We start from the raw sequence: 115,343 nt of genomic DNA on the forward strand, positions 1-115,343 counted from the left end.
GCGCTGGCGGCGCGCCACCCAGGTGGCGAACCAGGACAGCAGCATGCACATGCCGATGTACACGGGCGAGATGATCATCACGACCGGGATGAAGGGCAGGTCGTAGTCGAGGTTCGAGGCGATCAGCTTGCCCGCGTGCAGGAACTCCTCGTAGGTGATCAGGTAGCCGAGCGAGGTGTCCTTCAGGGCGACGACCAGCTGGCTGATGATGGTGGGCAGCATGGCCCGGACCGCCTGCGGGGCGAGGACGTGGGTCATCACCTGGGTCTTGCGCATGCCCAGCGCGTACGCCGCCTCGCGCTGGCCCCGCTCCACGGAGTTGACGCCCGTGCGGAACACCTCGGCGAGCACCGAGCCGTTGTAGAGCGTCAGTCCGGCCACCAGGGCGGGCAGCGGCTGGACCTTCAGCGCCACGAAGATGAAGAAGATCATCACCAGCACCGGCATCGCGCGGAAGAACTCCACGCACAGGGTGGCCAGCCAGCGCACCGGCCGGTGGACCGACAGCCGCCCGGTGGCGAGCACCGCGCCCAGCAGGAGCGAGAGCACCGAGGCGTAGGCGAAGGCCTTGAGGGTGTTGCCCAGGCCCTTGAGCAGCAGCTCCTGGATGCCCTTGTACGTGAAGGGGCTCCATTTGGCGGCGGTGAACTGGTCGGTGTCGAAGAGCAGGTAGAGCAGCCAGCCGAGCAGGGCGAGGATCAGCACCGTGGAGGCGATCCCGTACAGCAGGTGCCGGCGGCGGGCCTGCGGGCCGGGGATGTCGTAGAGGGCGGTGGACTCCATGTCACCGTGCAGCGCGTGCGCGGTCATCGGGCGACTCCGAAGCGCTTCTCCAGCACGTGGAAGAGCAGGCTGATGGACAGGGTGATGATCAGGTAGCCCACGGCGATCCAGACGAAGGTCCAGATGATGCTGTAACCCAGCTCGTTGAGGGTCTTGTACGTGCCGAGCAGCTCGGTGACGCTGAACGCGCCGGCGATGGCGGAGTTCTTGGCGAGCGCGATCAGCGTGGAGCCGACGGGCGGGATGACGGAGCGGAAGGCCTGCGGGAGCACGACGGTGCCCAGCGTCTGGCCGAAGGACATGCCCAGCGAGCGGGCCGCCTCGCCCTGGCCCTTGGGCACGGTGTTGATGCCCGAGCGCAGCACCTCGCAGATGAAGGCGGAGGTGTAGCAGCCGAGCGCGAGGACGGCGAAGAGCTGGAACGGCAGGACGAGCCCGAAGCGGGGCAGGCCCAGCAGCACGGCGAAGAAGAGCAGGGTCAGGGGGGTGTTGCGCAGCACGGTGACCCACACGGTGCCCAGGACCCGGAGGGAGCCGATGGGCGCGACCCGGAAGGAGGCCATCACGAAGCCGAGGACCAGGGCGAGCAGGGAGGCGTAGACGGTCAGTTGGACCGTGCCGAGGAAGCCCTTGCCGTAGAGGGCGAAGTTGTCGGTCAGTACGTCCATGGCGGTGCCCTCTCCCTCAGCTCGCCGGGTAGCGGTCGATGGCGGGGGGCGTGGGAGCGCTCTGGCCGGACAGGCCGAGCGTGGCCTCGTAGGCCTTCTTCCAGTTGCCGTTCTTCTCCTGCGCCGCCAGGGCGTCGTCGAGGGCGAAGCGCAGCGCGTTGTCGCCGCGCGGGACGCCGATGCCGTAGGGCTCCTTCGAGAAGGGCCTGCCGACGACCTTGAGCTCGTCGGGGACCTTGGCGGCGTAGCCGAGGAGGATGGAGTCGTCGGTGGAGACGGCGTCGACCTGGTAGGTGAGCAGGTTGTCCACGCAGACGGAGTAGGTGTCGTAGGCGACGAGGACCGCCTCGGGGAAGTCCTTCTGGAGCCGCTGGTAGGGGGTGGAGCCGGCGGCCGAGCAGACCTTCTTGCCCGCGAGGTCGCCGGGGCCGTCGATGCCCTTCTCGTCCTTGCGGACCAGCAGGGACTGGCCGGCCATGTAGTAGGGCCCGGCGAAGCCGACCTGCTTCTTGCGGTTGTCGTTGATGGTGTAGGTGCCCACGTAGTAGTCGATCTGCCCGTTCTGCAGGGCCGTCTCGCGGTTGGCGGAGGCGATGGTCTTGAACTCGATGGTCTTGGGGTCGAAGCCCAGGGAGGCCGACATCATCTTGGCGATCTCGATGTCGAAGCCGGAGTAGCGGCCGCTGGCGGGGTCCTTCTCCCCCATGTACGGCTGGTCCTCCTTGGCCCCGACCACCAGGTGGCCGCGGCGCCTGGCCCGCTCCCAGGTCGGTGAGTCGGGGAGCCGGAAGGCGGTGTCGACCCGGTACACGGGGAGGTCCTCGGGCTGGGGGCCCTTGACCGGGGGGCTGCCGGAGCGGCCGCAGCCGAAGAGGGCCGCCGCGAGCAGCAGCAGCGCGAGCGCCAGGGTGCGGGGGTTTCGCATCGGTCCGCCCTCAGTGCTTCAGGATCTTGGAGAGGAAGTCCTTGGCCCGGTCGCTCTCGGGAGCCGTGAAGAACGCCTCCGGGGTCCGGTCCTCGACGATCTTCCCGTCGGCCATGAACACGACGCGGTTGGCGGCGGAGCGGGCGAAGCCCATCTCGTGGGTGACCACGACCATGGTCATGCCCTCGGCGGCCAGCTGCTGCATGACCTCCAGCACCTCGTTGATCATCTCCGGGTCGAGCGCGGACGTGGGCTCGTCGAAGAGGAGGGCCTTGGGGCTCATGGCGAGGGCGCGGGCGATGGCCACGCGCTGCTGCTGGCCGCCGGAGAGCTGGGCCGGGTACTTGGCGGCCTGGTCGGCGAGGCCGACGCGCTCCAGGAGCTCCCGGGAGCGCTTCTCCGCCTCGTCGCGCTTGCGTCCGCGCACCTTCATCTGGGCGAGCGAGACGTTGGCGAGGACGGTCTTGTGCGCGAAGAGGTTGAAGGACTGGAAGACCATGCCCACCTCGGCGCGCAGCCGGGCGAGGTCTCGGCCCTCGTCGGGCAGCGGTCTGCCGTCGAGTCTGATCGTTCCGGACTCGATGGTCTCCAGTCGGTTGATCGTCCGGCACAGGGTCGATTTCCCGGAACCGGAGGGGCCGATGATCACCACCACCTCCCCGCGGCCGACGGTGAGGTTGATGTCCTGGAGGACGTGCAACCGCCCGAAGTGCTTGTTGACGTCCCGCAGCTCGATCAACGGATCGACGGCCATGCGCTGCCCTGCCCACTTGTCGGTGTCGAGGTCAGCGCAAACTATCCAGCCGGGCAAGGGCACTTCACCTCGACACGCCTAAAGAGGGCATAAACCCCATCGGGTCCGGTGGGCCCGGCTCCGGCCGCATGCCACGGACGGTTCACGGGATGAAACGATCGTTTCGGGCCCCGCGCGGCCCGGCCCCGGTCCGCTGCCCCGCCAGCGGCGCCCCCGACGGCCTCCGGACCCCGCTCCACGAACGTTTCGGTTGTGGAATCGATCGCCGGTCTGGTCTAGTGGCCGTACCGGCGGCGCACGCGCCGGCCGCCGCACCCCGCGCCGCACCCGCCGCCCAACCCCGCCAACCCGCCAGGAGAGTCCGTGACCGGCGAGGTCGATCCCCACCTCAAGAGCTTGGCCCTCCTTGAAGAGTTGATCGAGGAAGCGGAGCTCGACTGGGACGAGGTCCTCGATCCCGGCGCGCTCTCCTTCAGCACCGGCCTGGCGGTCGCCGCCGTCCGCGCCGGGCTGAGCCGCCGGGAGCTTCCGCAGACGGGTTTCCAGCAGCAGGTCGCCCAGCGGCTGGAGTTCCTCCGCGCCACCCGTCCGGGCCCGGACGGAGCGCGCCGCACCAAGGCCGAGATCGCCGAGGGGACGGGCGTGACGCCCCAGTGGGTCGGCGAGCTCCTCAAGGGGCGCAAGGTGCCGAAGCTGGAGCACGCGGCCCGCATCGAGGACCTGTTCGGGGTGCCGCGCGGCTTCCTGACGGCCACCCCGTCCCAGGCCCTGGACCGCGCCCTGCGGGAACGGCTGGAGGGCGAACAGGCCAGGCAGCTGGCCGGGCTGCGGGAGCTGAAGGAGAAGCACCGGCTCCGGCGGGTCGCCTTTCGCGGGGCGCCCGAGACGCTGGCCAACATGCAGGCCCTGATGGACGTCATCCTGGACGAGCACCGGCCGTGATCCCGACCCCCCGCCCGGCCCCGCGGGCCGCCCCGTGAACGATCCCAACGGCGTCGGCTTCTACGTCCCCGGCGCCCTCCTGCTGCTGGCCGGCTGCCTGAAGCTGCCGGCCCTGCGCCGCAACCCCGGCGACGAACTGCTGCGCTCCGTGTGCGTCCTGCTCTTCGTGGCCGCCGCGGTCTTCGCCGTGGCCGCGGTCCCCTCGATCGCCGCCGTCAACCGCGTCACGGGCGTCGCGAACGCGGCCGCACCGGTCGTGTACACCGTGCTGACCGCCTTCTCCGGCGCCAATCTGGTCCTCGTGATCCGCTGGAGCAGCGGTCCCGACGACGCGCGTCGGGCGGCGCGCTGGTCCCGGCGCTGCCACGCCGCCACCGTCGCGGTGATCGTCGCGATCAACGCCCTGTTCGTCCTGGGGGACGCTCCGGTGGAGCGGCTGACCGACCTGGACACCTACTACGCGTCCACCCCGTACATCCGCGAGATGATCGTCCTCTACCTGGCGGCGCACACCACGACCGCCCTGCTGATGACCTTCCTCTGCACGCGCTGGGCGCGGCTGGTGCGCGGACCGCTGCGCGCCGGGCTCGTCCTCATCGTCATCGGCTACCTGCTCAACCTGGTCTACGACGCCCTGAAGTTCACGGCGGTGGGCGCCCGCTGGGCCGGTCGCGACCTGGACCACCTGAGCTGGCCGATCGCACCACCGGTCGCGGCCGTGTCCGCGCTGCTGATCGGCCTCGGCCTGGTCCTGCCGCTGCTGTCCCAGCGGCTGACCGACCACCTGGGCCTGTGGCGGCGCTACCACCGGCTCCAGCCGGCCTGGCGGGAGCTGCGCGCGGCGACCGGACGCGGCATCGGCCCGGCCGGCGGCCGCTGGACGCCGATCGAAGTCCGCGTCATCCAGACGGAATCGGAGATCCACGACGGCATCCTCGCCGTCAACCCGTACCTCGACCCGGGGCTCCGGGAGGCCGCGCTGCACGAGGCGCTCAAGACCGCGCCCTCGGCCGACGAGGCCGCGGCCGTCGCCGATGCCGCCGCCCTGGCGCACGCCGTGGTCGTGTGGGCCGGGGACGCGGGCGGCCGCGCGCCGACGGCCGCGGAGCACCCGGCGGGCCGGGCCCTGCTCGCCTCCCCCCGCACCAGCGCGGGTCTCGTCCGCATGTCGCGGGCGCTGTCCGGATCGGAGGTGGTCCGGGCGGTGCGCGAGGCGGCGCTGCGGGAGGCGGCGCTGCGGGAGGCGGCGCTGCGGGAGGACGGGGGGCGGCCGCGGTCCGGCGGGCCCGGCGACGCACCCGGTGCGGAGGCCGGGGCTCAGCCCTCGGAGGCCTCGGCGTAGGCCTGGCTGAGCTCGGGTGAGCCCGTCATCGCCCAGGAGACCCCGGACTCGATCACGTTCAGTTCGCGGCCCGAGGCCAGCCGGATCACCGGCTGGCCGTTCGGCCAGACCTGCCAGCCGGCGCCCGGGACGGTACGGACGATCACCGTACCGAGGTAGAAGCCCGCGTCGTTGCCGAGCCACGGCACGATCTCGGGGTCCCGGCGCCAGCGCGGCATCAGCTGGTCGAGGGCCTCCAACGAGGCCCGGCTCCCGTCGAGTTCGAGCCCGTCCGACCTCGCCTGGACGCGCAGCATCTCGCACTCGGAGAACAGCTCGGCGATGCCCTCGGGGTCGTCCGCGAGGGCGGCGGCGAGCCCCGCGCCCTGTTCCGTTTCGTGTCGGTTCAGCCAGTGGCCCAGGAAGGGGATGTTCATACCGTCCAGACTCGCACCAGGAACCGTCGCTGACCACAGGGCGCGCCTGACCGGTCGGCCCGGATCGGTCCGCGCCCCCGGGGCCGCCGCTACCGGTCGAGGTCGAGGTCCACCACGACCGGTGCGTGGTCGGACGCGCCCTTGCCCTTGCGCTCCTCGCGGTCCACGTAGGCGTCGGTGACGGCCTTGGTGAAGGGCTCGTTCCCGTAGACCAGGTCGATGCGCATGCCCCGGTTCTTCGGGAAGGCGAGCATGCGGTAGTCCCAGAAGGTGTACGGGCGGTCGTACTTGAGGGCGCGGGGGAACACGTCGGAGAGGCCCGCGGCCCGCAGCTCCTCCAGGGCCGCGCGCTCGGCGGGGGTCACGTGGGTGGCGCCGGCGAAGACGGCCGGGTCGTAGACGTCCTCGTCGGTCGGGGCCACGTTGAAGTCGCCGAGGACCGCGAAGGGGCGCGGACCGGCCGCGTCCTCGGCCACGGCGGCGGCCAGGGCGCGGAACCAGCCCAGCTTGTAGCCGTAGTGGTCGTGCTCCACCTCGCGGCCGTTGGGCACGTACACCGACCAGACGCGGACCCCGCCGCAGGTCGCGGAGATCGCGCGGGGCTCCTGGACGCCCTCGTAGTCGGGCCCGCCCGGCAGACCGGTGACCACGTCCTCCAGGCCGACCTTGGAGAGAAGGGCGACGCCGTTCCACCGGCCGGTGGCGTTGACGGCCGACTCGTAGCCGAGCTCGCGCAGCTCGTCGTGGGGGAACTGCTCCGCGGAGCACTTGGTCTCCTGGACGCACAGGACGTCCGTGCCGGAGCTCTCCAGCCAGGCGAGCAGGCGCGGCAGCCGGGCCGTGATCGAGTTGACGTTGTACGTGGCGATACGCATGGGTGCCAACCTATCGCCTGGCACCGACAGTCACAGTTCGGTGCTGGCGCCGGCGGTGAGTCGGGCGTGGTCGGCGCCGCCGAGGCTCTCCAGCGCCCGGTCGTAGATCGGCCGGGCGAGGTCGGCGAGGTAGGCGTCGTGGATGTCGACGGCCCGGCGCGGGGCGACCTCGCGGACGTAGTCGATCACCTCGGCGATCTTGTTCCAGGGGGCGTGCACCGGGAGCATCAGGGTGTCCACGGGCACCCCGGGCACGGTGAGCGCGTCTCCGGGGTGGAAGACCGAGCCGTCCACGAGGTAGCCGACGTTCGTGACCCGCGGCATGTCCGGGTGGATGACCGCGTGCAGCTCGCCGTGGACCGCGACCTCGAAGCCGGCCGCGGTGAAGGCGTCCCCGTGGCCCACGGTGTGGACCCGGCCCGGGTAGGCGGGGGCGAGCAGCCGGGCGACGCTGTCCAGGGTCCACAGCCCGGCGGCCGGGTTCGCGTCGAGGGCGGCCCGCAGCCGGCCCTCCTCGAAGTGGTCGGGGTGTTCGTGCGTGACCAGCAGGACGTCCGCCCCGAGCCCCGCGTCCGGTTCGCTGAAGGCGCCCGGGTCGATGACGAGCGTGCGCCCGTCCTTCTCCAGTTGGACGCAGGAGTGCAGCCGCTTGGTGAGCTTCATGATCCAAGGCTAGCGCCGGCCGGCCCGGCCGCGCGGGTCCGCTCCCCCGGGTCCGCCGGCCGGTCGCGCCTACGGCGTGGTCGTGGACACCACGTAGACGCGGGCGATCCGCGGTTCCGTGAGGTCGACGGTGATGTCCCGGGTCGGGCGCGGGCCCTGCTGCTCCAGCGTCGTGCCGTACCAGCGGGACCGGGGTTTCCACTTCCACCCGGCGACCTCGGTGTCGTGCGCGGAGATGGAGACGCCGGGGGTCAGCCCGGCCCGGTCGACGCCGACGGAGGACAGGAACACGTCCAGCTGGTCGGGGGTGACGGCGAACTGGATGTACAGCCGGCTGGTGCGCCAGTTGTTGGTCTCCAGGAATCCCACCCGCCAGGCCTCCGGCGGGATGGGCACCTCGTAGATGCTGCGCTGCACCTTGGAGGGCCAGCCGGGGCGCACCTCGGTCGCGCCGACCTTGGCCGCCTTGTCCCGGCCGCTCTGGCGGCTCTGCTGGGCGGAGACGGCCAGGTAGCCGGCGGGGACGCCGACCAGCAGCAGGATGATGATCGCGGTGACCCAGCGGCGCCGGACCACGTGCCTGCGGTCCTCGGCCGGGGGTCCGGGCGCCCTGCCCCCGTCGTCGGGGGCGGGGGCCTGGTGGGGCAGGGTGGGGGGCGGTGTCACTGCTGGTCCCGGTCCTCGGGGCCGGCGGCGTCGCGCCGGCCCAGCTGTGCGTAGCGTTCGTACCGCTCGACGCGCCGGCGGGTGGCGCGGCGGAAGCGGCGGGCGACGAGCCGGGAGAGGTCGGCGGCGCCGACCATGCCGGCCTCGGGGCCGAGCTGGGCCTTGGCGATGCGGGCCTCGGGGCGGTAGCCGCGGCCGGTCAGGTGGCGGCGGAAGGCGTCGCGGGCCGGGCCGATCAGCAGGTCGTCGGCGGCGCTGACGCCGCCGCCGATGACGAAGCAGGAGGGGTCGAGGGCGGCGGCGAGGTTGGCGATGCCGACGCCGAGCCACTGGCCGATGTCCTGGAGCAGTTCGACGCACATGGCGTCGCCCTCGCGGGCCAGCTCGGTGATGAGCGGCCCGGTGATCTCCTGCACGTTCCCGCCGACCTTGGCGATGATGTCGTGCGCGACCGGGGAGTCGGCGGCCGCGAGCTCGCGGGCCTCGCGGACCAGGGCGTTGCCGGAGCTGTACTGCTCCCAGCAGCCGCGGTTGCCGCAGGGGCAGCGGTGCCCGCCGGGGACGACCTGCATGTGGCCGAACTCGCCGGCGACCCCGTAGCGGCCGCGCTTGACCTGGCCGCCCTCCAGGATGGCCCCGCCGATGCCGGTGCCGAGCGTGATCATGACGAGGTGGTCCTCGCCGCGCCCGGCGCCGAAGCGCCACTCGGCCCAGGCGGCCGTGTTGGCATCGTTGTCCACCATGACGGGGACCGCGAGCCGGGACTGGAGCGCGTCGCGCAGCGGCTCGTCGCGCCAGGCCAGGTGCGGTGCGAAGAGGACCCGGGAGCGGTCGGCGTCGACCCAGCCGGCCGCCCCGATGCCGACCGCGTGCACGTCGTGCCGGTCGGACAGGTCCAGCACCAGCTCGACGATGGTGTCCTCGACGACCTTCGGGCTCTTGGACTTGTCGGGCGTCTCGGTGCGGATCTTCTCCAGGATGATCCCGTCGGCGTCGACGACGCCCGCCATCACCTTGGTGCCGCCGATGTCGATGCCGACGGTCGGGACGCGCGGTGCGGTCAGGTGCGACCGGCGCTCACGGGTCCCGATGGTCCGCAGGACGGTGCCCCGCGCCGCCCCCCGGTGGGCGAGCGTGAAGTCCCGGTACGTGCTCATCGAGAGGTGCCGTCCCTCAGGGTGCGGTGGTGCCGGACGGGGTGTCCGGGCCGGATGGCGTGCTGTCTGGCCCTGATTCTGCCACCCGCTCCAGTTCGTGGCTCAGCTCGTCGAGCTCGGAGCCGCCCGCCATCTGCCGGGTGAGCTCGTCCAGGGTGATCGAATCGCGGGTGTGGGAGCCCGCCATCGTCCCCCGCTTGAGGAGCACGAAGCGGTCCCCGACCAGGTACGCGTGGTGCGGGTTGTGGGTGATCAGGACCACCCCGAGGCCCGCGTCGCGGGCCGCGGCGACGTACTTGAGGACCACCCCGGACTGCTTCACGCCGAGGGCGGCCGTGGGCTCGTCCAGCACCAGGACCTTGGCGCCGAAGTAGACGGCGCGGGCGATGGCCACGCACTGCCGCTCGCCGCCGGACAGGGTGCCGATGGGCTGGTCCACGTCGCGCAGGTCGATGCCCATGCGCAGCAGCTCGGTACGGGTGGTCTCGCGCATGAACGGCACGTCGAGGCGGCGCAGCGGGCCGCGGCCCCGGGTCGGCTCGGAGCCGAGGAAGAAGTTGCGCCAGACGGGCATGAGCGGGACCACGGCCAGGTCCTGGTAGACGGTGGCGATGCCGTGGTCGAGGGCGGCGCGCGGGTTGGCCAGCACGGTCTCCTCGCCCTCGATCTCGAAGGAGCCGGCGTCGTGCCGGTGCAGACCCGCGATGATCTTGATGAGGGTGGACTTGCCGGCGCCGTTGTCGCCCAGGACGCAGGTGATCTCGCCCGCGGACACCTCCAGCGAGACGCCCTGGAGGGCGCGGATGTTGCCGTAGTACTTGCTGACGTCGGTCAGCCGCACCAGCGCGGGCGCGGCCCCGGGTGCGGTGTCGGTCCTGTCGGCCATCGTCACTTCGCCTCCGCCCGCTTGCGGACCCATGCGTTGAGCAGCGTCGCGAGCAGCAGCATCGCGCCGAGGAAGAACTTGAACCAGTCCGGGTTCCACTGGGCGTAGACGATGCCGTTGCTGGTCATGCCGAAGATGAAGGCGCCCACGGCCGAGCCGATGGCGGAGCCGTAGCCGCCGGTCATCAGGCAGCCGCCGATGACGGCCGCGATGATGTACAGGAACTCGTTGCCGACGCCCTCGCCCGACTGGACGACGTCGAACGAGAAGAGGATGTGCTGTCCGGAGATCCACGCGCACAGGGCGACACCCATGTAGAGCCCGATGCGCGTCTTCACCACGGGGACGCCGGTCGCGCGGGCCGCGTCGGCCCCGCCGCCGACGGCGAAGATCCAGTTGCCGGCACGGGTGCGCAGCAGGATCCAGGTGGCCACCGCGACCAGGGCGAACCACCACAGGATGGTGACCTTCAGGGTGACCGACCCGATGTTCCACTGCGAGGCGAAGAGGGCCCGCGCGGAGGAGAAGCCCTCCATGTCGGCGATGGACCTGGTGGAGACCGAGCCGCTGATCAGCTTGGTGAAGCCCAGGTTCAGGCCGGTCAGCATGAGGAAGGTGCCGAGCGTGATGATGAAGCTCGGGAGTTTCGTCCGGGTCAGCAGGAAGCCGTTGAAGAAGCCCACGGCGAGCGTGACCAGCAGGGACACCAGGACGCCGACCCACACGTTGGCGGTCATCTGGTAGCTGAACATCGAGCTCAGCAGCGCCGAGGTGGTGACCATGACGCCGGCGGACAGGTCGAACTCGCCGCCGATCATCAGCAGGGCCACGGGGACGGCCATGATCCCGATGGTGGAGGCCGAGTACAGGACGGTGCTGAGGCTGGAGGCCCGCAGGAAGCTGTCGGCAGCGAAGGAGAAGAAGACGAAGACGGCGGCCGCACCGACCACCGCGCCCAGCTCGGGCCGGCCGAGCAGCCTGCGGACGAGCGAGGTGGGTGCGAGCCGTTCGTCCGCGGGGGCGGCGGCGCTCATCGGCTGCCCCGCTTGATGTACTCCTCCAGCTTGGCCGCTTCGGCGCCGGTGACGATCTGCGGTCCGGTCAGGACCGGACGGCCGCCGCCGAGCACGTCGGCGTTGTAGCGGTAGAGCCAGAGCAGGTCGATCGCCTCGTAGCCCTGGAGGTAGGGCTGCTGGTCGACGGCGAAGCCGAGGGCGCCGGACCTGAGGTCGCGGGCGACCGCCTCGTTGAGGTCGAAGGTGTCCACCTCGGCCTTGCTGCCCGCCACCTCCTTGGCCTTGATCGCGGTGGGGGCGAAGGGCGCGCCGAGGGTGAGGACCGCGTCGATGGAGGGGTCCGCCTGGAGCTTGGCCTGGAGGGCCGCCTGGACGGAGGGCATGTTGGTGCCCTCGACGTACAGGTTCTCCAGCGTTCCGCCGAAGGTCTTCCTGGCTCCGGCGCAGCGCTGCTCGTGCCCCACGTTGCCCTGCTCGTGCAGGACGCAGACGGCCTTCTTGCGGCCGCGCTTGGTCAGCTCGGTGCCGACCGCCTCGCCGGCGACCTCCTCGTCCTGCCCGATGTGGGTCAGGGCGCCGTAGGCGGCGGACTCGGCGGAGCCGGAGTTCACGGTGACCACCGGGATGCCGGCCTTGACGGCCTTGGCGAGGACGTCCTTGAGGGCCTCGGGCTTGGCCAGGCTCACCACGATCCCGTCGACCTTCTGGTCGATGGCGTTCTGGACGAACTGCGCCTGCTGCTGGGCCTGGTCGTCGTGGGCGTAGACGAAGTTGATGTTGTCCTTCGCCGCGGCCTCCTTGGCACCCTTCTGGACGATGTCCCAGAAGGTGTCCCCGTCGCCCGCGTGCGTGACCATCGCGAAGGTCCAGCGCGGGGTGGAGACGGCCGGCCGGCCCGCCTCGGCGGCCTTCGCCCGCTCCTCGGCGCGCTTGCCGCCCGTACTGCTGCATCCCGCGAGCGAGGCTCCCAGCACCGCCGCGAGCACGGCGCCCACGACGCGTACCCCTGTCCGAACCCTAGCCACGTCGCCGTGCCCTTCCCTCGTCCGTCTCGTCCGTCATCATTCGGTCATTCCGGTTCCAGCCGCCCAGTATCCGCCACAGTGGACCATGCGGGGTCATCGGGGCGGGGCCGCGCAGATTGACAGGTCCCCCGTACGGGGTCACGTTGAGTGCATGCGCATCGGGCTCATCGGAACGGGCCGGATCGGGTCCTTCCACGCGGCGGCGCTCTCCCGCCACCCGCAGGCGGGCTCGCTCCTGCTGGCCGACGCCGACCCCGCGCGGGCGGCCCGGCTGGCCGACCGGCTCGGGGCCACCGCCGCGCCCTCGGTGGAGCAGGTCTTCACCTGGGGCGTGGACGCGGTGGTGGTGGCCTGCGCCACCGAGGGCCACGCGGAACTGGTCGTGCGGGCGGTGCGCGGCGGCCTGCCGGTGTTCTGCGAGAAGCCGGTGGCCCCGGACCTGGCCCGCACCCTGGCGGTGCTGCGCGAGGTGGAGGCGCTGGGCGGCGTGCTCCAGCTGGGCTTCATGCGGCGCTTCGACGCGGGTTACGGGAGGGCGCGGGAGCTGGTCAGCGCGGGCGCGCTGGGCCGGCTGCACACCGTACGGACCACCACGTCCGACGCCGAGCCGCCGCAGGCCGCGTACCTGGCCACGTCGGGCGGGCTGTACCGGGACTGCCTGGTGCACGACTTCGACGTGGTGCGCTGGGTGACCGGGCACGAGGTGGCGGAGGTGTACGCGGCCGGTTCGGACGCGGGTCCGGCGCGGTTCCGGGAGACGGGTGACGTGGACACGGCGGCGGCCGTGCTGGCCCTGGACGACGGCACGCTGGTCACCGCGACCGGCACCCGGTGCAACGGCGCCGGGTACGACGTGCGCATGGAGCTGGCCGGCGAGCGGGACCAGGTCTGCGTGGGGCTGGACGACCGTACGCCGATCGCGTCGACCGAACCGCAGGGGCCGCCGGCCGCGAGCAAGCCGTGGACCGGTTTCCTGGAGCGGTTCGGCCCGGCCTACGAGGCCGAGCTGGCCGCCTTCGTCCGGCTGGTGCGCGGCGAGGGCCCGAACCCGTGCGGGGGCCGGGAGGCGCTGGCCGCGTTCCGGGTGGCCGAGGCGTGCGAGCTCTCGCGCCGGGAGCGGCGCCGGGTGCGGCTGGAGGAGCTCCCGGACCTGTGAGCACGGTGGTCCCTGTGGTCCCGGCGGCGGCATGGGGGTCAGCGTACGGTCCGCTCCCGCGCCCGGACGGGACGCGAACCGGCCATTCGCTCACCCGGCGGCGCGGCGCCCCCAGGCGGTGCCGGCCAGGACCAGGACGGCTCCGGCCAGCCCGACGGGGCCGAGGTGCTCGCCACCCAGGGCGATGCCGGCGGCGGCCGCCCAGAGGGGTTCGGTGCCGAGCAGCAGGCTGACCCGGGAGGGGGAGGTGCGGCGCACGGCCCAGGTCTGCACGAAGAAGGCGAAGAGGGTGCAGAAGACGGCGAGGAAGGCGAGGCCGGCCCACTGGGCGGGGCCGAATGCGGCGGCGGCCGCCCAGGGGCTGTCCCCGGTGCCGGGCAGGGCGGCGAGCAGCACGAAGACGAGGACGGCGCCGCCGAGCTGGACGGTGGTCAGGGAGAGCGCGTCGGCGTCCCGCAGGGCCCGCATGCGGGCCGTGAGCAGGACGTTGGCGGTGCGGGCGAGGGCGGCGCCGAGGATCAGCAGGTCGCCGGGGCCGGGGGCGGTGAACCCGCCGCTCTGGGTGAGGAGCACGACTCCGGCGACGGACACGGCGGCGGCGCCGAGGAAGGCCGCGGGGGGCCGGACCCGGCGCACGGCGGCTTCGGCGAGGGGGGTGAAGACCATGGTCAGGCTGATGATGAGCCCGGCGTTGGTGGCGGAGGTGTGGACGACGCCGTAGGTCTCCAGGAGGAAGATCCCGCCGAGCACGAGGCCCAGCAGGCCGCCCCCGCGCAGGTGTGCGGGGGTCAGGGCGCGCAGTCGGCGCCATCCGGCGACGACCAGGACGGGCAGCACGAGCGCGAAGCGGAGCACCAGCACGGCGATCACGGTGTGCGGGGTGGTGACGCCCTTGGCGGCGAGGTAGCTGCCGCCCCAGACGACGGCGACGGCCAGGACGGGCAGGTCGGCCAGCCAGGTCCGCGCGGGAGCGCTCCGTACGGGGACGGCGGCGGGTACGGGCGCGGCGGGGGGCGCGGCGGCGGGCTCCACGGTCACGGGTGTGCCTCCAACGGCGTGGTGCGGGTGGAGGCTTCGGCGGCTCGCACGGGTGCGGGGTCACCGTACCGGAGCCGGTCACGGGGGGCGATCCGCTTTTTTGGGGGCCGCCCCCGCGGCCCGCGGGTGTCGGCGCGGCCGGGGGCGGAGCGGCGGGATCCGTAAGGGCCGGGCTAGTCGAACGTGCCGAACGAGGCCCGGCCCGCCGGGCGGTAGGTGTGGACGGACACGCCGCTGGACGTGGTGCGGGAGGCGGTCACCTCGTAGGCCGTCGGCAGGCCCCCGGTCGGGAAGAGCCTGCGCCCGGCGCCCAGGAACACCGGGTGGACCAGCAGGTTCAGCTCGTCCACCAGGTCTCGGACCAGCAGCCACTGCGCGAGCGTGCCGCTGCCCCACACCTGCACCTCCCCCTCGGTCGCGTCCTTGATCCGGACGATCTCTCCCGGGAGGTGCTCCCCGTCGATCACGGTGGTCCCGGACCAGGCCGGATCCTCCAGGGTGGTCGAGGCGACGTACTTGGGCAGGGTGTTGAGCGCGGTCGCGACCGGGTCGGCGGGGTCGGTGCGCTGCGGCCAGTACCCCGCGAAGATCTCGTACGTGCGGCGCCCGAGCAGGAAGGCACCGGCCCGGGTGAAGACGTCCAGGATGGCCTCCTGCATGCCGTCGTCGCCGAACGGCACCTGCCAGCCGCCGTAGTCGAACCCGCCGCTGGGGTCCTCCTCCCGGCCGCCGGGCGCCTGCATCACGCCGTCGAGGGTCAGGAAGGTGGTCAGGCTCAGCTTGCCCATGGCTCTGCGCTCCTTGCTCGGTCGTACCCGGTGGTCCCGGTCCGCGTGCTGGTTCAGACTCCCCGGCCGCCCCGGACTCATCGGTGCGGCGCGCGAGGGATCCGCGGAAGGCGAGGTCCGATTCCCACCGGCGGCCGGAGCCGGCCGCCGGCCCCGCCCCGTGCCCGGTGCCCCGTGCGCACGCCGGAGGGGCGCGCCGCCGAGCGGTGCGCCCCTCCGGGTCGTGTGCGCCCCGGGGGTGTCGGCCCCCGGTGCGGTTCGTGTCCCCGGGCCGCCGGCCCGGGCCGCGGGTGTCAGCCGCCGAGCTCCTGGTGACGGGCGGCGTGCGCGGCCGCGCCGCCCTCCGTCAGCGCGCCGTACAGGCGCAGGCGGGAGAAGCCGCCGTCCGGGAAGATGTCGATGCGGACGTGGGTGCCCACCGCGGGGGCGTCCAGCACGAAACGGTGGTTGGTGTCGGGCTGCAGGCGGGTGCGCGGCAGGAACTCGGTCCACTCGCCGCCCTCGCCCGTCTTCACGGACAGCGAGGCCCAGCCGGCCGAGTTGCCCTTGAGGTAGGCGGTGTCGATCTCGACGGCGCGGATCTCGGACTCGGCGACGAGCTGGTAGCGGATCCAGTCGTTGCCGTTGTCGCGGCGGCGGGCGGTCTCCCAGCCGTCGTCCATCTTGCGGGAGCGGCCCGGGTTGATGGTGTTGGTCGGCGGGGAGTAGAAGCGGTTGGACGCGTCCTCCACCGAGCCGCCGTTCTCCAGCGCGACCACGTCGAAGGTGCCGAGCGCGGCCAGCCACTTCGGGTCGGTGCGGACCTCGCCGTAGACGCGCAGGCGGGCGATGCCGCCGTCGGGGTGCTGGTTGACGCGCAGGTGCGTGAAGCGCTGCTCGACGCTCACCTCGAAGCCGTTGGCCGCGTGGCCGCCGACCGGGGTGCGCTCGACGAGGGTCGTCCACTTGACGTCGTCGGCGAGGAGCTCCTCGGGGGTCGGGGAGCCCTCGACCGAGGCGCCCTGCACCGATACGGCCTGCGGCATGTTGCCGCGGAAGTGGGCGGTGTCGACGACGATGCCGCGGATGACGCCGGGGGCGCCCAGGCGCACCAGCGCCCAGTCGTGGTCCTCGGCGGTCGGCCAGGGCTGCGTGGCCGAGACGCCGCGGCGCCGGCGGGTCTCCCAGCCGTCCATGACCTTGCCCTTGTGGCCGAAGTCCTCGGGGTCGAAGTGGGCGGCCTCGGAGATCAGCAGGTTCTCGCGCTGGGCGAAGAACTCGTCGTTGGCGTCGATGACACCGGCGCCCAGCTCACGGGCGGCGAGGTTCGCGTACTGGGTGAAGGGGAAGTCCGCGGTGCGGTAGTCCGCGTACGGGTCGCCGCCTCCGTACGGGTTCGCGTTGCCGGTGAACGAGGGAATCGACACTGTCAGTTCTGCCTTTCGAGGAGGAGGCCCGTGGGCTCGGTCGGGGTGCCGTGGTCGGCGATCTGGGTGCCGCGCAGCCAGGTGGACTTCACGACGCCGTGCAGGGTCTTGCCCGCGTACGCCGTGATCCGGTTGCGGTGCTGCAGTTCCGCGGGGTCCACGGTGAAGGTCTCTTCGGGTGCCAGGACGGCGAAGTCGGCGTCGCGGCCGGCTTCGATCGCGCCCTTGCGCGCCAGCCCGGCGAGGGCGGCCGGGGCGGCGGACATCCAGCGGACGACGTCCTCCAGGGAGTGTCCGCGGCGGCGGGCCTCGGTCCAGATCGCCGGCAGGCCCAGTTGGAGGGAGGAGATGCCGCCCCACGCGGTCGCGAAGTCGCCGGTCTTCAGGTCGGCCGTGGAGGGCGAGTGGTCGGAGACGATGCAGTCGATGGTGCCGTCGGCGAGCGCGTCCCACAGGAGGTCCTGGTTGGCGGCCTCGCGGATGGGCGGGCAGCACTTGAACTCCGTGGCGCCGTCCGGGACTTCCTCGGCGGTGAGGGTGAGGAAGTGCGGGCAGGACTCGACGGTGATCCGGACGCCCTCGGCCTTGGCGGCGGCGATCAGCGGCAGCGCGTCGCTGGACGACAGGTGCAGGACGTGCACGCGGGCGTCGAGCCGCCTGGCCTGGCCGATCAGGTTCTGGATGGCGGTGTTCTCGGCGTCCTTGGGGCGGGAGGCGAGGAAGTCCGCGTACTTGGGGCCCGGGTGCTGCGGGGCCGACTCCAGGTGGTGCGGGTCCTCGGCGTGCACGATCAGCAGGCCGCCGAAGCCGGTGATCTCGGCGAGGGAGGTGGCCAGCTGCTCCTGGTCGAGTTCGGGGAACTCCTCCACGCCCGAGGGCGACAGGAAGCACTTGAAGCCGAAGACGCCCGCGTCGTGCAGGGGGCGCAGGTCCTTGACGTTGGAGGGCAGGGCGCCGCCCCAGAAGCCGACGTCCACGTGCGCCTTGGTCCGGGCGACCTCCTGCTTGACGCGGAGGTGGTCCACCGTGGTGGTGGGCGGCAGGGAGTTCAGCGGCATGTCGAGGATCGTGGTGATGCCGCCGGCCGCGGCGGCGCGGGTGGCCGTCCAGAAGCCCTCCCACTCGGTGCGGCCCGGGTCGTTCACGTGGACGTGGGTGTCGACCAGGCCGGGGAGCAGGACGTCGTCGCCGAAGTCCTCCAGCCGGGCTCCGGCCGGTACCTCGGCCTCGTACGCCAGCACGGCCGTGATCTTCCCGCCGGCGACGGCCACCGAGGCGGCGCGCGTCCCCTCGGGGGTGATGACGCGCGTCGAGCGCACTACCAGTTCCACAGCCGCGTCGGCCACCGGAACCTCCCCATCTACTTCCACAGAGCGAAATTCAACGTTCTGTTGACGGAGTCTTCCCGGCGATCCCGAGCCAGTCAAGAGCACCCGGAGGGCCGATCCGCCCACCGACACCGCAATTGGATGTTTCCACAGGATGGAATTAAGATTTCGGCATACAGAATGTAGCTACCGCCACCGAAGGGACCGGAGGTACCTTCCGAAGGACGTCCGCCACCCGGACAAACCGTCTCTGACCGGCGGGGACGGGATCGCCCCTGCTCTAGGGCCGACGCCGACCGACCGGTAGGCTGCTTGCTTGCCTGCCAGTACCGAAAGGACCGCGCCGTGCCGACGTCCAGCGCCAGCACCACCGACGCTTCCGCCAAGCCCACCGCCGCCAGCGGTGGCGTCCAGTCCCTTGAGCGCGCCTTCGATCTGCTCGAACGCATGGCCGACGCCGGGGGTGAGGTCGGCCTCAGCGAGCTCTCCGCGGCCAGCGGTCTGCCCCTGCCCACCATCCACCGGCTGATGCGCACCCTCGTGGCGTGCGGCTACGTCCGCCAGCAGACCAACCGGCGCTACTCCCTCGGCCCCCGGCTGATCCGCCTCGGCGAGTCCGCCTCGCGGCTGCTGGGCACCTGGGCCCGGCCCTACCTCGCCCGCCTGGTCGAGGAGACCGGCGAGACGGCGAACATGGCTCTCCTCGACGGCGACGAGATCGTCTACGTCGCCCAGGTGCCGTCCAAGCACTCCATGCGGATGTTCACCGAGGTCGGGCGCCGGGTCCTGCCGCACTCCACCGGCGTGGGCAAGGCCCTGCTGGCCTACACCCCCGCCGACGAGGTCAGGGCCCTCCTGGCGCGCACCGGGATGCCGGCCGCGACCGAGAGGACCATCACCACGCCCGAGGGCTTCCTGGAGGCGCTGGAGCAGGTCCGCGCGGTGGGCTACGCGGTGGACGACAACGAACAGGAAATAGGAGTCCGCTGCCTCGCCGTCTCGGTGCCGAACTCGCCGACGGCCGCCGCGATCTCCATCTCCGGCCCGGCCGGCCGGGTGACCGAGGCGCTCACCGACTCGATCGTGCCGATCCTGCAGGGCGTGGCGGCCGAGCTCTCGGTGGCCCTCTCCAGCCAGAACCCGACGGCCTGAGCGCGGCGACGGACGGGTACGTGTGCGGCCCCGGCCCCCACTCGGGGGCCGGGGCCGCACACGTACCCGGGATCAGACGGCCGGGACCGGGTCCGGCCGGTGCGTCAGCCGGCCGTCGGCCATCGTCGCCGTACGGTCCATCCGGTCCAGGTGCGCGTGGTCGTGGGTCACCAGCACCGTGGCGGTGGACCGCTCGCGGGTCAGGGTGACCAGCAGGTCGAGCACGGCAGCGCCGCGCTCGTGGTCGAGGGCGCTGGTGGGTTCGTCGACCAGCAGCACCGCGGGCTCGTTCATCAGGGCGCGGGCGATGTTGATCCGCTGGCGCTGGCCGCCGGAGAGCTGGTGGGGCCGCTTGTCGGCCTTGTCGGCCAGGCCCACCGCGTCCAGCAGCTCCAGCGCGCGCCGGCGCATCGCCCCGGAGGGCCGGCCGGAGAGGTGTGCCATGACCTGGAGCTGCTCGGCCGCGGTGAGCGAGGCCAGCAGGTTCGGCTGCTGGAAGACGATGCCGATCTCCTCCCGGCGCAGGGCGGACTTCCCGGCGGCGCTCAGCTCGGCGGTGTCCCGGCCGCCCACCACCACCGTCCCGGAGTCCGGGGTGACCAGCGTGGCGGCGACGGCCAGCAGGCTGGACTTGCCCGAGCCCGAGGGGCCGATGACCGCCGTCAGGGTGCCCGCGGGCACCTCCAGGGTGACCCGGTCCAGGGCGGTGAGCCGGCCGTCGCCGTCGGGGTAGGTGAGCGTGACGTCGTTCACGAACAGGGTCATCGGGCGCTCCCGAGGGCGGTCAGCGGGTCGACGGCGGTGATCCGCCGGATGGACAGGGCGGCGCCCAGCGCACCGAGCAGGATCATGATCGCGGCGGGCAGCAGCACGGTGGCCGCGTCGAGCACGAAGGGCACGTCCCCGCCGCTGATCAGCGCGCCGAACCCGGCGGCCAGCGCGGTGCCGAGCCCGGTGCCGACGGCGAGCATGACCACGGCCTGGCCGAGGGCGTCCTTGAGGAGGTAGGGGGTCGAGGCACCCAGTGCCTTCAGCACGGCGACGTCGCCGCTGCGCTGGATGGTCCACACGGTGAAGAAGGCCCCTATCACCAGGGCCGAGATGGCGAAGAGGAAGCCGCGCATCAGCTGGAGCGAGCCGTTCTCCGCCTGGTACGAGCCTATGGCGCCCAGGGCCTCGTCGACGGTCTGCGCCCGGGTGCCGGCGGCCCGGTCGGCGGCGGCCAGGTCCGCTCCGGCGCCGGAGACGGCGATCACGGTGGCGAGGGTGTCGAGGGAGGTTCCGGGGTTGCCGATGCGCTGCCAGTCGTCGAGGTCCATCCAGACGACCGGGGTGTGGCTGTAGGAGGCGGTGCCGGAGACGGAGGCCACGGACAGTTCGAGCGGACCGACCTTGAGCCGGGCCCCGGCGGCGAGTCCGCCGAGCTCACGGGCGGCCTTCTCGGTGAGGACCACCTGCCCCTGGGTGAGGCCGCTCCCGCGGGGGGCGAGCGTACCGGCCGGGTCGGCGCCGAAGACGGACACGGCGGCGGTGCGCTCGCCCGAGACGGCGTTGGTGGTGCGGATGCCGAGCGGCTGGGCCGAGGTGACCCCGGCCCGGGCGCGCCAGGTCAGCCAGGCCTTCTCGGGTACCTGCGAGTTGGTGAAGGACACCTTCTGATCACCCGGGGGCGCGGCGAAGACGAGGTGGGTGGCGGGCAGGCCGGTGATGCCCGAGACGTTTTCCCGGGCCAGACCGGAGGTGAGCCCGGACAACAGGCCGACCAGCAGTGTGATCAGTAGGACGACCGAGCCCATGAGGGCGAACCGGCCCTTGGCGAACCGTAGATCTCTCCATGCGACGAACATGATCCCCACCCTGGTCTTCCGCGTGGACACACGGCATCGCGCCACAGTAGGGATCCTCGTATCGAAGGGCGGTCCGTGACATCGAACTTTTGGTTGACCGGCGCCGCCCGCGGTCGACTTACGCTGGTCTGGCCATGGAATCGCCCCCCTCCCGCCCCTCCCCGCCCGCCCGCGCCCTCACCCCGGTCTCCAAGGTGCTGCGGCTGTGCCTGCACGCGCTGCTCTTCGGGCTGCTCGCGCTGGCCGCCGGTCGCGCCCTGGCGGGCCCGGCACCCGGCACGGGCCGGGTGGTCGCCGCCTGCGCCCTGTTCGCCGCCGTGTACGCGTCCGGCGTGCGGATCCCGGCCGTGCACCGCTCGCCGCGCGCCGGCGCACTGTGGCTGGCCGGGCTCGGCGCGGCCTGGGTGGCGCTGCTGGCGGTCTCCCCCGACGGGCTGTGGATCGCCTTCCCGCTCTACTTCCTGGAGCTGCACCTGCTGCGGCTGCGCTGGGGCGTCACGGCCGTCGCGGTGACCGCCGTCGCGGCGATCGGCGGCTTCCTCGCGCACAGCGCCGCCGCGACCCCGGGGGCCTTCCTCGGGCCGCTGCTCGGCGGGGCCGTGGCGGTGGCGACCGTACTGGGCTACCAGGCGCTGTACCGCGAGAGCGAGCGCCGCCGCCAGCTGATCGAGGAGCTCATCACGACCCGCGCCGAGCTGGCCGCGGCCGAACGGGGCGCCGGGATCCTGGCCGAGCGGGAGCGGCTGGCCCGCGAGATCCACGACACCCTGGCCCAGGGGCTGTCCTCGATCCAGCTGCTGCTGCGGGCGGCCGAACGGGTGCTGGAGCCGGGGGCGCCGGCGCGCGAGCACATCGCGCGGGCCCGGGAGGCCGCCCAGGACAACCTCGCCGAGGCCCGCCGCTTCGTCCGGGCGCTGACCCCGCCGGACCTGGAGCACGGCTCGCTGGCCGCGGCGCTGGAGCGGCTGTGCTCCGGGGTGCCGGGGCCGCGGGTGCGGTTCTCGCTCAGCGGCGCGCCGCGGGTGCTGCCCACCCCGTACGAAGTGGCCCTGCTGCGGATCGCCCAGTCGGCGCTGGCCAACGTGGTGCGGCACGCCGGGGCCGGGCGCGCCGAGATCACCCTGACCTTCATGGAGGCCTCGGTCACCCTGGACGTGGTGGACGACGGGCGCGGCTTCGCCCCCGCGTCGGCGGCGCCGGGCGGCGGCGCGGCCCCGGGGGACGGGGGCTTCGGGCTGCCGGCGATGCGGTCGCGGGCCGAGACCCTGGGCGGCCTGTTCACCGTGGAGTCCGAGCCGGGCCAGGGCACCGCCGTGGCCGTCACCCTGCCCCTGCCCGCGGAGGTCCTGCGATGACGATCCGGCTGCTGCTGGCCGACGACCACCCGGTGGTGCGGGCCGGGCTGCGCGCGGTGCTGGACACCGAACCGGGCTTCACGGTGGTCGCGGAGGCGGCGACCGCCGAGCGGGCGGTGGAGCTGGCGGCCGCCGAGCCGGTGGACGTGGTGCTGATGGACCTCCAGTTCGGGGCCGGGATGCACGGCTCCGAGGCGACGGCGCTGATCACGGCCCGGCCGGGCGCCCCGCGGGTGCTGGTGCTGACCACGTACGACACCGATGCGGACATCCTGGCGGCGGTGGAGGCGGGTGCCTCCGGATACCTGCTCAAGGACGCCCCGCCGGAGGAGCTGGCGGCGGCGGTGCGCACGGCCGCCGCGGGCCAGTCGGCGCTCGCCCCGGCGGTGGCGCTGCGGCTGATGGACCGGATGAGGACGCCGGCCGAGGCCCTGACCAAGCGGGAGCTGGAGGTGCTGCAACTGGTCGCGGACGGCCTGTCGAACCAGCAGATCTCCAAGAGGCTCTTCCTCAGCCAGGCCACGGTCAAGTCCCACCTGGTGCACATCTACGCGAAGCTCGGCGTCGACTCCCGCACCTCGGCGGTGGCCGCGGCGGGCAGCCGCCGACTGATCCGCACGCCGTAGCCCCTCCCCCGCGCCCGGTTCGGGGGCGGTCCCGTCAGGCCACCCAGTGCGGCCGGTCCACCGCCGGGGTCAGCGGGACGCCCTCGTGGAAGGCCTGGGCGAGGCGGCGCACTCCCTCGTCCAGCTCCTCGGGCGGCAGCGTGTACGGGAGGCGCAGCCGGTGCTCGAAGGTGCCCGGGTCCACGCCGAAGCGGGCCCCGCGGCCGATGTGCACGCCGGCCGCGGCCGCCCGCTCGGTCAGGGCGGAGCTGACCGGCTCGCCGAGGTCGACCCAGAGCGAGAGGCCGCCGGGCGGCAGCCGCCAGGACCACTCGGGGGTGTGCCGTTCCAGCGACCGGACCAGGGCCGCGCGCCGGTCCCGGAGCTGGGCGAGTCGGGCGGGCAGGGAGCGGTCCAGGTCCGCCAGCAGCGGGAGCGCGACGAGCTGGTCGAGGACCGAGCCGCTCATGTCGGCGCAGACCCGCACCCCGGTCAGCTCGGTGATCAGCTTCGCGGTGGCCCGTACCCAGCCCACCCGCAGCCCGCCCCAGTGGGTCTTGCTGAGCGAGCCGATGGTGATCACGTGGTCGGCGCCGCCGCGCGGGGCGAGCGAGGCGAGGGGCGGCGGGGGCGGCACGTCGAGCGCGATGTCGGCGATGGTCTCGTCGACGACCAGCCAGGTGCCGGTCCGCCGGGTGGCCGCGAGCAGCCGCAGCCGCTGCTCCTCGGGCATCAGGGCGCCGGTCGGGTTCTGGAAGTCGGGGATCGTGTACGCCAGCCGCGGCACGGTCTGGCGCAGGGTGGACTCGGCGATCTCCATGTCCCAGCCGGCGTCGGAGACGGCGATGGAGCCGGTGCGCAGCCCGGCGCGGCGCAGGGCGTCGAGGGCGTTGGCGTAGGTGGGGTTCTCGGTGACGACCCGGTCGCCGGCCCGGCACAGCAGGCCGACGACCAGGGCGAGGGCCTGCTGGGCGCCGGCCGTGACGAGGATCTGTTCGGGGCGGGTGGGCAGGCCGCGCCGGGTGAACCGCTCGGCCACGGCCGTCCGCAGGTCCGGGAGGCCGTAGGGGTGGTAGCCGGGGCTGCGGGCGTAGCCGGGCAGCCGGGGCGCGGCCCAGGCGAGGGCGTCGGCGAGGGAGCCGTCCGGGGCGCCCATGGCGGCGATGGCGAGGTCGATGCCGGGGTCGGTGTCCGCGCGGTGGCCGCCCGCGCCGACCAGGGTGTGGGCGCCGACCGGGCCGTGGCCCTCGGGCAGCTCGGTCCAGGTGCCCGAGCCGCGCCGGCTGCGGACGTAACCGCTCTCGCGCAGCAGGTCGTAGGCGCCGGTGACGGTGGCCCGGCTGGCGCCGACCGCTTCGGCGAGCTCGCGCTCGGCGGGCAGCCGCACGTGCAGGGCGATCCGGCCGTCGAGGATCAGGGTGCGGACGGCGTCGGCGAGCGCCCGGTAGCCGGGGCGGGCCCGGACCTCGGCGGGCAGCAGGGCCGCCAGCTGACGGCTGCCGAGGGTTCTGTCCGCCGTCTGGACCACACGTGCGCCTGCCATGCCAACCTCCTTCGATTGGCTCTGCCGACCAGGCCAATCCGGGACCAGACTTCCCTCATTGGCCCCCGATTGGCAAGGAGACGCCGCCATGTTGACCGATCGCGACGAACGCGCCCTGCTCGCTTCCGCCGAGAACCGGATCGCGGCGCCGCTGCGCGTCGGCGTGGCACTGGCCGCCGTGCGGCGCGCCCTGACGCGGCTGCGGCCGGCCGGCGGGGAGGCGCGAGAATCGGTGTCATGTCATCCCAGCAACCCGCCCGCCCCGGCCCGGCCGACGCCCCGGGCGACTCCGCGGCCCACGCCCCTGCCGTCGCCCCGGTCCGCGGTGCCTCCCGCACCCCGTCCGTCGCCGACGCCTCACCCGGCGCCGCCGACGCCCGGCAGGGCCGCCCCGGCCCGCCGGTGATCGCGGGGCTGCTGCTGGCCGCCGGCGGCGGGCGGCGGCTCGGCGGACGACCGAAGGCCCTGCTCGCCTACCGCGGCCGGCCGCTCGTCGAGAACGCCGTACGGGTGCTGCGCGAGGCGGGCTGCGGTCCGGTGCACGTGGTGCTCGGGGCCTCGGCGGCCGAGGTCCGCGAGCGGGCGGACCTGACCGGGTGCACGGTCGTGGACAACCCGGACTGGGCGGAGGGCATGGGCTCCTCGCTCCGCGTCGGCCTGGCCTCCCTGGCCGGTACGGGCGCCGCGGCGGCCCTGGTCTCGCTGGTCGACCAGCCGGGGATCGGCCCGGCGGCCGTGGCCCGGGTGCGGGAGGCCTACCGGTCCCCGGCGAGCCTGGTGGCGGCCGCGTACGACGGGGAGCGCGGCCATCCCGTGCTGTTCGGCGCGGAGCGCTGGGCCGACATCGCGGCGACCGCGACGGGCGACAAGGGCGCGCGGGTGCATCTTGTGCGGCACGCCGGGGAACTGGTGCTGGTGGAATGCTCGGACGTGGCGGAGGCCTTCGACATCGACACGCCGCCCGACCTGGCACGTCTGCTCTGAGCGCGCTGTGACCGCGGTGGCACTGAGGGCCACCATCGGGGGGAATCTGTCGACTCAGAGAATCTCGACATCAACAAACCATTGAACTTCCACCATGAGGAAATTATTATCCACTGGTCAGAAGCGCCCTGAACCCCCAGACGGCGCCCGCGACCGTACTCCGGAACTCTCCACACCCGACGGCACTCCGTGCCGTCTCGCGCGAGCATTCCCCCGCGGCCGCCAGGCACCGCCGCTGAAGGAGTGACAGTTATGTCCGCACCAGCGCCGTCCCAGCTGGCCATCGTCGATGCCGAGTCCCTGCCCCGGCAGGACGAGGTCCTCACGGGACCGGCCCTCGCCTTCGTGGCCGAGCTCCACCGGCGGTTCGCCCCCCGCCGCGCCGAGCTCCTCGCCCGCCGGGGCGAGCGCCGCGCCGAGATCGCCCGGACTTCCACCCTCGACTTCCTCCCGGACACCGCACAGGTCCGCGAGGGCGACTGGAAGGTGGCGCCGGCCCCGGCCGCGCTGAACGACCGCCGTGTGGAGATCACCGGTCCGACGGACCGCAAGATGACCATCAACGCCCTGAACTCGGGCGCCAAGGTCTGGCTCGCCGACTTCGAGGACGCCTCCGCTCCCACCTGGGAGAACGTGGTCCTCGGCCAGCTCAACCTGATCGACGCCTACGAGCGCCGCATCGACTTCACCGACCCGCGCACCGGCAAGGCGTACGCCCTGAAGGCCGCCGACCAGCTCGCGACCGTCGTCATGCGGCCGCGCGGCTGGCACCTCCAGGAGCGCCACCTGCGCTTCGAGGGCGCCCCCGCGTCGGGTTCGCTCGTCGACTTCGGCCTGTACTTCTTCCACAACGCGCAGCGCCTGATCGACCTCGGCAAGGGCCCGTACTTCTACCTGCCGAAGACGGAGTCGCACCTGGAGGCCCGCCTCTGGAACGAGATCTTCGTCTTCGCCCAGGACTACGTCGGCATCCCGCAGGGCACCGTCCGCGCGACCGTCCTGATCGAGACCATCACCGCCGCGTACGAGATGGAGGAGATCCTCTACGAGCTGCGCGACCACGCGGCCGGCCTGAACGCGGGCCGCTGGGACTACCTCTTCTCCATCGTCAAGAACTTCCGTGACGGCGGCGAGAAGTTCGTCCTGCCGGACCGCAACGCGGTGACGATGACCGCCCCGTTCATGCGCGCGTACACCGAACTGCTCGTGCGCACCTGCCACAAGCGCGGCGCGCACGCCATCGGCGGCATGGCGGCCTTCATCCCGTCCCGCAAGGACGCGGAGGTCAACAAGGTCGCCTTCGAGAAGGTCAAGGCCGACAAGGACCGCGAGGCGGGCGACGGCTTCGACGGCTCCTGGGTCGCCCACCCCGACCTGGTCCCGATCGCGATGGCCTCCTTCGACGCGGTGCTCGGCGAGAAGCCGAACCAGAAGGACCGGCTGCGCGAGGACGTCTCGGTCGCCCCGGGCGAACTCATCGCGATCGACTCGCTGGACGCCCGGCCGACGTCCGAGGGCCTGCGCAACGCGGTCCAGGTCGGCATCCGCTACATCGAGGCGTGGCTGCGCGGCCTCGGCGCCGTCGGCATCTTCGGCCTGATGGAGGACGCGGCGACCGCCGAGATCTCGCGCTCCCAGATCTGGCAGTGGATCAACGCCGGCGTCGTCTTCGAGAACGGGCAGACCGCCACGGCGGAGCTCGTGCGCGAGATCGCCGCCGCCGAACTGACCGCGCTGCGCGCCGAGGTCGGCGAGGACGCCTTCGCCGCCGGCAAGTGGCAGCAGGCCCACGACCTCCTCCTCCAGGTCTCCCTGGACGCGGACTACGCGGACTTCCTCACCCTCCCCGCGTACGACCAGCTCGTCGGCTGACACCCCGGATTCGGCTGAATCGCACAGCAGCCGGACCCGGCGCACCGCGCCCCCGTCGCCCTCACCGGCGCCGGGGGCGCGGTCGTGCGCGGAGGGGGGCCGGAGGGACCCGGAGCGGGACCGAACGACCGTTCGGTCGTTGTCCCGTCGCAACCTGCGCCTACGACGTCGTGCCGTGGGGCTCGTACTGCCACGACGACCAGCAGTACGACGTGGACCGGCGGATCGACGGGGTGATGGCGGACGTGGGCGGGTCCGTGGACGAGGTGCGGGCGGTGATGCGGGCCGCCGGGCACGCCGACGCCTCGTACCGCATCGTGCTCCCGTCCTCCCCCTCCCCCGTCCCGCGCGGCGCCGAGAACCGCCACCCGCAGAGCGGTTGGAGCCGGCTGGACACCGGCGGCCGCCCGTTCTGGAACCGGGACTCGGACTGGGCGCGCGACGCGCTGGCGCCGCGGCTCGCGAACCGGCCGGGGGCGGTGGCCGCGGCCAGGCCCCCACCGCCGCCGTCCGCTGCCGCAACACCCCGGGCACGGACCGGACGGGGTGTTGCCCGCGCCGGCTGCGGCTCCCGCACCCTGAAACGGCGGTGCGCACGCCACACCCGCAGTGGGTGGCGTGCGCACCGCCGTGTCGGTCGGGCGGGGGCCTGCGGCCGGACCGCCCGTCAGTGCACCGGCACCGGTTCGGGCGCGGTGAGCTCGGCCGGGTCCTTCTTGGTGCCGAGGTGGTTGAAGGCCAGGTTCAGCAGGATGGCGACCACGCAGCCGGTGCTGATGCCGGAGTCGAGGACGACCAGGAGGTCCTTCGGGAAGGCGTGGTAGAAGCCCGGCGCGGCGATCGGGATCAGGCCGATGCCGACGGAGGCGGCGACGATCAGGGCGTTCTCGCCCTTCTCCATGGCCGCGCCCGCCAGGGTCTGGATGCCGCTGGCCGCGACCGACCCGAAGAGGACGATGCCCGCGCCGCCGAGGACCGGCAGCGGCACCAGGGCGATGACCGAGGCGGCCATCGGACACAGTCCGAGCAGGATCAGGATGCCGCCGCCCGCGGCGACGACGAACCGGCTGCGGACCTTGGTCATGGCGACCAGTCCGATGTTCTGGGCGAAGGCGCTGCACATGAAGCCGTTGAACAGCGGGCTCAGCGCACTGCCGAGGGTGTCGGCGCGCAGGCCGCCCTCGATGGTCTTCGCGTCGGCCGGCCGGCCCACGATCTTGCCCAGGGCCAGGATGTCGGCGGTGGACTCGGTCATGCAGACCAGCATCACGATGCACATCGAGATGATGGCGGCGACCTGGAACTGCGGGGCCCCGAAGTGGAAGGGGGTCGGGAAGCCCACCACGGAGGCGTTCTTGATGGTGTCGAAGCTGGTCATGCCGAGCGGCATCGCGATCAGCGTGCCCACGACCAGGCCCAGCAGGATGGCGATCTGCTGGAGGAAGCCGCGCAGGAACTTGCGCATCAGCAGGACGATCACCAGGGTGACGGCGGCCATGCCTATGTTCTGCATCGAGCCGTAGTCGGTGGCGGTCTTGTTCCCGCCCTGCGACCAGTTGAAGGCCACCGGCAGGAGCGAGACGCCGATCAGCGTGATGACCGTTCCCGTCACGACCGGCGGGAAGAAGCGGACGAGTTTGCCGAAGTAGGGGGCGGCGAAGAAGCCGACCACGCCGGCGACGATGATCGCGCCGAAGATGACGGGGATGGCGTTGTCCCCCTCACCCTTGCCGATGGCGATCATCGGGGTGACGCCGGCGAAGGAGACGCCGTTGACGAAGGGGAGCTTGGCCCCGATCTTCCAGAACCCGAGGGTCTGGAGGAGGGTGGCGAGGCCCGCGGTGAAGAGGGAGGCCCCCATCAGGAAGGCCGTCTCGGTGGCGGAGAGACCGACGGCCGGACCGACGATCATGGGCGGTGCTACGACACCTGCGTACATGGCGGCGACGTGCTGGAGACCGCTCGTGAACATTTTCAGCGGAGGCAGGGTCTCATCGACCGGGTGCTTCTCCTCCGGTGTTGCGACTGCGTCTTTGCGAAACCTGGGCGTTGAGGCCACGGCTTCCTCCGGTCGGGTAACACGTCGGCAGGGACGTGGGTGTCTTGGAGGTGGTGCGAAAGCGGTGCGAGTCGAGCGGTATTCGGTTGTGGGTGGCGCGACTGGAGCGCTGCGGGTGCTCCAGGGCGCCGCGGGCGACCGCGGGGTGCTGCGGGATCGCGGGTGCTGCGGGTGTTCCGGGTGGCGTGCGGTGCTCCGGGCGGTGCCGGAGGTTTCCGGGACATCGGGAACGCGCTGGTTTCCGGGGTACGGAAACGTTTCGCCTCACATCGGGCGCACCGGGTGTCCGTGCGCGGAAGCTGGAGGTGCCGTGGCAGTGGCGCGGTGCGGGTGTACGCGCGCGTGGCACGCTTCACCGCACCCGGGGGCGCCTTCGGATGTCCTCAGGCGCTGCCCCGGGAGCGGCTGCCGCGGACCCCGCTCGGGTCCGCGGCCGCCGGCCGGGGGCCGTCCCCCCCGGCCGGATTCCGGGGATCAGGCCTGCGCGGAGATGCGCGCGAGGCGCTGGGCCTCTTCCCGCGTGGACGCGGCGATGGCGTCCTCGTCGGCGAAGAGGAGTCGGTTGTCCTCGACGATCTGCTTGCCGTTGACCAGCGAGAGGGTGACGGGAGCGGCGGCACCGAAGACGAGCGCGGTGACCGGGTCGGCGATGGAGGAGTGGGCCAGGGTGCTCAGGTTCCACATGACCAGGTCGGCGCACTTGCCGACCTCCAGCGAGCCGATGTTGTCGGCGCGGCCGAGGACCTGGGCGCCACCGTACGTACCGAGGCGCAGGGCCTGGCGCGCGTTCAGGGCGCGCTCGCGGTGGACCGGGTTCAGGCGGTTGATCAGGAGCGCGTTGCGCAGCTCGGTGTGCAGCTCGCCGGACTCGTTGGAGGCGGTGCCGTCCACGCCGAGGCCCACCGGGACGCCGGCGGCCAGCATGTCCGGCACCCGGGCGATGCCGGCGGCCAGTCGGGCGTTGGACGACGGGCAGTGCGCCACGCCGGTCTTGGTGCGGGCGAACGCGGCGATGTCGGAGTCGTTCATGTGGACGCTGTGCGCCATCCACACGTCCTCGCCGAGCCAGCCGGTCGACTCGAAGTAGTCGGTGGGGCCCATGCCGAACAGTTCCTTGCAGAACTGCTCCTCTTCGACGGTCTCGCTGCCGTGCGTGTGCATCCGCACACCGAGGCGGCGGGCCAGTTCGGCGCCCTGCTTGAGCAGCTCGGTGGAGACCGAGAAGGGGGAGCACGGGGCGACGGCGACCTGGGTCATCGCGTCGAAGGAGTAGTCGTGGTGGCGCTTGACCGTCGCCTCGGTGTCGGCGAGCGCGCCTTCGAGGGTCTCGACGGCGTGGTCCGGGGGCAGGCCGCCGTCCTTCTCGCTGCGGTCCATCGAACCGCGGGCGAGGGTGAAGCGGACGCCCATCTCGGACGCGGCGCGGATGATCGAGCCGGAGAGGTCGCCGGAGCCCTTGGGGAAGACGTAGTGGTGGTCCATGGCGGTGGTGACGCCGCCCTTGGCCATCATCGCGAGGGAGCCCTGCGCGGCCGTGTACGTCATCTGCTCGTCGATGCGCGCCCACGTCGGGTACAGCGCGACGAGCCAGTTGAAGAGGTTGTGGTCGGTGGCCAGACCACGCGTGATCCACTGGTAGAAGTGGTGGTGGGTGTTGACCAGGCCCGGGGTGACGAGGTGACCCGTGCCGTCGATGCGGCGGACCACGTTGTCGAGGTTCTCGGGGGCCTTGCCCGCTCCGATCGACTCGATCTTGTTGCCGGCGACGACCACGTGGCCCGAGGCGTACTCGGTGTCGTTCGCGTCGACGGTCGCAATCGCACAGTTCTCGATGACGATGCGCTCTACGGCGCCGTCAAGGGCTGACGATGCTGCCATGGGACTTCCTCGTGCTTTCAGTGGCGGTACGGGCACGGCAAAACCCTGGGGATTTGAGTGCCGGAGCCGGGGGCCTTGACAGCTGACAGTACTGCCGCCCCGTGTGTTGCGTCCGGGTGCCGATTCAGGAAGTGGCTGGTGTCGTGTCCCGGGGCCACTGCGGAGCCCCGGGACACGTGTGCCGCATCAGAGGTTGGTCATGTCCACGGGAATGCGTGCGTCGACGCCGTCCCGGAGCACGGTGGCCTCGATCAGACCGTAGGGGCGGTCCGCGGCGAAGTAGACCTCGTTGTCGTTCTTGAGCCCGAAGGGCTCCAGGTCCACGAGGAAGTGGTGCTTGTTCGGGAGCGAGAAGCGGACCTCGTCGATCTCCGAACGGTGGTTGATGATGCGCGAACCCATCTGGTACAGGGTCTGCTGCAGCGACAGGGAGTAGGTCTCCGCGAAGGCCTGCAGCATGTGCTTGCGGACCTCGGCGTAGGACTTCTCCCAGTTGGGCATCCGCTGCTCGTCATCGGACCAGTTGAAGCGCCAGCGGGCCGACACCTGGGTGGCCAGGATGCGGTCGTAGGCCTCCTTCAGCGTCGTGTACTTGTCCTTCACGTACCCCCAGAACTCGGAGTTCGTGGAGTTCATGACGACGAGGTCCTTGAGGCCGGAGATGACCTCCCAGTTCGTGCCGTCGTACGTGACCTGGGTGACCCGGGTCTCCATGCCCTGGCGGACGAAGGAGTGGTTCACCTCGTCGGAGCCGATGAACTTGGAGTTGGCGTCCGAGGTGGCGATCCGGTCCCAGGAGTACTCCTCGATCCGGATGCGCGCCCGCTGGATCGGCTCCTGGCTGTTGACGAACCAGCGCGCCAGGTGGATGCCGAACTGCTCGGCGGACTCGATGCCGTGCTCCTTGGCGAACGCGTACACCGTGTTCTTGGTGGTGTCCGTCGGCAGCACGTTGGCGTTCGAGCCGGAGTAGTGGACGTCGTCCATGTCGCCGGAGAGGGCGACCGAGACGTTGAGGTCCTTGATGTGGTGGGTGTCGCCGTCCCGCGTGATCTTGACTACGCGGTTCTCTGCTTTCCCGTACTGATTCTGGCCGAGAATCGTGGGCATGTCTGCTAGCTCCCTCGGTAAACGGAGTAGCCGAACGGGTTGAGCAGCAGCGGTACGTGGTAATGCTCGCCCGGGTTCACCGCGAAGGTGATGGTGACCTCGGGGAAGAACGCACCGCTGTCCCTTACGCGGGGGGCGTCCTGCTGCGCCTCGGCTTGCTTCTTGGAGAAGTACGTCTCGGTCTCGAAATCGAGACGCACGTGGGTGGTTCCCTCCGGCAGCGCCGGCAGGTCCTTGCAGCGCCCGTCCGCATCGGTGGCGGAACCGCCCAGGGCCGCCCACTCGCCGTCCAGGCCGGTACGGGCGGAGAGCGAGATGGCGACGCCCTCGGCGGGCTTGCCGATGCTGGTGTCCAGGATGTGCGTGGACACCGACGCGGTGGTCTCGGTGCTCATGCTCACGCTCCTTCTTCTACGAGGCGGGTCAGGCGGATCTTGTTGATCTTGACGAGCTCGCCGCGGGCGGTCTCCCGCTCCTGCTCCGGCGAGTTCTCGATCCGGACCTTCACCGCGTCCCGCATGAACGCACCGGTCGCACCGGTGGCACAGATGAGGAAGACGTGGCCGAACTTCTCCTGGTAGGCCAGGTTCAGTTCGAGGAGCTCGTTCTTGAGCTCCTCCGAGGCACCGGCCATGCCGCGCTGCTCGCGGGCGGACGTCGGGTCTCCGGGCTTCGGCCGGCCGATCGGCGCGTGGCCGCTCATCGCTTCGGCCAGGTCCTCCGCGGTGAGCTCCGCCATGGCGGACTCGTTGGCCGAGAACAGGGCGTCGGTGGTGGCGAAGGGGCGCTGGGCGAGGAGCTTGCCGCCCCAGGCCGAACTGGCGCAAACCTCGTGCAGTTCGGCCGTGGCCGCGCCGTCGTCCAGCGCGTTGAACCGGGTGAGACCCGGGGTCGGACTCGAAGTCACGGTAGGCCTCCGTGGCCTGTTGTTGCTTGACGGGCTGCGCATAGCTAACGCCTTCGACAACACGGCGTCAACACTTTGTTGAAACTTCGCGTACACAAAAGCCGCCGCCCGGATGAATAGGGCGGCGGCTCGTCACCGTGTGTCAGGCGGCGTTCACTGGCGGCTGTTCTTGTTGGGGTTTTCCCTGTTCAAGTAGTTGTAGACCGTGAAGCGGCTTACGCCCAGGGCCCCCGCGACCGTCTCCACACCGTGCCGCACGGAGAAGGCGCCCCGCGCCTCCAGCACCCGTACGACGTCCTGCTTCGCCTTCCGGTCCAGCTCCGACAACGGTACGCCGTGCCGGCGCTGGAGGGCGGCCAGGATGTGGTCCAGCGAGTCGGAGAGCTGGGGCAGGCGCACGGCCAACAGATCCTCCCCCTCCCAGGCGAGCACGACGTCGTCGGCCTGGGCCAGGGACGGCTCGATCAGCTCGCCGCCCATCGCGTCCACCAGCGGCTTGACGGCGGCGACGAAGGGATGGTCGCGGGGCTCGGTCACTGCGCGCCCTCCCCGATGACGTTGACCTGGAGCGAGACGCGCGTGGCCCCGGCCTCCAGCGAGCCGCGCAGCAGCGCGGCCACCGCGTCGAGGACCTCGCGGGCCTCGCCCTCGGCGGTGTTGCCGAAGGGGCCGACGTCCACCGCGTCCAGCTCGGCCCGCTGGATGACCTCGCGCGCGGCCACGGCGTGGGCGGGGGCCTCTTCGAGGTCGAAGGGCTCGGTCGTGAACTCCACTCTCAATCGCACGCGGTCAAGCTACCCCGCGGTCGGGATTTTCCGTGAGCCCGCACTTGACATCCACGGGGAGGCGCATGCAGTCTTCCATCAAGCAGAAACTAACTTCCGCAATACGGAAGGAGCGCACACCCCTCATGGGATACACGGACCAGCGCTTCGATGTGAACCTTTCGATCCTCTTCACGGAACTCCCGCTCCTGGAGCGTCCCGCGGCTGCCGCCGCGGCCGGCTTCACGGCGGTCGAGCTGTGGTGGCCCTGGATCGAGACCCCCACCCCCGCCCAGGCGGAGCTCGACGCCCTCAAGAAGGCTCTTGAGGACGCCGGCACCCAGCTGGTGGGGCTGAACTTCTACGCCGGACAGCTGCCGGGCCCCGACCGCGGTGCGGTATCGGTTCCCGGCGCGGAGTCGGACCGCTTCAACGCCAACATCAACGTGGCCGCCGACTTCGCGGCCTCGGTCGGCTGCAAGGCGCTGAACGCCCTCTACGGCAACCGCGTCGAAGGCGTGGACCCCGCCGCCCAGGACGAGCTCGCCCTGGAGAACCTGGTCGTGGCCGCCCGCGCCGCGGACCGCGTCGGCGCGATCCTCCTGATCGAGACCCTCAACAAGCCCGAGTCGCCGCTCTACCCCCTGGTGAGCGCCCCGGCCGGCATCGACGTGGTGGACAAGGTGAACGAGGCCACCGGCCTCGGCAACGCCAAGTTCCTGCTCGACCTGTACCACCTGGCGATGAACGATGAGGACCTCTCCGAGGTCATCGAAAAGTACGCCGCCAAGACCGGGCACGTCCAGATCGCGGACAAGCCGGGACGCGGTGCCCCCGGCACCGGCGAGCTGCCGCTCGAAGAGCTGCTCGACCAGCTGAAGAAGGCCGGATACGAGGGCTGGGTGGGCCTGGAGTACAAGGCCGCCGACGCCGCCGCCTCCTTCGCGTGGCTGCCGGCCGAGGCCCGCGCCGCGCGCTAGCGGGCCCCGTCCGGACGATCCGCCGGACACGTCGTGAACTTTTCGTACGAAGCATTAAGAGAAGGACCCTCATCATGAGCAACCTCCCCAAGATCGCCTGGATCGGTCTCGGAATCATGGGCTCGCCCATGGCCGAGAACCTCCTGAAGGCCGGCTACCAGGTCACCGGCTTCACGCTGGAGCAGGACAAGCTCGACCGGCTGGCCGCCGCCGGCGGCGCCGCCGCGGGCTCGATCGCCGAGGCCGTCGAGGACGCCGACGTCGTCATCACGATGGTGCCCGCCTCCCCGCAGGTCGAGGCCATCGCGTACGGCGAGAACGGCATCCTGGAGAACGCGAAGTCCGGCGCGCTGATCGTCGACATGTCGTCGATCACCCCGCAGACCTCGATCGACCTCGCCAAGAACGCCGCCGAGAAGGGCATCCGCGTCATCGACGCCCCGGTGTCCGGCGGCGAGGCCGGCGCCATCGAGGCCGTGCTGTCGATCATGGTGGGTGGCGAGCAGGCCGACTTCGACGAGGCCCTGCCCATCCTGGAGGCCCTCGGCAAGACCATCGTCCTGTGCGGCCCGCACGGCTCCGGTCAGACGGTCAAGGCCGCCAACCAGCTCATCGTCGCGGTGAACATCCAGGCGTGCGCCGAGGCCGTGGTCTTCCTGGAGAAGTCCGGCGTCAACCTCCAGGCCGCCCTGGACGTCCTCAACGGCGGCCTGGCCGGCTCCACGGTCCTGACCCGCAAGAAGGACAACTTCCTGAACCGCGACTTCAAGCCCGGGTTCCGGATCGACCTGCACCACAAGGACATGGGCATCGTCACCGACGCCGCCCGCAACGTCGGTGCGGCCCTGCCGGTCGGCGCGGTCGTCGCCCAGCTGGTCGCCTCGCTGCGCGCCCAGGGCGACGGCGGCCTGGACCACTCCGCCCTGCTCCGTGCGGTCGAGCGCCTCTCCGGCGCCCAGATCTGAGCCCGCGGCCCGCTTTTTGGGCCGCCCCTCCCCCTCGCGGGGACCCGAGTTTCCGGATGGTGCCGGTGCTGACACCTGTCCTGTCGCGCCCAAGGCGCCGGCACCGTCCGGATCACCTCCCCTCCTCTTTCATTTCAACAAACTGTTGACGTCGCGATCACGCCGAAATTAGGCTGTTTCGCATGACGGAAGACGATTTCCGTCAGCAGTCCCCGTACGGAAGGTCACCATGTCGAAGCGCACGCTGACGACCGAGTCTGGCGCCCCGGTCGCCGACAACCAGAACTCCGCTACCGCCGGCGTCGGTGGCCCGCTCCTGGTCCAGGACCAGCAGCTCCTGGAGAAGCTCGCCCGCTTCAACCGCGAGCGCATCCCGGAGCGCGTGGTCCACGCCCGCGGCTCCGCGGCGTACGGCCACTTCGAGGTGACCGACGACGTCACCGCGTACACCAGCGCGGCGTTCCTGAACACCGTCGGCAAGAAGACCGAGACCTTCCTGCGGTTCTCCACCGTGGCCGACTCGCTCGGCGGGTCGGACGCGGTACGCGACCCCCGCGGCTTCGCGCTCAAGTTCTACACCGAAGAGGGCAACTACGACCTCGTCGGCAACAACACCCCGGTGTTCTTCATCAAGGACCCGATCAAGTTCCCCGACTTCATCCACTCCCAGAAGCGCGACCCCTTCACGGGCAAGCAGGAGCCGGACAACGTCTGGGACTTCTGGGCGCACGCCCCCGAGGCGACGCACCAGATCACCTGGCTGATGGGTGACCGCGGCATCCCCGCGTCCTACCGCCACATGAACGGCTACGGCTCCCACACCTACCAGTGGACCAACGCCCAGGGCGAGGCCTTCTTCGTCAAGTACCACTTCAAGACGAACCAGGGCATCCGCAGCCTCTCCAGCGACCAGGCCGCCGAGCTCGTCGGCAAGGACGGCAACTCGCACCAGACCGACCTGCTCCAGGCGATCGAGCGCGGCGTGCACCCGAGCTGGACCCTCTACGTCCAGGTCATGCCGGCCGCCGAGGCCGCGGACTACCGCTTCAACCCGTTCGACGTCACCAAGGTGTGGCCGCACAGCGACTACCCGCTGCAGCGCGTGGGCCGTCTGGTCCTCGACCGCAACCCGGACAACGTCTTCGCCGAGGTCGAGCAGTCCGCCTTCTCCCCGAACAACTTCGTCCCGGGCATCACCGCCTCGCCGGACAAGATGCTCCAGGGCCGCCTCTTCGCCTACGCCGACGCCCAGCGCTACCGCCTCGGCGTGAACCACACCGTGCTGCCGGTCAACGCGCCGAAGGCGACGAAGGCCGACAACTACGGCCGCGACGGCGTCATGGCGCTGCGCAACGGCTCGCGCCACGACAAGAACTACGAGCCCAACTCGTACCAGGGTCCGGCCGAGACCGGCCTCGCCCTCGGCGCCCCGAAGGCCGTCAACGGCTACACGGGCACCCACGAGGCCCCGCTGCACACCAAGGACGACCACTTCTTCCAGGCCGGCGAGCTCTTCCGCCTGATGTCGGAGGCGGAGAAGCAGCGTCTGGTGGCGAACATCGCGGGCGGCCTGTCCCAGGTCACCATCGAGGACGTCATCGAGAAGAACCTGGCTCACTTCCACGCCGCGGACGCCGACTACGGCAAGCGCGTCGAGGAGGCCGTGCGCGCCCTGCGCGACGCCTGAGCCCCACAGCTGTACCGGGGGTCTGACGGGAGGTCAGGCCCCGGGTACCGAGCCCGAACCGCGGACCCGGATGAGGGGTGGTACGCGGTGAGGGCAGGACGAGGACCGTGGCGCGCGAGCGAGCCAGTGCGGTGGTAATGGGTTCCGAGGCCCGTCTCTTGACCTGAGGGAGACGACGCCGGAGTTCTCGTCGCCGCTCGCCACGGTCCCAGCCACTCTCCTCTCCGTGCAGGGGGCCACGCACAGAGCCCCCTGTACCGGGAGGAGCCTTCCACTCCGCCCGGCGGTGCGAACGTCCTGTCGCGCCAGCCTCGCCCCGTCGGGCGGTCACCAACCAGAGCGCCGAGTCACGGACGGTCCCGTGACTCGGCGCTTTGTCGTGCCCGGGGCGCCTGCGCATGCCGTCGGGAACGAGCGGACTGAAGATCCGGTCAGGGTAGTGGACGGCGGCTATCGTGTGCCCTGACTTAAAGATCAGTCAAGGGGTAACCGGCCGAAGGGTACGAGCGAGCGTGGCAGACCGCCAGTCGTTGATCTTGGAAGCAGCCGTGCGCGTCATCGCGCGCAACGGAGTCAGAGGGCTGCGCGTCGAGGAGCTGGCGGCCGAGGCCGGGGTCTCCACCGCGCTGATCTACTACCACTTCAAGGACCGCGCCGGCCTGGTCCGGCGCACCCTGGCCTTCATCAGCGACCGCGCCACGGGCTACACGGACGAGGCCCTGGCCGATGCCGACACCGAGGACGCCCGTACGGTCCTCCTCCAGCTCCTGCTGGGCGAGCTCCAGGACCTCCCGCGGGTCCGCGAGAACAGCATCGCCTGGGGCGAGTTGCGGGCCAGCGCCGTCTTCGACGCCGACCTGCGGGCCGCGCTCGCCGAGTCCACCCGCTGCTGGTCCCAGGACGCGGCGGAGGCCGTCTCCGCCGCGCAGGCGGCCGGCCTCGCCGACCTGCGCGCCGAGCCGCTGGACGTGGCCGAGCGGCTCACCGCGCTGGTCGAGGGGCTCAGCGAACGCTGGCTGAGCGGTTCTGTGACCCTGGACCGGGCCCGCGAGCTGCTGACCGGCGCGGTGGACGCGGAGCTCGGCCCCCGTCCTCCCCTCGCCGAGTAGCGCCGCCCGGCCGCCCGCGGTCCGCACGACGCACGCCGGCCCCCGTCCCTCCTTCGAGGAGGGACGGGGGCCGGCGTGCGTGGCGTACGGGCGATCAGACCGCGAGCGGCCTGATCGCGGTCGGGGCGTGGCCCGGCTCCGTGGCCAGCTCCTCGAACTCGGTGACGTCGCTCATGTCGACCGTCTTGCTCATCGAGATGTTGGTGACGCGCTCCAGGATGGCCTCGACGACGACCGGGACGCTGAACTCCGCGGCGAGCTTCTTGGCCTCCTCCAGGGCGGCACCCAGCTCGTTCGGGTCCGTGACGCGGATCGCCTTGCAGCCGAGGCCCTCGACGACCTTGACGTGGTCGACGCCGTAGACGCCCAGCTCGGGAGCGTTGATGTTCTCGAATTCGAGGTTGACCTCGAAGTTGATGCCCAGGCCGCCCTGCGCCTGGCGGATGAGGCCGAGGTAGGCGTTGTTCACCAGGACGTGGACGTACGGGATCTTGTGCTGCGCGCCGACCGCCAGCTCCTCCAGCATGAACTGGAAGTCGTAGTCGCCGGAGAGGGCGACGACGGGGGTCTGCGGGTCGGCGGTGGCGACGCCCAGCGCGGCCGGGATGGTCCAGCCGAGCGGGCCGGCCTGGCCGCAGTTGATCCAGTGGCGCGGCTTGAAGACGTGCAGCATCTGCGCGCCGGCGATCTGGGACAGGCCGATGGTGGTGACGTAGCGCGTCTCCGGGCCGAAGGCCTTGTTCATCTCCTCGTAGACGCGCTGCGGCTTCATCGGGATGTTGTCGAAGTGCGTACGGCGCTGCAGGGTGCTCTTGCGCTCCAGGTGCGAGGCGACCCAGGCGCTGAAGTCGGGCAGCTTGCCCTCGGCCTTGAGCTCCTTGGCGACCTCGATGAAGATCTCCAGCGCGGCCTTGGCGTCGGAGGCGATGCCGAGGTCGGGGGCGAAGATCTTGCCGATCTGCGTGGGCTCGATGTCCACGTGGACGAACGTGCGGTCGCCGAGGTAGGCGTCCAGGTTGTAACCGGTGTGGCGGTTGGCCCAGCGGTTGCCGATGCCCAGGACGAAGTCCGACTCCAGGAACGTCGCGTTGCCGTAGCGGTGCGAGGTCTGGACGCCGACCATGCCGGCGGCGAGCTCGTGGTCGTCGGGGATGACGCCCCAGCCCATCAGGGTGGAGATGACCGGGACACCGGTCAGCTCGGCGAACTCGACCAGCAGGTCGGAGGCGTCGGCGTTGATGATGCCGCCACCGGCGACGATCAGCGGACGCTCGGACTCCAGCAGGAACTGGATGGCCTTCTCGGCCTGCTTGCGGGTCGCGGCGGGCTTGTGCACGGCCAGCGGCTCGTACAGGTCGGGGTCGAACTCGATCTCGGTCAGCTGCACGTCGATCGGCAGGTCGATGAGGACCGGGCCGGGGCGGCCGGAACGCATCAGGTAGAAGGCCTGCTGGAAGACGCCGGGGACCTGCGCGGCTTCGAGGACCGTGGTGGCGGCCTTGGTGACCGGCTTGGCGATCGAGGCGATGTCGACGGCCTGGAAGTCCTCCTTGTGGAGCTTCGCGACCGGAGCCTGACCGGTGATGCAGAGGATCGGGATCGAGTCCGCGATGGCCGAGTACAGGCCGGTGATCATGTCGGTGCCGGCCGGGCCGGACGTACCGATGCAGACGCCGATGTTCCCGGGCGACGTACGGGTGTAGCCCTCGGCCATGTGCGAGGCACCCTCGACGTGGCGGGCCAGCGTGTGGTTGATGCCGCCCACGTTCTTGAGCTCGCGGTAGAACGGGTTGATCGCAGCGCCGGGCACGCCGAACGCTTGCGAAACGCCCTCACGCTTGAGGATCTCCACTGCAGCGGCGGCGGCTGTCATACGAGGCATCGAGGTCTCCTGCGGGTCTGACGGTCAGGCTTTTCCGTAATCCGGAAGTATTGTTCTGCTATACGGAACAAGCTAAGCGGCGACCTCGCACACGTCAAGGCGGTGGGGAACCCCCGATGCCACCAAAAGCCGCGCCGGCTTCCGTGTGTTGCACGAATCGGGGCCCTCCCGGGGGGCCTGCCGGGGGGGGCGGCGCGGCCCGGTCGTGCGCGCGCGGCGGCTCGTACGGGGCTGCCGCCGGGCTCGTACCGCGCTCCTGCCGCGCTGGTCGCGGGCCCGTGGGCCGCTGATCCGCGGTCCCCTCCCCCGGCACCGTCACGGGTGGTGGACCATGGACGCACGCACGACGACGGAGGGGACGCGGAACTCATGGCGGAAGCGGTACCGGTGCGCTGCCCGGGGTGCCTGCGCGAGAACGGCTACACCGTCCCGGTGTTCCCCTGCGCCTGCGGCAGTCCGGTCGCCGCACCCCTGGACCGGGCGGTTCCGCCCGTGGTGCTGACCCGGCGGAGCTGGGCGGACAGCTGGGTGACGGTGCGGTGCGCCGCCTGCGGGCAGGACGGCGAGTGGCCGCGGCCCGAGGTCGGCTGCGGTGACTGCGGCACGGTGGCGCAGCTCGCCGTACTGCCGCCGCGCGACCCGGACCGCGGGTCGGACCCCGACCCGGACCGCGAGCGGGGCCCGCGGGGCGACGGGGCGCGCCCGGGCTCCGCGGCCCCGTCGGTGCCCGGCCGGCGGCCGCCGCGGCCCGCGTTCCGGCCCGTGACCATCCGTACGGCCCGCGACGCGGTGGCCGCGGCCGCGCTGTACCTGAGCTGGCTCGGCTTCCCGGACGTCCGGCGGCCCGACGGGCACCCGGCCCCCTCGGCGGCGGTGGACCTGCGGGCGCCGGGGCTGGTGGCTCAGGTGGACCCGAGCACCGCGGCGGCCGGGGCGCGGGCGGTGGAGTGCGTCTGGCTGAACGGGCTCACGGCGTCCGCGGCCTGCGTCTACTTCTCGCTGGCGGGCTACACGGAGGAGGCCCGGGCCCGGGCGGAGGAGCTGGGTGTGCCCCTGTTCATCATGGACCTGACGGGCACGCCGCAGCCGGTCAACGACCCGGCGGACCGCCTGGTCGCGACGGGGCCCTAGTCTCGGTGGCGTGCCGCGTCCGCGCGCGGACCCGTCCCGCCGGCCGGCCCGTCATCCGTCGCTCAGTCCTTACCCTCAGTCCTTCTCTTGTTCCGTCCCCCAGTCCTTCCCGATCACCTGCCGAGGAGAGCCCCCATGAGCCTGTACGACATCCCGCTGACCACCCTGTCCGACGAGCCCACGACCCTCGGGGCGCACAAGGGCAAGGCGATCCTGCTGGTGAACACCGCCTCCCAGTGCGGGCTCACCCCGCAGTACTCGGGCCTGGCCCGCCTGCAGTTCGCGTACGAGGCCAAGGGCTTCACCGTCATCGGCGTCCCCTGCAACCAGTTCGGCGAGCAGGAGCCCGGCAACGCCGAGGACATCCAGACGTTCTGCGCGGCCGGCTTCGGCGTGACCTTCCCGATCCTGGAGAAGTCCGAGGTCAACGGCGAGAACCGGCACCCGCTCTACCAGGAGCTGGTGAAGACGCCCGACGCGGACGGCGAGGCCGGGGACATCCAGTGGAACTTCGAGAAGTTCCTGATCTCCCCCGCCGGCGAGGTCGTGGCCCGCTTCCGCCCGCGCACCGAGCCCGAGGCCCCCGAGGTCATCGCCGCCATCGAGGCCCACCTGCCCGCGTAGCCCGATCCGGTCCGCCCCGATCCGGTCCGCCCGGATCCGGTCCGCCCGGACCGGGGCGGGCGGGGCGGGCCGAGGGATGGGGATCAGGCAGGTCAGGTCAGGTCAGGTCGGCCTCGTCGTACTCCCCGGTCGAGCCGGCCTCGGTGAGCTCGCGCAGCTCCACCCGGCGGATCTTGCCGGAGACCGTCTTCGGCAGCTCGCCGAACTCGATCCGGCGGATCCGCTTGTACGGGGACAGGACCGTACGGGAGTGCTCGAACAACGCGCGGGCCGTGTCGGGGCCCGGCTCCCAGCCCTCCGCGAGCGTGACGTACGCCTTCGGTACGGCGAGCCGCAGCGCGTCGGGGGCCGGGACGACGGCGGCCTCCGCGACCGCCTCGTGCTCCAGCAGGGCGCTCTCCAGCTCGAACGGGCTGATCTTGTAGTCGGAGGCCTTGAAGACGTCGTCGGACCGCCCCACGTAGGTGAGGTACCCGTCGGCGTCGCGCGAGGCGATGTCCCCGGTGCGGTAGAGCCCGTCCGCCATGGCGGCCGCGGTGCGCTCCGGGTCGTCGCGGTAGCCGGTGGTCACCCCGGCGGGCCGGGTGCGCAGGTCCACGCACAGCTCGCCCTCGTCCGCGGACTCCTTGCCGGTGACCGGGTCCAGCAGGACGATCCCGTAGCCGGGTGCCGGGCGGCCCATGGAGCCGGGCTTGACCGGTACGCCGGGGAAGTTGCCGATCTGGAGGGTGGTCTCGGTCTGGCCGAACCCGTCGCGGATGGTGACCCCCCAGGCGGCGCGGACCTTCTCGATCACCTCCGGGTTGAGCGGCTCCCCCGCGGCGACCGCCTCGCGCGGGGGCCGGGCGAGCTTCGTGAGATCGGACTGGATCAGCATCCGCCACACGGTGGGGGGCGCGCAGAACGTGGTCACGCCGTGCCGGTCCATCGTCTCCATCAGCCGCTCGGCGTCGAAGCGGGTGTAGTTGTGCACGAAGACGGTCGCGCCGGCGTTCCAGGGGGCGAAGAGGTTGGACCAGGCGTGCTTGGCCCAGCCGGGCGAGGCGATGTTGAGGTGGACGTCGCCGGGGCGCAGCCCGATCCAGTACATGGTCGAGAGGTGCCCGATGGGGTACGAGGCGTGGGTGTGCTCCACGAGCTTGGGGCGGGCGGTGGTGCCGGAGGTGAAGTAGAGCATCAGCGGGTCGGTGGCGAGGGTCTCCCCTTCGGGAACGAAGGGACCGGCGAACGGCCCGGCCCCGGGGCCGTCGGCCGGACCGCCCTGCGCGTCCATGTCGGCCAGGCGCCGCCAGCCGGCCGGAACCCGGGAGCCGGCCGCGATCCGGGTGTAGGTGCCCGGCACCTCGTCGAACCTGGCCGTGTCCTCGGCGCGCGCGACGACGTGCCGCACGAGGCCCCGCTCGACCCGGTCGCGCAGGTCGGCCGCGCCGAGCAGCGGGGTGGCGGGGATGACGACGGCGCGCAGCTTCATCGCGCCGAGCATGACCTCCCACAGCTCGCGCTGGTTGCCGAGCATGACCAGGATCCGGTCGCCGGGGGCGACGCCCTGGGCGCGCAGCCAGTTGGCGGCCGCGTCGGAGCGGGCGGAGAGCTCCGCGAAGGTGAGGGCGGAGCTGGTGCCGTCGTCCTCCACGATGCGCAGGGCGTCGGCGTCGTTGTCGGCGGCGATGTGGTCGAACCAGTCCAGGGCCCAGTTGAAGTGGCGGGGGCGCGGCCAGGTGAAACCGGCGAGGGCGGCCTCGTGGTCCCCCCGGCGCTCCAGCAGGAAGTCCCGCGCGGCCAGGAACTGGGCGGTGGCGCTGTTCTGCGTACGGTCGTCGGTCGTCATGCCAGGCATCGTGCCCGGTACCGCCCGGGGACCACCAGAGCGGCGTCAGCCGTGGATTGACGCGAAGCGCACCGGGCCGCGGGCGCCCGCCGGGGCGCCGCCCATCGTGGTGACCAGCAGTTCCGCTTCGGCGACGATCTCGTCCCGGGTCGCTTTCGGGACCGCGCCGAAGAGTTCGACCGTGATCCCGGAGCCGAGGTCGGCGCCGGCGTCCCCCTCCGTGGACGGCTTCCACAGGCCGGCGACGAAGCCGTCGACGAGGAGGGTGCGGTGGGCCTGGTTCCCCGTCCAGGTGCGGCCCTTGACCTCGGGCGCGATCACACGGGTGCGGTCCGCGTGCGACAGGAGGAGGTTGTCGAACTCCGGGAGGAAGCGGGGCGGCGCGGGGGTGTCCGGGTCGGGTCGGGGCGCGTCGGGCAGGTCGAAGAGCTCCACGCCGTTCGCGTCGCTGAAGGCCGCCAGGCGCGGGCGGAGCCGCTCGAAGGCCTCCTTCAGCCGGGTCAGACCGGCCCAGACCTGCATGTCCTTGACGGAGGCGGGGCCGAACGCGGCGAGGTAGCGCAGGACCGCGTCGTCGACGGACGGCGCCGCGGGCGCCGCGGGCGAGCCGGGTTCCGCGGGCGAGCCGGGTTCCGCGGGTGAGCCGGGTGCCGCGGGTGAGCCGGGTGCCGCGGGTGAGCCGGGTGCCGCGGGTGAGCCGGGTGCCGCGGGTGAGCCGGGTGCCGCGGGTGAGCCGGGTGCCGCGGGTGAGCCGGGTGCGGCGGGTGACGCGGGCGCGTCGGGTGCAGTGTGCGTCGCGCGTGACGCGGGCGCGTCGGCCTCGCGCAGCCAGTGCTCGACGGTGGTCAGCCGGACCTGCCCGCTGCGCCCCCACACTCCGCGCGGGGTGACCTGGACCAGCGGGAGGAGGCAGCGGGCCGCGACGGCCAGGGACCGGGGGTCGGCGTCCGGCCAGCGTGCGAACAACTCCGCGCGGATCTCGCCCATGGTGCGCGGCTCGTCCTCGACGAAGGCGCGGGCGTGGTCGGCCAACCGCGCCGGGTCGACGCCCACGAGTCCCTTGCGGAACTGGTTGACCTCACGGTCCCGGGCGGGCTGGACCAGCGGCCGCAGGGTCCGGGCGTCGTGGGCGGTGTGGGTGTGGAGGGTGGAGCGCAGGGTGACCATCCGGACCACCTGCCGGGACTCCATGAGCCCGGCGAGCTCGGCGGGGGCGAAACCGGCGAGGCGGGCGTGGAGCTGGAAGTACGGCGGCTTCACGTTCTGCGCCTGGAGCCCGACCAGGTGCCCCACGGCGTCCCGCGCGGCCATCCCGGCGCGGCCGAGCAGCAGCTGCCGGGCGAGGGTGGCGCGGTTGAGCGCGCGGGCGTCGAGCACGGGACGCGTTGTCCTGGAGACCATGCGCCCACGCTAACGGCCCTCGCGGACACCGTCCGTCCGCAAGCCCCACCGGCCGGTTTCGGGGGCGCGGGCCCGGACGGCGCGGCGACCGGACGGCGCCCGCGGGGCACGGCGAGACCGCAGCGGGGCCCGGGGGACGCGCACCCAGCCATGGTCCACGGTCCGGGGGACGGAAAGGACACGAGCAGGGCGAGGAGGGGCGAGGAGGGCGACGGCAGGAGCCGCCACCGCACGGACGCTCGGACCTGCGGCCCGAGGCGCGACGGGCCGAACGTACAGGCCGGGCGGGCGCGCCCGATCCGGCGGGCGGGCGGGCGGACGGGCAGGCGAGCGGACGGGCGGACGGGCGGACGGGCGGACGGACGGACGAACGCGCACCCGGTCGGACAGAACCGGCACGACGACCGGTCCGAAGACGAGACCATCACCTCCCGCCCCTTTCTGCCGTATATCCTGCCTCTTGCCCGTAAACACACGTTCGACCGGGAGCTGACCTGCGATGCCGGAGCGTCCAGACCGCCGCTCGTCACCGTCCGCCGCCGCGAAGCGCGCGGGCTGGCGCCGACCCGCCTCCCCCGCCTCCGCACCCCCCGCGGGCCCCCCGGACACCCAGCCGCCCGCACCCCAGGCGCCCCCGCCCGCGGACCACCGCAGCGTGGTGGACTCGGCCGTCTACCGCGACGGCCGGCGGGTCGCCTCCCCCGCGACCCTGGCCGAGACCTTCCGGCAGCTGCGCGAACAGCCCGACGGGATGGCCTGGATCGGCCTGCACCGTCCGACCGAACCCGAACTGCACTCCCTGGCCGCCGAGTTCAACCTCCACGAGCTCGCCGTGGAGGACGCCCTGGAAGCCCACCAGCGTCCCAAGCTCGAACGCTACGGCGACACCCTCTTCGTCGTCCTGCGCGCCGCCCGCTACGTGGACGCCCTGGAGGAGGTCGACTTCGGCGAACTCCACGTCTTCGTCGGCCCCGACTTCCTGATCACGGTCCGCCACGGCGCGGCCCCCGACCTCTCCAGCGTCCGCCGCCGCATGGAGGCGACCCCCGAACTCCTCTCCCTGGGACCGGAGGCGGCCCTGTACGCGATCCTCGACGCGGTGGTCGACGGCTACGCCCCGGTCGTCGAGGGCGTCCAGACGGACATCGACGAGATCGAGACGGAAGTCTTCCGCGGCGACCCGGCGGTCTCGCGCCGCATCTACGAACTCTCGCGCGAAATGGTCGAGTTCCAACGCGCGACCCGCCCCCTGGTCGGCATGCTCAACAACCTGATGGCCGGCTTCGCCAAGTACCGCACGGACGAGGAACTGCAACGCTACCTCCGCGACGTGGCGGACCACGTCACGCACACCAGCGAACGCGTCGACGGCTTCCGCCAGGCCCTGACGGAGATCCTCACGGTGAACTCCACCCTGGTCTCCCAACAACAGAACGCCGAAATGCGCGCCTTGGCCGAAGCCGGCTTCGAACAGAACGAGGAGATCAAGAAGATCTCCTCGTGGGCGGCCATTTTGTTTGCACCCACGCTGGTGGGAACCATCTACGGCATGAACTTCGAGACCATGCCCGAGCTGAAGTGGGCGGCCGGCTACCCCTTCGCGATCCTACTGATGGCGGTGGTCTGCGTCAGCCTGTACGTCATCTTCAAGAAGCGCGACTGGCTGTAGATCGCACAGCAGCACCATTGATCAACTTAGCTCCTGCGAAAGCCGAGAAGTGGCCCGCAGGACCCCCTGGGGAGAATCTGGGGAGAATCCGCAGCCCACCCATGCCGGGCACTCCCCCGGCCCTTGGGGCCAGCCCTCCCGCACCGCCGACCACCTTCGACGGCACGCGATTGCGGAGGGTAACGACAACGGGTGGCACAGCAGATGCTGTGCCACCCGTTGTCGCGACCAGGCCTGTCCTGTCTCCCCCGACGACTACAAGCCGGCAGTCGTCCAACGACCTTGCCCGTGGGGCGTCGATGTCCGACCCCCTGTCTAGCCTGTCTCCGTGAAGCCCACCGATGACCGCCAGTTCCCCGCCGCGCTCGCCACCGCGATGGCCGTTCGATTCGACTACGCCGACGGGAAGACCGGGGTCGACTTCGAACCCTTCCCGGCCTTCCTGTCCGCTGCCGAGACCACCGACTGGTTCCAGGCATGGACCGGGAACAGCGAACTGGACGGCAACGACTTCCGCGTGTTCGGACAAGACGGCACGGGCGGGTACGCGGCGATCTGGCTCATCCGCCCGAGCCGCCCTCTGGCCGAGCAGCCCATCGTCTTCCTCGGCTCCGAGGGCGAGACCGGTGTCGTAGCACGCGACCTGGGCGACTTCCTGTGGCTACTCGCCGACGGCTTCGGCCCCTGGGAAGCCGCCACGTCCTACGAGCCGGACTGGAAGGCGCAGCCCAATCCGGAGCTGGCAGCCATCGCCGAAGGATTCGCACCGCACCAGCGCCGGTCGGCGGCAGCCGTGATCGAGCTGGCGACCCGGGAGTTCCCCAACTTCGACGACACCATCATGGACCTCTGCCGCTGAACCCAGCGTCGTCACCTGCACGACCAGCCGGAATCGCGGGAATGACGGAACGCTCAAGTCACCGCGCCCCTCTGTCGCGTTCGAGCATCGCTGTAGCCTCTGGCCATGAAGCACGGGGAAGGCGGGGACGCGCTCGTTCTGGAGGCCCGCGAGATGCTGGCCGCCGGACAGGGCGAGGAGGAGGTCTTCGCCGAACTGGCCGCGCGCACCGGCGACTGGGACGCCTGCGCGTTGGCCCTATGTCTGGCCCTGGGAGTGTCCCGGCCGGACGCCGAAGCTCGAATCCACGAGGCACGGCCCCTCTTCGACGAGTTCGAGGCGGGAGAGGAAGACATCGTCGCCATGCTCCTCGCCTGTGGGCACGTGTTCGTCGTGGACCAAGTGCTGGACGGTCGCGGCGAGCGAATCCGCAACCTGTTGTGGACTGCCGCCTGCGCCCGCGGAGGCTTTCCTGGCGGCATGATCCCCTGGTTTCGTACCGGGGAGCTCACGAAGATCTTCCTGCTCTTCGCGCAGACCCGGTTCCGGGACGGGCGGGGCTCACCTCCCGAGTTCTGGGCGGCCATGGTTACGGCCGGGGAACTTCTGGCGACCGAGGACAGCCCGGACCAGGCGGAGGTAACGGCGGGGCTGGAACATTGCCTGGCGCAGGCGACCGCCGTCGGTACGGGCTCTCAGATGCTGCCGTGAGAGGAGACGAGGCCCTCAGGTACGTACTCGGGCACCGTGCCGAGCAGTACGTCGATGGCCGCGCGGCCCTTGCCGCCAGCCTCCGGCATGAAGTGGGCGTAGTGGTCGAGGGTGATGGTCGGACTTGAGTGACCGAGCCACCGAGCGAGCGTGACGATGGACTCGCCCGCTTCGAGGAGGACCGAGGCGTAAGTGTGCCGGAGCACGTGGAAGCCGTCCTTGCGCGAAGCCTTCCACCGCGCACCCTTCTCCCGCGCGGGAATGACTCCGGCCGCGGCGAGGGCCGGCTTCCAGGCCTCGTCGTTGAAGATGTTGGCGCGGATGGCATTGCCGTACGTCGTCGTGAGGACGAGCGGGAAGCTCTGCTTCTCCCGGTCGGGCTCCGGTCCGCCCCAGGGGAGTTCGACGTCGACGGCCGGATGGTCGAGGAAGTACGCGGCCAGTTCCGTGGCCACCGACCGGGGCATGTCGACGATGCGCGTCTTGCCACCCTTGGGCAGGGCGAAGTAGAGGCGCCCGGAAAGAAGTTGGACCTGCCTGCGCACTCGGATGACGCCGCGTTCGAAGTCGATGTCCCTCGGCGACAGCCCGAACACCTCGCCCTGGCGCAGCCCACACCCCACCGCGACGACGACCGCGATCCGGTAGCGAGGATTGATCACGTCCCGTACCCGCTGCGCCGTTGCCAGCGGCCACGCGTCACGATCCTCGTCGGGGGCCTTCGGCCAACGCACCGTCTTGGCCCGCATCGGGTTGCGGACGAGGCGCTTGTCATCGATCGCGGTCTCGAAGATGTTCGACAGCGAGGTGAGGATCTGCCGGGCGTACCGCGGAGAGCACTCGCCTTCGAGCGTGGCTATGTAGCCGCGCAGGACGGTCGCCGACACGTCGCGCAGCGCCACCGCACCGAGGTGCGGAAGGATGTGGAGTCGTACACGCTCGTCAACTCGCTTGACCGTGCCGGGCGCGCCGCGAACGCCGGCGCGCCAGTGGCGCGTGACGAAGTCCGTCAAGGTGATGGAGCCGTCGCGCGGGTCGACGAACTCGCCTCGTTCGCTGTCGGTGCCGGACCGCCGGAGCCACCCCTTGGCGTCCTCCAGCACGTCGAACGACATGTCCCGGACGCCCGGGATTCCAGCGACACGATATCGGGACCCCTTGCCGTAGCGGGTCGTACGCTCACGCTTCCCGGTGACGAGATCCTTCTTCTTTTTGATCCAACGGTCTTCGATATAGCCAGCCAAAGAATTCCTCGGAGTAAGGGTTGGGCGTAGGTCGGGCGGTAAGGCCGGGCAGATCAGTCAGGTCGTGGCCGGATACCCGGCACGGCGCTGCGGGGCAGCATTCACCGGGCTTAGGGAGGCATTGCTGCGGGAGTCCGCCCGCTCCTGTTCCCGGATCCACTCGTCAAGTGTTTGGATCCGGTACATCACACGTCCGCTCCGCCCCATCCGAAAACTCGGCGGACCTTGGCGACGGTGCCGCCGCACGTAAAGGGTGGCGGGCGACAGCCCCAGGTATTCGGCGGCTTCACCCACGTTCAGAAAACCCCTCTCCAGCGGCGACACGCGGGGAGACGTGCGGACATTCGCCAGCAATTCACTGTCACAAGCAACACTTCGCACGTATCGAACCTTCGGGGTCTTCCGTCGGCAACCTGCGGCGACGGACATCGGGCATGACAAGCCCGCCCCCGCTTGCTGTCAGGCAGGTGGAGCGGACTACTTCAATGGTCTGGAGAATCCCCGGTTTGGCTGACCGGGGATCGTCGGGTATAAGCCGGGGCGGCGTCACCGCACACCCCATCCCAGCCCCCTACGTCGCGGGCTGGAGCAGGGCGAGTGGGGAGACACCGAGGGCGGCCGCAATGGCGACGAGGTCATCCACGTCGCAGCGTCGGCGGGTCCGTTCGATGCGGGACAGCATGGTGTTGGTCATGGGGTGGCCGAGCTCGGTCACCCGGGCAGCGAGCTCGCGCTGGGCAAACCCGCGCGAGGTGCGCACGCGCTCGATGGCGCCGGCGGTCCGTTCTCCGGCGGGACCGATTTCCGTAGCTCTTCGGGGCATGCGTCTGTTGTAGCTCGGGTTCCCGGGTTCACGTAATCGCGGAAGCCCAGACATGGGACTTTTGGGGCCCGTTTCGCGGAGAACGAACTGCCGATTCCCGCATAGGCGGCCATTGCGGAGCTACGACCCATCTCGGACCACAGAGGTGTGCACAGCATCAGCGGCTCCGGGCGGCGGAAACATAGATCGCCTCGCCTACTCCGGTCAATGGCTTTCGGGGTGCGACCTTCGCCGCTCTCCCCATGCCGTCGACTTTTTGGTCAACCGGGGATTCGCACTTACTGTGAAGACGTTCGCGATCAGCGATGCGATCTGACACTTTTCGAGTGCGGATTCGCTGGACTTGCGCGGGCCGGGTGTGGCTGTCTTGGCTAAGCACCCCCGACAAAGGAATCGGCTCCCGGCGTTGCAGCGCCGAGAGCCGATGGGAGTCCCTTGTCCAAACCGCCCACTCCTGAACGGATCTGAGGAAAGTCTATGCCCAACAGTACGGCCGAAGCAGCCGTCCGCACACCCGCGCCCACCCCGGCGTCGCCGTCCCAGCAGCAGACGAAGGCGGGGCGATAGGCATGGCACGCATCCGCACCATCAAGCCGGAAGCCTTCAGCTCCGAATCGCTGGCCGCCGTCAGCATCACCGCCGAGCGGACGTTCTTCGGCCTGCTCACCCAGGCCGACGACCACGGCCGGTTCCGTGACCAGTCCGCCGTCATCGCGGGCCTCTTGTGGTCCCTGCGCCCCGAACACGGCCCGATCGAGGTCGAGGACGACCTCACCCAGCTCGCCGGCAATGAACTCATCTGCCGGTACGAGGGCGAGGAAGACGGCAAGCGGTACCTGCACATCGTGACCTTCTCCAAGCACCAGAAGGTCAACCGCCCCAGCGGTGTCCGGCACCCGAACTGCCCCTACCACGACGGCGGCCGGGTACCCCTGACTTCACCGCTGGCGCAGGGAGGGCTCCGTGAGCCGTCCGTGCACCATCAGGCACCCGCCCTGGAGCCCGCACCTCATGCCACGTCACCGATCCCCGTATCCGCAGGTCAGGGCGGATTCAGTGAGCCCTCCGTGCAGCATCAGGGGGAGGTGCGGGAGTCTGCGCCGAGCCCTCACGGTCCGGATCTAGGACCTAGGATCATGGATCTAGGATCTCCGTTGGGAGGTGCGAGCGCCCCCGCCACACCCCAGACCGCAACGGCCCAGCAACTGGTCGCCGAGTACGCCGCCGCGTGCGGGAAGCGCCCTCCGGGGAAAGTCCTGGGCCACGTCGGCCGGGAAATCAGCAAGCTGCTGCACGAAGGCATCGACCCGGACCACATCCGAGCCGGAGTCGACCGCATGCGCCTGAAGAGCCTCTACCCGAGTCTGCTGCCCAGCCTGGTCAACGAGGCCATGAACCCGCCCCAGGCCACTGCTGGCGCCCGCAGGGCCCCTCAGCCGTACACCAACCCCGTTGACGCCGAAGCCGCTTACGGAGGCCAGCTGTGACCACCGCGACCCGCGAACCCCAGCGTGCTGGCGCCCTGGCAGCCCGTCTCCAGGCCATCCTCGCTGCCAAGGGCATCGACCCCGACACCGCACCCGCCGGGCCCACGGTGGAGCCGGTGACCGCCCTGGAACTCGCCGACCGCCGCATCCCGCCCCGCTACCGCGAGGCACTCGCCACCCAACCCGAAGTCCTGGGCTGGGTGGAGGCGGTCACCGGCGCCGGGCGGAACGGGCCGGCCGGTACCCGGGGCATCGCCTACGGCCCCTCGCTGCTGATCGCCGGAACCACCGGCATCGGCAAGACACATCAGGCCTGGAGCCGTCCGCTCGCTGCTGGCCGCCGGAGTACGCCTGCGCTGGCAGGCGGTCACCTCCGCCGACCTCTACGCCCAGCTCCGGCCCCGGCCCAACCACGACCCCGAGCGGGAGATCCAAGAGCTCGGCCGGTGCCCGCTGCTGATCCTGGACGACCTCGGCGCGGCCAAGCAGTCCGAGTGGACCGAGGAGCTGACGTACCGGCTGATCAACCGCCGCTACACCGAGATGCTCCCGACCCTGATCACCACCAACCTGCCCATCGCGGAACTCCGCAACGCAGTCGGGGACCGCGTCGCCTCCCGTCTGGCAGAGATGACCACCCGCGTCATCCTCACCGGCCCAGACCGCCGACGCGCCCAGCCGTCAGGCTCCTGACCACCACGGTCCCACTCAGGTCGGTCCCCGTCATCGTGGGGGACCGAACCACTGGCCCGAGCCGTTCGGGGACCGTCCCCATCCAGGTCCCGTCCCCGCCCCAATCACGGTCCCCCAACCCGGTCCCGTCCCGGTCGCGGTCCCGGTCCCCGTCCCAGTCACGGTCCCCGTCCCGGTCCCGTCCCCGGCTGGCAGCGGCCTCCCCCAAGAGGGGACCGACAGCAGTCGAGCGGGGACCGTCCCCTTGATTGCGCTGCGCGCGTCGGGCACCACGGGGACCGGTCCCCAACTCTGTTTCCGCAGGTCAACCCCCTGATATCCCCCGACTCAGTGGCGACCGTCCCCACGGTCCCCGCCATCCGGGACCGACCTTCGACGGTTCGGGGACCGTCAAGTCACGACGTCGGGGACCGTCCCCACCCACGACTACGGGGACCGAGACGGGACCGGTCCCCCACACCCATGCCGCTGGGGACCGAGAGCCTCCCGAATCCGGGACCGTCCCGCCCGGTCCCCGGACAGCGCCGACAGCATCTCGCGTCACCAGCGAGCGGTCCCCCAACCGGTCGACCCCGCCCAACAGCCCCTTCACACGACCAGCCTCTACCTCTTCAAGGACACGCATGCACAACCCACCGCACGACCGTCCCACCCACGACGATCACATGCCCTCGCTTCCAGCCTCAGGAGGAGCAAGTTGTACCCAGAGCATTGCTCCCGTCGGGAGCAATGCTCTGGGCTCCCCCGCCCCAGGGGTGGCGGGCGCGGACCGGCACCAGGGGGTGCCGGCCCTTCGGGATGCTGCCGAGGCCGTACCGCACCACGAATCGGAGGGACAGCACGCCTGCCACACCCCCCGCTGCACGCACACCGCCCCAACGACATCGCACGTGCGCCAGCGTGAGCGCCTGCTCGCCGAGAAGAAGCGCATCCACCAGCCCAGTTGCCGCATGAACGACGATGAATTCCAGCTCCTCACCCACGCCGCGGCTGCCTGCCGCATGAGCACCGCCGGGTTCCTCGCCCACTCTGCCCTGAAGGCCGCACGCGACCTCGAACACACCGAAGCCGAGATCGCCACCCACCGGGAGATGGTCAGAGAGCTGTTCGCGCTGCGCCGGGCCCTCGGCCAGATCGGCAACAACCTGAACCAGGTCGCCACCGTCTTGAACTCCGGCGCCGACGCCCCGCACGCCAAGGCGGTCCTCGACGCCGTCCAGCGGACCGCCGAGCGCGTGGACGGCTTCACCCAGCGATACGTAGAGACGGAGGCTCCCACCGGATGATCCCCCGCGTCCACAAGATGGGCACCCGCACCATCGGCCTGATCCGCTACCTCTACGGCCCCGGCACCCACGAGGAACACACCGACCCACACCTCGTGGCGGCCTGGGACAGTCTCGTCCCCGACCCCGGACGCAACTCGAAAGCCACTTACGGGGACCTGCAAAGGCTCCTCGATCAGCCCGTCGAAGCCCTGCCCAAGTCGCGACGCCCCACCGAGCACGTATGGCACCTGTCCGTACGTGCCGCGCCCGAGGACCCGATCCTCAGCGACGAGCAGTGGGGCGACATCGCCCGCCGCATGGTCGCCGCCACTGGCATCGCCCCCGACGGCGACACCGCCGCCTGTCGCTGGGCAGCCGTCCGCCACGCCGACGACCACATCCACATCATCGCCACCACTGTCCGCGAGGACGGCCGCCGGCCCCGCCGCCACAACGAAGCCAAGCGCTCCCAGGCCGAAGCCCGTCTCATCGAAGCCGACTACGGCCTGCGCCGCCTCAACGCCGGTGACGGAACCGCAGCCCAGCGCCCCACCAGTGCCGAACACCACAAAGCCGACCGCCACCAGCGGGAACGCACCCCGAGGGAGGAACTGCGCGAGAGCGTCCGACGCGCGGCGGCCGGCGCCCAGAGCGAGGAGGAGTTCTTCGACCGTCTCAGCCGTGCCGGTCTCCTCGTAAAGCGGCGCGTGGCGCCGTCCGGGGACCTCCTCGGCTACACCGTGGCCCTGCCCGACGACCGCAACAAGAACGGCGAACCCGTCTTCTACTCGGGATCCAAGCTCGCCCCCGATCTCTCCCTGCCCCGTATCCGCGAACGCTGGACCCAACCGGCAGAATCCTCCTCGGACGAGGACGTCTCACCGGAGCTCCCCGCTCTCCCGCCGGTCACCGGCCCTGCGTACGCCCGCCGCCGCGCCACCACTGCGACCTGGCAGGCACTGCTGCTCATCGAGCATGCCGACGAAGGCACGGCAGCAGCCCAGATCGCCGCTGCCGGGGAGGTCCTCGACGCCCTCGCCAAGACCTCCGCCGCCTACACCCACAGAGAACTCCGCGATGCAGCCTTCGCGTTCGAACGGGCCTCCCGCTCCCACGTCCGCGCCGTACGCGGGCACGACCACGCCCTGCGCCAGGCCGCGCACGACCTCGTCCACAGCGGACCAGCCCTCGGCCGCGGAGAGGACGGCGCCACCACCGCCATGCTCATCGACACCGCGTTCTTCCTCGTCACCGCGGCAGCGAACTGGCACGCCAGGAAGGACCACGCCCAGCAAGCAGAAGCAGCCCACCAGGCCGCCGAACACCTGCGCGCCGCCACCTGCGCGCCGCCTACGAGATCGCGGCATCCCAGCCGATGTCCGTGCTCCACCAGCGAGGCCGCTCCCTGCCACTGCAGCGACGACAAGCAGCCGTCCTACGCCAGGCGCTGCCCGAGATTGCCGAACAAGTTCTGGCCGAACCGGGCTGGCCCGCCCTGGCGGCCACCCTCGCCGATGCCCAGGCCGCAGGCCACAACCCAACCCACCTCCTCGCAGAAGCCACGCGGCATCGGGAGCTGGACAGCGCCACCTCCGTCAGCGACGTCCTCGTCTGGCGCCTCCGCCGTCTCGCGCACCTGCCTGCCGATCCCGCAGCATCACTCCCCCGGCACGCGCCGACCACACAACCGGCTCTGAAGGCCGCGAACAACGCCTCCCGCCGGCGCTGACGGCATAACGCATCCGTCCGTACATAGCCGACGATCCCCGGTCAGCCAAACCGGGGTTTCTCCGGAGCATTGAAAACATCACCACCGACTCCGTCCCGTAAGGAAACCCCCGCATGCCCGAAACCGAACTGCGCATCGAAGTCATCGCCCTGCTGCTGGACGCTGACTTCAAGCTCCGGCCCGACACCAACACCTGGTCCCACAGTGACGGACGCCCCTTCACCCGGGCTGAACAGGCCACCGCCTTCCAGGCAACGCGTGCCGAACTCGAAGCCACGGCAGCGCTGAGCGCCCGCTGCCCTCAAGCAGAACACCGCCGCGCAGGCCCTCATCGAGCTCTTGCACTCGTACTTCGCCCGGCGCCCCGAAGCCCACATGGTGATGGACGTAATCCCGCACATGACAGAGGAAGACCGCACCGAGTACGAGCGCCTGTGCGCCATCGCCGCTCCGGATGGCGGCATATACCTCCCCTACGAAGCCTGACGGGCCCGGAACAGCACTCTGCGACCGGAGACCGGGTACCTCCCGGTCTCCGGTCGCAGGTGTTCCCGATGCGCACGTCCGGCAGGTCCTACCCACTGGCAGTCGCAGGATCAGTGGTGGGCGGCCCCTGCCGCCAGCAACGGAGCCAGGAGGTCAACGGCTTCCTCCCAGCGGAAGCGGTCGGCACCGCCGCCGGACTTCGGGCGGTGAGGCTCGTAGCTGCCGACCAGAACACCCATCTCGCGCAGCTCGGCGAGGCTGCGCTGGTACGCGCGGTGGGCCGCGAGGGCGGTGTTCACGTAGGGCAGGACGGCGGTGGGGATGCCCATCCCCGGAGCCTCGCAGAGGATGCCGAGGGCGAGGTTGTCCGCGAAGCCAGCCGCCCACTTGTTGACCGTATTGAAGGTGGCCGGGGCTACGGCGATCACATCGGCGGGCGGGAAGGATCGTGCGTCCCCCGGCGCGCGCCAGGCGGAGCGGACGGGGAAACCGGTCCGCTCCTCGACCGCGGCGACGTCGAGGAAGGGAAGCCCCTGCGGGGTGGCGACGACGCCGACGCCCCAGCTCCGCCCGTGCGCGGCGTCGATCAGCTTGCCCACGTCGCCCGCGATCCCGGCCGCGCAGACGACGACGTACAGGAAGGGCTTGCGCTGCGGCTCGGTCACGCGGGTACTCCCAGTCGGCGGCTGAAGTGGTGGAGCTCTGGCAGCGTACGCCGACGGTCTCGGGCTGCCATGTCGGCGACCAGGTCCCGGACGGCTGGTCGCCGTACGTCCTGGGCTGCGCAGGTCTCCGCGATCCGCAGGGCCTGGTAGCCGTCGGCCAGGCGGCCCTGCTGTGCGTAGGCACGGGCGGCTTCCACCCATAGGGCGGCCCGGCGCTCGGGCACCGGGATGTGGCGGCGCATGAGCGGACGGGCGATGTCGATGGCGACGCCCGCGTCACCGAAGGACACGGCCGCGCTGACCTCGTGGAGGGCCACGTTGGTGGGGCTGAAGTTGGCCCAGGCGTCGGGGTGGTCTAGAGCGACGTACTTCGCAACCTCCTTGGCCTCGGCCAGGAACTCTGCGGTGGCAGCACGGTCCCCGGCCCTGCTGGCAGCCGTGACTCCGCGCAGTAGCAGCAACCCGAGCACGGAGAGGTGGTGGTGGGGCTGCCGGTCGTACGCACCGGCGAGTTGTGAAGCCGTGTGCTTGATCAGCGTGACGGCCTGGCCGGCGTGCTGTTCGCGGACCAGGACGTGTGCGTGGAGGCGAACGCTGGCAGCGAGGACGAGTGGATCACCCGAGCGTTCGGCCTCGGCCATCGCGCGCCCGACGGCGAGCCACGCCGTGCCGGGGTCTCCCTGCTTGAGCAGGAGGCTGGCCGAGGTCTGGTAGGCCGTGGCCAGGAAGCGGGGAAGCTCCTCGGCCTGCGGGGAGTCGGCGATGCAGTGGCGGAGATCGGTGATCAGACCGGGAAGGGTCCGCTCCAGCTCCGCGTAGTCGCACGTGCTCCAGAGGCGCCGGATGGCCGTGGCCCGGTTTCGTAGTTCCCCGGACTCCGGCGCTTCCGTCGTCGGAGTCGTCGGCATCCCGGGTAGGAGTGCCTGGACGAGCGCGGGGTGCGCAGCCGTCGGCGTGACCGAGGCTGTGAGTGCGGTGACGCTGGCGGCAAGGAAGGTACGGCGGCGCAGCATTTCCTCTGTCTCCGGATCGTGGGGATCGGCTTCCGGGGCGGCCTCCGCCAGACCGAGTCGGGCCGGAGGAATGCGCAGGACGCGGGCGACGTCGCGCAGGACCCGGATGTCGTCCGTTCCGCGTCCGCCCTCCAGTCGGCTGATCTTCGACTGGTGATATCCCAGCTCGCTGGCCACGTCCGCTTGTGAGCGGCCCTGTAAGACCCGAGCCCGGCGGATCAGTTCACCGATCCGGTGCACCTCGCCCTGCGTGTCGACCATCTCCGCCACGGCCCCTTCTGCCGAGACCGATCCTGCCTGCTCAACCGAGCCTAGCTGCAACGAACTTGCCTGCCATGCACAACGTGCATGAACGATGCAGGGGCTGCGCGGCCCGTCGCGCAGCCGCCTCCTGACCCGCTTGCCTGGTGGAACCGCACCCCTCCAGGAGGCTGCTCATGGAAGTGCACGAGGTCACGCTGACCGTCACGAGTACGCCCGAGGGCGCCGCTCGTGCCCGGCACCAGGTGATGAACGAGATCAGGGGCTGGCGCTCGGTCATCGGCACCGACGGCATGTGCGTGGCAGAGGTCGTGGCCGGCGAACTACTGGCGAACGTCGTTCAGCACACGGGAAACGAAGCTGCTTCCGTAACCGCTCGCCTGCGCGGCAGCCGACTGCGCTTCGAGGTCCGCGACCGGAGTTCCGTCCTCCCCCACGCACGCCCACCCCGTACGGACGCCGAGGACGGCCGCGGGCTGCTGATCATCGACGCTCTCGCCGATCGGCACGGCGTCGACCACAGCGTCGGCGGCAAGTCCTGCTGGGCCGAGCTCGATCTGCCCGCACCCATCTCGGTCACGCCGTCCATCACGCAACCTCCCTTGCAAAGGAGTTGAACGCATGGCACCCCATCGAGCTCTTGCGACGAGCGCGGAGGTCATCGCCGTACGTCCGGGGAGTCCCCTCTCCGGTTCGGTCAGCGTCGACGGCTCCAAGAACGCCGCCCTGCCGCTGCTGGCCGCCGCAGCAGCCGTGCGCCGGACCGTCCAGCTGGAGAACGTCCCCGCCAGCGCCGACGTCCACTGGATGCTCACCTTGATCCAAGGGGCGGGCTGGCACGCCGCCCGGGCCGTGGGACGGCCCGACAGCGTGGTGATCATGCCCCCTGACGGCGTACCCGCGGAACCCGACCTTGCCCCGGCCGCACGGATCCGCGCGTCGTACTACCTGGTGCCCGCACTCCTCGCCCTACAGGGGAACGCCCGGCTGCCCTGGCCCGGAGGATGCAGGATCGGGGAGCGCGGCATGGACCTGCACTTCAAGGTGTACGAGGCGTTCGGTGACCGTGTCGCCGTCCATGACGAGGGCTATGCCATCAAGGCCGGTCGACCCACCACCGGGACGGTCTCCCACACGTTGCCGTTCCGGTCGCGCGGTGCGACGGTCGTTGCCGTCCTGCGTGCGGTCGTCGCGGGCCGTGCGCTGCGCCTCGGTCGGCCGAACCTGTCGCCGGAAGTCCTCGCCGTGCTGGACGCCCTGCGCTCGGCGGGATGGGAGGCCCGAGCCGGCGAACAGGTCCTGGACCTGAGCCCGGCAGCGGCATCACCGGCCGAGGCTCCGGCTTGGCGCGTACCAGGCGACAAGATCGAGGCAGGCACCCTGGCCTGCGCCGTCGCCGCCACCGGTGGGACCGCGCGCATCGAGGGCGTCCAAGGTCGGGATGTGGTGCCGTTGCAGGAAGCCCTGCAACGGCTGGGCATCCCCACCTCTGTACGGGAGGACGTCCTCCTGGTCGACGGGAGCGCCGCCCGGCCCACAGGTCGTCCCCTTCGCGCCATCGCCACACTCGCCACCGGCGGCCTGGACGCCGATTTCGAACCTCCCCTGATGGCACTGGCTCTCGGCCAGCCCGGCACACACCTCTTCGCCGACTCCATCAACCCCGGCCGCCACGGGAACCTGCTGCCCCAGCTGGCCCGGCTCGGAGCGAAGATCGAGGAGATCTCCCCCACCGAATGCCGGCTGACCGGCCCGCAACGCCTCACCGGAGCCGGGGTAGAGGCCACCGACATCCGCACCGGCTCCGCGCTCATGGTCGCCGCCCTGACCGCCCGCGGCATCACCACCCTCGGCGGAGTCGACCAGCTCCGCCGCGGCCACGCCGACCTGCCCGGCAAGCTCCTCCACCTCGGCGCCGACATCTGCGAGGTCGCGCCATGACCGCGGCCCGTTCCCTACGACAGATCATGGCCACCACCGACGTCCACTCCACCCTCGGCGCCGACGGCCCGCTGCTCGGGCACCTCCACCAGGCGCGCACGGACAGCCTGCTGGTGGACTGCGGCGACTTCTTCGAGGGCACCGGGTACTACCGCCTCGGCCGGGGCCGACTCGAACAGGACATCCTGCTCGCCCTGTACGACGTCGTCGCTCCCGGGAACCACGGCTGGCCGCACTACTTCGAGGCTGGCCTCCACCAGCGGACCGTATGCGCCAACGTCGTCGAGGACTCCACCGGCAACGCGCTCTTCCGACGTCTGCGCATCGTGGACATCGCGGGCCGAAGAACCGCCGTCACGGCCGTGATAGGCCTGCAGGCGTTCAACTCGATCCCGGCCGGGCAGCGGTCCGCCCACCGCGTCACCGACCCCGTCCAGACTCTGCGCGAACTGATGCTCGCGCACCACCACGAGGTCGACTCCTGGGTCCTCCTCAGCCACTCCGGCTTCGAGCAGGACCTCCAGCTCGCCGAGGCGTGCCCTTTCCTCGACGTGGTCTTCGCCGGCCACTGCCACAGCGAACACACCGGACCCGAACGGGTCGGCAGCACCATCGTGCTCAAGGGGCAGGAACTCGCCGTCGGCTACGCAGTCGCCGAGCGCTCCCCCGAAGGCTGGGTCGGACGGACCGCCCGTTTCCCCGACACCTCGGGATCCGTCCTACCGACCGCGTTGGCCTCCGTCCGTCAACAGATCGCCTCCATCGACGCACAGCTGGCCGAGCCGCTGGGACGTCTCGTCGCGCCCTATCGGAACAAGCCGCTCGACCGCCACGCCCTGCTCCGAGAACTGGCCGACCGGCTGCGCAGCGGACTGGGTAGCGAGGCCGTCGTCCTCAACGAGACCGCCGTGCGCACGACGCTGCTCGGCGAAGTCCTCACCGCCGGAGATCTGCTGGCCATCGAGCCGTTCGACAACAGCCTGGTCGAGGCCCAGGTCGCGCTGGCCTTCCGTAGCGACCCCGCTGCACTGCTGACTCACCTCACCGAGCCGGCGGGACCCCTGATCACCTCCCCCGATCCGCTTCCCGCCGGCCTGGCGAGCGTGCTGACCACCGACTACCTCGCCGACACCTGTCTCGGCAGCCGAGCCCAGCCCTCGGGCCTCAGCCTCGGCTCGGCGATCCGGAGCATCCTGACCAACGGAGACGACCAGTGATCCTCACCGGACCCGAGATCACCTCCGCCTCGAAGGACGGACTGCTGCGCATCTCCCCCTTCATTCCGACCCAGGTCAATCCGAACAGCTACAACGTCCGCCTGGGCGGGACCCTGCTCATCTACACCGACCAGGTACTCGACACCCACCGCCCGAACCCCACCCGCCGCACAGAGATCGGCGACGACGGCCACGTCCTGCAGCCCGGCGAGCTGTACCTCGGCCACACCTTGGAGGAAGTGGGATCCGACCTCTTCGTCCCCCTGCTCTTCGGCCGTTCCTCCGTCGGCCGACTGGGGCTCTTCGTCGAGATCACCGCACCCATCGGTGACATCGGCTTCCACGGCCAGTGGACGCTGATGCTCACCCCGACCCGCCCCGTGCGCGTCTACGCCGGGATGAAGATCGGGCAGATCATGTTCTTCGTCTCCGAGGGCGCCATCGACCTGTACGAGGGCAAGTACCAGGCGGCCTCCGGGCCTCAGCCCTCCTCCTACTGGCGCGACCTCGACGCCACGGCGGTGACCGCGTGATCCTCACCGGACCGGCCATCGCCGCCGCCCACCAGGCGGGCCGCATCACCATCGACCCGTACGACCCGGACCGCCTGTCCCCCAACGCGTACGACTGGCGCCTGGGCAGCACGCTCCGCATCTGCGAGGGCGACCTCGACGCCGCTAGTCCCACCACTTTCTCCGAGCTCACCCTCCCCGACGACGGGTACGTCCTGGAGCCCGGCCACCTCTACCTCGGCCACACCCTGGAACGGACCGGCTCCGAGACGTACGCCCAGCTCCTCAACGGCGACCGGACCACCGGCTCCCTCGGCATCTGGGTCCACGTCTCCGCGCCGCTCGGGCACCAGGGCCACGCGATCCGCTGGACCCTGGAGATCCGAGCCACCCGCCCCGTACGCGTCCGGCCCGGCATGACCTTCGGCAAGCTCGTCTTCCTCCGTACCCACGGCTCCCCGGCCAGCTACCAGCAGCACGGCCTCAAGTACCGCACCAGCGAGGGCATCGAGACGTCCCGCCTCTACGAGGAGAACCCCGGAGGCCGTCGGTGAACCGTGTCGTCGCCACCGCCCTCGACCTGCCGTTCCCCAGCCCCGGCGGCAGCGTCGAACTCTTCCTCGACCTCTACGCCGGCACCCAGCCCGCCATCCCTTCCCGCGCCTTCATGCTCGCCCCCGACGGCCCCCGGCCCCGCACCCCGGCCGGCATCGACCTGCTGCACGCGTCTGGCAAGTGCCTCGACGGCCACGCCTTCAGCCGGTACGTCACCAACCTGCGCCACGCCATGACGGCCGCCATCGACCCGCGCCAGATCAGCGTGCTGCACCTGCACCACCTGGCCTTCGGCGCCACCCCCGCCCTCTTGCGAGCCCTACCCGCCCACCCCCGGATCGCCTTCGTCCACGGCACCGACCTCCTGCACGCCGAGAACCACACCACGCAGCTCCGCGTTCTCCGCGAGACCGCCTCCGCTGCCGACGCGATCGTCGTCCCCACCGGCGCCATGGCCGACCGCCTGCTCAAGCTCGCCCCCAAGGCGGACAGGCACAAGATCGAGAAGATCCCCTGGGGCATCCCCGACCGCCTCCTCACCAGCCCACCGCCCCGGCCCGCCCGACGTCCCACCAGCCACCTGCGGATCCTCTTCGCAGGCCGCCTCAGTTCCGAGAAGGGCCTCGAACCCCTCCTCCAAGCCGTCGCCGCCACCCGCTCGGTCGAGCTGAGCATCGCCGCCCCGCGCGCCCAGTTCCTCGACCTCGCCCCGGTCATCCGCCAGCTCGGCGTCCACGTCCGCTACCTCGGCTGGTTCCGCCGCGCCCAACTGTGGAGGGCCTTCGCCGACCACGACGTACTCGCCGTGCCCTCCACCACCCTGGAGGCCATGGGTCTCGTCGCCCTCGAAGCCCAGGCCTGCGGACTCCCCGTCCTCTACCAACCCGTTCCCGGACTCAGCGAAGCCCTCTCCGGCACCGGCCTGGCCACCGACTTCACCAACCCCACCACCGCTGCCCACGACCTCCACCGCCTGCGCACCACCCCAGGCCTGTTGGAGATGCTCCGCGCATCCGGCCGCACCAACGCCGCCCGCTTCCCCCTCAGCGCCACCGCCACGGCCATCACCGACCTCGGCCGGCGACTCGCCTGACACCACCGTGGCGCAGCCAACACCACCCCGACCCCATCACTAACCTGGCCAGCGGACCACCCGCGGCCCACGACGATCGGGAGACCATGACCCACACCACCGACCGGATCGAAGACCTCCTCCAGACCGGCGTACGCGACGAGGTCTACCCCGGCGCGGTGTGGGCGGTCGGGAACGCCGACGGCATCGAGGCCAGCGGAGCCGTCGGCCTCCTCGACCCCGACCACCCGGACGAGCCGATGAGGCTGGACACCGTCTTCGACGTGGCCAGCCTCACCAAGATCCTCGCCGTCTGGTCGACGATCGGCACCCTGGTCGAAGAGGGCAAGCTCCAGCTCCACACCCCGCTGGGAACCTTCTGGGACGAAGTCGCAGGCCACCCCCTAGCCCGGGCCACGGCCCACCACCTGCTCACCCACACCGCCGGCCTGCCGCTGCGCGCCAACCTGAAGAACCTCTACGGCACCGACCCCCAGGACATCCGCGACGGCGTTCTCCACGAGGCCCTCCACCGCCCGCCGGGCGGAGCCGTCGAGTACACCGACCGAGCCGCCCTCGTCCTCGGCTACCTCGCCGAGCACCTCTCTGGCCAGCCCCTGGACCAGCTCGCCACCGACCGCATCTGGAACCCCCTGGGCATGACGCAGACCCGCTTCGGCCCCCTCCCCGATGCCGAGGCAGCCCGCTGCGCCTCCACCGAGTACGACGAGACCACCGGCACCCACCTCAAGGGCACCGCCCACGACTTCTCCGCCCGCCTCCTCGACGGCGTCTGCGGCATCGCCGGCACGTTCTCGGTCCTCGACGACCTAACCCGCTTCCTCCGCCACATGCTCGCCCCCACCCAGACCGCCTTCGGCCCCAGCTGGATCAAGGAGTCCCTCCGCATCCAAACAGGCGCCCTCACCCCCGCCCGCGGCCTCTTTTGGCACCCAGCTCCCGGCACCGACCTCGCCGAGGACATCTGGGTCCACTACGGCTTCACCGGCACGGGCATGTGGATCAGCCCCACCCAGGGTGGCTGGGCCGCTCTCCTCACCAACAAGCTCCGCTTCAACCGCGACCGCGAACCCCTGACTGAGATTCGCAGCAACTTTCGGGGGGCAGCCTTCGCACCTGAGTACACCCAGGGAACGTAGAGGGAAGCTCACTCGTCCAGGCGTTGCAGCGCGACGGCATTTGGATGCTGCGCGAGAGCGAGACCGTCCACCACCGCCTGGAAGTGCGGCCGGACCTCGGCAGTCAATTGCGGGTGCAGGTCCTGGAGCCATTCAGTCAGAGAGAGCCCGGCGGTGTCGACTTTTCCGGTGCTATCGACACACAGCTGCCGCACCCACCTCAGGCCGGGATCGACCTGTTCGTGGACGGGCTGGGCCTTGAGGAAGTCGATAAGGCTGTCGACAGCGAACCTCCCTTTGCCCGCGTCGGTGGTCCAGATATCGACTAGTTCGGCCACAGGAGAAATAGGAAGCCATCGACTGCGGGCCTCTTGCAGCGTGCCGTCCATGTCCTGATCCATCATTGACAGCACAGGGTTGGGCACAAGTTCCCCCATCAATACTTCATAGTTGTACCGCGCGCGTTCTTCGTTGTCGATGCTCCCCCGAAGGGGGAGCGGCTGAGTCAGAACCGATTCCATGAGGTAGGGCCAGTTGGCAGCCAGGGGCTGCACAAGCTCTCTCTCGTAGGTCGCGGCGGTTTTCAGGCCCCGCAACAGATGGCTGAGTGCCGACGGGGAACCAGCTAGGCGGTCGGCGACTCTACTAAGCACGGCTGGCTCCCTGTCAGCGGCGCGCAAGAGCGATGCTGCCAGTGCCGCGTGTTTCTCCGTATGCGGTTCGCTGCCCCAGGCACAAGCCGCCCGCGCGTGAGCATCCAGCAGCGGTCCCCGCAGGGATAGGGCCTGATCGGTACGACAATGCTGTACCCGAGCGGCTTCCAGGACCGCAGGCACAGCCGTTTCCAGGTGGTCCGGAGACATCTCCTCCCCGCCCAGAGAATCCAGTGCCGTCGCGAGCACATCCGATGACGAGCCCGCTCCCCGGCGACCAGACTGGCTGCCCCGTCCAACCAATACCAAGCGGACCGAGGCTTGTACGGCGCTCCAGGCGACCATGTGGTGACAAGCGCGGTTGCCCGTTACACAGGGAACCTCCCAGAGCGGCCTCAACCCCTCAACAACGTACTCACGCACCTCGTGGACCGGATGAGCCGCGGCTTGCACCACTGCCGTGTGGAGGCGCGTTGTTCGGTCGGCGTCGAGGAGTTGCGGTATTGACGCCGCGATGGTGGGCACAAGTGCACGCGGCAACGCTAGGGCTGCCAGACGGTCTCCTGACCAAGGAAGTGTTGTCCCCGGGCCGCAGGAGAGGTCTGTCGACTCGTGGATGGCGGCAACCAGCAGATCCACTGACCACCGCAGGTCCTCGGCACTGGGTGAGGTGCCGCCCGTCGCCATGTGCACGGTAGCCGCTGCAACCGCGTACAGCCCGTCGGTCATCCACTCTCCGTCGCCCGCAAGGCTCTCGTGCAGTTCTCTCGCCGCCCGGAGGTCGAGGGCCAAACGATGAGGGTCTGCAGGGACGGGGTCACTTACGCGATGCGGCAAGGCCCGGCGATGACCGTACCGGTTAAGCAATTCGTACTGCTTCGATGTCCGGCCTGCTCGAGCCCGGTTGCTGTCCAACTCCTCCTGGATGTCCTCAGACGGCCTGACCTCGACAGCTACGTGGTTACCGTGCCGTACCTGGGTGAAGCACTCCCAGTCGAGGTGGTCGGCCCAGGATCTGATTTCCAGACCGTTGCAACTGGACGATGCCGCCATACGTAGGCGGTCGGCCACGGCTCTCAGCCTCGCAACGGCCTCATCATCCTCCCGGTGCACAGCCTCGATGACGAGATGCATGGCGATCTGCGTCGGCGGGTGCTTTAGCCATTCACCACCGCGGAGTTCATCACCTCTGCGAAACATGGAGTCGTTGAGGAAACGGCTGTGCTCAAGTTCCCAGACCATCGGTACGGACAGATAGTCGTCCAGGTCATCAGCGACCTGCTTCAAGTCGCGCAGCAGAATTCCATAGGAAAGACCGAGGCCGGCTAGCGTGCCCACTCGAGTCAGCACCAACGCGGCAGTCTCACGCACCGAGGCAATGCCGGGTTGAATGAGCTCCAACTCCAGCCAGCGGTTCAGAGCCATGAGCGCGCTCATACACGGCTGCGGTCCGTTCAAAGCTCCCCGATACCAGAACCAGGACTCCACGGGCCCGACGTAATCGCGCAGGCCCGTTTCCAGGATGTCGCCTGTCAAACACGACTCGCCTGTGTCTCCGCCGGCGTCACCGTCTTCTCTATCGGCCCCGAATCGGCCTCGGGCGCCGCGCGACTCGACGGCGTCCTTGACGACTGCCTCGATCAAATTCAACCCACGCTGAGGATCCACCTGGAGGAGGGCATAGAAGGGGCCGCGCCACCACTGAGCCTCACGCCGAGAACCACCGCCGAGATACTCGTGCTGTCCCATACGCCAGCGCGATCGCCTCACGCCGCCCCCACGTTGCTGGTCAGGGGTGATCTGGTAGTAGGCCGCAGCCAGCTCCATCAACAGCGCGGGATCCGTAACCGCGAGACACCTACTGGCCTCCATACGGTCCACTGCTGGCATAAGGCTATGCGGCCGCCTACGCGCCAGGTCCTTCAGCATGTCGACTGCGGCGCCTTCGCGGTCACTCCCGAGCAGCGCCAGCGCCTCGACGAACGACGCCGATGGATACCTGGGGCTTTCTCTCAACATTGCCTCACGCACCAGCATCCGTACCCGTCGCTGATGACCTATGCCTCCCACGGCCGCATCCCGTTGGGCTACCCCCCGCAACCAAGCAAGAATGACCGCGTCACCTGGCTGGTCTTGGTGCTGGGAGAAGACGCGTACATTCCGTGCAAGCCACTCAACGACTGGCGCCACAACGAGCGGGTCGCAGGCCCTGCCGTCGCCGAAGCGGAGCATGCAGCAACGCAGGAGCCCCTCCAGCAGGTCAGGCTCGCGGATGAGGCACCCCGTTAGGGAGGCGAGGGCTTCCGCGCACCAGCCAGCGGATAGCACCGCTTCCCAGGGGATCTCTTGCCAGCGTGTTCCGTACTGCTCCGCGATTTGCACGAACTGCCGGTATGTCCGGTTCCAGCGAGCGCTGAACGCACCGGGCGAGTCAGGACCAGACCGCAGTCTGACCTGACAGTAGATGCGGCCAGCGCGCACGGCCCACCGTGGCCCTTTAGCCTCTAGTAGACAAAGGCCGTCCTCCAACAGCAGGCGCCTGGCGGTGGCGAAGTCCCTCATCACATCGTGGCCGAAGGCGTATTCCTCACTGGAGATAACCGATGCCTCATCGAGGGGCGCAAGGATGCCGTCCGAGCGCAGCGAGGCAAGTGCCGCGCCAGGGACGGACGGTCCGCGGTGACCCGTCAATCGCCTGTCGACAAGCGAGAGCAAGGCTTGCCCACGATCCTCGGATGCCACGCCGTCGACGGCCCGTCCACCGTTGAGTACAAGAGCACGCCAGATGTGCGCGTAGACATCGGCTTCACTCTCCAACCGCGAAGGCAGTCCGGTTCCCCGTCTGGCAGAGCGGAGCAGAAGGTCTACGAGCGCGATTCGACGCAACAGCCAGCGCGAGCGACCATCATCAGCCAGGCGCGCCAACTGCGGTACTGACCTGATAATTTCGGCGATCTCATCGTCGTCCAGTGGCGGAACGACAATCTCGCCGACGTTTGTGTACCCGGCTCGATCGAGTAGTTCACGCAGAGTGTCCACCGCATCGTCGCGGCTGATCAGCACGGGCACCAATCCCGCAGCGATCGCTGCGGCAACGGCTTCGCCAACGAGGCCCCCGAACCCCTCCTGGGCAGCCTCGGCGCCATCCAGAACCAGGACGCCGGGTGGAGCAGCCTCACCCCGCACAATCTCCTGGTACGCCGCCGCGCGAGCCAGTTCCTCCAGACCACCGGAATATGGCGCCAGCGTCCGGACAGCAGCCGCCAGCACCCGCATCGAACGGCCGCGCAGAACGGCCATGGATTGCAGGACCAGGGTGGTCTTGCCGACGCCTGGCTCTCCACGGACCAAAATCACCTGATGGGGGTGACCGCAATCAAGCGTGCCGGTCAGGTGAGCCAGCGCAGCCGCGCGGTCAATCGCTAGGTCCTGGCCCTCCCCGATGGTCAACGTTCCCGAGCTGCGCCGCAAACTCCTCTCCCACTGGGCAAAGAGAAGTTTCCCGTCCGGCCCTAGAAAATACTGGTTGCCGTTTTGAACAGCATTGACAGTGCCACCCACATCTGCCCGGTTGATTTGCGTCGCTGCTCGCTCGTTGAGGCTGAGCGGTGGATCGGCCTGGGTTTCGCCGTCCCCCTTCAACAGTCAGTTGGCTGCGGTCCGTAGTTGATGGTCTGGTTGCCGTTCTGAACGGCATTGACCACGCCCTTCCGATCAGCCTTGTTAACCTGCCTCGAGCCCAACCCAGCCATGGGCGCACCGCCGACAGACCTCGGCTCCTTCCCTGTGGGGTCGCTAGCGCTGTCGTCGCCTGGTAGGGCAGCGATAACGGTCACGGCTGCCGCTGCGGCGTTCGCGGCTGCCATCTGCTGGCTCCCACGGGCATCAACGACTGACTTGCCACCGTCTGCACTGTCACTGATGCCCCGGATCGTCAACATGTCCACCTTGCCGAGAACAGCTGCCGTCGCTAGCCCCGCGCTCTCCATCTCCACCGCCACCGCATCATTGAAAAAACGCGTGAGTCGATCGCGCAGCGGCGAGTCCAAAGAGTCCAGGACGGTTTCACCGGCAGCTACGGGCTTGACGTGCACCGCCGGCGGCCAGCCAGGCTGCTGGAAGTCACCCGCCTGCACCCTCTCGGTCCACTCAGATCCACGCAGGCTGTGCTTCGCGGTCTGGAGCAGACCGTGGGCAGGTTCCCAAGCTGCTGGGCGGATGAACTCCGCATCGGATACCTGCTTGGATCCCTCGTAGGCGTAGATCTTGTCCGCGACTACAACGTCGCCGAGCCTGACGTCTGTCTTCAGGCTGCCAGCCACCCCGACAAAAATGATCGCCCGGGGCGAGAAACGCGCCCTGGCCCGCTCAGCGAACGCTGCGGTCACTCGATTACCCGGCCCCACTTCGGCGAGGACAACCTGGCGCTCCGCGCCCCTCACCTCTCCGACTTCGAACCAAGTTTCCTCGTGGATCACTCTGCGCGGTTGGACGAGATGCGCCCGCACCGCCTCGTACTCCAGACCGATCGCCGTCAGTACAATGACAGGACTTGCGGGTTCGAACTCGCCTGCATGCAAAGGACTTTCCCTCCACGGCCGCTACCTTCTCCCAGCGTACCGCTACCCAGTGTCAGCCAGGGTTGCACCTCGAGGCCGGCCTGGGGGTGCCTCATAGGGGCGCCCACCGCCTCCCTGCCGCCGACCGCGCTTTGACCAGCCAGAACGCGCGGTCTACGCCTCCACTATCAGCAAGGAGCAGACGTGGCAACGACCGAAGACGTCACCGTAGGCAAGCTGCTCCTAGCCGAGTACGACAGAGTGAAGGAGGAACAAAAGACTCGCATTGGGTTCCGGGACAATCTGCTGTACGTCACTCTGGCCGTGACGGTGACAGTACTGATCGGTGCGTCACAGACACACCAAGCCGCCGTGCTGTTGGCACTACCGGCAGCCACCTCCATCCTGGGATGGACTTACCTGGCGAACGATCAAAAGATCAGTGCCATTGGCAACTACATCCGGGAGCACCTTGGCCCCCGGCTGGGGGAACTTGCCGGCCAAGGAGCCAGCCCGTTCGGGTGGGAGACAGTCCACCGGGGCGACACCCGCCGGAAGCAACGCAAGATCATCCAGTGCGCGGTCGACCTCACCACCTTCAGCGGGGTACCGCTGGCCGCTCTTGCCGCCTTCTGGATCTACGGATCCGGGAAGCCCCTAACAGTCACTGTCTCCGCCCTTGAAGCCATCGCAATTGTCGTTCTTGCGACCCAGATCACCCTTTACGCCGAGACGGATTCGTAGAGACGATCTTGAACTGGCACGACACGATCCGCGCCTTACGAAGGCCCCGGACCGGCCCAGGCGATCGGGCCAAGTTGCGCTGGGCCAGGCTCTCGCATCGCACGTAACACGCCGATGCGGTGGAGGCCAGGCAAAGAAGGGCCTGCACGTCGGACTTTCCCAAGGCCCGCCATCGGTGTCGTAGTAGGGATGGGAGGCAGGAGTAGTGCAGGGCGGCGAGTACGGCCACAATCTCCGCACACCATCGCAACGACAGTCAGGATCACTTCGAAGTCTGGTCCGAGGATCGCAAGTGACTGCAACTAACGGTAAGTTTGATCAGTCCCGCATGCCTGCAGGGGCTCCTTTGTGATCGCACTCAGCCTGCTGCCGAGCGATAGGGGACTCCAGCCTGTGATTGTGGTCTCTCGGATAGGCTTTCGGGCAACTTGGCCGGCGAAGTCGATGTCGGCCGAGGGCTGGGCGAAAGCAATGCGCACGGAGATTGACGTTTCAGGGACTCGATGGCGAGTGCAGGCACCACAGCGATCGTCGCGCTAACCGCCCGCAATCATAACGGTCATCGCAGCACTGCCGACGCCGGCACGAGTGGACAGCAGCTGATCAATTGGCTGGACGCGGCGGGAGTGGTTTGCGGCAAGTTTGAACAGCAACCAGATCAGCAGCCACGGACCGAGGATCGGTGACCGATGAGCGAGGACGACGCGCAGCTCCACAGCGGCCAGTCCGCGCACCGTACAGGTGAGCTCCCCGAATCTGCACAGATCAACAGTGCGAACCAAAACGGCATCATCTACGCTGTCCAGAACGGCAACCAGACCATCAATCAAAGTGGATCTGTGGAACCGGATCCCTGGGTGCTCCCCGACGACTACCTCAGTCAGGTGAACAAGGGCCCCATCTACACGCACCGTTGGCAACTCGTCGGACGCGCACAAACCATGGACACCTTGGTGCCGTTCGCCCAGCACGACCAAGGCGGCATCGCGTTCCTCGTTGGGAGAGGCGGAGTCGGGAAGACAAAGATCGTGACGTCCCTGTGCGAAGCGCTGCGCGGGACAACGTCCGGCGTCGAAGTACGTCTACTCGACACACGCTCCGTCATCAGCCCGGGCGCATTCAGAAACCTGCCTAGTACAAGCAATCTGCTGGTTATCGTCGACGACGCACATGACAGTGCCCTCCCCTTGGGACAGATCGTGTCTGGGGTCCGGAGCGTCAACGGCTCTGCCAACGTGTTGCTCTCCCTACGGCCATACGGCATGACTCATGCCCGCCGGGCTCTGGCCCAGGCCGGCGTGCATGTTAGTGAAACCACCGTGGTCGAGATCGGTGACCTGGAGTTCCAGGAGGCACTCTCTCTGGCCGGTGAGATCCTGAATGAAGCAGGAAAGTTCCACGCGCCAAGACTCGCCGCGGCGGCACGAGACTGCCCGCTCCTGATCGTCACCGGAGCGGCACTGATCAACGGCGGCGCCCTGGATCCCAGGAGATTCGAAGGCGACGAGCAACTCCATGTGGAGCTCACCGGCCGGCTCGCCGAGGCACTGACCTCCTATTCGGCACCCGAGCAGGTTCCCCAGGAACTGCTGTACGCCCTCGCCGCATTCCAGCCGGTGCGGCTCGCAGAACCGGAGGTCCGTACCTCACTGGAAGCCCTGACAGGCCTGACTTTCGATCTCTGCGCGCAGCACCTCACAACTCTTGAGCACGCCGGGGTGGTGCTGAGCCGCAACACCGCAGTGCGGCTGGTGCCAGACCTACTGGGCGATGCCCTGCTCATCAGAGCGGCTCGTCACCACGGCACAGGGCTTCCAACGGGTTACCTCGCCAGAGCGATGAAGGCCGCCCAGGGCAGCGCGCTTACCAACCTGGTGGTGAACGCTGGCCGTGTGGACTGGCAACAGCAACAGGGCACCGATGCCGGCGTTCTGATTGAGCCGCTATGGGAGCAGATTGCGGCTGCGTTCCGGACGACGGACGCGCGGGAGCAGGTGAGCATCCTGGAGATTGTGGCGAAGGTCGCCTTCTTCCAGCCGCGGCGGGCCCTCGACCTAGCCGCGTGGGCCGTAGAAAACCCCTGTGCCCCCGTCACCGCGGAAGTTGGGTTCGGGTTCGCTCACACCTGGACCGACACGGATGTGCGCCATGCTCTGGCCTCTGTCCTCCGGGCCGCCGCCCATCATCCAAGTTTTCTCCCGCAAGCAGCCACCCTTCTGTGGGGCCTGGGCCGCGACGATTCGCGCCTCACACCCCAGCATCCCTCTCACCCCTTGCGGATTCTGGAGGAACTGGCCGGCTACACCCGCTGGGGCCCCACCGAGTACCAACGGATCCTCGTGGCTCAGGTGGAGCGCTGGCTTACTCGCGCACCCATCACCCCGTCCATCCACCAGCCCCTGAAAGTGCTCGCCCCCCTGTTGGCGACGGACGGGCACGACGAGATGTGGACGCCCGCCACCTGGTCGTTGTCCTTCCGCCCGTACGTGCTGGAGCCCGCCCCAGAAGTCCTGGACATCCGCGGCCAAGTACTGGATCTGGCATTCGCGGAGCTTGGAAACCCGCAGATCGAACGCGCCTCTGCGGCCATCTCTCTGGTCGGTGACGCCCTGGGCCTGCCGCGGGGCAGTTTCGGGCTGATGGTGTCTGACTCCATGCGTGAGCCGTGGATTCCGCACCTCGTGAGCGTCGTCGACCGGCTACGTCGGTACATCGTTGAGCACGTCTTGCCACCGGCGATCCTGGTCGCCGTGCGTACCGAGCTGCACTGGCTCGCGCGGTACGGCCCCGACGATGCCCGCAGGGCAGCCAAGGACGCTCTGCATGCGATCCCTGCATCACCGGAGAATGAACTCGCACGTGCACTGCACGGCGGGCCGACCGACCCAGCCTCCTTCCCCGAGTACTCGGACTGGCTGGCGGCGCGGGACGTTCTGTTCAGTAACGTGAGGAACGCCCTCGTCGACTGGACAGACAGCCAGGTTGTCCTGTGCATCAATTCCTTGTTCGGCGAGGAGAACAGGGTCTTCGGCGCGGACAGCGGACGGGCCAGGCCTTTCATCTGGACTTTGGTCACCCATCGCCCGTCCATCGGCGAAGCCGTCTGCGAGCAGGCCTTGGCCACGCCTGACAGCTCGCTGACCTCGCTGGTGTCAGTCGCCCTCGCGGCAATGGGGCAGGCCGCCAGCGGGCGCGCGGTCCTCTGGGGCCGGACGCTCATGAATTCGGGCAATACCCAACTCACGCGAGAAGCGGCTCATGCCTTCGGCATCCAGCGTGGGCGCGGCGATCTAGTCGAAGACGAGGCGGACCTGCTACGAGAACTCGCGGCCCACGGGGACAGCATCGTACGCAGGGCCACTCGCGGCGCCGTCCGCGCCATCGCCGACCAGCACAAGGAACTCGCCGTCGAACTGCTCACCGCATCGCCCGCAGTGGAGGTAGCGGACCTTGAGGAGTTCGCCCGCGCCCTAGCAGGCCCGCCGTTCAGCCCGCTGGGCTGGTCGGATCTCTCCGAGGACCAGCAGGGGGCGTTCCTCACGGCCCTGACCGCAGTGCCGTCCATCGAAGGCTACGACATCGGGCGGTTCCTCGCCGAGCTCGCCCGCACCGAACCCTTCACTGTCGTCGAACTGCTGCAATCGAGAGTGGAGTTGTATTCACACGAACAGTCAGCCGGATACTCTCCCCTGCCATTCGCCTGGCATGTATCACCGCCGTTCCGCGACCACGATGACTTCACAGCACTGCTGCGGCAGATCCGAGACTGGCTCGCCGCCGACCCAAATTCAGCCCTCAGGCACTACCTGGGGGCCAAGCTATTCGCGCTTGTCGCCGGATCCTACGACGCTCGCGTCGTCGAAACGATCGACGAGTGGCTCGACGACAGCGACCCGGTAAAGATCAAGGTCACCGCAGCGCTGGTATCCAAGGCCCCCCGAACTCTGGTCTGGGACGCCGAGTTCGTTCGTCGTTGCCTCCGCGCCGCTGACCGTCACGGGGACGCCAGCCTGAACCGGATGAGGAACGCCCTCCACAGTGCCGTCATCACTGGAATGCGCTCCGGGACACCCGGCCAGCCCTTCCCTGAGGATGTCGAAGAACACGCGAAGGCTACTGAGCTCGCCGACCGATGCGCCAAGGCCAGCGTCGAGGAACAGTTCTACCGAGATATCGCCGAATCCGCCCTGCGCCGGGTACAGGATGAATCGGACGACACTCCTCCAGACGGCCGCGACTGGTAACGGCAGGCCGCTGGTGCCATGGGGCTGAGCTGGGCAGCAACTCAAGGGACTCCACGACCGGGAGTATCTCAGGGCACTTACAGGCATTCCCAGGGAGAACTCAGAGCAATGTCCCTGCCACCCTGAGGAGGGCGTGCACCGCATGACCTCCAGCCCCAATCGCAGACACCGCCTGGGGAGAATCTGGGGAGCATACGCGGGGCGACCCATCGAGGCACTCCCTCGCACTCTGTCACTGCCCCTCCCGTACCGAAGCTGGACTGCAGCCGCGCGCCTGCGGAGGGTATCGAAATCGGGGTGGCACAGCATCTGAGGTTGACCTCCTGCAGTGGTCCGAGAGTGACCGGACTGTCCTCGGTGACCGGTCACCCCCGGCATGCCTTGCGGACGCCGGAGATGACACCACCATGAGCGAACCGATCTCCGCCATGACAACTCGGCGGGACGAAGATCGTCGATACACCTGCGCTCACGGTCGCAGGCGGCGCCCGCCTGTCCGATCTCAGCGGGTGAGCGAGGTCGCGTTGACTGCGTGGCCTCTTCGGCCTTTGTCAGGTGCCGAACCCTTTGCTTGGCGAACTACCACTAGACCCCTCCTCAGGGTAGGAAGGCCCTCTCGCGGCATGCTGTGAGGGGGAGCCTCTGAGGGCCGACTGGCTACCAGATCAGCTCCCGCCCTCGTCGTCCGTGTCCCGTGCGTGAGGCGCTGCGGGTCCGTGCGGGTTTTGCAAGGTATCCCAGGAGTGCGGAGGTGGCGTATCGTCCGTAGCCGCCGCCTGCCAGCCTTGGTTCCGTTCACCCGCGTCGCTCGCCGCCGCGCCCGGCGTAAACGTGGCCGCACCCGCGTCGGTGGGCTGCGAGCCCTCGGGGCCCGAGAAGTGCGACGACCAAGTCCCGGTGCTGTCCCCCTCGTCTGAAGCCCTACCCTCCGGCCCCTCACCCCAGCCCTCGTCGGACGTAGGGAGGAGAGTCCGCCTGATCTCCTCGGCGGCCTCGTCCAGCCCGGCCGCCTCCAGGCTCCGCACCACACGGTGCACGAACACCGTGTACTCATCCATGTCTGGCTTCAGGCCCACCGCCGCCAGCAACAGGAGTAGCCGGTCCGAAACCCCCACCTCCTCCTCGTGGTTGAATGCTCCTCCTTCCTGGCTGTGCCCGTCCCACAGCGGGCCCCCGACGGTCGCCTCGGTTCGCGCACCCACGGGCGGCACGAGCAGGTGACGGAAGAGCTCGGGCACCTCCTCGTCGTTGGCAGCCGCCGCGATCTGGGCGAGCGGGCCGATCATGTCGACCGCCTTCTCGATCTCGTTCTCGTGTCGGGCCAGCCACCACACCACCGCGCTGCCAGCACTCTTGAGCACGTCGTCACCGAGATAGCGTCGCTTGTTGCGCTCGTGATGACGCTCGTACTCCCAGACTTCCTCATCCTTGCGAAGGTCGCTCAGCTTCCGTAGCCGCTCACGATCAGCGGGGGCGAGGGTCAGCGTCACATCCGCCGCCAGGGCCTTAACCCGTCCGCTCCGGTCCGGGAGCGGGACGCCCAGCTCCCCTTCCAAGAGATACCGCGCGAAGCTCGCCCGACCGGGCTCCTCGTGGTGGACGACCGCCAAGGCCCGGCTGACGATTGAGGCTACGGCTAGGGCCGGGGAGGCGCCGTCAGAGTAGCTGTCGAAACCAGGAGTCGGCCTCCACCACACGGTTGCGGAGAAGAGGAAGTCGTAGCCGTCCGCCGAGCTCGGCAGTGCCGCGTCGACCACCCGCGTCTCCTCGTAGGGCTGCTCCGACGGCGCCGCGGGCGGCTCGGGTTCCCTGGGCTCGTGCGGATCGACCGGCGCGCTGCCACGGCCGGGGGCCATCATCACGAGCAGTAGGGAGCCCGAGGCCGTGACCATGCACATGAAGCCCCACAACCACGCCGACCAGTGCAGGAGATTCCCGAGCGCAGCCGGTGCCAGGCCGCAGAGAGCGACGAACAGCAGGCTGGGAAAGCGATGTTTCATCGTGCCTCTTCCGTGGTCCGTGGTCCGCCACCCGTACTCTGCGTGCGGGCGTACTGCGCGTGGTCGATGTGCCGCCAGAAGAGGGCGGCGACAGCCTCCCTCGACGGGTGGCGCGTGGGTCCCACCCAGTCGTAAGCGATGGCGTAGAGGCGGTGGAGGGCGACCGCGCGGTTGTGCGTCGCCCTGACCATCAAGTCCAGCGCCATCTCCCGCGAACTGTCGCCAGCCACTGCGTTCAGCCAGCTATTCGCCAGCAGGTTCCAGAGGTCCGTCGGCGGCTGGGAGAAGACCGCCTCCCAGCCCAGGAACAGGTCCGGCCATGGTGGCGGGTCCGGTGCCCGGGCACTGTTCAACAGCTCGGTAAGCAGGCCGAGATGGGGATCCGTCTCGCGCGGCACCCGGCCCGTCCGCTCCCGCAGGCGGTCGATGAGCAGTCGGTAGAGCCGACGGTCGCGGCCGGCGAGGTCGAGGACTGCCTCCCGCGCCTCACCCGCCGCCGCCCCTTTCCGTACAGCGAGGTGGTGGAGCCGCACCATCGCCTGATCAGGGTGCGTCTCGCCGAGGCTCTGGAGGCAGGCGTTGGTCAGGATGCGGGCGAGCCCATCCGATAAGGGGCCGGACCTCGCGCACTCGTATATCCGTCTGCGGAACCACCCCCCGAACCTCTCGTGGCTAAGACCGAGTTCGAGGGCGGCCACAGCTCGCGGGTCGCGCGATGCTCCGGTTGCACGATCCGTCCAGCGCACCACCAGGTCGAAGAGGTGGTCGGGCCGACCGACGGCCAGAGACCGCTCGCCGAAGCGGACGACGGCGTTCACTCTGTCGTCGGTGGTCAGACCGTGTAGACCGGTGGCATGACCGATCCAGTCCTTGAGCTCATCGCGCACCCCGGGGAAGTTCGCCCAGAAGTACGTCCGTACGGCGTCGGCGTATGCCAGCCGCCCGAAGCGCAGCCCTCCGTCAGCATCCCGCTCGATCCCGAGCGCCTCCAACCGCTCCCCGAAGTCCCTCCCCGCGAGCTCAGTGGTCGCCTCTTCCTCGTGCCTCACCGTCTTCATCAAGCCTTGCCACGCCTCGTAGACGGTGTCGGCATGGGCCTCCTCGAACACCGCCGTCGCGAGCAGTAGCGCCCGCTCGGGCGCGGTGCGGACCGTCGTCACCTGCTTGCCCACTTCACCGGCACGATCAGTGACCGCGTGCATCGCCTGGTCGAGCCATCCCGCGAAATCGGCGCCGAACCGACCGTCTTCACGAGCGGACCTGACCAGCCCTGCAAGCCGCGCCAGTTCCCGCATGGGCGAGCGGTCACACAGGCGCTGAAGGTCGTCGCTCCGCAGGTCGGCGGAGCGGAAGGGCATGCGGTCCATGCGGAGGTACCGGGTGACGACGGCAACGCCCCGGGGGCGCCGCAGCGTCACCCTGTCCGGTTCGAGGTCCGGCGAATGGGCGTGATCCATGCCCGCCGGCAAGACGACGACCAAATGGGCCTTCGCCTCCTGGACCTGTGAACGACGCAGGGCCATGAGGCGCTGGGCCTTGGTGTACGCCTCCTCGTCGGCGATCCCAGAGAGGTCGAGGAGGAACCGGTCCCCCTCGTCGGGCGCGAGAGGGCTCCCCTCCGTACCCGTGTCCGTGTCCTTGTCCGTGGCGGGAAGCTCCTCGAACCGGACGCGATCCTCGTCGGCGCCCTCGTCCTCACCGAGCCCGTGCAGCAGCATGATCGCCGCTGCGCGGCGGCCACTGCCGGGCGGCGCCTCCAGCAGCACCACCGACCCCGGCTTCTCCAGGCGTTCGGCAGCAACGCGGTAGCCCACCGGTCGAACGAACCGGTCGGCCAGGCGCTTCCGATCCTCACGGGCGACCCTGAGGGACTCGACCCCTCTACGGATCATCCAGTCCGCGCCGGCGCCGTAGAAGACGTACTGGTGCCCCTCACCGTTGTTCACCGGGCCGCGCGGATCATTGACGGTGACGCGGTCCTGCTCGGTCATCGTCCGTCGTCCGAGCGCCGACGCTCGCGCTCGATGCGCTGGTGGACCGTACCGCTGTTGTCGCCCGCCGTAAACTGGACCCCGGTGTTGTCACCCTGGAAGTGGGGCGCGTTGTACTGGTGTCCCCGACCGGTGTTCACCGGCCCCTGCGGCTCGTTGACAAAAGTGCCGGACAGGTCTCCATTGAGGTTTCCGATACCGCCTCGCACGCGTTGCTCGACATCGCGCGTCCGCATCCTGGTGTGCCCGGCGTCCTGGGCCGACTTCTTGCGGGGCTTCGCCTCTACCCGCTCCCGCGCAGCGCGGAGGTCGCGGTCCACTGCGCCCAGCTCGGGCAGCAGTCGGCCGAGGGCGTCGCCGATCGCCGTCAGGTCCGACTCTGCGTTGCGGTGGTCGAACCGCCGGTACTGGCAGTCCGCCAGCTCCCGCAGATCGTCCGGGAGGACGGCGTGGTCGATCCGTGTGGCCTTTCCGACGAGCACTGGGATCACGAGAATCCCTCGGTCGAGCGCGGTCTGGATCTCACGACGGGTCCAGTCCTGGTCGCTTTCGAGGGCGGAGCGGCCGCCTTCCCCCTGTACTTCCGCCCAGCGCGGGCCGATCACGGCTAGGAGCGCCTCGCACTCCTCCACCGCCCTGACCAGTTCCGCTGGGAAGCGGTGTCCGAGCGCGATCGAGGTGCTGGCGAAAAAGATCCGCTCGCTGCCGAACCGCCGGGCTAACTCCCGAGCGATCATGGTCGCCACTGATTCCTCGTCGCCTGTGCGGTAGTTGACGAAGACGTTGGGCATGAAGGTTCCCTTCGTGGGAGGCAGACGGAAGACAGTGCCGAATGGGTACGAGTTCGGGGGCTGTGAACCGGGGCTTCGCGGCCCTGGTCCACCCGGGTGGTGAGGCCCCGACCGTGCGACGGCATGGCGTCCACGGGAGGGCCTACGGATGCGCACGGCCCGGCGGGTCACTGACCGCGGGCAACCCCGAGAAGCCGGGGCGCAGCCCGACGCATCAGGCGGGGACTGGAGGGTCTCGCCGGGGGTCGTCGGATCTGGAGGGACCGGGCAGTCCGGCGAGACGCGCGGCTCGAGCCCGTATCGGTCGTGGAGTCGTTGTCAGTCGTGCGCGGGGGCGAGCACCCGTGCCAGCGCCGGTTGTAGATCGTGTACGGCCCGGCTGCTCCGGAACCGGGAGAGTTCCCGCGCGAGACGCCGGACATCGCTGTTCACCGTCGCCGAGGGTACGGCCGGCATCACCGCCAAGAGCTCCCCGGCGATCGCGCACGCGCGTTCGACCTCCCCGGAGGCCGCGTGGGCCAAGGACCTGCGGAAGCCGAATCGGGCGCGGGTTCGCAGCGCGTGCGGCGGGAGGCGACGGCACTCCCGGTCAAGGACCTCGGCAGCGGCCTTAGGCCGACCGAGGTCGTACAGGCACCAGCCGGTCGTCATCGCCGCCGGATCGCTCACGTTGGTGGTGCCGATAACGGGGCCGGCGCCGCTGCGGGCGTCGTCACTGTCGAGCAGCTCCCGTGCCCTGTCGAGGCTGCGGAGGCAGTCGAGTTCGTCGCCGACTAGCGCGTGCCCCTGCGCCTCCCGCTGGGCCGCGAGTCCCCGGATGCGCGGCGGCAGTTTGTCACTCTGCGCCCGTCGGGCCAGGGCGACGGTGCTCGCGGCGTCCCCGCCGTAAAGCGTGACCAGGGCGCGGCGCACAAGCGCGTAGGAACCGAGGTACGGATCGCCCCCTGCGCGTGCCAGTCCGTCGGCCTCACCGGTCCAGCCGAGTGCCGCGGCGCTGTCTCCGGCCTCCTGGGCCATCCAGCCGGTGAACTCCGCAAACCGCGAGGCAAGCAGGAGCGCGGGGGCCCGAGTGGCGGACGGGGTGTCGGCGGCCAGCGCGGCGATCGCGCGCGTCTGGGCCTCCAGCAGGGGAAGCAAGACCTTTGGCGCGGTGGACTGGCCGAGCATTCGTAGCTGGTCGAACTGCGTGCGGAAGGAGGGAAGGAGGGGGTCGGTGGCAGAGAACGCCTGACCGCCGAGTTTCAGTCCGAGGTCGATCAGTGCTCCCGTACCCGCCGCGAGAACCTCCCGGCGCCCGACGAGCCACGGGCTCGGGGTGGCGGCGGTTTCGGTGGTGTCCGATTCGGTCTCGGGGCGGGCTGCCAGACGCTGCAACTCACCGTTCGCGCCGAGGAAAGCGTCGCACCGCCGGGCCAGCTCGGGGGACGCAGAACGCTCCCCGCGTTCGACTTTGCTGAGGTACCCCTTGTCGTAGTTGAGCGCCACGGAGAACTCGGTCAGAGTCAGTCCCGCATCCTGTCGTAAGCGACGAAGTTCTGGGCCGAAACGTGAAGTTGCACTCATTATTGGCCTCCCCTTGAATAGCGAACGTGAGGGTCGTAGCCCTTACGTGGAACTCTCGTTCACCGGTCGACACGAAGACCTATGGCGAACACCCGCCGTATCGGAGCCCCATCGCTTCGCATCCGAGAGCGAGTTTGACACGAGGCCTACCTTGAGGATCGAGGTTCGACGGTGTTGCCCGTTGCCTCTTACGCCCTCCGTTGTGCTCTGCCTGTTCCTTGCCGTGACCGGAGTCAATCGCGCTCGGGACAAATCGATCGAGAGTGACGGGGTATGTGACTTCGCCCGATCACACCACCAAGAGCACCAAGTCGTTCAGTGCATGTGTCGATCAAGGAAGATGCCCCAATGGCCAGTGGCACGTGATCCGAGACCGAGACTGTCAAGGTGGTCAAGCCGCAGCAGGCGAAGGCGGTGGACAGCCGACTGATCGACGAGTGGGTCGGCCGCGGCCGGGTCGATGGCCTCCGGCTCACTGGTGAGAAGGGGGCGTCACCAGCAATCCGAAGCTGCTGCGGGAGTTCTGACTGCAGGGCGAGATCACTTCCTGCGCAGTGTTGATCGCGATACCGACTCCGCCACCAACCACCTCCGCCCGCCGCGCCGGAAGTGGGTCCTGCCTGGAGTTCCGCCACACCTTCCGCTGCGCGGGCGACGACTGCCCCAGCCACGACACGGCCCTCAGGGGCTGGGAGGCCGGCGAGCCCTACCGGAAGTTCCTGCGCAAGTACGGTGAGGCCGACCTCCGCGAGCAGCTGCGTGAGCGGTGGTACGAGCGCACGTCCGCCCCGAACCGCGCCGTACACCTCTTCCTCGGCAACATCGCCGCCGACCCCAGGAGCGGGCGGCATCCAGGAGGGACCGTTCCCCCTGCGAAGGGGCCGCCGCACCCGACCTCATGCACCGCCAAGCCGAAAGCAGCCGCCCCGCTCCTGCCTCGCAATCACTACTCCGCGTAGCCCTGCCTTGACACGCGGATCGCGGGTCCCGACCAGCGGCACTCACCCTTCAAGGACCACCCCCGATGGAGAGAATCTGGGGAGAATGAAGCCTCGTTGGGGAGCGGCTGGGGAGAATCGACCGCATCAAAGGGCAGCATGGCGAAACGGCCGGAAAGACGGATCGGTGCAGACCAGAGGGTCTCTGCAGCCGGTTTCCGCAGGTCAGCGGTGTGAGGGTGACGACTTCAAGAAGATCTCCTCCTGGGCGGCCATTTTGTTTGCACCCACGCTGGTGGGAACCATCTACGGCATGAACTTCGAGACCATGCCCGAGCTGAAGTGGGCGGCCGGCTACCCCTTCGCGATCCTGCTGATGGCCGTGGTCTGCGTGAGCCTGTACCTCGTCTTCAAGAAGCGTGACTGGTTGTAGACCGCACATCGGCACCGTTGATCGACTTGCCTCTCGCGCGCCTGCGGAAGCCGTCCGCACGGCCCTCTGGGGAGAGGGCGCAGCCGTACGGACGCACGTCGCGACCTGCGGAGATGGCGCGCGGGCAGACGGGGCACGCGATTTCCGACCGGTCGGGCGTCAAGGGGTAGTGTCGCCCGGTCGCGGACGGCAATCGGCTCGTCCGTTCAAACCGGGAGAACCGACATGACCGATCTGACCTCGTTGCGGGCAAGCCTTGCGTCAGGTGAGCACGAGTTCGCCGACACCTTGGCCTTCATCGCCGCGCACTACACGTACCAGCCGCAGGCGTTCCGCAACGGAGAACTGGAAAACGCCGCAGGTGAGAACGAGGGTTCTTGCAAGGCGCTGGGACTGGCCCTGCTGGAAGGTCTGAGCGATCGAGAGGCGCTGCTTGCATTCGGTCAGTACTACCGCAGCGTGCTGGCGACGCCGGATGACAGCGATCACGGCAACATCCGCAACCTCATGGCCCACGGCCTGGCCGGGGTGAGCTTCGCCGGGCAACCGTTGGTCCGCAAGAACTGACGGTGGTTCGCATCGATTCGTACGTGATGTAGAGCGTCGGGATGGGCGGCGGGCGCGGCCTGCTCCGCTCTGCTCCAGCGGCTGTGCACGGGGGGGCTCCGGCGTCTCCCACATGGAGAGCCGTACGGAGCGGCGGGGGCGCCCGGGGAGACGTCATGTGGTGGACGGTCTCCTCGTACCGCCGCCTTGGCCGTGCTGCCCGTGACGAGCCCTGACCAGGTCTTTGGCATCCGCCGCGCAGCGCCGCGGGAACCCGTTGGAGACGACTCCCCACCGCCCGGCCGTTGGTCTGCCCTGTCGCTGCCCGACCGCGCGCGTTGCCGCTCGGCGGTCCCGCGCGGTCTTGTCGGGGCAGCGTCCTGTTCATGGTGTCGAGCCGGTGCGCCAGGCATGGGCATGGCCGGCCGGCTTGCTTCGTGACCGGTCCGAACCCAGCCGTAGTCCCGCTGGGGCCCGTCGGCCTTCTGTCTTCTGCCGCCTGCGCTTTGCGCTCGAATCGTGGTCCCATCTGTCCACATAGTGGGACTGGCCTGGACCGCACCGTCTCCGGTGGACTTGGGGGGACCGCGTCCGGCTGTTGCAATGATCAAGCGAGATGCGCCCAGCAAGCGAACCGGGAGAAACCCCTTTGAAAGCCCCAGCACTGAGCGCAGGCGAGAAGCCGTCCGGAGCGGCCGAGCTGACCCGATTCACCGCCGTCGTGGCCGCGGTGGACACCGCGGCTTTCGGCGCCCTGCTCGAACTGCGGCGCCAGGAACTGGCGTTGCGGTCCGACGACGTGTTCGAGCGCGCGTCGGAGGTCGCCGGGGTCTACGCCCGGTGGTTCGACGCGCACGGCGTGACCTGTCCGCTGCCCGGCCAGATCGCCACGGCCCGCCGCAAAGGGCTGCCCGCGATCGGGCCGGCCGTCGACGCCCTGCTGTACGCCGAGCTGACCACCGGCGTGCTGATGGGCGTCCAGGACGCCGACGCCATCGACGGCGACCTGCACTTCGACTGGGCGGAGCAGGGCGAGACCTTCGCCGGCTTCCGCTCCACCGTCACGTGCGCCCGGGACGAGCCCGTGGTCCGGGACGGGGCCGCGATCGTCGCCTCCGTCCTCCAGGGTCCCGACCGCCGGACCAGCGTCACCAAGAGCTCCCGCCACCTGGTCTTCACCGTGTACGACGCGCCCGGCCTGGGCGCCGAGGACTTCGACGGCGCCGTACGGCTGCTGCGCGATCTCCTCCGGGACTCCGGAGCCGTCCCCGACGTACTGGAGGTGAGTCTGTGACCGGCACCACCGGCACCACCGGCACCACCGGCTTCCCGGGCGCCGGCTGCGAGCAGCCCTCTCAGGAGCCGCTGCCCAGCCGGCACCAGCGGCGCATCCTGGTGTGCGTCGACGAGTCGGAGGCGGGCGGGTGCGCGGGCGGGTCCGCGGGCGGGCAGCCGGACGTGTACGCGGCCACGGCCCGCTGGCAGCGCCAGTACGTCGGCAGCGTCTACGTCCGCGTCTCGGGCACGCCCGAGCAGCAGCGCGCCGTCGTGGCCCGGTTCACCGCCGCGGGGTGCACCCTGCAGGGCACCCACTTCTACCGGGCCGCGGATGTCGGGGTACTGGTGTCGCTGGCCCGGCAGCTCGAAGCCCTGCACGGCGAAGCCCTGCACGGCGAAGCCCTGCACGGCGAAGCCCTCCGCGGCGAGGCGCTTCCCGTCGGAGCGCTCCGCGCCGACGTCCCGCCCCCCGACGTCCCGCTCTGCGACGGCGAGTTCGATGCGGCGCGGGTCGCCGAGCTGCTGATGGTCGGCGCGACCGACGTCGTCGGCCCGTACCCGCAGCGGTACATGGCCGCCGCGCGGGCCGCGGCCTCGTTCGTCAACGACCGGCTCGGCGAGGCCTGGCTGGCCCTGCCGATGGTGACGAGGGCCGAGGGGACGTGGTGTGCGGCCGGGGGGCCGCACGCGCGAGGGGGCCGGGGGGACCGGACGGGCTTCACCCCGGACGAGCTGGAAGACCACTTCGCCGGCACGGCGAGGGCGCTGGCGGCCGAGACCGAGAGCCGCCTGGAGGTCCTGGACCGGCTCGCGATGCACGGAGAGAGCGTTCCGTGTCCGGTGGCGGCCCTCTCCGAGTGACCCGCGGCCCCGCGAACCCGCGGCCCGGCCGACCCGCCGCACCATGCAACTCATGAGCGCCACAAGCGATCTGGGGGGAACTGCGCGATGCGCACCACCACTACTCTGCGCGCCGTACTCGACTTCGACCTGAACGACTACATCGGCAACGCCCGCGCCGTGGGGCGCGATCTGCTCGACCCGGCGTTGCGCGCCTGGATGGCCGAGGCGTATGAGGACGTCGTCGTCCTCCTCGCCCTCGACCGGGACCGGCTCAGCCGCAGCGAGTACACGATGCTCCGCTTCGCCGAGCTCGTCTTCCAGGCCGAGTGGAAACTGGCCCTCCCCGAGGGCGAGGCGCCGCAGGAGGTCGCCTCGCGCGGCGGCGGCCCGCTGGACCGGCGCGGCAAGCGCTACCAGCCCTACGGCAACGTACGGCTCCTCAACCACACGCTCGGCACCCGCAGCCACGCCCCCGACGGGGCCGTCGAGCGGGCCTGCTGGCAGACGATCCGCGCCACGGCGGAGAGCTGGCGGGCGTACGAGCGGCGCACCCTGGAGGGAACGGAGAAGTGGGCGCAGGACGCCCTGCCCTCCGACGGGCAGCTGACGGAGCGCATCGCACGGCTCGGGGCGCTGGTCTCGCTGACCGTCGGCCGCGCCCCCGCGCTGCGGACCGCCGCGCCCGAACCACCGCACCACTGGCGGGACTACGTGCTCACGCCGCACGGCCCCGCCAACGTCCTGGAGCACCTGGCCGTGCTGCCCCAGACCACGCAGCACGACGAGGTCACCTTCCTGCGGGTGATCCACCTCGTCGAGGCGACCACGTGGGGGGTGCTCGCCCGGGTCATGTCCGCCGCGGAGTGGCTGCGCGGCGGGCGGTGGGAGTACGCCGCCGAGTGCCTGGGGCGCGCGGCGGACCTGGCCGCGGCCCAGACCGAGGCCCTGCTTGTCATGCGCAGGACGATGCCCGTGGAGCACTTCCAGGGTTTCCGGGAGGCGACCGGCGACGCCAGCGCCGTCCAGGCCTTCCCCACCCAGCTGCTCCACATCCACCTGCTCGGGGTGCACCCGGAGAAGACCGGCGCACTCGCCGAAGCCACGGAGAACGCCTACGTCCTGATGTACCAGAACCCGGACTTCGAGCCGCTGCGGGAACTGCTGCGCCGGGTGCCGGCGGGAGAGCCGGGGCGGCGGGTGCTGGACGCGGCCCACCGCCTCGACCAGGAGCTGTTCGCCTGGCGGAAGATCCACTACGGGGTCGCGCTGCGCTACCTGCCCACGGAGGCCACGGGCTCGGGCGGCACCTCGGGGGCCCCGTACCTGCGGAGCTTCTACCAGGACAGGCTGTTCGACACGGACCGGTCGCTGATCCCGCAGCACCGCTTCGGGCCGAGCACCGTCCTCAGCCCCTGGATCCGGTCCCGTCCCGCGCTCTCCCCCTTCAACTGACGGGACCCGTCGGCCGCGTCCCGTCGGACTGCCGGGTGTACACACCCCCGATGCGACGGATCGCCTCGGAGATGCCCGACCGGCCCAGTGCGGTGTACCCCAGCACCAGCCCGGGCCGGGCCGTGGCCGGATCGTCGTAGTACGCCCTGCTGCCCTTGACCAGGACGGACCGCTGGAGCGCCTCGGCCACCAGGCGCTCCTCGTCGGTACGGGGCGGCAGCGCGGCGAGGACGTGCAGCCCGGCGACGGGGCCGACCAGGGTCGCGGCCGGCAGGTACTGCTCCACGGCCTGCGTCAGCATGGCGTGCTGGGCCAGGTAGCGCGTGCGCATCTTGCGCAGGTGCCCGTCGAGCAGGCCGCTGCGCAGGAAGTCCGCGAACGCCAGCTGCATCAGGCCGTCGCCGCCCAGGTCGCGCCTGACCCGGATGGCCTCCATCATCGAGGTGAGCGGCGGCGGCAGCACCAGCCAGCCCAACCGCAGGCCGGGAGCCAGGAGTTTGCTCGCCGTGCCCGCGTAGATGACCCGCTCGGGATCGGCGGGCTGGAGCGCCAGGTGGCGTCCGCGGTGCTCCAGCCACAGCCCGCCGTCGTAGTCGTCCTCGATGATCCAGCCGCCGGTGTCCCGCGCCCACCGCACCAGCTCCTGCTGGCGGTTGGGCGACATGGGCACGCCGAGCGGGAACTGGTGCGAGGGCGTGACCAGGACGGCCCGCACCCGGCTGGCGTAGAGCTGCTCGATCTCCACCCCCTCCGGCCCCACCGGCACGGCCAGCGTCCGGATCCCGTTCTCCTCGACGAACTGGCGCTGACGGTCGTGGCTGGGGTCCTCGACCGCCAGTCTGTCGATGCCCAGCTCGCTCAGGGCCGCGCAGATCAGGCCCAGACCGTGGGCGAACCCGCCCGTCACCATGGTGTTGTCCGGGTGTCCCAGCACGCCGCGGACCCGGCCGAGGTACGCGACGAGCTCCGTGCGCAGCTGTTCCACGCCGAGCAGCGGCGGATAGCCGAGTCCCTGGTAGCGGGCGGTGGTCACGGCCCGCTGGTAGGACGCCATCCATTCGCGGTGCGGGAAGGTGGCCGGGTTGGGCGTGCCCGGCAGCAGGTTGAACCGGGCCGACGGGATCACCCGGTCGACGAGCACCACGGGCTTCCTGATCCGGGTGTCGGCATGGGCCGCCACCCGCGTGCCGGAACCGCGGACCGACTCCAGCAGGCCCTCTCCCGTGAGCTTTTCGTACACCTCCACCACGACGCTGCGGGACACCTTCAGGTCCTGGGCGAGCTGGCGGCTGGACGGGAGCCTGGAGCGGGGCGCCAGCCGGCCCTGCTCCACCTGCCTGCGCAGCTGGTCGGCGATCTGGGAGCCGAGTGGCTCCTGGGTGTCGCGCCGCACCTCCAGTGTGACGTGCCACGTCATGTTGTCCCCCCAAATCCACTGCGTGTAGCGGTCGTCGCGAATTTACAGCCGGATCCGCATTGGTCCGGTGGCGAGCCGCTCAACTGGCCTGGCGTGCAAGTTTCCTGGTCAGCAGACTGACCAGCCGATACGCCCCGCCGAAAGGTCTACGCGCCATGCCCTCCTCGTCCCCGTCCCCGTCCCCGCTGCTGGTCCTGATCAGCCCCATGGACCAGGAGACCCGCGGTCACCTGCTGGAGTCCGTGGCGCGGGAGCACCGGATCTGGCTCTTCTCCGACCGCGAGGTCGGCTGGGAGGCGCCGTTCATCACCGGGCACACTCGCGTCGACACCCTGGACGCCGACGGCATGATCGAGGCGGCCCGGCCCGTGGCGCCGGACGCGATCCTGTGCTGGGACGAGACCCGCATCCTTCCGGCGGCCAAGGTGGCCGGCGCCCTGGGGCTCCCGGGGCTGAGCCCGGAAGCCGTACTGACCTGCCGCGACAAGCACCTGACCCGCCTCGCGGTGGCCGGGGCCGGCGGCCCGCAGGCCCGTTCCACCCCGGTGTCCACCCTCGCCGAGGCGTACGAGGCCGCCGCGGAGACGGGCTACCCGGTCGTGGTCAAGCCCCGGGCGCTCGTGGGCAGCACGGGCACCCGCATGGCCCGCACCCCCGAGGAACTGGCCGCGGTCTTCCCCGGCATCCGGGGGACGACCATGGTCGAGGTGCGCGAGCGCTTCGAGCGGCCCGTGCTCGTCGAGGAGTACCTGGACGGCCCGGAGATCAGCGTCGACGCCCTGATCTGGGACGGCGAGGTGACCCCGCTCTTCGTCGCCCGCAAGGAACTGAGCCCGCCGCCCAACTTCGAGGAGGTGGGCCACGCCGTCGACGCCGCCGACCCGCTGCTGGCCGACCCGGAGCTGTTGCGGGCCCTGACCACGGTGCACGCCGCCGTCGGCGTCACCCGCGGCTGGACCCACTCGGAGTGGCGCCTCACCGCGCGCGGCCCCGCCCTGGTCGAGGTCAACGCCCGCAGCGGCGGCGACTTCATCTCCTACCTCGGACTGCTGGCCACGGGCTGGGACGCGGGCCTGGCGGCCGCCCGCCTCTCGCTCGGACAGCGCCCCGAGCGGGGCGTCGCGCGCAGCGGAGCGGCTGCCGTGCGCTTCCTCTATCCCGAGGTGGAGACCGTCGTCGGCCGCGTGACCATCGACCGCGACCGGCTGCCCGCGGGCATCGGGATCGCCCGTGTCGTCGCGCGGCCCGGCCACGTCCTGGAACTGCCGCCCGCCTCGCACACCGGCCGCTACGCCATGCTCGTCGCCTCCGCCGACACCGCCGAGGACTGCCGGGCCGCGCTCGACGCCGCCGAGGACGCGGTGCTCCTCGAAGCGGCCGAGCCGGTCCCGGCCGCGCAGTGAGCGTGGAGGGGGCGACCCGCACGGGCGGCGCCGAGGCGGCCGGGGTCGTCCTCACCTGGCGCGAGGCACCCCTGCCGGTGAAGGCGGTGATCGCCGGGATCATGGTGAACCGGCTGGGTGGCTTCCTCCAGGTGTTCCTGGTGCTCTACATGGTCGCCGGCGGCTACCCCGAGGTGCGGGCGGGGTTCGCGCTCGCGGCGCACGGAGCGGGCGCGGTGGCGGGGATCCTCCTCGGCGGCTGGCTCGTCGGACGCATCGGCGTCCGCGCCTCGATCGTCTCCTCGATGACGGCCAACGCGGCCCTCACGGCGGGCTTCCTGTACGCCGCGTCGTACCCCGTGATGCTGCTGCTCGCGGCCGGCACCGGCGCGGCGAGCCAGGTCTACCGGCCCGCCTCGGCGGAGTTGGTCAGCCGTCTCACCGGCGAGGAACGCCGGGTCATGGTCTTCGCCATGTACCGCCTCGCCACCAACCTCGGGACCACCGCGGCGCCGCTCATCGGCGCCGCCCTGGTCGCCCACTCGTACGCCCTGCTGTTCTGGGCGGAGGCGGCCGCCGCCCTGGGCGTCGCCGTACTGGGCGGCCGGCTCCTGCCGCGCGACCGGCCCGGTCCCGCGGCAGCCGACCGGGCCGGAACGGCAACGGCGGCCGGGACGGGGGCGAAGGCGGGGCCGGGCGGCTACCGGGCGGTGCTGGCCGACCGGAGCTTCGTGTTGTTCCTGCTCGCCATCCTCGGCTTCTCCGCGGTCTACACCCAGTACCTGTCGACGCTCCCGCTCGCGGTGCGGGAGCGCGGCCTCGACATCTTCGTCTACGGCGTGCTCGTCGCCGTCAACGGTCTGATCGTCATCGTCTGCGAGCTGGTGGTGACCCGCACGGTGCAGCGCTGGCCGGCCAGGATCGCCACCATCGCCGGGATCCTCGCCGTCGGCGTCGGCCTCGCCGCGTACGCGCTGCCCTGGGGCGTCGCCGGTCTCGTGGCCGCCACGGTGGTGTGGTCGGTCGGCGAGATCATCGGCTCCCCGACCATGACCGCCTACCCCGCGCTGGCCGCGGCGCCCGAGAACCGGGGCCGGTACCTCGGCGCCTCCCAGGCGATGTTCGGGGTGGGTTCCGCCGTGGGACCCGCGGCGGGTGTCGCCGCCTGGGCCCTGATGGGCGACGCGGTGTGGCTCGCGTGCGGAGCCCTCGCCGCGCTCGCCGCGCTCGCCGCCTTCCTCGGCATGCCGGCCTCCCCGAAGCGCTAGGTGCGGCACCGGCGAGGGATGTGTGACGGTGCCTCGGATCGGTGTGAGGGATTGTCGCCCTTCTCGTGAAGAACTGCCCAACAGACGGGTGGCGGGAGGGCCGGCCCGCGACGCATCCGCGGTGCAAAGACCGTGGCAACCCGACCGCGCACCAGCCGGGTTGGGCGTACGGGGTGCCATGGCGGTCGTCCTGGGGGGCGAAGATCCGGTGATAGCATCCCGGCATCTGTGATCTTGATCCGTTTTGACGCAGATGCTGATGTGATCGGCGCTCCGCTCTCCGCGTCACCGCAGGTGAGCGGTGCCGATCAGTTGTGTTGCGGGGCCTCGCGAGGCGTCACTGCAGCCGTCCGCATGCCATGCGCCGGGAAAGGTTTCCATGAATCGAGACGCACTTGTGTGGTGCTTGGTTGCGGTGGCGGCGATAGCCGTCGTCGCGGTCGTGGCACTCGTCGCCCGCAACAGAGCGCTGGGGGCGAAGAAGGAGCACACCGAGGCAGAACTGAGGCACCAGCTGCTCACCGCGGACAGCCACCTGCACGCGTCGCTCGCCGAGCTGCAGAGGTTCCGCAACGAGCAGGACGCCACGATACGCGACGCCAAGGAAGCCGCGGAGGAGAACACCAAAGCCGTTCTCAAGGGTGCCGCCAGCCTCCTGCAGAGCCTCGCGGCCGAGCAGACGACGCTGCTGGACGGCGTCCAGCGCAAGTACGGCGGACACGCCGTCCTCAGCGACCTGTTGGACGTGAACCACGCCAACGCCCAGATGGCGCGCAAGGCCCAGGGCATCGCCGTGATGTGCGGTGCGCCGCTCGGCCGCCGCAACAGGCCCGCCAGCGTCTACGACGTGGTGCGCAGCGCGCAGGGCCAGATCCGCAACTTCCACCGGGTCGCCATCATGCAGCAGACCAGCCTCGCCCTGAAGTCGTCCGCGGTCGCGCCCGTCGCCCTCGCCGTGGCGGAGCTGCTCGACAACGCCGCCAGCTTCTCGCAGCACGACGCACCGATCGAGGTGACGTTCCAGCGCGTCCAGAACAACCTGTGCATCGTCATCGACGACGCGGGTGTCAGCATGAACGACGAGGAGCGGCAGCGGGCGACCGCGCTGCTCTCCGGGGAAGTCGCCCCCCGTCTGTCGCAGCTCGGGACCCAGCCGAAGTTCGGCTTCCCGGTCATCGGCCTGATCGCGCGCCAGCACGGTTTCAAGGTCGACGTCACCGGCGTCTCCCGCTACGGCGGCGTCAGGGCCGTCGTCCTCCTGCCCGAGGAGCTGTGGACCATGGAGGAGATACCGGCCGCCCCGGAGGCTCCGGTCAGCGACATCCGGCGCGCCACCGAGAGCCGGCCCCAGAGCGCGACGTCGCGCACGATGCACGGCCTGCCCAAGCGCGGCGCGCGCCAGGCGCCCATCGCGAGCGTCCCCGATCCCGATCCCGACACCACCGCGCCGGCGCCACGGGCCCCGGGGGAGACGGGCCGCGCTTCCGGGCGCAGCCTGGGGGCCTTCCAGCGCGGCACGCTCTCGGGCCGCAACCTTGACGCCACCTCGTTCGAAGGGCCCGAAGAGGCATGACCGCAGACCTGTCGTGGATGCTCGAGGACATCGTGCACAACGTGCCCCGTGCACGGCACGCCGTCCTGCTGTCCGCGGACGGCCTTCCGCGCGGCGCGACCGAGGGCCTGGCCGAGAAGGACGTGCGCACCATCTCCGCGGCCATGGCCGGGATGCAGTCGCTCAGCCGGGCGACGGCCCACTTCGCCGGGCCGGAGGAGGACCGGCAGTGGAGCCAGACCATCATCGAGTTCTCGCACGGCTGGATCTTCCTGATCGGGGCGGGGCAGGGCTCCTACCTCGCCGCCGCGGCAGCGCCCGACGTGGACATGCAGCAGATCTCCTTCCGCATGCACCGCCTCGTCGCCCGGCTGGGCAACAACCTCACCTCGCCGCCGCGGGTGGGCGGCGAGGACGCCGGCGGTCCGCGGGCCGGCGGCCGCCGGCAGCAGGGCTCCGGTGACGCGGGATTCGTCCTCGCCGAGCTCGACCGGGTGATGTCGGAGGTCAAGGGCGCCCGCCACGCCGTCCTGCTGGGAGCGGACGGCCTTCCGCGCGGGGCGACCAACGGAATGAGTCGCGATCTCGCGGACACGATCTCCGCGGCCATGACGGGCATCCACGCCTACAGCCGGGTCACCTCCCAGTTCGCGGGCGTCGTCGAGGACGCGCAGTGGCGTCAGACGGTCATCGAGTTCCAGCACGGCTGGATCTTCCTGATGGCGGCCGGCCCCGATGCCTTCCTGGCCGCCGCCGCCGAGCACGACTGCGACATCGAGCAGTTCACCACGCGTCTGCACGAGGTGGTTCCCAGGCTGACCGCTTCGGCGACACAGGGGAAGGGGACAGGCCATGTCTGATGGGCTCGAACGGGATGAAGAGCTGGAACTGACGTCCCCGTTAGTCCCCCTCTTCGTGATCACGAACGGACGGGCGCTGCCCCCGGACCACGAGTACGAGCACACCACGCTCGTGACGGCGGCGGCCGAGGGCGGACAGGTCGCGGCGCGCACGCTGTCCCCGGAAGCGGGGCAGGTCATGGACCTGGTCGCGAACGGCTTCCTGTCCGTGGCCGAGGTGGCCGGGCACACGCACCTGCCCCTGGGCATCGTCCGCATCCTGCTGGCGCAGTTGGAGGAGGACAGCCTCATCCTCGCGAGGTCGCCGATACCGCGCGCCGAACGTGTCGACAGAGAGCTGGTCAGCGCCGTCCTCGAGGGCCTGAAGAATCGATTCGGAGCGTAATCCGTGTACCTGGATCCAGATGTATCCCACGCGGTGAAGATCCTCATAGTGGGGCACTTCGGGGTCGGCAAGACCACCTGCATCGGCAGTCTCTCCGAGATCGAGCCCCTGCGGACCGAGGAGGAGATCACCGAGGCCAGCGTGGGCCTCGACGACCTGTCGGGCACCCCCGACAAGAAGACCACCACCGTCGCCATGGACTTCGGCCGGCTCACCCTCAGCGACACCCTGGTGCTCTACCTGTTCGGAACGCCCGGCCAGGAGCGCTTCAAGGAGATGTGGGAGGAGCTGTCCCGGGGGGCGCTGGGCGCGCTGGTCCTCGTCGACCCCGAGCGGCTGCACGAGTCCTTCCCGGTCCTGGACCTCGTGGAGCGTTTCGGTCTGACGTACGCCATCGCCGTGAACCACTTCGAGGGCACCACGCACTACCCGCTCGACGAGGTGCACGAGGCTCTGAACCTCACGGCCGAGACGCCCGTCGTGGAGTGCGACGTACGGGACGAGAACTCCTCGGCGCGGGCCCTCATCACCCTCGTGAAGCACCTCATGTCCCAACTCGGCTAGGAGCGCAGGAATGCAACAGCCACGTGAATCGCAGGAGATACCCCCCGGCTGCCCCGCGCACGGGAACGTCCAGATGTACGGCCCCTCGTTCGGAGCCGATCCCGAGAGCCACTACGCGCAGCTGCGCCACCACGGCCCCAGCGCGCCGGTGGACATCGCCCCCGGCGTCCAGGCCGAGCTCGTGACGAGCTACGACGCCGCCCTGTACGTCCTGCAGAACCCCTCCTCCTTCGTACGGGACTCCCGCCGCTGGAACGCCCTCAACGAGGGGCGCGTCCCGGCCGACAGCCCGGCGCTGCCGATGATGGGGTACCGCCCCAACGCGCTCTTCAGCGACGGCGCGGCACACGCCCGTCTGCGCGGGGCCGTCACCGACAGCCTCGCCACGGTCAACGAGCACCAGCTCATCAGGCAGACGCAGCAGTCCGCCCACTACCTGATCAGCCGGTTCAGCACCGACATCCGCGGCCAGGCCGAGCTGATGGCCGAGTACGCCCAGCCGCTGCCCCTGCTGGTCTTCAGCGACCTGTTCGGCTGCCCGCCCGAGATCGGCGACCGCGTGATCGCCGGGATCAGCGGCATCTTCGAGGGGACGCCCGGGGCCGACGAGGTGCTCGGCGGGGCGCTCACCGAGCTGATCGCCCTCAAGCGGCGCCGGCCGACGGCCGACCTGACGACGCGCCTGATGGAGCACCCGGCCCAGCTGACGGACGAGGAGGTGCTGCACCAGCTGGTCACCCTGCTCTCCGGTGGCACCGCGCCGCTGGCCGCGGCCATCGGCACCAGCAGCGCCCTGTACCTCGGGGAGGACTGGCAGGTCGGCCTCCCGGTCGAGGACGCCGTCTCCCAGACCCTCTGGAACTACGCTCCGATCGCCAACTACGCGGCCCACTACCCTACGCACGACGTCGAGCTCGGCGGCCGGGTGGTCCGGGCCAACGACCCGGTCCTCATCTCGTTCGCCGCGGCCAACACCGACCCGAAGCTGACCGAGCACCGCGAACAGCTCAGCGCCAAGGCCCATCTGGCGTTCGGCGCGGGCCCGCACGCCTGCCCCGCCAAGGACCCGGCCTTCATGATCGCCGTGACGGCCGTCGAGACGCTGCTCAACCAGCTGCACGACGTCGAGCTGCGCGTCCCGTTCAAGTCGCTGACCTGGGCGCCGAGTCCGTGGAGCCGTTCGCTGGTCACGCTCCCGATCCGCTTCACCCCGCGGAGCGTTCCCCAGGCGGCCGGGTCGGCCGGGCCGGCCGGATCGACCGCGGGCCCGCTGTCCCCGCAGCAGACGGCCGCCGCGTCGCCCTCCCACGCGGGGCCCTCGCGCACGAGCACCGGTGCGGCGCCGCAGCCCAAGGGCGGCCTGTTCAGCCGCTTCCTGGCCTGGACCAGGGGCGAGTGAGACGAGTGTGATTCTGGTAACCCCCTGAGTACTCAGTGGTCATGGATGCTCCGACGATCACATGGGTATGCATCGCGGCTGGTTCTCAGGAAGGAGCCGCCATCATGGGGGTTGCCACAACTCCGTCGTACGACCGCCGGGCGTCCGCCTCCCTCTTCTCCCGTCTGCGGACGGCCAGAGGGCAGGCCGACCCCTTTCCGATATACGCCGAGCTCCTCGGCCGCGGCGAGGTGGTGCCCGCCCCCTGGGGCGGCTTCGCCGTGACGGGCTTCGCCGCCTGCGACCAGGTGCTGCGCAGCCGCCAATGGCTGGAGCCCGACCGGCAGTGGCGGGAGCGCCAGGGGACCGGCACGCGCTGGAACGCCCCCTCGTCCCGCGAGATGGGCCACACGCTCGCCGCGCTCAACGCTCCGGACCACACCAGGGTGCGGCGGGCGGCGGGCACCTTCGACCGGGGCACCGTGGAGCGCATCGGCCGCAATGTGGGCTTGGCCGCGGATCGCCTCCTCGACGCCTTCACGGAGCGAATACGCACCGGCGAGGCGGACTTCTCGGAGCTGGTCTGCGAGGAGCTGCCGGTGGCCGCCATCGGCGACTGGCTCGGGCTGCCGCAGGCCGACTGGGCCAGACTCAGACAGCTGACCCATGACCAGGTCTTCACCCAGGAGCTGCTGCCGTCGGCCAGCCAGCTGGCCCTGTCCGACGCGGCCACGGCCGAACTGCGCACCTACTTCATGGAGCTGGTGCGCGATCGGCGCTGCCACCCCGGCGACGACCCCGTCACCCGGTGGATCCGGACGTGGGACGCGATCGAGCCCGACCGGGACAAGGCCGACGAGGCCGTCTACTTCCTGGTGCTCTTCGTCCTGCTGGCCGCCCTGGAGACCACCGCGACCCTCCTGTCGACGATGACGCTCCGGCTCGTCGAGAGCCCGGAGCGGTGGGACACGGTCGCCGACAACCCGGACCTCGTGCCCGGCTTCGTGGAGGAGACCCTCCGCTACGACCCGCCGACCCACGTGATCAGCAGGGTCGCCTCGCAGGACTCCGTGCTGGGGGGCATCGAGATCCGCCGCGACGAGATGGTCCACCTGATGATCGGGGCCGCGCACCGCGACCCGGCCCGGCATCGGGACCCCGACCGGTTCGACCCCGAACGGGCCGCCGACCACCTCGCCTTCAGCGGTGGCATCCACTACTGCCTCGGGGCTCCGCTGGCCCGCCTCGAAGCCCAGACCCTGCTGCGCCAGCTGATCCGGCGCCTCCCCCGCCTCACCCTCGTACGCCCCCCGTCGATGGCGCCCCGCGTGGCGTTCCGGCGCCTGCTGAACCTGGACGTAGCACTCGCATGACCGAACCGACCCCCCTCGCCGCTCCCGCGCACGCACCCGCCCGGACCGCTCCCAAGGCGATCCGCACCGAGCAGGACGGGCCCATCCTGCACGTCGGCCTCAACCCCTGGGGGCAGGACGACACGTTGGGCACCGCGGTCCTCGACGACCTCATCGCCCTGCTCGACGACCTCCACGAGAGACCCGACGTCCGGATCCTGACGCTGTCGTCCCTGGGTACGGACTTCTGCCTGGGCGCCGACCGCGACGAATACCGGGAGGCCTTGGCCGCCGATCCGTCCGGAGTGGTCCTGAGGCGCATCGCCGACAAGGCGCACCGCCTGTGCCAGGCCCTGGAGAACACCCACGCGGTCACCATCGCCCGGCTGCACGGCCGGGTCATCGGCGCGGGCCTCGCCCTCGCCTCCTTCTGCGACCTGCGCGCCGGCGCGGACACCAGCCGCTTCCGCATGCCGGAGGTCGGCATCGGGCTGCCGCCGGCGTGGGGCGGGGCGATGGGACGCCTGGTCTCCGAGGCCGGTGCCTCCAGGATCCGCGAGCTCATGCTCACCTGCGACGTCTTCGACGCCGGCACGGCCCAGCGCATCGGTCTGCTCCACCGGACCGCTCCGCTCGACCAGCTGGACCAGGTGATCGATTCCTGGACGAGGCCCCTCGTGCGGCGCGCGCCCGAGGCCCTGGTCCTGACCAAACGGATGCTGGCCGGCTACGCCCGGGCGGACCGGACGGCGGACGTCTCCCTGCTCGACTCCCATCTCCTGTCGGCCGCGCTGCACCAGCACGCGGGGAGCTGACCCCGCCCGGGGCCGGCGCGGCGAGGCCCCCGACCCCCACCAGCGGGTCGGGGACCTCGCGCGCACCCACGTCGCACCGGGGCCCGTGCCCCGGCACGGGCCCCGGCCCCGCCCCGCATCCGCCCCGAGGTGCCGACCGTCCCGGGCGCCGCTAGCCTGGGTGGTGAAGCGCCGCGATGGCGGAGTGCCAACCCGCCACCCAGCTTTGCGCAGCGGCGGTGGCCGACGATCTCGGCCCGACCGCCGTGTGCCCGGGGACGGACGTGAAACGGCGCCCCCCACGCCTCGCGGCGACGCACCTGACCCGTGCCGCACCTCATTCCCGCCGTGCGGCGACGGCCGCCCCTCCGGCCCGCAAGGGTGCGCGAGAGGGCGGAGGAAAGGGACTCCCATGCATGTACAGAGGGCTAAGCGACTGTTCGCGGTCTCCGCGGCCGGGCTCCTGATGGCCGGTGGCGCCGCGTTCGGCGCGGCCGGTAGCGCTTCGGCCGCGACCCCGGCCCAGACCCCGACGCACTCGGTCGGCTACGTCCACGGCGGCGGCGGTGGCTGCGACGACGACGGTGACGGCTGGGGCGGCAACTACGGCGGCTGGCACAACAGCAACTGGAACGACGACTACGACAGCGGCTGGGGATACGGAGGGTGGGGCAACGGCGACTACTACTGATCCGACCAGGTGAACGACATGATGTGCGGACCCGTCAGCGGGCCGCGCATCGTGGCGCGTCGGGCCGCGGGGTCACGCCGACCCGCGGCCCGGCCCGCCGTCGGACGGCGGGTACCCGGGCATCGCCGGGAGCGCCGCGGCCGGTGAGGCCGACGGCAGGGGCGGGAGGGCGGGTGCGTACAGCCAGGCCGCGAACAGCTCGTCCAGCGGCCCGGTGGCGTAGCGCGATGCGTGCGCCGTGAAGGCGGCGGTGGTCACGACGCCGTTGCGGTGGACCGCGGCCCAGTCGCGCAGCATGCGGAAGAACGGGCCGTCGCCCAGGGCGCAGCGGACCGCGTGCACGGTGAGTCCGCCGCGCTGGTAGAGGCGGTCGTCGAACATGAGCTTGCGGCCGGGGTCGGCGAGCAGCAGGTCCTGCGGGCTGACGGCGAGGAGCCGGTGGGCGGCGGTGGCGCGTTCGTGGGCGGTGTGGCCGCCGGAGCGCTCCGACCAGAGCCATTCCGCGTACTTCGCGAAGCCCTCGTTGAGCCAGATGTGCCGCCAGTCGGCGATGGTCACGCTGTTGCCGAACCACTGGTGGGCGAGTTCGTGGGCGACGAGCCGCTCCGAACTCCGTACGCCGTCCAAGTGGTTGGCCCCGAACAGGGACAGCCCCTGGGCCTCGACGGGGACGTCCAGTTCCTCGTCGGCGACGACCACCGCGTACTCGCCGAAGGGGTAGGGCCCGAAGAGCTCCTCGAAGAGCCGCATCATGGCGGGCTGCCGGGCGAAGTCGCGGGAGAACCGCGGCAGCAGGTGCGCCGGCACGTGGGCGCTCTGCGGGACGCCGTCCAGCCCGGGGTCGCCGAGCAGCACCGTCTGGTACATGCCGATGGACAGCCCGACCAGGTAGCTGGAGGTGGGCGCGGGCTGCTCGTACACCCAGGTGGTCGTGCTGGCCCGGGTGGTGCGGGTGAGCAGCCGGCCGCCGGCCACCACCGTGTAGGCGGAGGGGGTGTTGACGGAGATGTGGTACGAGGCCTTGTCTGCGGGGCGGTCGTTGCACGGGTACCAGGACGGTGCGCCGACGGGCTGGCTGGCGACCAGGGCGCCGTCGGTGAGCTCCTCCCAGCCGATGCCGCCCCAGGGGCTGCGCACCGGTTTGGGGTTGCCCGCCCAGTGGATCTCGACGGTGAAGGCGGCTCCGGCGGGCAGCGGTTTGGCGGGCCGGATGCGGAGCTTGCCGCCGCGGTGGGCGTAGTGCGGGGTCCGGCCGTCGACCAGGACCCGTCCGACGCGGAATTCCGCCAGGTTCAGGTGGAATTCGGTGAGGGCCGCGCGTCCGGCGATGGCGCTGAGCCGGGCCGTGCCGGCGAGCCGGTTGGGGCCGGGGCGGTACTCCAGGGCGAGTTCGTACCGGTGCACACGGTAACGGGGGTCGCCGTTGGCCGGAAAGTACGGGTCCGATGCCGTTGTCCTCTGGCCGCTCACTGCCGCTTCCGCTCCCTGCGCTGTGCTCGTACGACCTGCTCGTGCGCCGTTCAGGACCGCCACGCCTCGATCGGATTGCCCAGCCAGCGGGTGTCGGCGGGGACGGATTCACCGGCCATCACGAGAGAGGCGGGACCCAGGGTGCTGCGGGCCCCGATCGTACTCCCGGGCAGCACGATGCCGCCCGGGCCCAGGGTGGCGCCCTCGCGGAGGACCACAGTATCCGTCCTCAAGATCCGGTCGTGGAAGAGGTGCGTCTGCAGCACGCAGCCCCGGTTCACGCTGACCGCGCCGCCCAGGGAGACCAGGTCCGTCTCCGGCAGCCAGTAGCTCTCGCACCACACGCCCCGGCCGACCCGGGCCCCCAGCGACCGCAGCCACAGGGCCATCAGCGGCGTGCCGGGCACGGATCCGGCCAGCCACGGCACGGCCACCACCTCGACGAAGGTGTCGGCGAGCTCGTTGCGCCAGACGAAGCCGCTCCACAACGGGTGCTCGCCGGTCCGGTGCCGACCCACCAGCAGCCATTTCGCGGCCACCGTGACCGCGCAGGCGGCGAAGCCGGCGGCGAGCAGGACGGCCCCGGACAGCAGCGCGGCGCCCGCGGTCCCCGGGCCGCCCGGCCCCATCAGTGCGCACAGCGCCGCCGCCGTCAGGACGGCGAGCGCGGCGGAGCAGAACACCGGGACCAGCCGGCACAGCTCCACCAGGCCGCGCGCCCACAGCAGCCGGGCGGGCGGATCGTAGGTGCGGCTCTGGTCGGCGGTGGCGGCCGAGCGCGGCAGCCGGACGGGGGGCAGGCCCAGGTACGAGCTGCCCTTCTTGGCTTTCTTCGGGGTGGCGGACAGGACGCCGACGAGGCCGTCGTCCGGTACGGAGCGGCCCGGTGCGGTCATGCCCGAGTTGCCGAGGAACGCGCGGCGGCCGATCTCGGAGTGGCCGATGCGCATCCAGCCGCCGCCCAGTTCGTACGGGGCGGTCAGGGTGTCGTCGGCGAGGAACGCGCCGTCGCCCACGGTGGTCAGACTGGGCAGCGCGAGCACCGTGGACACCTCGGCGCCGCGGCCGACGCGCATGCCGAGCAGCCGCAGCCACACCGGGGTGATCAGCCCGGCGTACAGCGGGAAGAGGGTCTCGCGGGACAGGTCCATCAGCTGGGTGACGGTCCAGGCCTGCCAGCCGGTGCGGCCGTGCGTGGGGTGCAGGCCGGTGCGCAGGCCGAGGCTGAGCACCCGCACCGAGACCAGCAGGAGGGCCGCGTACGCGGCCCCGAAGGCGAGCGCCGCGGGCACCACGGCGAGCAGCGCCCCGCGCAGCGCGGCGGCTGGCCCGGCGTCGGCGGGGACGAAGCGGCCGGCGACCAGGAGGGCGGGCAGGGCGGCGAGGACGGGCAGGCAGGTGAGGAAGGCTCCGGCCGCGCCGTAGAGGGCGCGCCAGTGCAGCGGGCGCGGCGGCCGTTCCTTCGGCCAGTTCCGCTTGGCCTTGCCGAGCTTGCCGGCCGGGGCGCCGGCCCAGCGCTGGCCGGTCGGGACCTGTCCGACGACGGCGGAGCCGGGGGCGACCTCGGCCCGCTTTCCGACGCGGGCGCCGGGGAAGAGGATGCTGCGGGTGCCGACCACGGCGCCCGCGCCGACCCGGACCGGGCCGATCTCCAGCCGGTCGCCGTCCAGCCAGTGCCCGCACAGGTCCACCTCGGACTCCACGGCGCAGCCGCGGCCGAGTTTGAGCATGCCGGTGACCGGGGGCAGGGAGTGCAGGTCGACCTCGGGGCCGACCTTGGCGCCCAGGGCGCGGGCGTAGCGCTCCAGCCAGGAGCCGGTGAGGGAGGTGGCGCCGGCGCATTCGGCCAGCCGCTCGGCCGTCCACAGCCGCAGGTGCACGCTCCCGCCGCGCGGGTGGCGTCCGGCCTCGACTCCGCGCAGCAGCAGGCGGGCGCCGCCGGCCGCGAGGGCGAGCCGGCCGGGCGGGCTGTACAGCAGGGCGGCGCCGGCCGCGACGAGCCACCAGGAGGCGGTCGGCGCCCACGGGTAGGGGCCGAGCAGGTGCAGGACGTTGCCGAGCGCCAGCAGGGCCACCGTCCAGCGCAGGCCGACCAGGGTGTAGAGCGGGAGCAGCAGCAGCGACTGCACCGCCTGGGAGCGGAGCGGTACCGGGGCGACGGTGCGGGCCGCGCCGTCGTCCTGGACGGACTTCTCCAGCCGGCGGGCGAGCTTGCGCAGGGTGGGCTGCTGATAGATGTCGAGGACGGCCGCGTTCGGGTAGCGGGTGCGCAGCCGGGTGGTGAGCTGGGCCGCGGCGAGGCTGCCGCCGCCGATGGCGAAGAAGTCGTCGGCGTGGCCGGTGACGGCCACGCCGAGGGTCTCGCTCCACTGTTCGGCGAGCCAGGCCTCGGTGCCGTAGAGCTGCTCGGCGGGGCCGGTGGTCTCCAGTTCGGGCAGGGGCCAGGGCAGTGCGTCCCGGTCCACCTTGCCGGAGGTGCGGGTGGGCAGTTCGGCGACGGGTGCGAGCAGCGGGACGAGGGCGGCGGGCAGTTCGGCGCGCAGCCGCTCGACGGCGGCCGCGTGGTCCCAGCCGTCCTGGGTGACGAGGTAGCCGACGAGGAGCTGGTTGCCGCTGCGCGCGGTGCGGACTGCGGCGGCGGCCCCGGCGACGCCGGGCAGGCCCTGGAGCGCGGAGTCGACTTCGCCGAGCTCGATGCGGCGGCCGCCGAGTTTGATCTGTTCGTCGCCGCGGCCGAGGAAGACCAGCCCTTCCGGTTCCGCGCGGACGAGGTCGCCGCTGCGGTAGGCGCGCGTCCAGCCGAGGGATTCCAGCGGGGCGTACTTCTCGGCGTCCTTCTCGGGGTCGAGGTAGCGGGCCAGGCCGACGCCGCCGATGACGAGCTGGCCGCTGCCGCCCATCGCGACGGGTTCGCCGGACTCGTCGACGACGGCGAGTTCCCAGCCGTTCAGGGGGAGCCCGATCCGGATGGGCTCTTCGCCGGTCAGGAGCGCGGCGCAGGCGACGACGGTGGCCTCGGTGGGGCCGTAGGTGTTCCAGACCTCGCGGCCCTCGGTGACCAGGCGCTGGGTCAGCTCGGGCGGGCATGCCTCGCCGCCGAAGATCAGCAGCCGGACCTCGCCCAGGTCCTCGGGGTCCCAGAGCGCGGCGAGGGTGGGGACGGTGGAGACCACCGAGATCTCCTGCTCGACCAGCCAGGGGCCGAGGTCGGCGCCGCTGCGCACCTGGGAGCGGGGTACGGGCACCAGGCAGGCGCCGTGCCGCCAGGCCAGCCACATCTCCTCGCACGAGGCGTCGAAGGCGACGGACAGGCCGGCCATGACCCGGTCGCCGGGGCCGATGGGCTCCTCGGCGAGGAAGAGCGCGGCCTCGGCGTCCACGAAGGCGGCGGCGCTGCGGTGGCTGACGGCGACGCCCTTGGGCCTGCCGGTGGAGCCGGAGGTGAAGATGATCCACGCGTCGTGCTCGGGCCCGGGCCGCGCGGCGGCCCGGACGGCGCCTCCCGCCGCGGCCCGCGCCCCGGCGCCGGTGGTGTCGACGCGCTGCCCGGCGCCGACGACCGCCCGCACCCCGGCCTCGCCGAAGACCAGCTCGGCCCGTTCGTCCGGGTCCTCGGCGTCGACGGGCACGTAGGCGGCGCCGGCGGCGAGGACGGCGAGGACGGCGGCGTACAGCTCGGTGGTCCCGGACGGCACCCGGACGCCGACCCGGTCGCCGAGGCCCACCCCGGCGGCGGCGAGGGCGCGCCGCCGGCGCTCGACCTCGGCGGCGAGGGCCCGGTAGGTCAGCCGGGTGGTGCCGTCGTCGAGGGCGGGTTCGTCGGGGTACGCCCGTACGGATGCCTCGAAGACGTCGACGAGGGTGCGCGGCGGGGCTGCGGGCCCGGCGGAGAACCGGGCGGACTTGCCCGGCTCCTCGGACGTCGCCCCGTCGTCGAGCAGAGTGCTCTCACCGTGCTCAGGTGTGGCTGCCATCGGCCCTCGCGTCTCGTTCCCGGCACGTCCGGGTCGCCGGCGGAGCCCAGGTTCGCCCGGGTTGTTCCGGTCCAGCGCCAAACAACCCGCCAGTCTAGTGGGGCAGCGATAAATTTCCGGTCGCAGCCTTGCGCGTGGCCGGGAAATGGCGGTAAGGCGACATCGCGGTGCCGGTGCCGCTCTCGGGGCCCCGCGAGCGGCGGGCGGGCCGTCGGCACTTCGGTGGGCCGGTCGCCGGGCCTCTCGCGGGGCCCGTCAGCGGCCCCGTGAGTGGCCCCGTCAGTGGGCTTCCAGGTCCAGGTCGTCCGTGTCGAGGTCGAGGTCCAGGCCAGGGAAGGCGGCCAGGGACGGTTCCTTCGTGCCCGGTGTGCCCGGGAGGGGCTGCTCGGCCCAGATGATCTTGCCGTCCGGGGTGTAGCGCGTGCCCCAGTGCTCGCTGAGCTGCGCCACCAGGAACAGGCCGCGGCCGCCCTCGTCGGTGGTGGCCGCGTAGCGCAGGTGCGGGGCGGTGCTGCTGCCGTCGCGGACCTCGCAGGTCAGGGTGCGGTCGTACAGCAGCCGGACGGCGACCGGGGCGCTGCCGTGGCGCAGGGCGTTGGTGACCAGCTCGCTGAGGATCAGTTCGGTGGCGAAGGCCAGCTCCCCCAGGTCCCACGCGTCGAGCTGCCGGGCCGCGGTGCTGCGCACGGTGGCGACGGCGCTCGGTTCGAACGGCACGTCCCACTGGGCGACCCGGTCGGGTCCCAGCGTGCGGGTCCGCGCCACGAGCAGGGCCACGTCGTCGGCCGGGCGGGCCGGGAGCAGGATGTCGAGCACGGCCCGGCAGCTCTCCTCCGGATCGCGCGCGGGGTGGCTCAGGGCGGTGCGCAGCAGTTCCAGGCCCTCGCCGATGTCCCGGCTGCGCTGCTCGACGAGCCCGTCGGTGTACAGGACGAGCTGGCTGCCCTCCGCGAGGTGCAGTTCCGCGGTCTCGAAGGGCATGCCGCCGAGCCCCAGCGGGGGTCCGGCGGGCAGTTCCACGATCTCGGTGGTGCCGTCGGGCGCCACCACCAGCGGCGGCAGGTGCCCCGCCCGCGCCATGGTGCAGCGCTGGGTCACGGGGTCGTAGACGGCGTACAGGCAGGTGGCGCCGAGGACGCCGTTGTTCGGTTCGTCGCCGTCCCCGTCGCGGTCGATGCGCTGTACGAGGTCGTCCAGGCGGGCGAGGATCTCGTCGGGCGGCAGGTCGAGGGAGGAGAAGTTGTGCACCGCGGTGCGCAGCCGGCCCATGGTGGCGGCGGCGTGCAGGCCGTGGCCCACGACGTCCCCGACGACCAGCGCGACCCGGCTGCCGGACAGCGGGATCACGTCGAACCAGTCGCCGCCGACCCCGGACTGGGCGGGCAGGTAGAAGTGGGCCACGTCGACGGCGTTCTGCTCGGGCAGGGCGCGCGGCAGCAGGCTGCGCTGGAGGGTTTCGGCGAGGGCGTGCTCGCGGGTGTAGCGGCGGGCGTTGTCCATGTTGACGGCGGCGCGGGCGACGAGCTCCTCGGCCAGCGACAGCTCGTCCTCGTCGAAGGGCTGCTCCCGCGAGCGCCAGAAGTTGACCACGCCGAGCACCACGCCGCGGGCGGTGAGCGGGGCCGCGATCAGCGAGTGGATGCCGTACGCGACGATCGCCCTGGTGCGCGGCGGGTCCTGCGCGTGCCAGCCGGGTGCGTCGGCGAGGTCGGGTACGAGCTCGGCCTTGCCGGTGCCGTAGCCGCGGGCCTGGGGCGTGGAGGGGAGGAAGTCGATCAGCCGGCCGCGGGGGTAGAGCGGGTGGTCGGGGCTGATGCCGCTGACCGCGGTCCGCCGCATGTCGGCGCCGGGACCGGGTTCGTCGCCGTCGAGCACCGGGTCGGCGAGGTCGACGGTGACGTAGTCCGCGAACCGGGGGACGGCGACGGCGGCGAGCTCCTCGGCCGTCCGCACCACGTCGAGACTGGTGCCGATGTCCACGCCCGCGTCGTACAGCAGCTTGAGGCGCCGGCGGGCCGTGTCGGCGCGGCTGGTCAGGACCCGCATGTCGGTGGAGTCGCGGATGGTGGCCACGGCGCCGCCGGGGCCGCCGCCGGGGTGGGTGGCCCGCTGGTTGACCACGAGCAGCCGGTCGCCGCTCTCCAGCACCTCGTCGGTGGCCACCCGCCCGGACAGCAGCAGGTCGGCCATGCGGTGGTCGAGGCCCGGCACCGCGCCGACGCGGCGTCCCTCGATGTCCTCCGGCAGTCCGAGGAGCCGTTTGGCCTCGTCGTTCGCCAGCAGGAGCCGCCCGTCGCCGTCCGTGATCACCACGCCCTCGCGGACGGCGTGCAGCACCGCGTCGTGGTGCTCGTACATGCGGGTCATCTCCTGCGTGCCGAGACCGTGGGTCTGGCGGCGCAGGCGTCTGCTGATCAGTGCGGTGCCGCCGGTGGCGAGGGCCAGGCCTATGGCGATGGCGAGCAGGATGACGGGGAGCTGGCGGTCGACGACCCCGCTCACGCTCTTCACGGTCAGCCCGGCCGAGACCAGGGCGATCACCTTGCCGTCGGGCGCGGTGACCGGCACCACGGCCTGGATCTCCCTGCCGAGCGGGCCCTGCACGCTCTCGGTGTGGACCTGCCCGGCGAGCGAGGGCTCGATGGTGCCGACGAAGCGCTTGCCGATCCGGTCGGGCTTCGGATGGGTGTAGCGGATGCCGTCGGTGTTCATGACCACGATGAAGTCGACCCCGGCGGCCTTGCGCGTCTCCTCCGTGAGCGGCTGGAGGACGGCGGACGGGTCGGGGCTCTTCAGCGCCGCCTGGAGGCCCGGGGAGTGGGCGAAGGTCTGGGCGACGTACACCGACCGGTTGCGCGCCTCGCGGTCGATGTCGTGGCGTGACTGGAGGACGAGGGCCAGGAGCGCGCCTGCGGCGAGCAACACCACGATCGCCACCTGAAGGACGAATACCTGTCCGGCGACGCTCCTGAACCGGTTGCCTAGGGGTGACCGCACCGACGTGCCCGGCACGGGTGGCGAGGAAGGGTCACGCACCCAGTTGTAGCACTTCCGGGCTCCGGTGGCCCCCGGCTTGCGGCAGAAGCGGCCGGGCCGGACGCCCGCGGGCCCGCGCCCGCCCGGTCAGTGCGCCGCCGCGGCGTCCGCCGGGGCGGGCGCGGCCGGGGCCGTGGCGGACGGGGCCTCGGGTGCGGCCGGGGCCTTCGGCGCGGCGGGCGCGGTCGGCGCGGTCGGGGCGGGATCGCCGCAGGTGACCTCGTCGCGCGGGGTGTAATGGGTCGTGAAGTCCTCGCGCCTGACCTCCTTGCCGCCCTGGACGAAGACGCGGCCCACGGTGACGTCGAAGCCTTCGAGCGGGGTCTGGACCTCGCAGGTCGGCCCGCTGCCCGTGCGCTGTGACGGCGGGGTGATGTGGGTGCGCGGCCCCTTGGTCGCGCGGATCTCGTCGTACTTCTTCGTGCCGAGCAGGCTGATCGTCAGCGAGGTGTCGGTGGACCGGGCCTGGACGTAGAGGGCGTGTCCGGAGTCGTTGAGCCAGCGCAGGTCCAGGGTGCCCCAGGCGACGGTGGCCTCCCGGCCCTCGGGGTACCGCTCGATGTAGAAGGAGTGCGCGCCGTGCTCGACGGGTTTGACGCCCGCGAAGAAGGCCGCGTTGTACATGGTGGTCGCGACCGCCGAGACGCCGCCGCCGGGCGACTTCACGTACTGACCGTCGTTGATCATGATGCCGTCGACGAAGCCGTTCTCCGGGGTGCGCTCCCCGACCGTCCGGTTGAAGCTCCACTCCTGGCCCGGCATGACCACGGAGCCGTTGATCAGCTCCACGGCCCGCCCGATGTTGGTGGTGCGGTAGGCGGCGGCCGGGAAGTTCACGGTGAAGCTGGAGACCTGCTCCTTGATGCCGAGCCGCTGCGCCTGCGCGCTCGTGAGGTCGGGCTGGACCTCCTCGGTGGCGACCGGGGCGGTGCGGTCCGCGCCGGTGCGGGTCAGCAGCGGCAGCACGGCCCGGCCGAGCGCCGCCTCGGTGACCTTGCTGCCCGCGCGGCTGTCCTCGGCGACCACGACGCGGCCGTCCGCGCCGACCCCGAGTTCGGCGTCGCGCGGGGCACCGCCGGCGGCCTTGACCGGGCGGGCCACGGCGGGGTCGGCGAGCAGGCCCTTGGAGTCCAGGGCCGGTACGAGGCGGGCGTCCGCGGCCGGGGTCATCTTCAGGTGCTCGCCGAGGACGGCCGGGGATATCGGTATGCGCGTCCCGGCGACGGTGACGGTGACGGGCCCGGACATCGCGGGCCGGGCGAACGCCGTCAGGGCCCGGCCTGTCTCCTCGGCGCCGATCCGCGGCTCGGTGCGCTCGACCGGCAGCACGACGGGGCCGGCGTCCGGCCGGAGGTAGCCGGCGCGCAGGGTGTCCAGGGCCCGGTCCTCCACGAGGTCGATCCCGGGCCGCGCGGTGACGGCCTTCGCGGCGCCCTTGTCGAACGTGATCTGCCCGTCGCGGACCTGCTGCTCGGTGGCGGCGGCGATGCGCCGGACGGCGGCGCGGCCGGTGGTCTCGTCCTGGCGGACCACCGGCTCGACGTCCCGGTCGCCGGAGGAGAAGAGCCGGCCTACGACGGTGGCCGGGCCGTACCCGGTACGGGCGGCGCGGTCGACGGTGGCCTCGGTGTCGAGGGACAGGCCGAGCGCGGCGGGGTCCTCCTTCTCGACCCGGTCGCCGATCTTCATCGCGACCGGTGCGGCGGCGAGGGGGCCGAGCTGCCGGGCGAGGGCGTGCGAGGCCTCGGCCCGGCTCATGCCGCCGATGTCCACGCCGCGGACCGTCGTGCCCGGGGCGACGTCGTCGCCGGCGACGAGCCCGGTGACGTACAGGCCGCCGAGGCCGAGGACGACGGCTCCGCCCGCCACGGGCAGAGCGATCCGCCAGTTGCCCGTCCACTTGCCCGCGCGTGCCATGTCACTCCCTCGGGCGCCGCCCGGTCGAGGGGGCGGCGCGGGCCGCGACAGCGACCCGTATACGACAATTACCGGACATAAGGATTCCTCTTTCGAGTGGGTTTTGGGGAGGAATGTAACGGTTCTCACGAAACGGAGCCTCTAAGTCCGCTTCGCTCGGGGCGAGCGGCGCCGGCCGTCAGCCGCCACACCTCACCTGTCATCCGTCACCCGCTCAGCGCAGGCGCGCGGGCGAGGAGGCGCCCGGGGTCAGCAGCCGCGGGGTGCCGGTGCCGTCCGCGGGGGTGGTCCACAGGTCGGTGCTGTCCGGGGCGCCCTCGGTGGGGAGGGCGTAGGCGAGGGTGGCGTCGTCGAGCCAGGCGGCCTGGTCGTCCACGCTGCGCTTCTCCGCGAGCGGGTGGTCGCGGAGCGTCTTCAGGTCCATGACGTGCTCGCGCCAGAGCGAGGCGCCGCGCAGGACGCGCTTCTTGTACGCGATGCGGGTCTCGTCCGGGGACAGGGAGGGGCACTCGACGTTCTCGGCGAGAGTGGTGACGCGGCGGGCCGAGAGGGAGCCCTTGACCAGGTGCGTCCGGCCCGCCGTGCCCAGCGTGGCGTAGAAGGTGTCCTCGTCCTTGGCGAAGGTGACGCCCCAGAAGTTCACGTCCCCGGAGCGGTAGTCCTTGCCGTCCATGGAGATGGCGAACTCCTCCAGGTTGGCCTCCAGCCGCCACGTGCGGGTGTCCAGGATCGCGGTACGGGTGGAGAAGAAGGCGGCTCCGTACGACTCCCCCGAGACGAAGACGGTCCAGGCGACGAGCCGGCCGCCGGGCGAGACGCGCGCCCGGCTGGGCGTCCCGGCGAGCGGGAACTCGCGCCGGGTGCGCAGCTGCGCGTCGACGATCAGGGCCCGGTTCTCCTGGGCCAGCGCGCCCGGGGTGGAGCTCAGGCACACCCCGGTCCCCGCGGCGGCGTGGAAGCGCTGGCAGGTGAGGCCGGAGGCGGTGCGTACGGCCCGGGGCTCGTCGGCGGGGACCGAGACGAGGGCGCCGCGGTGCGGGCCCGGGGCGCCGTTGAGGAAGGCGAGCCGGTCGTCGGGGCCGGTCAGCGGGACGCTGCCGGCGGCGGTGGCCGGGCCGCCCTCCTGCGGCCGGTCGGCGCGGGAGGCGGCGCGCAGGACGAGCGCGGCGGCCAGTCCGCCGAGGACGAGGACCGCGGCGAGCAGGACGAGCAGGCGGCGCAGCGGGGTCATCGGGGTCCTCGGGGTGTGCGGTGCGGTGCGGGGGCGGGCGGATCGCCGGCGGTGGGCGGGTCGTCCGGGGCCGGGTCCGGGTCCGGACGCGCTCCCGGAGCCGGGTCCGGTCGCAGGACGAAGCCCGCGACGACGGCGCAGCACAGCAGGCCCGCCGAGGCGGCGGCGAGCGCCGGGCCGGTGCCCCAGAGGGTCCAGGCGGCGCCGACGGCCAGCGAGCAGCCGAACCGGGCCAGGGCCTGGCCGGTGCCGACGAGGGCCATCCCGGTGGCGCGCAGCTCGCGGGGGACGGTGGCGGCGACGGCGGCCGGCAGCACCCCGTCGGTGGCGGCGTAGAACAGGCCGTGCAGTGCGAGCACGAGGAAGGGCAGCGCCGGCCGGGCGGGGGCCCACAGCAGCAGCCCGTACCCGGTCAGCAGCAGGGCGTGTCCGGCCAGGAAGACGGTGCGCCGGCCGATCCGGTCGGCGAGGGCCCCGGCGGGCACGGCGAGCAGCAGGAACACGGCCGCGGTGCCGAGCGGCAGCAGCGGGAACCACTGCTCGGCGATCCCGGTACGGCGTTGCAGCAGCAGGTACAGGAACGCGTCGCTGACGGTGGTCAGGCCGAGCAGGGCCGCGCAGACCGCCAGCGCCCGCAGCCGGGGCAGCCGCAGCAGGGCCAGCGCCTCCCGCACCCCGGCGGCCGGCGGCGCCGTGCCGGGCGGGGCCCCGGGGGGACCGGCCTTGGTGGGCGGGGCCTTGGTGGAGGGTGCCGTGGCGGAGGGGACGAAGAGCATCAGGACCACCACGCCGAGCACCGCGACGCAGGCGCTGACGCCGAACACCGCGTCGTAGCCGTCGACCGCCACGCTCAGGATGAGGAAGGCGGCGAGGGGGCCGAGGAGGGCGCCGGTGGTGTCCAGCGCCCGGTGGACGCCGAAGGCGCGGCCCTGCGACTCCGGTGGGGTGGACAGGGAGATCAGCGCGTCGCGCGGGGCGGTGCGCAGACCCTTGCCGGTGCGTTCCAGCGCGAGGATCACGCTGATCGGGCCCAGGGTGTGGGCGAACAGCAGCAGCGGTTTGCACAGGGCGGACAGTCCGTAGCCGATCCCGGCGATCAGCTTGTGGTTGCGGACCCGGTCGGCGAGGTGCCCGCCGGTCAGCTGCACCAGTGCGCTGACGCCGTTGTACAGGCCGTCGAGCGCGCCGAACCCCAGGGGGCTCAGGCCGAGCCCGGCGACGAGGTACAGGGGCAGGACGGCGGTGACCATCTCGGAGGAGACGTCGGTGATCAGGCTGACCGCGCCCAGCGCGAGCACGGCCGGGGCGACCGCGCGCGCCCGCCGTCCGGCGCCGGGGCCGCCCGGTGACGCGCCCGGGTCCGGGCCGGCGCCCGGCTCCGGGTCGGTGTGCGCCCCGGCGGGCGCGGAGCGGTCCGCGAGGTACATGCTCTGGAGCTCCCGGTGGCGGCGGTGTCGGACACTCGAACTGCGGTGTGGAACATACTGGTTGTACCGGACACGGGTGACGCGTAGGGCACGATCCGGCCGGTCGCCGCGGCCCGGACCGCCGGGGGCGTGCGGGCATCGGTCAGGGCGCCGGGCCGGGTACGCGCGCCGGTGCCGCGGCCGTGGTGCCGCACCCTCGACGGTGGCGTCCGGCGCGGCTCCCCGTCCGGCCGTCGGGCCGGGCCCGTTCAGCCCCGGCGGCTGCTCTCGTCCCGCAGCCAGGTGGAGAAGTCGCCCGTGCGGACGGCCCTGCGCGCTCCCCTGCGCGCGACCACGGCCGCCGCCAGGAACACCACGACCCCGGGGAACAGGCCGGGTTGGGCGCGCAGCAGGGCACGCAGGTCCGCGGTGCCGGTGCGGGCGGAGGCCACCGGCTGCGCCGCGGCGGCGTCCGCGGCGGGCGCCCCGGCGGCCCCGGCGGCCTGCGCGTGTTCCAGTTGCGCCGAGGAGGTCGCCGCCCGGACCCGCCGCCTGATCAGGTCGGACCAGGTCCGCGGCGGGTGGACGACGACCCGCGCCGTCTCGACCACGCGCCGCTCCCCCGGGCCGAAGGCGAGGGACGCGGCGAGGTCGTCGGCCATCAGCGGGGGCAGGGCGGCGATCCGCGCGTGCCCGCGTTCGGAGACCGCGATGACCCCGCGTCCGAACAGGCCCTCGCGGACGGCGGGCAGCCGCTGCCACACCCCGTAGTACGCCCGTACCGGCCAGGCGCAGCCGGTCAGCGGGATGTCGCGGCCGGGGGCCGCGGCGAGCAGGTCGGGCCGGTCGGCGAGGGCCGCGGACAGGGCCCGGACACCGGCGGAGCCGAAGACGACGTCGGCGTCCACGTAGAGCCGGGGGAAGCCCCGGGCGTGCGCGTCGCCCACGCGGAGCGCCTCGTGCTTGGAGGGGGTCGGGATCTCGACCACCCGGACCCGCGGTCCGCGCGCGCCCGCCACCCGGGCGGTGTCGTCCGTACAGCCGTTGCACACCACGACGATGTCGGTGCTGTCGGTGGTCTGGGCACCGGCCCCGGAGGGTGCGGAGGTTGCGGCGGGTAAGGCGGCGGAGGTGTCGGCGAGGAGCTCGTCGAGGAGCCGGCCGATGACCCGGCCCTCGTTGTGGGCCGGTATCACGATGCTGGTCACCCGGGCAGTATGCACGGTCGGAGACCGGCGCCGAACGTTTCCCTCAACTCTCCCCGGGCGTAGGCCTGGTGGTCTAGATTGAGCGGAGCCGACCGGATTCGGCGTGCTTCGGTGATGCCGGAATACGTCCGGAACAGGTGGGACGGCAGGGGTTCGGCTGCTTGGGGGAACACGCAGCCCGACCCGGGGCCGGACCGGCGCGAGGGGCGCCGGGGCGGCCGGGGGGCGGAAGCACGCGGATCACGCAGAGCATCGGTTGTGGGGGGCCATCACCGTTGGGCAGGGCACGTACGGGCGCCACCCGCGCCCGACGTGTGCCGTCGACGGCGTTTCCCTCCATCACACGTGCCCCGGCCCCGAGGTGGCGGCACGCCGTCCGGCGTGCGCGGAAGGAAGGGGTAACGCTGTGAAGCACACCGCGAAGGACGCGGACGGGGCCGCCGGCACCGCCGGGCAGGAGCCTTCGGCACCGTTAGGCGTGGCCGTGGTCGGCGCCGGGTACTGGGGTCCCAATCTGGTCCGCAACTTCCAGTCCAGTCCGGAGTTCCGGCTCCACTGGCTCTGCGACCTGAACGTGGACCGGGCCCGCCAGGTGCTCGGCGGCTACTCCACGGTGCAGGCGACCGCGGACTACGCGGCGGTCCTGGCCGACCCGGCCGTCGAGGCGGTCGCCGTGGCCACCCCGGCCGGCACCCACCTGGACGTCGCACTGGCCGCCCTGCGCGCCGGGAAGCACGTCCTGGTGGAGAAGCCGCTGGCCGCCACGTACGAGGACGGTCTGGCCCTGGTGACCGAGGCCGAGGAGCGCGGCCTCACCCTCATGTGCGACCACACGTACTGCTACACCCCGGCGGTCGCCCGCATCCGGGAGATGGTGCGCGCCGGCGAACTCGGCGACATCCAGTTCGTCGACTCGGTGCGGATCAACCTGGGGCTGGTGCAGAAGGACGTCGACGTCCTGTGGGACCTGGCCCCCCACGACCTGTCGGTCCTCGACTTCATCCTCCCGGACCACGTCCGGCCGGTGGCGGTCGCCGCGCACGGCGCGGACCCGATCGGGGCCGGGCAGTCCTGCGTGGCCTACCTGACGCTGCAGCTGAACACCGGGGCCATCGCGCACGTGCACGTCAACTGGCTGTCCCCGACGAAGGTGCGGACCACCATGGTCGGCGGCTCCAAGCGGACCCTGGTGTGGGACGACCTCAACCCCACCCAGCGCGTGGCGGTGTTCGACCGCGGGGTGGACCTGACCGCGCCGCAGGAGATCGGGGTGGACGAGCGCCGCGACATGCTCGTCTCCTACCGCACCGGTGACATGGTCGCGCCCGCCCTCGGCGAGAAGGAGGCGCTGCGCAGCATGGTCGAGGAGTTCGCCGCGGCGATCAGGACGGGCCGCCCGGCGCTGACCGACGGCCGGGCCGGCCTCCAGGTGCTGGACATCCTCGAAGCGGCCTCCCGGAGCCTGGAGTTCCGCGGCGCGGTCGTCGGACTGCGCACCGGGCGCTGACCGTCCGCACCGCCCGGACACGGGCGCCGCAGGGGCGGCCGCACCGGCCGCCACCGGGACCGCCGCCGCGTGCGGCAGGGCCGGGCACCGCACGGAACACCACGACCGACTCAGTAGGGGCAGGGCGTTGAGCAGCGTACGAGGCAAGAGGATTCTGGTCACCGGCGGAGCGGGCACGATCGGCTCGCACCTGGTGGACCTGCTGGTGGACAACGGGGCACGCGAGATCGTGGTGCTCGACAACTTCGTCCGGGGCCGGACGGCGAACCTGGCCCGGGCCCTGCCCAGCGGCGTGGTGGACGTCGTCGAGGGCGACATCCGCGACGTGGCGGCGGTGCGCAAGGCGACGGAGGGCGCCGACCTGGTCTTCCACCTGGCGGCGATCCGGATCACCCAGTGCGCGGAGGAGCCGCGGCTGGCCAACGAGGTCATGGTCGACGGCACGTTCAACGTGCTGGAGGCGGCGGCCGCGGCCGGGGTGGGCAAGGTGATCGCCTCGTCCTCGGCCTCGGTCTACGGGCTGGCGGAGGCCTTCCCGACCACCGAGCGCCACCACCCGTACAACAACGACACGTTCTACGGCGCGGCGAAGGCCTTCAACGAGGGCGTGCTGCGCAGCTTCCACTCCATGTACGGGCTGGACTACGTGGCGCTGCGCTACTTCAACGTGTACGGGCCCCGGATGGACATCCACGGGCTGTACACCGAGGTGCTCATCCGCTGGATGGAGCGGATCGCGGCGGGCGAACCGCCGCTGATCCTCGGCGACGGCACGCAGACGATGGACTTCGTCCACGTCCGGGACATCGCGCGCGCCAACCTGCTGGCGGCCGAGTCGGAGCGGACCGACGAGGTGTTCAACGTGGCGAGCGGCACCGAGACCAGCCTGCTGGGCCTGGCCCTCGGCCTGCTGGAGGCGATGGGCGCCGACGGGCTGGTCCCGGAGCACGGCCCGGCCCGCGCCGTGAACGGGGTGACCCGGCGCCTCGCGGACACCTCGCGGGCCGCGGAGGGGCTCGGCTTCACCGCGGAGATCGGCCTGCGCGACGGGCTGCGGGACCTGGTGGACTGGTGGC

93 protein-coding genes and 3 pseudogenes (2 of these 96 running past the window's edge) are annotated in these 115,343 nt (G+C 71.2%); 47 read left to right on the top strand and 49 right to left on the bottom strand.

Annotated features, from left to right (window positions below):
- The 4 genes in view from CP968_RS07130 to CP968_RS07145 are tightly spaced (at most 16 nt apart) and all read right to left on the bottom strand, a layout consistent with a single transcriptional unit that may run on beyond the window.
- On the bottom strand, positions 1–810 hold the 5' portion of the coding sequence (locus tag CP968_RS07130; protein ID WP_150517190.1) for an amino acid ABC transporter permease. It extends 72 nt beyond the left edge of the window; the window shows 810 of its 882 coding nt (coding positions 1–810); its start codon is at positions 808–810; its stop codon lies off the left edge, out of view.
- The gene (locus CP968_RS07135) at positions 807–1,451 is read right to left on the bottom strand and encodes an amino acid ABC transporter permease (protein ID WP_150517191.1); all 645 of its coding nucleotides are present in this window, start codon (positions 1,449–1,451) and stop codon (positions 807–809) included. The genes CP968_RS07130 and CP968_RS07135 overlap by 4 nt, the downstream gene beginning before the upstream one ends.
- Positions 1,452–1,467: 16 nt before the next feature.
- A complete protein-coding gene (locus CP968_RS07140) occupies positions 1,468–2,376 on the bottom strand; it encodes a glutamate ABC transporter substrate-binding protein (protein ID WP_150517192.1) in 909 nt (302 codons plus the stop codon).
- Between the two features lie 10 nt (positions 2,377–2,386).
- Entirely contained in the window at positions 2,387–3,130 is a 744-nt protein-coding gene (locus CP968_RS07145; RefSeq protein WP_150517193.1) for an amino acid ABC transporter ATP-binding protein, read from the bottom strand.
- A 363-nt stretch (positions 3,131–3,493) separates the two neighbouring features.
- Between CP968_RS07145 and CP968_RS07150 the strand changes: the two genes are divergently transcribed.
- Entirely contained in the window at positions 3,494–4,072 is a 579-nt protein-coding gene (locus CP968_RS07150; protein ID WP_150517194.1) for a helix-turn-helix domain-containing protein, read from the top strand.
- A gap of 34 nt (positions 4,073–4,106) precedes the next feature.
- Positions 4,107–5,414, top strand: coding sequence for an MAB_1171c family putative transporter (locus CP968_RS07155; RefSeq protein WP_189828855.1), 1,308 nt, complete (start codon positions 4,107–4,109; stop codon positions 5,412–5,414).
- Here the strand turns inward: CP968_RS07155 and CP968_RS07160 are convergent.
- From CP968_RS07160 to CP968_RS07195, 8 genes are all read right to left on the bottom strand, one after another.
- Positions 5,390–5,830 carry a DUF6278 family protein gene (locus CP968_RS07160; RefSeq protein ID WP_150517195.1) on the bottom strand — a complete coding sequence of 147 codons (441 nt, stop codon included), beginning with the start codon at positions 5,828–5,830 and terminating at the stop codon, positions 5,390–5,392. The genes CP968_RS07155 and CP968_RS07160 overlap by 25 nt on opposite strands.
- 89 nt (positions 5,831–5,919) lie before the next feature.
- Positions 5,920–6,705 carry an exodeoxyribonuclease III gene (locus CP968_RS07165; protein ID WP_150517196.1) on the bottom strand — a complete coding sequence of 262 codons (786 nt, stop codon included), beginning with the start codon at positions 6,703–6,705 and terminating at the stop codon, positions 5,920–5,922.
- Between the two features lie 30 nt (positions 6,706–6,735).
- Complete coding sequence (locus tag CP968_RS07170) at positions 6,736–7,368, bottom strand: MBL fold metallo-hydrolase (RefSeq protein WP_150517197.1); 633 nt, start codon at positions 7,366–7,368, stop codon at positions 6,736–6,738.
- Positions 7,369–7,437: 69 nt separating this feature from the next.
- Positions 7,438–8,034 carry a hypothetical protein gene (locus CP968_RS07175; RefSeq protein ID WP_229886070.1) on the bottom strand — a complete coding sequence of 199 codons (597 nt, stop codon included), beginning with the start codon at positions 8,032–8,034 and terminating at the stop codon, positions 7,438–7,440.
- The gene (locus tag CP968_RS07180; RefSeq protein ID WP_150517198.1) at positions 8,031–9,191 is read right to left on the bottom strand and encodes an ROK family glucokinase; all 1,161 of its coding nucleotides are present in this window, start codon (positions 9,189–9,191) and stop codon (positions 8,031–8,033) included. Before CP968_RS07180 ends, CP968_RS07175 begins: the two co-directional genes overlap by 4 nt.
- 16 nt (positions 9,192–9,207) lie before the next feature.
- Positions 9,208–10,077, bottom strand: a complete 870-nt coding sequence (locus CP968_RS07185) for an ATP-binding cassette domain-containing protein (protein ID WP_150517199.1) — start codon at positions 10,075–10,077, stop codon at positions 9,208–9,210.
- 2 nt (positions 10,078–10,079) lie between these two features.
- A complete protein-coding gene (locus CP968_RS07190; RefSeq protein WP_150517200.1) occupies positions 10,080–11,111 on the bottom strand; it encodes an ABC transporter permease in 1,032 nt (343 codons plus the stop codon).
- A complete protein-coding gene (locus tag CP968_RS07195; RefSeq protein WP_150517201.1) occupies positions 11,108–12,118 on the bottom strand; it encodes a sugar ABC transporter substrate-binding protein in 1,011 nt (336 codons plus the stop codon). Before CP968_RS07195 ends, CP968_RS07190 begins: the two co-directional genes overlap by 4 nt.
- 151 nt (positions 12,119–12,269) lie before the next feature.
- Here CP968_RS07195 and CP968_RS07200 point away from each other — a divergent pair, with 151 nt between their 5' ends.
- On the top strand, positions 12,270–13,274 hold the full coding sequence (locus CP968_RS07200; RefSeq protein WP_150517202.1) for a Gfo/Idh/MocA family protein: 1,005 nt from the start codon (positions 12,270–12,272) through the stop codon (positions 13,272–13,274).
- Between the two features lie 90 nt (positions 13,275–13,364).
- On the opposite strand, the gene CP968_RS07205 is transcribed toward CP968_RS07200, so the two are convergent.
- The 4 genes from CP968_RS07205 to allB all read right to left on the bottom strand — a co-directional run bounded on the left by CP968_RS07205 (position 13,365) and on the right by allB (position 17,852).
- On the bottom strand, positions 13,365–14,306 hold the full coding sequence (locus tag CP968_RS07205) for a DMT family transporter (RefSeq protein WP_150521782.1): 942 nt from the start codon (positions 14,304–14,306) through the stop codon (positions 13,365–13,367).
- A gap of 179 nt (positions 14,307–14,485) precedes the next feature.
- Complete coding sequence (locus CP968_RS07210) at positions 14,486–15,100, bottom strand: dihydrofolate reductase family protein (RefSeq protein WP_150517203.1); 615 nt, start codon at positions 15,098–15,100, stop codon at positions 14,486–14,488.
- A 293-nt stretch (positions 15,101–15,393) separates the two neighbouring features.
- Positions 15,394–16,506: an allantoicase gene (gene alc, locus CP968_RS07215; RefSeq protein WP_150517204.1), complete on the bottom strand. Its 1,113-nt coding sequence runs from the start codon at positions 16,504–16,506 to the stop codon at positions 15,394–15,396.
- A 2-nt stretch (positions 16,507–16,508) separates the two neighbouring features.
- Positions 16,509–17,852: an allantoinase AllB gene (gene allB, locus CP968_RS07220; RefSeq protein ID WP_150517205.1), complete on the bottom strand. Its 1,344-nt coding sequence runs from the start codon at positions 17,850–17,852 to the stop codon at positions 16,509–16,511.
- 327 nt (positions 17,853–18,179) lie between these two features.
- Between allB and CP968_RS07225 the strand changes: the two genes are divergently transcribed.
- Positions 18,180–18,986 carry an IclR family transcriptional regulator gene (locus tag CP968_RS07225; protein WP_150517206.1) on the top strand — a complete coding sequence of 269 codons (807 nt, stop codon included), beginning with the start codon at positions 18,180–18,182 and terminating at the stop codon, positions 18,984–18,986.
- Positions 18,987–19,058: 72 nt separating this feature from the next.
- Here the strand turns inward: CP968_RS07225 and CP968_RS07230 are convergent, their stop codons facing one another.
- Together CP968_RS07230 and CP968_RS07235 are read right to left on the bottom strand one after the other, a co-directional pair.
- On the bottom strand, positions 19,059–19,751 hold the full coding sequence (locus CP968_RS07230; protein ID WP_150517207.1) for an ABC transporter ATP-binding protein: 693 nt from the start codon (positions 19,749–19,751) through the stop codon (positions 19,059–19,061).
- Positions 19,748–20,833 (bottom strand): ABC transporter permease, encoded by a 1,086-nt coding sequence (locus tag CP968_RS07235; RefSeq protein ID WP_150517208.1) that lies wholly within the window; start codon positions 20,831–20,833, stop codon positions 19,748–19,750. The genes CP968_RS07230 and CP968_RS07235 overlap by 4 nt, the downstream gene beginning before the upstream one ends.
- Before the next feature lie 134 nt (positions 20,834–20,967).
- On the opposite strand from CP968_RS07235, the gene CP968_RS07240 reads away from it, so the two are divergent.
- Together CP968_RS07240 and CP968_RS07245 are read left to right on the top strand one after the other, a co-directional pair.
- Positions 20,968–22,188, top strand: coding sequence for a sensor histidine kinase (locus tag CP968_RS07240; protein WP_150517209.1), 1,221 nt, complete (start codon positions 20,968–20,970; stop codon positions 22,186–22,188).
- Entirely contained in the window at positions 22,185–22,814 is a 630-nt protein-coding gene (locus CP968_RS07245; RefSeq protein ID WP_150517210.1) for a response regulator, read from the top strand. The genes CP968_RS07240 and CP968_RS07245 overlap by 4 nt, the downstream gene beginning before the upstream one ends.
- 34 nt (positions 22,815–22,848) lie before the next feature.
- On the opposite strand, the gene yczR is transcribed toward CP968_RS07245, so the two are convergent.
- A complete protein-coding gene (gene yczR, locus CP968_RS07250; protein ID WP_150517211.1) occupies positions 22,849–24,336 on the bottom strand; it encodes a MocR-like transcription factor YczR in 1,488 nt (495 codons plus the stop codon).
- 237 nt (positions 24,337–24,573) lie between these two features.
- Between yczR and CP968_RS07255 the strand changes: the two genes are divergently transcribed.
- Both CP968_RS07255 and aceB read left to right on the top strand, forming a co-directional pair.
- Positions 24,574–25,320, top strand: a complete 747-nt coding sequence (locus tag CP968_RS07255; RefSeq protein WP_229886068.1) for a nucleotidyltransferase family protein — start codon at positions 24,574–24,576, stop codon at positions 25,318–25,320.
- 252 nt (positions 25,321–25,572) lie between these two features.
- Positions 25,573–27,192, top strand: a complete 1,620-nt coding sequence (aceB, locus tag CP968_RS07260; protein WP_150517212.1) for a malate synthase A — start codon at positions 25,573–25,575, stop codon at positions 27,190–27,192.
- Between the two features lie 160 nt (positions 27,193–27,352).
- Here the strand turns inward: aceB and CP968_RS34040 are convergent, their stop codons facing one another.
- The 8 genes from CP968_RS34040 to CP968_RS07300 form a co-directional block, all read right to left on the bottom strand.
- Entirely contained in the window at positions 27,353–27,508 is a 156-nt protein-coding gene (locus tag CP968_RS34040) for a hypothetical protein (protein WP_167536772.1), read from the bottom strand.
- A gap of 351 nt (positions 27,509–27,859) precedes the next feature.
- Positions 27,860–29,251 carry a nucleobase:cation symporter-2 family protein gene (locus tag CP968_RS07270; protein WP_150517213.1) on the bottom strand — a complete coding sequence of 464 codons (1,392 nt, stop codon included), beginning with the start codon at positions 29,249–29,251 and terminating at the stop codon, positions 27,860–27,862.
- A 474-nt stretch (positions 29,252–29,725) separates the two neighbouring features.
- Entirely contained in the window at positions 29,726–31,129 is a 1,404-nt protein-coding gene (locus CP968_RS07275) for an 8-oxoguanine deaminase (RefSeq protein WP_150517214.1), read from the bottom strand.
- A gap of 186 nt (positions 31,130–31,315) precedes the next feature.
- Positions 31,316–32,239 carry a factor-independent urate hydroxylase gene (pucL, locus tag CP968_RS07280; RefSeq protein ID WP_150517215.1) on the bottom strand — a complete coding sequence of 308 codons (924 nt, stop codon included), beginning with the start codon at positions 32,237–32,239 and terminating at the stop codon, positions 31,316–31,318.
- A 5-nt stretch (positions 32,240–32,244) separates the two neighbouring features.
- On the bottom strand, positions 32,245–32,634 hold the full coding sequence (gene uraH / locus CP968_RS07285; RefSeq protein ID WP_030715205.1) for a hydroxyisourate hydrolase: 390 nt from the start codon (positions 32,632–32,634) through the stop codon (positions 32,245–32,247).
- Between the two features lie 2 nt (positions 32,635–32,636).
- Positions 32,637–33,146, bottom strand: a complete 510-nt coding sequence (gene uraD / locus CP968_RS07290; protein WP_150517216.1) for a 2-oxo-4-hydroxy-4-carboxy-5-ureidoimidazoline decarboxylase — start codon at positions 33,144–33,146, stop codon at positions 32,637–32,639.
- 153 nt (positions 33,147–33,299) lie between these two features.
- Positions 33,300–33,683, bottom strand: a complete 384-nt coding sequence (locus CP968_RS07295; RefSeq protein ID WP_150517217.1) for a helix-turn-helix domain-containing protein — start codon at positions 33,681–33,683, stop codon at positions 33,300–33,302.
- Entirely contained in the window at positions 33,680–33,931 is a 252-nt protein-coding gene (locus CP968_RS07300) for a YkoF family thiamine-binding protein (RefSeq protein WP_150517218.1), read from the bottom strand. Before CP968_RS07300 ends, CP968_RS07295 begins: the two co-directional genes overlap by 4 nt.
- A 125-nt stretch (positions 33,932–34,056) precedes the next feature.
- Between CP968_RS07300 and CP968_RS07305 the strand changes: the two genes are divergently transcribed.
- From CP968_RS07305 to CP968_RS07320, 4 genes are all read left to right on the top strand, one after another.
- Positions 34,057–34,890, top strand: a complete 834-nt coding sequence (locus CP968_RS07305) for a TIM barrel protein (RefSeq protein WP_150517219.1) — start codon at positions 34,057–34,059, stop codon at positions 34,888–34,890.
- Between the two features lie 74 nt (positions 34,891–34,964).
- Positions 34,965–35,855: a 2-hydroxy-3-oxopropionate reductase gene (locus tag CP968_RS07310; protein WP_150517220.1), complete on the top strand. Its 891-nt coding sequence runs from the start codon at positions 34,965–34,967 to the stop codon at positions 35,853–35,855.
- Positions 35,856–36,084: 229 nt separating this feature from the next.
- Positions 36,085–37,542 carry a catalase gene (locus CP968_RS07315; RefSeq protein ID WP_150517221.1) on the top strand — a complete coding sequence of 486 codons (1,458 nt, stop codon included), beginning with the start codon at positions 36,085–36,087 and terminating at the stop codon, positions 37,540–37,542.
- A 512-nt stretch (positions 37,543–38,054) separates the two neighbouring features.
- Positions 38,055–38,651 (top strand): TetR/AcrR family transcriptional regulator, encoded by a 597-nt coding sequence (locus tag CP968_RS07320; protein ID WP_150517222.1) that lies wholly within the window; start codon positions 38,055–38,057, stop codon positions 38,649–38,651.
- Positions 38,652–38,745: 94 nt separating this feature from the next.
- Here CP968_RS07320 and gcl read toward each other — a convergent pair whose 3' ends face one another.
- Positions 38,746–40,533, bottom strand: coding sequence for a glyoxylate carboligase (gcl, locus tag CP968_RS07325; protein WP_189828854.1), 1,788 nt, complete (start codon positions 40,531–40,533; stop codon positions 38,746–38,748).
- Between the two features lie 369 nt (positions 40,534–40,902).
- Here gcl and CP968_RS07330 point away from each other — a divergent pair, with 369 nt between their 5' ends.
- Both CP968_RS07330 and CP968_RS07335 read left to right on the top strand, forming a co-directional pair.
- Positions 40,903–41,664, top strand: a complete 762-nt coding sequence (locus CP968_RS07330; RefSeq protein WP_150521785.1) for a hypothetical protein — start codon at positions 40,903–40,905, stop codon at positions 41,662–41,664.
- Positions 41,665–41,799: 135 nt separating this feature from the next.
- Positions 41,800–42,288, top strand: coding sequence for a glutathione peroxidase (locus CP968_RS07335; protein ID WP_150517223.1), 489 nt, complete (start codon positions 41,800–41,802; stop codon positions 42,286–42,288).
- A 97-nt stretch (positions 42,289–42,385) separates the two neighbouring features.
- Here the strand turns inward: CP968_RS07335 and CP968_RS07340 are convergent, their stop codons facing one another.
- Positions 42,386–44,116, bottom strand: a complete 1,731-nt coding sequence (locus CP968_RS07340) for an AMP-binding protein (protein WP_150517224.1) — start codon at positions 44,114–44,116, stop codon at positions 42,386–42,388.
- 45 nt (positions 44,117–44,161) lie between these two features.
- Entirely contained in the window at positions 44,162–45,517 is a 1,356-nt protein-coding gene (locus CP968_RS07345; protein WP_150517225.1) for a winged helix DNA-binding domain-containing protein, read from the bottom strand.
- A gap of 499 nt (positions 45,518–46,016) precedes the next feature.
- On the opposite strand from CP968_RS07345, the gene CP968_RS07350 reads away from it, so the two are divergent.
- The 3 genes from CP968_RS07350 (at position 46,017) to CP968_RS07360 (ending at position 48,735) form a co-directional block, all read left to right on the top strand.
- Positions 46,017–47,186, top strand: coding sequence for a magnesium and cobalt transport protein CorA (locus tag CP968_RS07350; RefSeq protein ID WP_150517226.1), 1,170 nt, complete (start codon positions 46,017–46,019; stop codon positions 47,184–47,186).
- 328 nt (positions 47,187–47,514) lie between these two features.
- Positions 47,515–48,045, top strand: a complete 531-nt coding sequence (locus CP968_RS07355; protein WP_189828852.1) for an SMI1/KNR4 family protein — start codon at positions 47,515–47,517, stop codon at positions 48,043–48,045.
- Between the two features lie 105 nt (positions 48,046–48,150).
- Entirely contained in the window at positions 48,151–48,735 is a 585-nt protein-coding gene (locus CP968_RS07360) for a hypothetical protein (RefSeq protein WP_150517227.1), read from the top strand.
- On the opposite strand, the gene CP968_RS07365 is transcribed toward CP968_RS07360, so the two are convergent.
- From CP968_RS07365 to CP968_RS07375, 3 genes are all read right to left on the bottom strand, one after another.
- Positions 48,720–49,979, bottom strand: a complete 1,260-nt coding sequence (locus CP968_RS07365; protein WP_189828851.1) for a tyrosine-type recombinase/integrase — start codon at positions 49,977–49,979, stop codon at positions 48,720–48,722. The genes CP968_RS07360 and CP968_RS07365 overlap by 16 nt on opposite strands.
- A 57-nt stretch (positions 49,980–50,036) precedes the next feature.
- Positions 50,037–50,408 (bottom strand): helix-turn-helix transcriptional regulator, encoded by a 372-nt coding sequence (locus CP968_RS07370; RefSeq protein ID WP_150517228.1) that lies wholly within the window; start codon positions 50,406–50,408, stop codon positions 50,037–50,039.
- Between the two features lie 142 nt (positions 50,409–50,550).
- Complete coding sequence (locus tag CP968_RS07375) at positions 50,551–50,802, bottom strand: helix-turn-helix domain-containing protein (RefSeq protein WP_150517229.1); 252 nt, start codon at positions 50,800–50,802, stop codon at positions 50,551–50,553.
- 569 nt (positions 50,803–51,371) lie between these two features.
- On the opposite strand from CP968_RS07375, the gene CP968_RS07380 reads away from it, so the two are divergent.
- From CP968_RS07380 to CP968_RS07400, 4 genes and pseudogenes are all read left to right on the top strand, one after another.
- The gene (locus tag CP968_RS07380) at positions 51,372–52,289 is read left to right on the top strand and encodes a hypothetical protein (protein WP_150517230.1); all 918 of its coding nucleotides are present in this window, start codon (positions 51,372–51,374) and stop codon (positions 52,287–52,289) included.
- A pseudogene (locus tag CP968_RS07385) lies at positions 52,286–52,982 on the top strand (ATP-binding protein). Before CP968_RS07380 ends, CP968_RS07385 begins: the two are co-directional and overlap by 4 nt.
- An 890-nt stretch (positions 52,983–53,872) precedes the next feature.
- The gene (locus CP968_RS07395) at positions 53,873–54,268 is read left to right on the top strand and encodes a plasmid mobilization protein (RefSeq protein WP_031149213.1); all 396 of its coding nucleotides are present in this window, start codon (positions 53,873–53,875) and stop codon (positions 54,266–54,268) included.
- A pseudogene (locus CP968_RS07400) lies at positions 54,265–55,979 on the top strand (relaxase/mobilization nuclease domain-containing protein). The gene CP968_RS07395 and the pseudogene CP968_RS07400 overlap by 4 nt, the downstream one beginning before the upstream one ends.
- A 596-nt stretch (positions 55,980–56,575) precedes the next feature.
- On the opposite strand, the gene CP968_RS07405 reads toward CP968_RS07400, so the two are convergent.
- On the bottom strand, positions 56,576–57,130 hold the full coding sequence (locus CP968_RS07405; RefSeq protein WP_150517232.1) for a flavoprotein: 555 nt from the start codon (positions 57,128–57,130) through the stop codon (positions 56,576–56,578).
- A complete protein-coding gene (locus tag CP968_RS07410) occupies positions 57,127–58,404 on the bottom strand; it encodes a helix-turn-helix domain-containing protein (RefSeq protein WP_150517233.1) in 1,278 nt (425 codons plus the stop codon). The genes CP968_RS07405 and CP968_RS07410 overlap by 4 nt, the downstream gene beginning before the upstream one ends.
- A gap of 176 nt (positions 58,405–58,580) precedes the next feature.
- Between CP968_RS07410 and CP968_RS07415 the strand changes: the two genes are divergently transcribed.
- The 7 genes from CP968_RS07415 to CP968_RS07445 all read left to right on the top strand — a co-directional run bounded on the left by CP968_RS07415 (position 58,581) and on the right by CP968_RS07445 (position 64,861).
- The gene (locus CP968_RS07415) at positions 58,581–59,021 is read left to right on the top strand and encodes an ATP-binding protein (RefSeq protein WP_150517234.1); all 441 of its coding nucleotides are present in this window, start codon (positions 58,581–58,583) and stop codon (positions 59,019–59,021) included.
- A 4-nt stretch (positions 59,022–59,025) separates the two neighbouring features.
- A complete protein-coding gene (locus CP968_RS07420) occupies positions 59,026–60,345 on the top strand; it encodes a UDP-N-acetylglucosamine 1-carboxyvinyltransferase (protein ID WP_150517235.1) in 1,320 nt (439 codons plus the stop codon).
- On the top strand, positions 60,342–61,562 hold the full coding sequence (locus tag CP968_RS07425; protein ID WP_150517236.1) for a metallophosphoesterase: 1,221 nt from the start codon (positions 60,342–60,344) through the stop codon (positions 61,560–61,562). Before CP968_RS07420 ends, CP968_RS07425 begins: the two co-directional genes overlap by 4 nt.
- A complete protein-coding gene (dcd, locus tag CP968_RS07430; RefSeq protein WP_150517237.1) occupies positions 61,559–62,095 on the top strand; it encodes a dCTP deaminase in 537 nt (178 codons plus the stop codon). Before CP968_RS07425 ends, dcd begins: the two co-directional genes overlap by 4 nt.
- Positions 62,092–62,628: a dCTP deaminase gene (locus CP968_RS07435; RefSeq protein ID WP_150517238.1), complete on the top strand. Its 537-nt coding sequence runs from the start codon at positions 62,092–62,094 to the stop codon at positions 62,626–62,628. The genes dcd and CP968_RS07435 overlap by 4 nt, the downstream gene beginning before the upstream one ends.
- Positions 62,625–63,722 carry a glycosyltransferase family 4 protein gene (locus tag CP968_RS07440; protein ID WP_150517239.1) on the top strand — a complete coding sequence of 366 codons (1,098 nt, stop codon included), beginning with the start codon at positions 62,625–62,627 and terminating at the stop codon, positions 63,720–63,722. The genes CP968_RS07435 and CP968_RS07440 overlap by 4 nt, the downstream gene beginning before the upstream one ends.
- A gap of 86 nt (positions 63,723–63,808) precedes the next feature.
- Positions 63,809–64,861, top strand: coding sequence for a serine hydrolase domain-containing protein (locus CP968_RS07445; protein ID WP_150517240.1), 1,053 nt, complete (start codon positions 63,809–63,811; stop codon positions 64,859–64,861).
- Positions 64,862–64,869: 8 nt separating this feature from the next.
- Here CP968_RS07445 and CP968_RS07450 read toward each other — a convergent pair whose 3' ends face one another.
- Complete coding sequence (locus tag CP968_RS07450; protein ID WP_150517241.1) at positions 64,870–69,135, bottom strand: hypothetical protein; 4,266 nt, start codon at positions 69,133–69,135, stop codon at positions 64,870–64,872.
- Positions 69,132–70,073, bottom strand: coding sequence for a 5'-methylthioadenosine/S-adenosylhomocysteine nucleosidase family protein (locus tag CP968_RS07455; RefSeq protein WP_150517242.1), 942 nt, complete (start codon positions 70,071–70,073; stop codon positions 69,132–69,134). Before CP968_RS07455 ends, CP968_RS07450 begins: the two co-directional genes overlap by 4 nt.
- Before the next feature lie 183 nt (positions 70,074–70,256).
- On the opposite strand from CP968_RS07455, the gene CP968_RS07460 reads away from it, so the two are divergent.
- Positions 70,257–70,796 carry a hypothetical protein gene (locus tag CP968_RS07460; protein ID WP_150517243.1) on the top strand — a complete coding sequence of 180 codons (540 nt, stop codon included), beginning with the start codon at positions 70,257–70,259 and terminating at the stop codon, positions 70,794–70,796.
- Between the two features lie 689 nt (positions 70,797–71,485).
- Positions 71,486–75,040 carry a hypothetical protein gene (locus CP968_RS07465; protein ID WP_150517244.1) on the top strand — a complete coding sequence of 1,185 codons (3,555 nt, stop codon included), beginning with the start codon at positions 71,486–71,488 and terminating at the stop codon, positions 75,038–75,040.
- 665 nt (positions 75,041–75,705) lie between these two features.
- Here CP968_RS07465 and CP968_RS07470 read toward each other — a convergent pair.
- From CP968_RS07470 to CP968_RS07485, 4 genes are all read right to left on the bottom strand, one after another.
- Positions 75,706–77,040 (bottom strand): hypothetical protein, encoded by a 1,335-nt coding sequence (locus tag CP968_RS07470; RefSeq protein ID WP_150517245.1) that lies wholly within the window; start codon positions 77,038–77,040, stop codon positions 75,706–75,708.
- Positions 77,037–79,031, bottom strand: coding sequence for a hypothetical protein (locus tag CP968_RS07475; RefSeq protein ID WP_150517246.1), 1,995 nt, complete (start codon positions 79,029–79,031; stop codon positions 77,037–77,039). The genes CP968_RS07470 and CP968_RS07475 overlap by 4 nt, the downstream gene beginning before the upstream one ends.
- Positions 79,028–79,822, bottom strand: coding sequence for a toll/interleukin-1 receptor domain-containing protein (locus tag CP968_RS07480; protein ID WP_150517247.1), 795 nt, complete (start codon positions 79,820–79,822; stop codon positions 79,028–79,030). The genes CP968_RS07475 and CP968_RS07480 overlap by 4 nt, the downstream gene beginning before the upstream one ends.
- 318 nt (positions 79,823–80,140) lie before the next feature.
- On the bottom strand, positions 80,141–81,307 hold the full coding sequence (locus CP968_RS07485) for an NsdA family TPR-like regulatory protein (RefSeq protein ID WP_483030220.1): 1,167 nt from the start codon (positions 81,305–81,307) through the stop codon (positions 80,141–80,143).
- Positions 81,308–82,570: 1,263 nt separating this feature from the next.
- Between CP968_RS07485 and CP968_RS07490 the strand changes: the two are divergent.
- The 5 genes and pseudogenes from CP968_RS07490 to CP968_RS07510 all read left to right on the top strand — a co-directional run.
- Positions 82,571–82,756: pseudogene (locus CP968_RS07490) on the top strand (CorA family divalent cation transporter); the annotation flags it as partial.
- 225 nt (positions 82,757–82,981) lie between these two features.
- Positions 82,982–83,323: a HopJ type III effector protein gene (locus CP968_RS07495; RefSeq protein ID WP_150517249.1), complete on the top strand. Its 342-nt coding sequence runs from the start codon at positions 82,982–82,984 to the stop codon at positions 83,321–83,323.
- Positions 83,324–83,951: 628 nt separating this feature from the next.
- Positions 83,952–84,596 (top strand): phenylalanine--tRNA ligase beta subunit-related protein, encoded by a 645-nt coding sequence (locus tag CP968_RS07500; RefSeq protein WP_167536773.1) that lies wholly within the window; start codon positions 83,952–83,954, stop codon positions 84,594–84,596.
- On the top strand, positions 84,593–85,441 hold the full coding sequence (locus CP968_RS07505) for a hypothetical protein (protein WP_150517251.1): 849 nt from the start codon (positions 84,593–84,595) through the stop codon (positions 85,439–85,441). Before CP968_RS07500 ends, CP968_RS07505 begins: the two co-directional genes overlap by 4 nt.
- A gap of 87 nt (positions 85,442–85,528) precedes the next feature.
- Positions 85,529–86,875, top strand: a complete 1,347-nt coding sequence (locus CP968_RS07510) for a hypothetical protein (protein WP_150517252.1) — start codon at positions 85,529–85,531, stop codon at positions 86,873–86,875.
- Here CP968_RS07510 and pdxR read toward each other — a convergent pair.
- A complete protein-coding gene (pdxR, locus tag CP968_RS07515; RefSeq protein WP_150517253.1) occupies positions 86,868–88,292 on the bottom strand; it encodes a MocR-like pyridoxine biosynthesis transcription factor PdxR in 1,425 nt (474 codons plus the stop codon). The two genes, CP968_RS07510 and pdxR, sit on opposite strands and share 8 nt — an antisense overlap.
- A 155-nt stretch (positions 88,293–88,447) precedes the next feature.
- Here pdxR and CP968_RS07520 point away from each other — a divergent pair, with 155 nt between their 5' ends.
- The 10 genes from CP968_RS07520 to CP968_RS07565 all read left to right on the top strand — a co-directional run bounded on the left by CP968_RS07520 (position 88,448) and on the right by CP968_RS07565 (position 98,518).
- Positions 88,448–89,695: an ATP-grasp domain-containing protein gene (locus tag CP968_RS07520; RefSeq protein ID WP_229886064.1), complete on the top strand. Its 1,248-nt coding sequence runs from the start codon at positions 88,448–88,450 to the stop codon at positions 89,693–89,695.
- A complete protein-coding gene (locus CP968_RS07525) occupies positions 89,692–90,942 on the top strand; it encodes an MFS transporter (RefSeq protein WP_167536774.1) in 1,251 nt (416 codons plus the stop codon). Before CP968_RS07520 ends, CP968_RS07525 begins: the two co-directional genes overlap by 4 nt.
- A gap of 379 nt (positions 90,943–91,321) precedes the next feature.
- Positions 91,322–92,515: an ATP-binding protein gene (locus tag CP968_RS07530; protein ID WP_150517255.1), complete on the top strand. Its 1,194-nt coding sequence runs from the start codon at positions 91,322–91,324 to the stop codon at positions 92,513–92,515.
- On the top strand, positions 92,512–93,354 hold the full coding sequence (locus CP968_RS07535; protein ID WP_229886062.1) for a roadblock/LC7 domain-containing protein: 843 nt from the start codon (positions 92,512–92,514) through the stop codon (positions 93,352–93,354). The genes CP968_RS07530 and CP968_RS07535 overlap by 4 nt, the downstream gene beginning before the upstream one ends.
- The gene (locus tag CP968_RS07540; protein WP_150517256.1) at positions 93,347–93,739 is read left to right on the top strand and encodes a DUF742 domain-containing protein; all 393 of its coding nucleotides are present in this window, start codon (positions 93,347–93,349) and stop codon (positions 93,737–93,739) included. Before CP968_RS07535 ends, CP968_RS07540 begins: the two co-directional genes overlap by 8 nt.
- A 3-nt stretch (positions 93,740–93,742) precedes the next feature.
- On the top strand, positions 93,743–94,303 hold the full coding sequence (locus CP968_RS07545; RefSeq protein ID WP_150517257.1) for a GTP-binding protein: 561 nt from the start codon (positions 93,743–93,745) through the stop codon (positions 94,301–94,303).
- 10 nt (positions 94,304–94,313) lie between these two features.
- Positions 94,314–95,702, top strand: coding sequence for a cytochrome P450 family protein (locus tag CP968_RS07550; protein WP_150517258.1), 1,389 nt, complete (start codon positions 94,314–94,316; stop codon positions 95,700–95,702).
- Positions 95,703–95,806: 104 nt separating this feature from the next.
- Positions 95,807–97,054: a cytochrome P450 gene (locus CP968_RS07555; protein ID WP_150517259.1), complete on the top strand. Its 1,248-nt coding sequence runs from the start codon at positions 95,807–95,809 to the stop codon at positions 97,052–97,054.
- Positions 97,051–97,848: an enoyl-CoA hydratase/isomerase family protein gene (locus CP968_RS07560; protein ID WP_150517260.1), complete on the top strand. Its 798-nt coding sequence runs from the start codon at positions 97,051–97,053 to the stop codon at positions 97,846–97,848. Before CP968_RS07555 ends, CP968_RS07560 begins: the two co-directional genes overlap by 4 nt.
- Positions 97,849–98,239: 391 nt before the next feature.
- The gene (locus CP968_RS07565) at positions 98,240–98,518 is read left to right on the top strand and encodes a hypothetical protein (protein WP_150517261.1); all 279 of its coding nucleotides are present in this window, start codon (positions 98,240–98,242) and stop codon (positions 98,516–98,518) included.
- A gap of 72 nt (positions 98,519–98,590) precedes the next feature.
- Here CP968_RS07565 and CP968_RS07570 read toward each other — a convergent pair whose 3' ends face one another.
- From CP968_RS07570 to CP968_RS07600, 7 genes are all read right to left on the bottom strand, one after another.
- Positions 98,591–99,988, bottom strand: a complete 1,398-nt coding sequence (locus CP968_RS07570; protein ID WP_150517262.1) for a M1 family metallopeptidase — start codon at positions 99,986–99,988, stop codon at positions 98,591–98,593.
- 50 nt (positions 99,989–100,038) lie between these two features.
- Complete coding sequence (locus CP968_RS07575; RefSeq protein ID WP_150517263.1) at positions 100,039–103,962, bottom strand: Pls/PosA family non-ribosomal peptide synthetase; 3,924 nt, start codon at positions 103,960–103,962, stop codon at positions 100,039–100,041.
- A gap of 279 nt (positions 103,963–104,241) precedes the next feature.
- Complete coding sequence (locus CP968_RS07580; protein WP_306419881.1) at positions 104,242–106,899, bottom strand: SpoIIE family protein phosphatase; 2,658 nt, start codon at positions 106,897–106,899, stop codon at positions 104,242–104,244.
- Positions 106,900–107,085: 186 nt separating this feature from the next.
- On the bottom strand, positions 107,086–108,915 hold the full coding sequence (locus CP968_RS07585; RefSeq protein ID WP_150517265.1) for a VanW family protein: 1,830 nt from the start codon (positions 108,913–108,915) through the stop codon (positions 107,086–107,088).
- 214 nt (positions 108,916–109,129) lie between these two features.
- Positions 109,130–110,146 carry a TolB family protein gene (locus CP968_RS07590; protein WP_150517266.1) on the bottom strand — a complete coding sequence of 339 codons (1,017 nt, stop codon included), beginning with the start codon at positions 110,144–110,146 and terminating at the stop codon, positions 109,130–109,132.
- Positions 110,143–111,573 (bottom strand): MFS transporter, encoded by a 1,431-nt coding sequence (locus tag CP968_RS07595; RefSeq protein WP_150517267.1) that lies wholly within the window; start codon positions 111,571–111,573, stop codon positions 110,143–110,145. The genes CP968_RS07590 and CP968_RS07595 overlap by 4 nt, the downstream gene beginning before the upstream one ends.
- Before the next feature lie 248 nt (positions 111,574–111,821).
- On the bottom strand, positions 111,822–112,760 hold the full coding sequence (locus CP968_RS07600) for a glycosyltransferase family 2 protein (RefSeq protein ID WP_150517268.1): 939 nt from the start codon (positions 112,758–112,760) through the stop codon (positions 111,822–111,824).
- A gap of 406 nt (positions 112,761–113,166) precedes the next feature.
- Here CP968_RS07600 and CP968_RS07605 point away from each other — a divergent pair, with 406 nt between their 5' ends.
- The gene (locus tag CP968_RS07605; RefSeq protein ID WP_150517269.1) at positions 113,167–114,267 is read left to right on the top strand and encodes a Gfo/Idh/MocA family protein; all 1,101 of its coding nucleotides are present in this window, start codon (positions 113,167–113,169) and stop codon (positions 114,265–114,267) included.
- A 127-nt stretch (positions 114,268–114,394) separates the two neighbouring features.
- Positions 114,395–115,343, top strand: the 5' portion of a protein-coding gene (locus CP968_RS07610) for an NAD-dependent epimerase/dehydratase family protein (RefSeq protein WP_150517270.1). 77 nt of this gene lie beyond the right edge of the window; the window shows 949 of its 1,026 coding nt (coding positions 1–949); the start codon lies at positions 114,395–114,397; its stop codon lies beyond the right edge, outside the window.

Origin of the sequence: Streptomyces subrutilus (assembly GCF_008704535.1) — a bacterium.
GTDB classification, from domain to species: domain Bacteria; phylum Actinomycetota; class Actinomycetes; order Streptomycetales; family Streptomycetaceae; genus Streptomyces; species Streptomyces subrutilus.

What these genes read in the sequence shown, in the direction of transcription:
- CP968_RS07585 (WP_150517265.1), bottom strand. Translation starts at nt 108,915, where the DNA reads ATGGCACGCGCGGGCAAGTGGACGGGCAACTGGCGGATCGCTCTGCCC.
- CP968_RS07530 (WP_150517255.1), top strand. Translation starts at nt 91,322, where the DNA reads ATGAATCGAGACGCACTTGTGTGGTGCTTGGTTGCGGTGGCGGCGATA.
- CP968_RS07210 (WP_150517203.1), bottom strand. Translation starts at nt 15,100, where the DNA reads ATGGGCAAGCTGAGCCTGACCACCTTCCTGACCCTCGACGGCGTGATG.
- CP968_RS07590 (WP_150517266.1), bottom strand. Translation starts at nt 110,146, where the DNA reads ATGACCCCGCTGCGCCGCCTGCTCGTCCTGCTCGCCGCGGTCCTCGTC.
- CP968_RS07375 (WP_150517229.1), bottom strand. Translation starts at nt 50,802, where the DNA reads ATGCCCCGAAGAGCTACGGAAATCGGTCCCGCCGGAGAACGGACCGCC.
- CP968_RS07145 (WP_150517193.1), bottom strand. Translation starts at nt 3,130, where the DNA reads ATGGCCGTCGATCCGTTGATCGAGCTGCGGGACGTCAACAAGCACTTC.
- CP968_RS07360 (WP_150517227.1), top strand. Translation starts at nt 48,151, where the DNA reads ATGAAGCACGGGGAAGGCGGGGACGCGCTCGTTCTGGAGGCCCGCGAG.
- CP968_RS07140 (WP_150517192.1), bottom strand. Translation starts at nt 2,376, where the DNA reads ATGCGAAACCCCCGCACCCTGGCGCTCGCGCTGCTGCTGCTCGCGGCG.
- CP968_RS07255 (WP_229886068.1), top strand. Translation starts at nt 24,574, where the DNA reads ATGTCATCCCAGCAACCCGCCCGCCCCGGCCCGGCCGACGCCCCGGGC.
- CP968_RS07470 (WP_150517245.1), bottom strand. Translation starts at nt 77,040, where the DNA reads ATGAAACATCGCTTTCCCAGCCTGCTGTTCGTCGCTCTCTGCGGCCTG.
- CP968_RS07275 (WP_150517214.1), bottom strand. Translation starts at nt 31,129, where the DNA reads ATGGCAGCATCGTCAGCCCTTGACGGCGCCGTAGAGCGCATCGTCATC.
- CP968_RS07425 (WP_150517236.1), top strand. Translation starts at nt 60,342, where the DNA reads ATGACCGCGGCCCGTTCCCTACGACAGATCATGGCCACCACCGACGTC.
- uraH (WP_030715205.1), bottom strand. Translation starts at nt 32,634, where the DNA reads ATGAGCACCGAGACCACCGCGTCGGTGTCCACGCACATCCTGGACACC.
- CP968_RS07410 (WP_150517233.1), bottom strand. Translation starts at nt 58,404, where the DNA reads ATGGTCGACACGCAGGGCGAGGTGCACCGGATCGGTGAACTGATCCGC.
- CP968_RS07370 (WP_150517228.1), bottom strand. Translation starts at nt 50,408, where the DNA reads ATGTCCGTCGCCGCAGGTTGCCGACGGAAGACCCCGAAGGTTCGATAC.
- CP968_RS07420 (WP_150517235.1), top strand. Translation starts at nt 59,026, where the DNA reads ATGGCACCCCATCGAGCTCTTGCGACGAGCGCGGAGGTCATCGCCGTA.
- CP968_RS07190 (WP_150517200.1), bottom strand. Translation starts at nt 11,111, where the DNA reads ATGAGCGCCGCCGCCCCCGCGGACGAACGGCTCGCACCCACCTCGCTC.
- CP968_RS07465 (WP_150517244.1), top strand. Translation starts at nt 71,486, where the DNA reads ATGAGCGAGGACGACGCGCAGCTCCACAGCGGCCAGTCCGCGCACCGT.
- pucL (WP_150517215.1), bottom strand. Translation starts at nt 32,239, where the DNA reads ATGCCCACGATTCTCGGCCAGAATCAGTACGGGAAAGCAGAGAACCGC.
- CP968_RS07535 (WP_229886062.1), top strand. Translation starts at nt 92,512, where the DNA reads ATGACCGCAGACCTGTCGTGGATGCTCGAGGACATCGTGCACAACGTG.
- yczR (WP_150517211.1), bottom strand. Translation starts at nt 24,336, where the DNA reads ATGGCAGGCGCACGTGTGGTCCAGACGGCGGACAGAACCCTCGGCAGC.
- CP968_RS07595 (WP_150517267.1), bottom strand. Translation starts at nt 111,573, where the DNA reads ATGTACCTCGCGGACCGCTCCGCGCCCGCCGGGGCGCACACCGACCCG.
- CP968_RS07245 (WP_150517210.1), top strand. Translation starts at nt 22,185, where the DNA reads ATGACGATCCGGCTGCTGCTGGCCGACGACCACCCGGTGGTGCGGGCC.
- CP968_RS07350 (WP_150517226.1), top strand. Translation starts at nt 46,017, where the DNA reads ATGCCGGAGCGTCCAGACCGCCGCTCGTCACCGTCCGCCGCCGCGAAG.
- CP968_RS07540 (WP_150517256.1), top strand. Translation starts at nt 93,347, where the DNA reads ATGTCTGATGGGCTCGAACGGGATGAAGAGCTGGAACTGACGTCCCCG.
- CP968_RS07135 (WP_150517191.1), bottom strand. Translation starts at nt 1,451, where the DNA reads ATGGACGTACTGACCGACAACTTCGCCCTCTACGGCAAGGGCTTCCTC.
- CP968_RS07235 (WP_150517208.1), bottom strand. Translation starts at nt 20,833, where the DNA reads ATGTTCGTCGCATGGAGAGATCTACGGTTCGCCAAGGGCCGGTTCGCC.
- CP968_RS07555 (WP_150517259.1), top strand. Translation starts at nt 95,807, where the DNA reads ATGGGGGTTGCCACAACTCCGTCGTACGACCGCCGGGCGTCCGCCTCC.
- CP968_RS07185 (WP_150517199.1), bottom strand. Translation starts at nt 10,077, where the DNA reads ATGGCCGACAGGACCGACACCGCACCCGGGGCCGCGCCCGCGCTGGTG.
- CP968_RS07170 (WP_150517197.1), bottom strand. Translation starts at nt 7,368, where the DNA reads ATGAAGCTCACCAAGCGGCTGCACTCCTGCGTCCAACTGGAGAAGGAC.
- CP968_RS07310 (WP_150517220.1), top strand. Translation starts at nt 34,965, where the DNA reads ATGAGCAACCTCCCCAAGATCGCCTGGATCGGTCTCGGAATCATGGGC.
- CP968_RS07335 (WP_150517223.1), top strand. Translation starts at nt 41,800, where the DNA reads ATGAGCCTGTACGACATCCCGCTGACCACCCTGTCCGACGAGCCCACG.
- CP968_RS07340 (WP_150517224.1), bottom strand. Translation starts at nt 44,116, where the DNA reads ATGACGACCGACGACCGTACGCAGAACAGCGCCACCGCCCAGTTCCTG.
- CP968_RS34040 (WP_167536772.1), bottom strand. Translation starts at nt 27,508, where the DNA reads ATGCGGTACGAGGCGTCGGCGTGCCCGGCGGCCCGCATCACCGCCCGC.
- CP968_RS07565 (WP_150517261.1), top strand. Translation starts at nt 98,240, where the DNA reads ATGCATGTACAGAGGGCTAAGCGACTGTTCGCGGTCTCCGCGGCCGGG.
- CP968_RS07520 (WP_229886064.1), top strand. Translation starts at nt 88,448, where the DNA reads ATGCCCTCCTCGTCCCCGTCCCCGTCCCCGCTGCTGGTCCTGATCAGC.
- CP968_RS07305 (WP_150517219.1), top strand. Translation starts at nt 34,057, where the DNA reads ATGGGATACACGGACCAGCGCTTCGATGTGAACCTTTCGATCCTCTTC.
- CP968_RS07165 (WP_150517196.1), bottom strand. Translation starts at nt 6,705, where the DNA reads ATGCGTATCGCCACGTACAACGTCAACTCGATCACGGCCCGGCTGCCG.
- pdxR (WP_150517253.1), bottom strand. Translation starts at nt 88,292, where the DNA reads ATGACGTGGCACGTCACACTGGAGGTGCGGCGCGACACCCAGGAGCCA.
- CP968_RS07200 (WP_150517202.1), top strand. Translation starts at nt 12,270, where the DNA reads ATGCGCATCGGGCTCATCGGAACGGGCCGGATCGGGTCCTTCCACGCG.
- CP968_RS07415 (WP_150517234.1), top strand. Translation starts at nt 58,581, where the DNA reads ATGGAAGTGCACGAGGTCACGCTGACCGTCACGAGTACGCCCGAGGGC.
- CP968_RS07315 (WP_150517221.1), top strand. Translation starts at nt 36,085, where the DNA reads ATGTCGAAGCGCACGCTGACGACCGAGTCTGGCGCCCCGGTCGCCGAC.
- CP968_RS07550 (WP_150517258.1), top strand. Translation starts at nt 94,314, where the DNA reads ATGCAACAGCCACGTGAATCGCAGGAGATACCCCCCGGCTGCCCCGCG.
- CP968_RS07475 (WP_150517246.1), bottom strand. Translation starts at nt 79,031, where the DNA reads ATGACCGAGCAGGACCGCGTCACCGTCAATGATCCGCGCGGCCCGGTG.
- gcl (WP_189828854.1), bottom strand. Translation starts at nt 40,533, where the DNA reads ATGCCTCGTATGACAGCCGCCGCCGCTGCAGTGGAGATCCTCAAGCGT.
- CP968_RS07160 (WP_150517195.1), bottom strand. Translation starts at nt 5,830, where the DNA reads ATGAACATCCCCTTCCTGGGCCACTGGCTGAACCGACACGAAACGGAA.
- aceB (WP_150517212.1), top strand. Translation starts at nt 25,573, where the DNA reads ATGTCCGCACCAGCGCCGTCCCAGCTGGCCATCGTCGATGCCGAGTCC.
- CP968_RS07480 (WP_150517247.1), bottom strand. Translation starts at nt 79,822, where the DNA reads ATGCCCAACGTCTTCGTCAACTACCGCACAGGCGACGAGGAATCAGTG.
- CP968_RS07330 (WP_150521785.1), top strand. Translation starts at nt 40,903, where the DNA reads ATGGCGGAAGCGGTACCGGTGCGCTGCCCGGGGTGCCTGCGCGAGAAC.
- CP968_RS07345 (WP_150517225.1), bottom strand. Translation starts at nt 45,517, where the DNA reads ATGGTCTCCAGGACAACGCGTCCCGTGCTCGACGCCCGCGCGCTCAAC.
- CP968_RS07380 (WP_150517230.1), top strand. Translation starts at nt 51,372, where the DNA reads ATGGCACGCATCCGCACCATCAAGCCGGAAGCCTTCAGCTCCGAATCG.
- CP968_RS07180 (WP_150517198.1), bottom strand. Translation starts at nt 9,191, where the DNA reads ATGAGCACGTACCGGGACTTCACGCTCGCCCACCGGGGGGCGGCGCGG.
- CP968_RS07560 (WP_150517260.1), top strand. Translation starts at nt 97,051, where the DNA reads ATGACCGAACCGACCCCCCTCGCCGCTCCCGCGCACGCACCCGCCCGG.
- CP968_RS07240 (WP_150517209.1), top strand. Translation starts at nt 20,968, where the DNA reads ATGGAATCGCCCCCCTCCCGCCCCTCCCCGCCCGCCCGCGCCCTCACC.
- CP968_RS07575 (WP_150517263.1), bottom strand. Translation starts at nt 103,962, where the DNA reads ATGGCAGCCACACCTGAGCACGGTGAGAGCACTCTGCTCGACGACGGG.
- CP968_RS07445 (WP_150517240.1), top strand. Translation starts at nt 63,809, where the DNA reads ATGACCCACACCACCGACCGGATCGAAGACCTCCTCCAGACCGGCGTA.
- CP968_RS07230 (WP_150517207.1), bottom strand. Translation starts at nt 19,751, where the DNA reads ATGACCCTGTTCGTGAACGACGTCACGCTCACCTACCCCGACGGCGAC.
- CP968_RS07495 (WP_150517249.1), top strand. Translation starts at nt 82,982, where the DNA reads ATGACCGATCTGACCTCGTTGCGGGCAAGCCTTGCGTCAGGTGAGCAC.
- CP968_RS07510 (WP_150517252.1), top strand. Translation starts at nt 85,529, where the DNA reads ATGCGCACCACCACTACTCTGCGCGCCGTACTCGACTTCGACCTGAAC.